This window comes from Nocardioides sp. NPDC023903 (genome assembly GCF_040639295.1).
Classification (GTDB): Bacteria; Actinomycetota; Actinomycetes; order Propionibacteriales; family Nocardioidaceae; genus Nocardioides.
On sequence record NZ_JBEZZS010000006.1, the window covers coordinates 1 to 109,418 of the forward strand.

At 68.8% G+C, this 109,418-nt stretch carries 125 protein-coding genes and 1 pseudogene (1 of these 126 running past the window's edge); 85 read left to right on the forward strand and 41 right to left on the reverse strand.

Annotated features, from left to right (window positions below; genetic code table 11):
- From AB0F44_RS08855 to AB0F44_RS08865, 3 genes and pseudogenes are all read left to right on the forward strand, one after another.
- Positions 1-240: pseudogene (locus AB0F44_RS08855) on the forward strand (carbon monoxide dehydrogenase); the annotation flags it as partial.
- Positions 241-347: 107 nt separating this feature from the next.
- Positions 348-1,829: an NAD(P)/FAD-dependent oxidoreductase gene (locus AB0F44_RS08860; RefSeq protein ID WP_357354600.1), complete on the forward strand. Its 1,482-nt coding sequence runs from the start codon at positions 348-350 to the stop codon at positions 1,827-1,829.
- A 162-nt stretch (positions 1,830-1,991) separates the two neighbouring features.
- The gene (locus tag AB0F44_RS08865; RefSeq protein ID WP_357354602.1) at positions 1,992-2,960 is read left to right on the forward strand and encodes an AraC family transcriptional regulator; all 969 of its coding nucleotides are present in this window, start codon (positions 1,992-1,994) and stop codon (positions 2,958-2,960) included.
- 6 nt (positions 2,961-2,966) lie between these two features.
- Here AB0F44_RS08865 and AB0F44_RS08870 read toward each other — a convergent pair whose 3' ends face one another.
- From AB0F44_RS08870 to AB0F44_RS08895, 6 genes are read right to left on the reverse strand one after another with little or no spacing between them, the layout of a single operon-like run.
- Entirely contained in the window at positions 2,967-3,698 is a 732-nt protein-coding gene (locus AB0F44_RS08870) for a tetratricopeptide repeat protein (protein WP_357354604.1), read from the reverse strand.
- Positions 3,695-4,597, reverse strand: coding sequence for a VWA domain-containing protein (locus AB0F44_RS08875; protein ID WP_357354606.1), 903 nt, complete (start codon positions 4,595-4,597; stop codon positions 3,695-3,697). Before AB0F44_RS08875 ends, AB0F44_RS08870 begins: the two co-directional genes overlap by 4 nt.
- Positions 4,594-5,673, reverse strand: a complete 1,080-nt coding sequence (locus tag AB0F44_RS08880; RefSeq protein WP_357354608.1) for a VWA domain-containing protein — start codon at positions 5,671-5,673, stop codon at positions 4,594-4,596. Before AB0F44_RS08880 ends, AB0F44_RS08875 begins: the two co-directional genes overlap by 4 nt.
- Positions 5,664-6,167, reverse strand: a complete 504-nt coding sequence (locus AB0F44_RS08885; protein ID WP_357354610.1) for a hypothetical protein — start codon at positions 6,165-6,167, stop codon at positions 5,664-5,666. The genes AB0F44_RS08880 and AB0F44_RS08885 overlap by 10 nt, the downstream gene beginning before the upstream one ends.
- Entirely contained in the window at positions 6,154-7,041 is an 888-nt protein-coding gene (locus tag AB0F44_RS08890; RefSeq protein WP_357354612.1) for a DUF58 domain-containing protein, read from the reverse strand. Before AB0F44_RS08890 ends, AB0F44_RS08885 begins: the two co-directional genes overlap by 14 nt.
- A 25-nt stretch (positions 7,042-7,066) precedes the next feature.
- A complete protein-coding gene (locus AB0F44_RS08895; RefSeq protein WP_357354614.1) occupies positions 7,067-8,080 on the reverse strand; it encodes a MoxR family ATPase in 1,014 nt (337 codons plus the stop codon).
- Between the two features lie 187 nt (positions 8,081-8,267).
- Between AB0F44_RS08895 and AB0F44_RS08900 the strand changes: the two genes are divergently transcribed.
- Positions 8,268-8,705, forward strand: a complete 438-nt coding sequence (locus tag AB0F44_RS08900) for a hypothetical protein (RefSeq protein WP_357354616.1) — start codon at positions 8,268-8,270, stop codon at positions 8,703-8,705.
- A gap of 9 nt (positions 8,706-8,714) precedes the next feature.
- On the opposite strand, the gene AB0F44_RS08905 is transcribed toward AB0F44_RS08900, so the two are convergent.
- A complete protein-coding gene (locus tag AB0F44_RS08905; protein WP_357354618.1) occupies positions 8,715-9,326 on the reverse strand; it encodes an alpha-ketoglutarate-dependent dioxygenase AlkB in 612 nt (203 codons plus the stop codon).
- A gap of 89 nt (positions 9,327-9,415) precedes the next feature.
- On the opposite strand from AB0F44_RS08905, the gene AB0F44_RS08910 reads away from it, so the two are divergent.
- Positions 9,416-10,186: a GntR family transcriptional regulator gene (locus tag AB0F44_RS08910; protein ID WP_357354620.1), complete on the forward strand. Its 771-nt coding sequence runs from the start codon at positions 9,416-9,418 to the stop codon at positions 10,184-10,186.
- Positions 10,187-10,199: 13 nt separating this feature from the next.
- On the opposite strand, the gene AB0F44_RS08915 is transcribed toward AB0F44_RS08910, so the two are convergent.
- Entirely contained in the window at positions 10,200-10,550 is a 351-nt protein-coding gene (locus tag AB0F44_RS08915) for a hypothetical protein (protein WP_357354622.1), read from the reverse strand.
- 77 nt (positions 10,551-10,627) lie between these two features.
- Between AB0F44_RS08915 and AB0F44_RS08920 the strand changes: the two genes are divergently transcribed.
- On the forward strand, positions 10,628-10,885 hold the full coding sequence (locus AB0F44_RS08920) for a DUF4031 domain-containing protein (protein WP_357354624.1): 258 nt from the start codon (positions 10,628-10,630) through the stop codon (positions 10,883-10,885).
- Positions 10,886-10,947: 62 nt separating this feature from the next.
- On the opposite strand, the gene AB0F44_RS08925 is transcribed toward AB0F44_RS08920, so the two are convergent.
- The 8 genes from AB0F44_RS08925 to AB0F44_RS08960 all read right to left on the reverse strand — a co-directional run bounded on the left by AB0F44_RS08925 (position 10,948) and on the right by AB0F44_RS08960 (position 17,592).
- Positions 10,948-12,195 carry an MFS transporter gene (locus AB0F44_RS08925; protein ID WP_357354626.1) on the reverse strand — a complete coding sequence of 416 codons (1,248 nt, stop codon included), beginning with the start codon at positions 12,193-12,195 and terminating at the stop codon, positions 10,948-10,950.
- A gap of 40 nt (positions 12,196-12,235) precedes the next feature.
- On the reverse strand, positions 12,236-12,853 hold the full coding sequence (locus AB0F44_RS08930) for a hypothetical protein (protein ID WP_357354628.1): 618 nt from the start codon (positions 12,851-12,853) through the stop codon (positions 12,236-12,238).
- Positions 12,854-12,870: 17 nt separating this feature from the next.
- Positions 12,871-14,067 carry a phosphoglycerate dehydrogenase gene (gene serA, locus AB0F44_RS08935; RefSeq protein WP_357354630.1) on the reverse strand — a complete coding sequence of 399 codons (1,197 nt, stop codon included), beginning with the start codon at positions 14,065-14,067 and terminating at the stop codon, positions 12,871-12,873.
- 74 nt (positions 14,068-14,141) lie between these two features.
- Positions 14,142-15,005 carry a L,D-transpeptidase family protein gene (locus AB0F44_RS08940; RefSeq protein WP_357354632.1) on the reverse strand — a complete coding sequence of 288 codons (864 nt, stop codon included), beginning with the start codon at positions 15,003-15,005 and terminating at the stop codon, positions 14,142-14,144.
- Positions 15,006-15,137: 132 nt separating this feature from the next.
- Entirely contained in the window at positions 15,138-15,794 is a 657-nt protein-coding gene (locus tag AB0F44_RS08945; protein ID WP_357354634.1) for an exonuclease domain-containing protein, read from the reverse strand.
- Between the two features lie 48 nt (positions 15,795-15,842).
- Positions 15,843-16,253 carry a hypothetical protein gene (locus tag AB0F44_RS08950; protein WP_357354636.1) on the reverse strand — a complete coding sequence of 137 codons (411 nt, stop codon included), beginning with the start codon at positions 16,251-16,253 and terminating at the stop codon, positions 15,843-15,845.
- Positions 16,254-16,291: 38 nt separating this feature from the next.
- The gene (locus AB0F44_RS08955) at positions 16,292-16,588 is read right to left on the reverse strand and encodes a DUF2087 domain-containing protein (protein WP_357354638.1); all 297 of its coding nucleotides are present in this window, start codon (positions 16,586-16,588) and stop codon (positions 16,292-16,294) included.
- Positions 16,585-17,592: a TIGR01777 family oxidoreductase gene (locus AB0F44_RS08960; protein WP_357354640.1), complete on the reverse strand. Its 1,008-nt coding sequence runs from the start codon at positions 17,590-17,592 to the stop codon at positions 16,585-16,587. The genes AB0F44_RS08955 and AB0F44_RS08960 overlap by 4 nt, the downstream gene beginning before the upstream one ends.
- Positions 17,593-17,683: 91 nt before the next feature.
- Here AB0F44_RS08960 and AB0F44_RS08965 point away from each other — a divergent pair, with 91 nt between their 5' ends.
- Together AB0F44_RS08965 and AB0F44_RS08970 are read left to right on the forward strand one after the other, a co-directional pair.
- The gene (locus tag AB0F44_RS08965; protein ID WP_357354642.1) at positions 17,684-18,298 is read left to right on the forward strand and encodes a hypothetical protein; all 615 of its coding nucleotides are present in this window, start codon (positions 17,684-17,686) and stop codon (positions 18,296-18,298) included.
- On the forward strand, positions 18,295-18,918 hold the full coding sequence (locus AB0F44_RS08970) for a TetR/AcrR family transcriptional regulator (protein WP_357354644.1): 624 nt from the start codon (positions 18,295-18,297) through the stop codon (positions 18,916-18,918). The genes AB0F44_RS08965 and AB0F44_RS08970 overlap by 4 nt, the downstream gene beginning before the upstream one ends.
- Before the next feature lie 13 nt (positions 18,919-18,931).
- Here AB0F44_RS08970 and AB0F44_RS08975 read toward each other — a convergent pair whose 3' ends face one another.
- Together AB0F44_RS08975 and AB0F44_RS08980 are read right to left on the reverse strand one after the other, a co-directional pair.
- The gene (locus AB0F44_RS08975) at positions 18,932-19,834 is read right to left on the reverse strand and encodes an aminoglycoside phosphotransferase family protein (protein WP_357354646.1); all 903 of its coding nucleotides are present in this window, start codon (positions 19,832-19,834) and stop codon (positions 18,932-18,934) included.
- A gap of 54 nt (positions 19,835-19,888) precedes the next feature.
- Positions 19,889-20,185, reverse strand: a complete 297-nt coding sequence (locus tag AB0F44_RS08980; RefSeq protein ID WP_350660731.1) for a DUF1905 domain-containing protein — start codon at positions 20,183-20,185, stop codon at positions 19,889-19,891.
- A 73-nt stretch (positions 20,186-20,258) separates the two neighbouring features.
- Between AB0F44_RS08980 and AB0F44_RS08985 the strand changes: the two genes are divergently transcribed.
- The 3 genes from AB0F44_RS08985 to AB0F44_RS08995 are packed head-to-tail and all read left to right on the forward strand — an operon-like array spanning position 20,259 to position 21,666.
- Positions 20,259-20,723 (forward strand): pyridoxamine 5'-phosphate oxidase family protein, encoded by a 465-nt coding sequence (locus tag AB0F44_RS08985; RefSeq protein ID WP_357354649.1) that lies wholly within the window; start codon positions 20,259-20,261, stop codon positions 20,721-20,723.
- Entirely contained in the window at positions 20,713-21,366 is a 654-nt protein-coding gene (locus AB0F44_RS08990; protein WP_357354651.1) for a hypothetical protein, read from the forward strand. Before AB0F44_RS08985 ends, AB0F44_RS08990 begins: the two co-directional genes overlap by 11 nt.
- A 42-nt stretch (positions 21,367-21,408) precedes the next feature.
- Positions 21,409-21,666: a hypothetical protein gene (locus AB0F44_RS08995; RefSeq protein ID WP_355224344.1), complete on the forward strand. Its 258-nt coding sequence runs from the start codon at positions 21,409-21,411 to the stop codon at positions 21,664-21,666.
- A 3-nt stretch (positions 21,667-21,669) separates the two neighbouring features.
- On the opposite strand, the gene AB0F44_RS09000 is transcribed toward AB0F44_RS08995, so the two are convergent.
- The 3 genes from AB0F44_RS09000 to AB0F44_RS09010 all read right to left on the reverse strand — a co-directional run bounded on the left by AB0F44_RS09000 (position 21,670) and on the right by AB0F44_RS09010 (position 30,081).
- Positions 21,670-26,319, reverse strand: coding sequence for a family 78 glycoside hydrolase catalytic domain (locus AB0F44_RS09000; protein ID WP_357354653.1), 4,650 nt, complete (start codon positions 26,317-26,319; stop codon positions 21,670-21,672).
- A gap of 108 nt (positions 26,320-26,427) precedes the next feature.
- Positions 26,428-28,077, reverse strand: coding sequence for a DNA repair helicase XPB (locus AB0F44_RS09005; RefSeq protein WP_357354655.1), 1,650 nt, complete (start codon positions 28,075-28,077; stop codon positions 26,428-26,430).
- Between the two features lie 9 nt (positions 28,078-28,086).
- Positions 28,087-30,081, reverse strand: coding sequence for a helicase-associated domain-containing protein (locus tag AB0F44_RS09010; protein ID WP_357354657.1), 1,995 nt, complete (start codon positions 30,079-30,081; stop codon positions 28,087-28,089).
- 282 nt (positions 30,082-30,363) lie between these two features.
- On the opposite strand from AB0F44_RS09010, the gene AB0F44_RS09015 reads away from it, so the two are divergent.
- From AB0F44_RS09015 to AB0F44_RS09025, 3 genes are read left to right on the forward strand one after another with little or no spacing between them, the layout of a single operon-like run.
- Positions 30,364-31,191 (forward strand): protein phosphatase 2C domain-containing protein, encoded by an 828-nt coding sequence (locus tag AB0F44_RS09015; RefSeq protein ID WP_357354659.1) that lies wholly within the window; start codon positions 30,364-30,366, stop codon positions 31,189-31,191.
- Positions 31,188-33,122, forward strand: coding sequence for an FHA domain-containing protein (locus AB0F44_RS09020; RefSeq protein WP_357354661.1), 1,935 nt, complete (start codon positions 31,188-31,190; stop codon positions 33,120-33,122). Before AB0F44_RS09015 ends, AB0F44_RS09020 begins: the two co-directional genes overlap by 4 nt.
- 46 nt (positions 33,123-33,168) lie before the next feature.
- Positions 33,169-34,314: an RDD family protein gene (locus AB0F44_RS09025; protein ID WP_357354663.1), complete on the forward strand. Its 1,146-nt coding sequence runs from the start codon at positions 33,169-33,171 to the stop codon at positions 34,312-34,314.
- Between the two features lie 122 nt (positions 34,315-34,436).
- Here AB0F44_RS09025 and lepB read toward each other — a convergent pair whose 3' ends face one another.
- Entirely contained in the window at positions 34,437-35,201 is a 765-nt protein-coding gene (lepB, locus tag AB0F44_RS09030; protein WP_357354665.1) for a signal peptidase I, read from the reverse strand.
- Between the two features lie 113 nt (positions 35,202-35,314).
- On the opposite strand from lepB, the gene AB0F44_RS09035 reads away from it, so the two are divergent.
- From AB0F44_RS09035 to AB0F44_RS09045, 3 genes are all read left to right on the forward strand, one after another.
- On the forward strand, positions 35,315-36,394 hold the full coding sequence (locus AB0F44_RS09035) for a nitrate- and nitrite sensing domain-containing protein (RefSeq protein ID WP_357354667.1): 1,080 nt from the start codon (positions 35,315-35,317) through the stop codon (positions 36,392-36,394).
- Positions 36,395-36,403: 9 nt separating this feature from the next.
- Positions 36,404-37,249 (forward strand): ATP-dependent sacrificial sulfur transferase LarE, encoded by an 846-nt coding sequence (gene larE / locus AB0F44_RS09040; protein WP_357354669.1) that lies wholly within the window; start codon positions 36,404-36,406, stop codon positions 37,247-37,249.
- Between the two features lie 79 nt (positions 37,250-37,328).
- On the forward strand, positions 37,329-38,036 hold the full coding sequence (locus AB0F44_RS09045) for a M50 family metallopeptidase (protein WP_357354671.1): 708 nt from the start codon (positions 37,329-37,331) through the stop codon (positions 38,034-38,036).
- Here the strand turns inward: AB0F44_RS09045 and AB0F44_RS09050 are convergent.
- Positions 38,033-38,431 (reverse strand): cold shock domain-containing protein, encoded by a 399-nt coding sequence (locus AB0F44_RS09050; RefSeq protein WP_141806239.1) that lies wholly within the window; start codon positions 38,429-38,431, stop codon positions 38,033-38,035. The genes AB0F44_RS09045 and AB0F44_RS09050 overlap by 4 nt on opposite strands.
- Before the next feature lie 461 nt (positions 38,432-38,892).
- Here AB0F44_RS09050 and AB0F44_RS09055 point away from each other — a divergent pair, with 461 nt between their 5' ends.
- The 5 genes from AB0F44_RS09055 to AB0F44_RS09075 all read left to right on the forward strand — a co-directional run bounded on the left by AB0F44_RS09055 (position 38,893) and on the right by AB0F44_RS09075 (position 44,556).
- Positions 38,893-42,207, forward strand: a complete 3,315-nt coding sequence (locus AB0F44_RS09055; RefSeq protein ID WP_357354674.1) for a nitrate- and nitrite sensing domain-containing protein — start codon at positions 38,893-38,895, stop codon at positions 42,205-42,207.
- Complete coding sequence (locus tag AB0F44_RS09060; protein ID WP_350660704.1) at positions 42,204-42,599, forward strand: roadblock/LC7 domain-containing protein; 396 nt, start codon at positions 42,204-42,206, stop codon at positions 42,597-42,599. Before AB0F44_RS09055 ends, AB0F44_RS09060 begins: the two co-directional genes overlap by 4 nt.
- 28 nt (positions 42,600-42,627) lie before the next feature.
- Positions 42,628-42,978, forward strand: coding sequence for a DUF742 domain-containing protein (locus AB0F44_RS09065; protein WP_179659719.1), 351 nt, complete (start codon positions 42,628-42,630; stop codon positions 42,976-42,978).
- A gap of 40 nt (positions 42,979-43,018) precedes the next feature.
- Positions 43,019-43,570, forward strand: coding sequence for an ATP/GTP-binding protein (locus AB0F44_RS09070; RefSeq protein ID WP_357354962.1), 552 nt, complete (start codon positions 43,019-43,021; stop codon positions 43,568-43,570).
- 176 nt (positions 43,571-43,746) lie between these two features.
- A complete protein-coding gene (locus tag AB0F44_RS09075; RefSeq protein WP_350661249.1) occupies positions 43,747-44,556 on the forward strand; it encodes a DUF3027 domain-containing protein in 810 nt (269 codons plus the stop codon).
- 2 nt (positions 44,557-44,558) lie between these two features.
- On the opposite strand, the gene AB0F44_RS09080 is transcribed toward AB0F44_RS09075, so the two are convergent.
- Positions 44,559-44,945: a DUF2530 domain-containing protein gene (locus AB0F44_RS09080; RefSeq protein WP_357354677.1), complete on the reverse strand. Its 387-nt coding sequence runs from the start codon at positions 44,943-44,945 to the stop codon at positions 44,559-44,561.
- Between the two features lie 89 nt (positions 44,946-45,034).
- Here AB0F44_RS09080 and AB0F44_RS09085 point away from each other — a divergent pair, with 89 nt between their 5' ends.
- From AB0F44_RS09085 to AB0F44_RS09125, 9 genes are all read left to right on the forward strand, one after another.
- Positions 45,035-45,184: a DUF1059 domain-containing protein gene (locus AB0F44_RS09085; protein WP_091052351.1), complete on the forward strand. Its 150-nt coding sequence runs from the start codon at positions 45,035-45,037 to the stop codon at positions 45,182-45,184.
- A 77-nt stretch (positions 45,185-45,261) separates the two neighbouring features.
- The gene (locus tag AB0F44_RS09090) at positions 45,262-45,723 is read left to right on the forward strand and encodes a MarR family transcriptional regulator (RefSeq protein WP_357354679.1); all 462 of its coding nucleotides are present in this window, start codon (positions 45,262-45,264) and stop codon (positions 45,721-45,723) included.
- Positions 45,720-46,970: an MFS transporter gene (locus AB0F44_RS09095; protein ID WP_350660699.1), complete on the forward strand. Its 1,251-nt coding sequence runs from the start codon at positions 45,720-45,722 to the stop codon at positions 46,968-46,970. Before AB0F44_RS09090 ends, AB0F44_RS09095 begins: the two co-directional genes overlap by 4 nt.
- A 263-nt stretch (positions 46,971-47,233) precedes the next feature.
- A complete protein-coding gene (rpsL, locus tag AB0F44_RS09100; RefSeq protein ID WP_091052356.1) occupies positions 47,234-47,605 on the forward strand; it encodes a 30S ribosomal protein S12 in 372 nt (123 codons plus the stop codon).
- Between the two features lies 1 nt (position 47,606).
- A complete protein-coding gene (rpsG, locus tag AB0F44_RS09105; protein WP_141806234.1) occupies positions 47,607-48,077 on the forward strand; it encodes a 30S ribosomal protein S7 in 471 nt (156 codons plus the stop codon).
- An 83-nt stretch (positions 48,078-48,160) separates the two neighbouring features.
- Positions 48,161-50,275, forward strand: a complete 2,115-nt coding sequence (gene fusA / locus AB0F44_RS09110) for an elongation factor G (RefSeq protein WP_357354682.1) — start codon at positions 48,161-48,163, stop codon at positions 50,273-50,275.
- Positions 50,276-50,359: 84 nt separating this feature from the next.
- Complete coding sequence (gene tuf, locus AB0F44_RS09115; RefSeq protein ID WP_160026986.1) at positions 50,360-51,553, forward strand: elongation factor Tu; 1,194 nt, start codon at positions 50,360-50,362, stop codon at positions 51,551-51,553.
- Positions 51,554-51,726: 173 nt separating this feature from the next.
- Complete coding sequence (gene trmB, locus AB0F44_RS09120) at positions 51,727-52,455, forward strand: tRNA (guanosine(46)-N7)-methyltransferase TrmB (protein ID WP_357354684.1); 729 nt, start codon at positions 51,727-51,729, stop codon at positions 52,453-52,455.
- Between the two features lie 57 nt (positions 52,456-52,512).
- Positions 52,513-53,139 (forward strand): hypothetical protein, encoded by a 627-nt coding sequence (locus AB0F44_RS09125; RefSeq protein ID WP_357354686.1) that lies wholly within the window; start codon positions 52,513-52,515, stop codon positions 53,137-53,139.
- Here the strand turns inward: AB0F44_RS09125 and AB0F44_RS09130 are convergent.
- Positions 53,126-53,977 carry an RDD family protein gene (locus AB0F44_RS09130; RefSeq protein WP_357354688.1) on the reverse strand — a complete coding sequence of 284 codons (852 nt, stop codon included), beginning with the start codon at positions 53,975-53,977 and terminating at the stop codon, positions 53,126-53,128. The genes AB0F44_RS09125 and AB0F44_RS09130 overlap by 14 nt on opposite strands.
- 23 nt (positions 53,978-54,000) lie before the next feature.
- On the opposite strand from AB0F44_RS09130, the gene AB0F44_RS09135 reads away from it, so the two are divergent.
- From AB0F44_RS09135 to AB0F44_RS09155, 5 genes are all read left to right on the forward strand, one after another.
- Positions 54,001-54,996 (forward strand): stage II sporulation protein M, encoded by a 996-nt coding sequence (locus tag AB0F44_RS09135; protein ID WP_357354690.1) that lies wholly within the window; start codon positions 54,001-54,003, stop codon positions 54,994-54,996.
- A 39-nt stretch (positions 54,997-55,035) separates the two neighbouring features.
- A complete protein-coding gene (locus AB0F44_RS09140; protein ID WP_357354692.1) occupies positions 55,036-55,602 on the forward strand; it encodes a helix-turn-helix transcriptional regulator in 567 nt (188 codons plus the stop codon).
- A gap of 2 nt (positions 55,603-55,604) precedes the next feature.
- A complete protein-coding gene (locus tag AB0F44_RS09145; protein WP_357354694.1) occupies positions 55,605-56,246 on the forward strand; it encodes a nucleotidyl transferase AbiEii/AbiGii toxin family protein in 642 nt (213 codons plus the stop codon).
- A gap of 56 nt (positions 56,247-56,302) precedes the next feature.
- On the forward strand, positions 56,303-56,707 hold the full coding sequence (locus tag AB0F44_RS09150) for a hypothetical protein (RefSeq protein WP_357354696.1): 405 nt from the start codon (positions 56,303-56,305) through the stop codon (positions 56,705-56,707).
- A 171-nt stretch (positions 56,708-56,878) separates the two neighbouring features.
- On the forward strand, positions 56,879-57,655 hold the full coding sequence (locus tag AB0F44_RS09155) for a methyltransferase domain-containing protein (protein ID WP_357354698.1): 777 nt from the start codon (positions 56,879-56,881) through the stop codon (positions 57,653-57,655).
- 6 nt (positions 57,656-57,661) lie between these two features.
- On the opposite strand, the gene AB0F44_RS09160 is transcribed toward AB0F44_RS09155, so the two are convergent.
- From AB0F44_RS09160 to AB0F44_RS09180, 5 genes are read right to left on the reverse strand one after another with little or no spacing between them, the layout of a single operon-like run.
- On the reverse strand, positions 57,662-58,963 hold the full coding sequence (locus tag AB0F44_RS09160; protein ID WP_357354700.1) for a DUF58 domain-containing protein: 1,302 nt from the start codon (positions 58,961-58,963) through the stop codon (positions 57,662-57,664).
- The gene (locus tag AB0F44_RS09165; RefSeq protein ID WP_350660676.1) at positions 58,960-59,943 is read right to left on the reverse strand and encodes a MoxR family ATPase; all 984 of its coding nucleotides are present in this window, start codon (positions 59,941-59,943) and stop codon (positions 58,960-58,962) included. Before AB0F44_RS09165 ends, AB0F44_RS09160 begins: the two co-directional genes overlap by 4 nt.
- The gene (locus tag AB0F44_RS09170) at positions 59,940-61,061 is read right to left on the reverse strand and encodes a DUF4350 domain-containing protein (protein WP_357354702.1); all 1,122 of its coding nucleotides are present in this window, start codon (positions 61,059-61,061) and stop codon (positions 59,940-59,942) included. The genes AB0F44_RS09165 and AB0F44_RS09170 overlap by 4 nt, the downstream gene beginning before the upstream one ends.
- A 44-nt stretch (positions 61,062-61,105) precedes the next feature.
- Positions 61,106-61,717, reverse strand: a complete 612-nt coding sequence (locus tag AB0F44_RS09175) for a DUF4129 domain-containing protein (protein ID WP_357354704.1) — start codon at positions 61,715-61,717, stop codon at positions 61,106-61,108.
- Positions 61,714-62,712 (reverse strand): glycerophosphoryl diester phosphodiesterase membrane domain-containing protein, encoded by a 999-nt coding sequence (locus AB0F44_RS09180; RefSeq protein ID WP_357354706.1) that lies wholly within the window; start codon positions 62,710-62,712, stop codon positions 61,714-61,716. Before AB0F44_RS09180 ends, AB0F44_RS09175 begins: the two co-directional genes overlap by 4 nt.
- A 516-nt stretch (positions 62,713-63,228) precedes the next feature.
- Here AB0F44_RS09180 and rpsJ point away from each other — a divergent pair.
- From rpsJ to rplQ, 39 genes are all read left to right on the forward strand, one after another.
- Positions 63,229-63,537, forward strand: a complete 309-nt coding sequence (gene rpsJ, locus AB0F44_RS09185) for a 30S ribosomal protein S10 (RefSeq protein WP_008360994.1) — start codon at positions 63,229-63,231, stop codon at positions 63,535-63,537.
- Between the two features lie 10 nt (positions 63,538-63,547).
- Entirely contained in the window at positions 63,548-64,204 is a 657-nt protein-coding gene (rplC, locus tag AB0F44_RS09190) for a 50S ribosomal protein L3 (RefSeq protein WP_357354708.1), read from the forward strand.
- A 2-nt stretch (positions 64,205-64,206) separates the two neighbouring features.
- Positions 64,207-65,100, forward strand: a complete 894-nt coding sequence (gene rplD / locus AB0F44_RS09195; protein WP_357354710.1) for a 50S ribosomal protein L4 — start codon at positions 64,207-64,209, stop codon at positions 65,098-65,100.
- Positions 65,097-65,393, forward strand: a complete 297-nt coding sequence (gene rplW, locus AB0F44_RS09200) for a 50S ribosomal protein L23 (protein ID WP_008360999.1) — start codon at positions 65,097-65,099, stop codon at positions 65,391-65,393. Before rplD ends, rplW begins: the two co-directional genes overlap by 4 nt.
- 16 nt (positions 65,394-65,409) lie before the next feature.
- The gene (gene rplB, locus AB0F44_RS09205) at positions 65,410-66,246 is read left to right on the forward strand and encodes a 50S ribosomal protein L2 (protein ID WP_091052382.1); all 837 of its coding nucleotides are present in this window, start codon (positions 65,410-65,412) and stop codon (positions 66,244-66,246) included.
- 3 nt (positions 66,247-66,249) lie between these two features.
- A complete protein-coding gene (rpsS, locus tag AB0F44_RS09210) occupies positions 66,250-66,531 on the forward strand; it encodes a 30S ribosomal protein S19 (RefSeq protein WP_008361004.1) in 282 nt (93 codons plus the stop codon).
- Positions 66,528-66,947, forward strand: coding sequence for a 50S ribosomal protein L22 (gene rplV, locus AB0F44_RS09215; protein ID WP_160027010.1), 420 nt, complete (start codon positions 66,528-66,530; stop codon positions 66,945-66,947). Before rpsS ends, rplV begins: the two co-directional genes overlap by 4 nt.
- Positions 66,947-67,780, forward strand: coding sequence for a 30S ribosomal protein S3 (gene rpsC / locus AB0F44_RS09220; protein WP_350660660.1), 834 nt, complete (start codon positions 66,947-66,949; stop codon positions 67,778-67,780). Before rplV ends, rpsC begins: the two co-directional genes overlap by 1 nt.
- A 3-nt stretch (positions 67,781-67,783) precedes the next feature.
- Positions 67,784-68,203: a 50S ribosomal protein L16 gene (gene rplP / locus AB0F44_RS09225; protein ID WP_141806215.1), complete on the forward strand. Its 420-nt coding sequence runs from the start codon at positions 67,784-67,786 to the stop codon at positions 68,201-68,203.
- Positions 68,203-68,445: a 50S ribosomal protein L29 gene (gene rpmC / locus AB0F44_RS09230; RefSeq protein WP_292648878.1), complete on the forward strand. Its 243-nt coding sequence runs from the start codon at positions 68,203-68,205 to the stop codon at positions 68,443-68,445. The genes rplP and rpmC overlap by 1 nt, the downstream gene beginning before the upstream one ends.
- 1 nt (position 68,446) lies before the next feature.
- Positions 68,447-68,728 carry a 30S ribosomal protein S17 gene (rpsQ, locus tag AB0F44_RS09235; protein ID WP_336734596.1) on the forward strand — a complete coding sequence of 94 codons (282 nt, stop codon included), beginning with the start codon at positions 68,447-68,449 and terminating at the stop codon, positions 68,726-68,728.
- A gap of 172 nt (positions 68,729-68,900) precedes the next feature.
- On the forward strand, positions 68,901-69,269 hold the full coding sequence (gene rplN / locus AB0F44_RS09240) for a 50S ribosomal protein L14 (protein WP_008361015.1): 369 nt from the start codon (positions 68,901-68,903) through the stop codon (positions 69,267-69,269).
- Positions 69,269-69,628, forward strand: a complete 360-nt coding sequence (gene rplX, locus AB0F44_RS09245; RefSeq protein ID WP_091052390.1) for a 50S ribosomal protein L24 — start codon at positions 69,269-69,271, stop codon at positions 69,626-69,628. Before rplN ends, rplX begins: the two co-directional genes overlap by 1 nt.
- Positions 69,629-69,630: 2 nt before the next feature.
- Complete coding sequence (rplE, locus tag AB0F44_RS09250) at positions 69,631-70,191, forward strand: 50S ribosomal protein L5 (protein ID WP_091052391.1); 561 nt, start codon at positions 69,631-69,633, stop codon at positions 70,189-70,191.
- A gap of 1 nt (position 70,192) precedes the next feature.
- A complete protein-coding gene (locus tag AB0F44_RS09255) occupies positions 70,193-70,378 on the forward strand; it encodes a type Z 30S ribosomal protein S14 (protein ID WP_011757321.1) in 186 nt (61 codons plus the stop codon).
- Between the two features lie 86 nt (positions 70,379-70,464).
- Positions 70,465-70,872 (forward strand): 30S ribosomal protein S8, encoded by a 408-nt coding sequence (gene rpsH / locus AB0F44_RS09260; RefSeq protein WP_179659690.1) that lies wholly within the window; start codon positions 70,465-70,467, stop codon positions 70,870-70,872.
- A 22-nt stretch (positions 70,873-70,894) separates the two neighbouring features.
- Positions 70,895-71,449: a 50S ribosomal protein L6 gene (gene rplF / locus AB0F44_RS09265; RefSeq protein WP_355224291.1), complete on the forward strand. Its 555-nt coding sequence runs from the start codon at positions 70,895-70,897 to the stop codon at positions 71,447-71,449.
- Positions 71,449-71,832: a 50S ribosomal protein L18 gene (rplR, locus tag AB0F44_RS09270; RefSeq protein ID WP_008361025.1), complete on the forward strand. Its 384-nt coding sequence runs from the start codon at positions 71,449-71,451 to the stop codon at positions 71,830-71,832. Before rplF ends, rplR begins: the two co-directional genes overlap by 1 nt.
- A 34-nt stretch (positions 71,833-71,866) precedes the next feature.
- Positions 71,867-72,478, forward strand: coding sequence for a 30S ribosomal protein S5 (gene rpsE / locus AB0F44_RS09275; protein WP_357354717.1), 612 nt, complete (start codon positions 71,867-71,869; stop codon positions 72,476-72,478).
- Positions 72,478-72,660 (forward strand): 50S ribosomal protein L30, encoded by a 183-nt coding sequence (gene rpmD, locus AB0F44_RS09280; RefSeq protein WP_008361029.1) that lies wholly within the window; start codon positions 72,478-72,480, stop codon positions 72,658-72,660. Before rpsE ends, rpmD begins: the two co-directional genes overlap by 1 nt.
- A 1-nt stretch (position 72,661) precedes the next feature.
- The gene (gene rplO, locus AB0F44_RS09285; protein ID WP_357354719.1) at positions 72,662-73,102 is read left to right on the forward strand and encodes a 50S ribosomal protein L15; all 441 of its coding nucleotides are present in this window, start codon (positions 72,662-72,664) and stop codon (positions 73,100-73,102) included.
- 183 nt (positions 73,103-73,285) lie between these two features.
- Complete coding sequence (gene secY / locus AB0F44_RS09290) at positions 73,286-74,596, forward strand: preprotein translocase subunit SecY (protein ID WP_350660649.1); 1,311 nt, start codon at positions 73,286-73,288, stop codon at positions 74,594-74,596.
- Positions 74,593-75,168, forward strand: a complete 576-nt coding sequence (locus AB0F44_RS09295) for an adenylate kinase (RefSeq protein WP_350660647.1) — start codon at positions 74,593-74,595, stop codon at positions 75,166-75,168. The genes secY and AB0F44_RS09295 overlap by 4 nt, the downstream gene beginning before the upstream one ends.
- Before the next feature lie 30 nt (positions 75,169-75,198).
- Positions 75,199-76,014 (forward strand): type I methionyl aminopeptidase, encoded by an 816-nt coding sequence (gene map, locus AB0F44_RS09300; RefSeq protein WP_357354721.1) that lies wholly within the window; start codon positions 75,199-75,201, stop codon positions 76,012-76,014.
- An 8-nt stretch (positions 76,015-76,022) separates the two neighbouring features.
- Positions 76,023-76,643, forward strand: coding sequence for a 4'-phosphopantetheinyl transferase superfamily protein (locus tag AB0F44_RS09305; protein WP_357354723.1), 621 nt, complete (start codon positions 76,023-76,025; stop codon positions 76,641-76,643).
- 271 nt (positions 76,644-76,914) lie between these two features.
- A complete protein-coding gene (locus AB0F44_RS09310) occupies positions 76,915-78,000 on the forward strand; it encodes an enterochelin esterase domain-containing protein (RefSeq protein ID WP_357354725.1) in 1,086 nt (361 codons plus the stop codon).
- Between the two features lie 30 nt (positions 78,001-78,030).
- Positions 78,031-79,068 carry an LLM class flavin-dependent oxidoreductase gene (locus AB0F44_RS09315; RefSeq protein ID WP_357354727.1) on the forward strand — a complete coding sequence of 346 codons (1,038 nt, stop codon included), beginning with the start codon at positions 78,031-78,033 and terminating at the stop codon, positions 79,066-79,068.
- A gap of 362 nt (positions 79,069-79,430) precedes the next feature.
- Positions 79,431-80,657, forward strand: coding sequence for an ATP-binding protein (locus tag AB0F44_RS09320; protein ID WP_357354729.1), 1,227 nt, complete (start codon positions 79,431-79,433; stop codon positions 80,655-80,657).
- A gap of 29 nt (positions 80,658-80,686) precedes the next feature.
- Positions 80,687-81,136, forward strand: a complete 450-nt coding sequence (locus AB0F44_RS09325) for a roadblock/LC7 domain-containing protein (protein ID WP_091052410.1) — start codon at positions 80,687-80,689, stop codon at positions 81,134-81,136.
- On the forward strand, positions 81,133-81,477 hold the full coding sequence (locus AB0F44_RS09330) for a DUF742 domain-containing protein (protein ID WP_350660634.1): 345 nt from the start codon (positions 81,133-81,135) through the stop codon (positions 81,475-81,477). The genes AB0F44_RS09325 and AB0F44_RS09330 overlap by 4 nt, the downstream gene beginning before the upstream one ends.
- The gene (locus AB0F44_RS09335; RefSeq protein ID WP_141806202.1) at positions 81,455-82,045 is read left to right on the forward strand and encodes an ATP/GTP-binding protein; all 591 of its coding nucleotides are present in this window, start codon (positions 81,455-81,457) and stop codon (positions 82,043-82,045) included. The genes AB0F44_RS09330 and AB0F44_RS09335 overlap by 23 nt, the downstream gene beginning before the upstream one ends.
- Positions 82,046-82,079: 34 nt before the next feature.
- Entirely contained in the window at positions 82,080-83,333 is a 1,254-nt protein-coding gene (locus AB0F44_RS09340) for a styrene monooxygenase/indole monooxygenase family protein (protein ID WP_357354732.1), read from the forward strand.
- Positions 83,334-83,566: 233 nt separating this feature from the next.
- A complete protein-coding gene (gene infA, locus AB0F44_RS09345; protein ID WP_011757309.1) occupies positions 83,567-83,788 on the forward strand; it encodes a translation initiation factor IF-1 in 222 nt (73 codons plus the stop codon).
- 27 nt (positions 83,789-83,815) lie between these two features.
- Positions 83,816-83,929, forward strand: a complete 114-nt coding sequence (rpmJ, locus tag AB0F44_RS09350; RefSeq protein ID WP_008361054.1) for a 50S ribosomal protein L36 — start codon at positions 83,816-83,818, stop codon at positions 83,927-83,929.
- Positions 83,930-84,080: 151 nt separating this feature from the next.
- Positions 84,081-84,458, forward strand: a complete 378-nt coding sequence (rpsM, locus tag AB0F44_RS09355) for a 30S ribosomal protein S13 (protein WP_008361056.1) — start codon at positions 84,081-84,083, stop codon at positions 84,456-84,458.
- Between the two features lie 86 nt (positions 84,459-84,544).
- Positions 84,545-84,946: a 30S ribosomal protein S11 gene (rpsK, locus tag AB0F44_RS09360; protein ID WP_091052417.1), complete on the forward strand. Its 402-nt coding sequence runs from the start codon at positions 84,545-84,547 to the stop codon at positions 84,944-84,946.
- 34 nt (positions 84,947-84,980) lie between these two features.
- On the forward strand, positions 84,981-85,589 hold the full coding sequence (gene rpsD / locus AB0F44_RS09365; protein WP_141806200.1) for a 30S ribosomal protein S4: 609 nt from the start codon (positions 84,981-84,983) through the stop codon (positions 85,587-85,589).
- 149 nt (positions 85,590-85,738) lie between these two features.
- Positions 85,739-86,755: a DNA-directed RNA polymerase subunit alpha gene (locus AB0F44_RS09370; RefSeq protein ID WP_008361061.1), complete on the forward strand. Its 1,017-nt coding sequence runs from the start codon at positions 85,739-85,741 to the stop codon at positions 86,753-86,755.
- A gap of 74 nt (positions 86,756-86,829) precedes the next feature.
- Positions 86,830-87,357, forward strand: a complete 528-nt coding sequence (rplQ, locus tag AB0F44_RS09375; RefSeq protein WP_357354735.1) for a 50S ribosomal protein L17 — start codon at positions 86,830-86,832, stop codon at positions 87,355-87,357.
- A gap of 48 nt (positions 87,358-87,405) precedes the next feature.
- Here rplQ and AB0F44_RS09380 read toward each other — a convergent pair whose 3' ends face one another.
- Both AB0F44_RS09380 and AB0F44_RS09385 read right to left on the reverse strand, forming a co-directional pair.
- Positions 87,406-88,074, reverse strand: a complete 669-nt coding sequence (locus AB0F44_RS09380) for a hypothetical protein (protein WP_357354736.1) — start codon at positions 88,072-88,074, stop codon at positions 87,406-87,408.
- A 71-nt stretch (positions 88,075-88,145) separates the two neighbouring features.
- A complete protein-coding gene (locus AB0F44_RS09385) occupies positions 88,146-89,093 on the reverse strand; it encodes a 2-dehydropantoate 2-reductase (RefSeq protein WP_357354737.1) in 948 nt (315 codons plus the stop codon).
- A 44-nt stretch (positions 89,094-89,137) separates the two neighbouring features.
- Between AB0F44_RS09385 and truA the strand changes: the two genes are divergently transcribed.
- The 4 genes from truA to AB0F44_RS09405 all read left to right on the forward strand — a co-directional run bounded on the left by truA (position 89,138) and on the right by AB0F44_RS09405 (position 91,626).
- On the forward strand, positions 89,138-90,004 hold the full coding sequence (truA, locus tag AB0F44_RS09390; RefSeq protein ID WP_357354740.1) for a tRNA pseudouridine(38-40) synthase TruA: 867 nt from the start codon (positions 89,138-89,140) through the stop codon (positions 90,002-90,004).
- Entirely contained in the window at positions 89,988-90,605 is a 618-nt protein-coding gene (locus AB0F44_RS09395) for a methyltransferase (RefSeq protein WP_357354742.1), read from the forward strand. Before truA ends, AB0F44_RS09395 begins: the two co-directional genes overlap by 17 nt.
- A 76-nt stretch (positions 90,606-90,681) precedes the next feature.
- On the forward strand, positions 90,682-91,062 hold the full coding sequence (locus tag AB0F44_RS09400) for a hypothetical protein (RefSeq protein ID WP_357354744.1): 381 nt from the start codon (positions 90,682-90,684) through the stop codon (positions 91,060-91,062).
- Between the two features lie 120 nt (positions 91,063-91,182).
- Positions 91,183-91,626 carry a hypothetical protein gene (locus tag AB0F44_RS09405; protein ID WP_357354746.1) on the forward strand — a complete coding sequence of 148 codons (444 nt, stop codon included), beginning with the start codon at positions 91,183-91,185 and terminating at the stop codon, positions 91,624-91,626.
- Here AB0F44_RS09405 and AB0F44_RS09410 read toward each other — a convergent pair whose 3' ends face one another.
- Together AB0F44_RS09410 and AB0F44_RS09415 are read right to left on the reverse strand one after the other, a co-directional pair.
- Positions 91,627-92,967 (reverse strand): cytochrome P450, encoded by a 1,341-nt coding sequence (locus tag AB0F44_RS09410; RefSeq protein WP_357354748.1) that lies wholly within the window; start codon positions 92,965-92,967, stop codon positions 91,627-91,629.
- A gap of 93 nt (positions 92,968-93,060) precedes the next feature.
- Complete coding sequence (locus tag AB0F44_RS09415) at positions 93,061-93,975, reverse strand: alpha/beta hydrolase (RefSeq protein WP_357354750.1); 915 nt, start codon at positions 93,973-93,975, stop codon at positions 93,061-93,063.
- Between the two features lie 129 nt (positions 93,976-94,104).
- On the opposite strand from AB0F44_RS09415, the gene AB0F44_RS09420 reads away from it, so the two are divergent.
- Both AB0F44_RS09420 and AB0F44_RS09425 read left to right on the forward strand, forming a co-directional pair.
- The gene (locus AB0F44_RS09420) at positions 94,105-95,802 is read left to right on the forward strand and encodes an ATP-binding cassette domain-containing protein (protein ID WP_357354752.1); all 1,698 of its coding nucleotides are present in this window, start codon (positions 94,105-94,107) and stop codon (positions 95,800-95,802) included.
- Positions 95,799-96,821 carry a GNAT family N-acetyltransferase gene (locus AB0F44_RS09425; protein ID WP_357354754.1) on the forward strand — a complete coding sequence of 341 codons (1,023 nt, stop codon included), beginning with the start codon at positions 95,799-95,801 and terminating at the stop codon, positions 96,819-96,821. The genes AB0F44_RS09420 and AB0F44_RS09425 overlap by 4 nt, the downstream gene beginning before the upstream one ends.
- 103 nt (positions 96,822-96,924) lie before the next feature.
- Here AB0F44_RS09425 and AB0F44_RS09430 read toward each other — a convergent pair whose 3' ends face one another.
- Positions 96,925-98,193 carry a trypsin-like peptidase domain-containing protein gene (locus tag AB0F44_RS09430; protein WP_357354756.1) on the reverse strand — a complete coding sequence of 423 codons (1,269 nt, stop codon included), beginning with the start codon at positions 98,191-98,193 and terminating at the stop codon, positions 96,925-96,927.
- Positions 98,194-98,268: 75 nt separating this feature from the next.
- On the reverse strand, positions 98,269-98,808 hold the full coding sequence (locus AB0F44_RS09435) for a MarR family transcriptional regulator (protein ID WP_357354758.1): 540 nt from the start codon (positions 98,806-98,808) through the stop codon (positions 98,269-98,271).
- Positions 98,809-98,878: 70 nt separating this feature from the next.
- Between AB0F44_RS09435 and AB0F44_RS09440 the strand changes: the two genes are divergently transcribed.
- Positions 98,879-100,129 carry an MFS transporter gene (locus AB0F44_RS09440; RefSeq protein ID WP_357354760.1) on the forward strand — a complete coding sequence of 417 codons (1,251 nt, stop codon included), beginning with the start codon at positions 98,879-98,881 and terminating at the stop codon, positions 100,127-100,129.
- Here AB0F44_RS09440 and AB0F44_RS09445 read toward each other — a convergent pair.
- The 5 genes from AB0F44_RS09445 to AB0F44_RS09465 all read right to left on the reverse strand — a co-directional run bounded on the left by AB0F44_RS09445 (position 100,126) and on the right by AB0F44_RS09465 (position 104,446).
- On the reverse strand, positions 100,126-100,764 hold the full coding sequence (locus AB0F44_RS09445; protein ID WP_357354762.1) for an HAD-IA family hydrolase: 639 nt from the start codon (positions 100,762-100,764) through the stop codon (positions 100,126-100,128). The two genes, AB0F44_RS09440 and AB0F44_RS09445, sit on opposite strands and share 4 nt — an antisense overlap.
- Positions 100,761-102,065, reverse strand: a complete 1,305-nt coding sequence (locus AB0F44_RS09450) for a citrate synthase (protein WP_141806185.1) — start codon at positions 102,063-102,065, stop codon at positions 100,761-100,763. The genes AB0F44_RS09445 and AB0F44_RS09450 overlap by 4 nt, the downstream gene beginning before the upstream one ends.
- 69 nt (positions 102,066-102,134) lie before the next feature.
- Entirely contained in the window at positions 102,135-102,326 is a 192-nt protein-coding gene (locus tag AB0F44_RS09455) for a hypothetical protein (RefSeq protein ID WP_091052443.1), read from the reverse strand.
- Positions 102,327-102,361: 35 nt separating this feature from the next.
- Entirely contained in the window at positions 102,362-103,390 is a 1,029-nt protein-coding gene (locus tag AB0F44_RS09460; protein WP_357354764.1) for a hypothetical protein, read from the reverse strand.
- A gap of 51 nt (positions 103,391-103,441) precedes the next feature.
- Positions 103,442-104,446, reverse strand: a complete 1,005-nt coding sequence (locus AB0F44_RS09465) for an alpha/beta hydrolase (RefSeq protein WP_357354766.1) — start codon at positions 104,444-104,446, stop codon at positions 103,442-103,444.
- Positions 104,447-104,612: 166 nt separating this feature from the next.
- Between AB0F44_RS09465 and hrpA the strand changes: the two genes are divergently transcribed.
- The 3 genes from hrpA to AB0F44_RS09480 form a co-directional block, all read left to right on the forward strand.
- A complete protein-coding gene (hrpA, locus tag AB0F44_RS09470) occupies positions 104,613-108,485 on the forward strand; it encodes an ATP-dependent RNA helicase HrpA (protein WP_357354768.1) in 3,873 nt (1,290 codons plus the stop codon).
- 47 nt (positions 108,486-108,532) lie between these two features.
- Positions 108,533-109,129 (forward strand): hypothetical protein, encoded by a 597-nt coding sequence (locus AB0F44_RS09475; RefSeq protein ID WP_357354770.1) that lies wholly within the window; start codon positions 108,533-108,535, stop codon positions 109,127-109,129.
- Between the two features lie 217 nt (positions 109,130-109,346).
- Positions 109,347-109,418 carry the start of a type II toxin-antitoxin system PemK/MazF family toxin gene (locus tag AB0F44_RS09480; protein WP_357354772.1) on the forward strand. The gene runs 339 nt beyond the window's last position, so 72 of the gene's 411 nt are visible here — the first part of the coding sequence; it begins with the start codon at positions 109,347-109,349; its stop codon lies beyond the right edge, outside the window.

The following is a 109,418-nucleotide window of genomic DNA, read 5'->3' on the forward strand; positions in this document are numbered from 1 at the left end:
GTCGAGACCAACACGGCCCCATCGAGCGTCGGAGGCGACCGTGTTGGTCTCGACACGCCTCCGCCTAGCGGCTCCGGCGGCTCGACCAGCGCGGGCCCGAAGCACGCGCAGCAGCCCGAGGCGCTCGACCTCGGCGCCACGGTCGTACCCGTGCTGATCAAGAACTACGGGAAGAAGATCGCCGTCGGGGTAGCCGTGATCGCGGCGGTGGTGATCGTCTACAGGCTCCTGCGAGGTTGAACCCGTCGCGCAAACCGGATACCACCCGCGCAACGTGGATAGCGAGGGCCGTTCGACCTCTCTAGCGTTTCCATGACGCAGATCCCGCTGCGAGAGGAAACAGAAAAGTGAAGATCGCGGTCATCGGTGCCGGGTTCGCAGGCGTTGCCTCGGCCAAGGTGCTCAGCGAGCTCGGTCATGACGTCACCGTCTACGAGAAGGCCCCGGATGTCGGCGGCGTCTGGAGCCGGACCCGTCGTTACCCGGGCCTGACGACGCAGAACAACAAGGACTCCTACACGCTCTCGGACCTGAGGATGCCCAAGGTGTTCCCCGAGTGGCTCAGCGGCGAGCAGGTGCAGAGCTATCTCGAGATGTACGTCGAGAAGTTCGAGCTCGCCCCGATGATCAAGCTCTCCACCGAGGTGCGGAGTGCCCAGCCGGCTGGAGGGGGCGGCTGGGACATCGCTGTGGCAGGTGAGGACGGCGAGACGACCGAGCACCACGACCACTTGATCGTGGCCAGCGGCGTCTTCTCGGAGCCGTTCGCCCCTGCGTACGACGGGGTCGACGAGCTCGAGGCCGCCGGCGGCCGGATCCTCGCGGCGAGCGAGCTGCACGACCTCGAGACCGTCAAGGGCAAGGACGTCGTGGTCGTCGGCTACGGGAAGTCGGCCTGCGACGTGGCCGTCGAGATCGCCAAGGAGGCCGCCTCGACCACCGTGGTCGCGCGGCAGCTGCTGTGGAAGATGCCGCGCAAGATCAAGGGCGTCCTCAACTACAAGATGCTGCTGCTCACGCGCCTGGGGGAGGGGCTGTTCCCCTACCAGAGCATCCGCGGCGCCGAGAAGGCCCTGCACGCGGGCGGCTCGAAGGTGGCCGGGTCGATGGTCGGCAGCGTCGAGTCGGTCACCAGCAGTCAGCTCAAGCTGAAGAAGCTCGGGCTGCTACCCAAGGGCCAGTTCACCGACATCGCCCGCTCGACGGTCTCGCTGGCCACCGAGGGCTTCTTCGAGGGCGTCGAGGCCGGGGACATCGCCGTCGAGCGCGACACCGAGATCGCCGCCTTCGTGAAGAAGGAGGGCAAGCCGTACGCCGAGCTCGCCAACGGCCGGGCCGTGCCCGCCGACGTCGTGGTCACCGCGACCGGCTTCAAGCAGGAGCTCCCGTTCTTCTCCGAGGAGATCCAGGACCAGCTCACCGACGACAACGGCGACTACCAGCTCTACCGCCAGATCCTCCCGCTGAGCGTGAAGGACCTGACCTTCGCCGGCTACAACTCCTCGTTCTTCTCGCCGCTCTCGGCCGAGATGAGCGCCGTCTGGATCGGCTCCCACCTCGGTGGCGGCCACGAGGTCCCGCCGGCGGAGGAGATGGAGGCCCACGTCACCGCGCGGCTGGCCTGGATGCGGGAGCGCACCGACGGCCACCACGCTCGCGGCACCAACATCATCCCGTTCTCGATGCACAACGTCGACGAGGTTCTCGGAGACGTCGGCATCGACGTCAGCAAGCGGGTCAAAGCAGTGCAGTGGCTGCTGCCGATCGACCCGAAGGCGTACGCCTCCATCACTCCCAGACTCGTGGAGAAGCTGGCAGCGAGGAGCTAGTACGGCGAGATGCCGGTACTCCTGGGTGGGACCGGCATCTCGTTCGGGCCGGGTCAGGACCTGGGCTGGGACCTTAGACAGTGATTGCGCCGTGTTCGCGTTGACACGGCGCGGGCTCCGCTACGCTCTTCGGTCAATCGAGCCACGCGCCAGGAGCCTCCATTGCCCCGTCCCCTGCTGGGTCGCCACACCGTTGTCGCCACCACTGACGTGGACCAGGCCAGAGAAGCCGTAGCCGAACGATTCTGTGCCCATTACCTGGCGCTGACCAAGGCAGGTTCCCACCTCGACATGGTGCACAACGCCGCGCCGCTGGGCGAGGACGTGATGCTCAACTACATGCGCTACGGCGACGAGGTGCGGATCACTCCCGGCACCTTCGACGACTTCTACCTGATCCAGCTCCCGCTGGCCGGCACCGCCAAGGTCAAGGTGGGGGAGCACGTCGTGCTCGCCGACCGTACCCGCGCCTCGATCGGCTCGCCGACCGAGCCGGTCGACATGCTCTGGTCCGACGGCTGCGAGAAGCTGCAGGTCTACATCCGGCGCAGCGCCGTCGAGGAGGCGGCCGCGGGCATCGGCGGCTCCGGACCGGTGGTCTTCGACCCCACGCTCGACCTCGGCCGGCCTGAGGTGCGCGACTGGCTGAAGATGGTCCGGCTGGCCTACGACAACGTCGAGGCCGGTGGCTCGCTGATGAGCTCACCGCTGGTGGCCGCGCCCTACGAGCAGGCGCTCATCGGGGGACTGCTGACGATCCAGGCCAACACGTCCCTCGAGATCGTCTCCGAGACCGGATCCCCCACCATCTCCCGGGCCGTACGCATGGCCGTGGACCTCCTCGAGGCCCACCCCGAGCGCCCCTGGAAGGTCGCCGAGCTGGCCCAGAGGGTCGGCGTCTCCACCCGCACGCTGCAGGAGGCGTTCCAGCGCGACCTCGACACCACCCCGTTGGAGTACTGGCGCCGCACACGGCTCGACCGTGCCCACTCCGACCTGCTCGCCGCCGACGCGACCGCCACCTCGGTCACCGAGATCGCCGCCCACTGGGGCTTCTTCCACCTCGGACGGTTCTCCCAGGCGTACCGGGCACAGTTCCAGGAGCTCCCGTCTCAGACGCTCATGCGCTGAGGCTGTTCACCACTGGGGTTCGTCGCTGAACCCGCCGTAGTCGTCCAGGTCGGCGTCGTCGCGGCGGTAGGACTCGCCGTCGCCGTTGCGCCGGTCGAGCTTGTCCTCCTTCTCGTCCTGGTTCTGCGGCTCCTCGGGCGGGTCTTCCTGCTCGTTGGGCTTGATCCGCACCTTCGGGGTCAGCTTCTCCTTCAGGCGCTCCTCGACGGACTCACCCTGCTGGGACTGCTCGGGGCCCTGGCCGGAGTCGGTGGGGCAGTCGCCCTCCTTCAGCGTGGCCAGCGCCTCCTCGTACGCCGCCTTCGCCCCGGCCTGGTTGCCGGCGTCCCGGGCGCGGTCGCCGATCGCCTCCTGGGTCAGCGACATGTTGATGCGTACGGTGCACTCGTGGTCCTCGGGCACGCGCTCCAGCGCCTCGCCGAAGTAGGCGACCGCGCGGGCGTTCTCGCCGAGCAGGAAGGCGGCGTTGCCGGCGTCGAAGTGGGCGATCCACGGCTGCAGGAAGTTGAGGTCGCGGTTGGCGGAGTAGTGCTCCATCGCGGTCGCGGCGTCGCGTACGTCCCAGGCGTCCCGGCCGCTGCGGTCGTGGTGGCCCATCAGGATCACCTTCCCCAGGAACGCGAGCCCGATCACCACCGGCACGATCCCGGCGAGCAGCAGCGCGCGCCGCACCTGCTCGCGAGAGGTGCGTAGCGGTTGCGGCTCGGTCGAGTCGACAGGCGTCTCGGTGAGCGTCACGACAGCACCTCCTCGGCCTCGTGTCCACGGCGACGATGGCCCCACAGCTCCCACAGCAAGAGTGCCAGGAGCGGGAAGCCGAAGATCCAGGCTCGGGACACCTCGCCGCCGGCCGAGGTCTCCTCGGTGAGCATCTCGGAGTCCCAGGTCGAGGCCTCCGTGGTGATCTCCTTGGTCTCCTTCGTCGTGCGGTGAAGCGTCTGAAGACCCATTTGACCTGCGATCTCGCGCAGGTTGGCCAGGTCGATCCGGGAGCGGGCGTCCTGGCCGTCGCCGTCCTTGAGGTAGCCGTCCTGGGGGCGTTCGTCGTCCCAGGGCATCCGGCCGCCCTCCTCGGTGCCGTAGCCGAGCACCACGCCGCCGGCCGAGAGATCGTCGACCTCGCTGAACGACTGCTGGTCGACGCCCTCGCGGGTGTTCTCGCCGTCGGAGGCGAACACCACGATCCGGCGCCGCTCGGGGTAGCGCTCCTGGTCACGCTCCAAGGCCTCGATCATCTCGTCGCGCGGAGCATCGACCATCGAACCGGACCCATCGAAGGCCCGCTCGGCGTAGAGGCCGTCGACCCAGGCGTTGAAGGCGGTGGTGTCGTAGGTGAACGGCATCTCGGTGCGGACGACCTCGCCACCGAAGGTGATCGCGCCGAACCGTACCGAGGGCAGTGCCGCCGAGAGCGCCTTGAGGTCCTTCTTGAGCTGCCTCATCCGCGCCTCGCCGCCGGGTGCGTCCTCGGCGACCATCGACCGCGTCCGGTCGACCACGACGAGGACATCGAGATCAGCCGTACGCATCTCCGCCGGGGCCGCGCCCCAGCTCGGTCGCACCAGGACGACGACGGTGAGCAGGACGATCAGCGCGCGGCGTACGAGCGTGAGGATCTGCCATCCCGCCGCGCTCATCGGGCCACCTCGCTCGGTGGCCGGGTCTGTGGAGGCAACGAGCCTCCCGGCTGCGCCGGCCGGGACGACGGGCCCGGGGACAGCATTCCGGAGCGGACCAGGGCATAGATCCACCCGGCGATCAGCATGAGGACCCCGACGACGATCGTCGCGATCGGCCAGCCGGGGGCGTCGCGGATCTGGTACTTCGGCGGCTCGACGACCTCGTCGGCCGAGAGCCGGTCGATGCCGGCCAGGATCGACTCGATCGAGCCGTCGTCGCCGAGCAGCGAGAAGGTGCCGCCGGTGTCGGTCACCGCCTTGTCGAAGGTGGCGCGCTTGTCCTCCTGGAAGCTGAGGTCGGCGGAGCCGATGCCGTAGAGCTGGACGTCGCGCTCCTTGGCGAACTCGGTGGCCTCGGGCAGGGTGTAGACCGGCGGGCCGCCCTGCGGGTCGTTGTCGGAGGCGACGATGACCGCGCGGCCGCGCTCGGAGTTGGACAGGTCGAAGCGCTTGACGCAGGAGACGATCCCGTCGCTGATCAGGCTCGCTCGCTCCTTGCCGAGATAGGTGCCGGCGACGTACTCCTGGTCGCCGAGGGCGAAGGCCCGGCCGGCCCGCGCCAGCTCGTCCTGCACCCAGCCGTAGTCGTCGGTGAGCGGGAAGACGGTGACCGCGGCGTCGCTCCACAGGACCAGGCTGACCCGCTCGCCGTTGAGGCCGGCGACGAGCTGGGAGTAGGCCTGGGTGACCTGGGTGTCCTCGTCGAACATCGAGGTCGAGGCGTCCAGGCAGAGCACGATGTCGCGCGTGGAGTAGCGGTTCTGGGTGATGTCGGTGGTCTGCGGCCGGGCGATCAGCCAGATGCAACCGATCACCGCGAGCGCGATCCCCGCGGTCTGCCACCAGGACAGCCACCGCTGCTGGGCCGCGAGCTCACGGAACCGGGGGAGCCGCTTGAGCCGCTCGGTGTGGGCGACGAGCACCGCGTCGGTCGGCCGGCGATGCACCCGGGCGGCGAGGACGACGATCGCCGCGATCGCGACGACGGTGACGACCAGCACGATCGCTGCGAGAACGGGCCATCTCAGGTCCATGTCGTCACCACCTGACGCGCCCGGCTCAGCGCCTCAGGGAAGCGCTCGGCAGCCTTGCCCTCCTCCTCGGAGGCGAAGGCGGGCGGGTACATCACCTCGACGGCCATCGCCAGGGGGCGCGTGCGGGGGTCGCTGCGTACGGTCGCCTTCAGGTCGGCGAGGACCATCTTGTCGGCCGGGATCTGGCTGACCTCGGCGACGTAGTCGCGCACGGTGCGGCTCAGGTGCTGGTGGCCGACCCGCGCCGGTACGTCGCCGCGGTGCACCGCCCGCTCGATCCGGTCGATCTCGGCCAGGTGCTCGGCGCGCAGGTCACGAGGCTCGGGCACCCAGGGCGTCTCGACCTCGACGACCGGCCTGCGCTTGCGGGTCAGCAGGATGACCGCGAGGAAGTAGAGCGCCACCGCGGCGAGCAGCGCGAGCGCGAGCACCAGCCACCAGCCCGAGTGGGCGAGTGGCTGCTGGAACTCCTCGGGGACGCTACCGGCGCGCATGGCGGTGCCTCTGCAGGAGATGGAAGACCGCGCCGATGGCGGTGGCGTCGTCCTGGACCCGCTGGTAGGCGATGCCCAGGCGGTCCAGGGTGCCGCGTAGCCCGTGCTCCTCGGCGGCGGCCAGCTCGGCGTACTGGGCCTGGAGGACCGCGTCGCCGGTGAGCCATCCCGGCAGGGCGGAGACGGTGTCGATGTCGACGGTTGGTGCACCGCCGCGCACGGCGGTGGTGGGGTCGAGGTCGTCGATGCCGGCGACCAGGACCTCGTGCTGGACGGTGAGGCGGCGCAGGACCGCGGCCATCTCGTCGCTGACCGAGTGCTCGTCGGTGACCACGAGCAGGATCGCCCGGCGGCGTACGTTGGTGGCGATGTGGCGCAGGACCGCGACGATGTCGGCCTCGGCGGCATCGGGGGTGATCGCGTCGTGGGCCTGGCCCAGCGCCCGCTCGAGCGCGACCTCGGTATCGGCGGACTTGGTGAGCTTCTGGGCCTCCGAGTCGCCGTAGGCGACCGCGACCTTGTCGCCGTGGCGTACGCCCAGCCAGCCGACCAGGCCGGCGGTGAAGATCGCCAGCTCGCGCTTGGTCGTGGTGCCGGTCGCCTGGGCCGCCATGCTCCGGCCGGTGGAGATCGCCAGCAGCACCAGATGCTGGCGCTCGGCGGTGAACCGCTTGACCAGCAGGCTCCGGGACCGGGCCGTCGCCTTCCAGTCGATGTCCTTGACGTCGTCGCCCGGGACGTACTCCCTCAGGTCGTGGAAGTCCATGCTGCGCCCGGTCTGGACGCTGGCGTACTCCCCGTCGAGCAGGCCCAGGACCTTGCGGTGGGCATGGATCATCAACCGCGTGCGGATCCGGGGAAGGTACGTCGCCATTCTGTGCCTGATTTCCTGGCGCCACTCAGGGGCTCGGGACAGCGCGGACCAGCGCGTCGACCAGCATCTCGGGCTGGACCTTCTCGGCCAGCGCCTCGAAGCTGAGGTGGAGCCGGTGGCGCAGGATGCTGTGGCGCAGCTCGCGCACGTCCTCGGGGGTGACGTAGGAACGGCCCAGCAGCAGCGCCGCCGCGCGCGACGCCTGCAGGAACGCGATCGAGGCACGCGGGGACGCGCCGATCTCGACGTAGGAACCCGTCTCCGGCCCGAGAAGCTGGCGGGCGTTGCGGGTGGCCTGGACGAGGGCGACGATGTAGCGCTTGATCGCCGGGTCGACGTAGACGCGCTTGGCCAGCTCCTGGAGCCAGATCACGTCGTCTGGGTCGGCGACCGGACGGGTCACCTCGTGGTCGGGTCCGAGCGTGCCGGCCTCGATCCGCTCCAGGACGACGAGCTCCTCGGCGTCGCTGGGGTAGTTGACGATCTCCTTGAGCAGGAACCGGTCCATCTGCGCGTGAGGGAGGACGTACGTCCCCTCCTCCTCGATCGGGTTCTGCGTGGCGAGCACCATGAACGGGCGCGGCAGCGGATGGATGTGGCCCGCGATCGACGTCTGGCGCTCCTGCATCGCCTCGAGCATGGCGCTCTGCGTCTTGGCGGAGCTTCTGTTGATCTCGTCCAGCAGCACGAAGTTGGCGTGCACCGGGCCCAGCTGCGTCTCGAACTCGTGGTTGCGCTGGTCGTAGACCTGGGTGCCGATGATGTCGCTCGGCAGCAGGTCGGGGGTGCACTGGATCCGGGAGAACTGCGCCTTGACCGTCTGCGACAGCGTCGAGGCGGCCAGCGTCTTGGCCAGCCCGGGCACGCTCTCGAGCAGCACGTGACCCTCGGAGAGCAGCGCGATCAGCAGCGCTGTTCTGAGCCGCTCCTGGCCGACCACACGGCTGCTGAAGGCGGTGCTGACCCGCCCGACGATCTCCTTCGCCCTGGCGATCTCCTCAGCGGACGGCGGGGCGATGGGTGGTGCGGTGGTGGTCAAGGCGGCTCCAGAGGCGTCGGCTGTCAGTCCCATCCTTTCCTACCAGCGTACGGATCGCATCTGGGACCCACCTCAGGACGGTCGAGATCGGTGCTGGGCGGGCTTCGCGGTACGGGAGCGGTACGGGTTCGAGGCGAGCGCTGGACCGACCAGGATTGGCCGCAAGATTCCCTCAGGAAGGTTCACCGTGCCCCACTTCTCCACCCGGCTACGAGTCCTGCTCGTGGCCTTCGCGCTCCTTGCCGGCCTCGCGCCGATCGGCGTCGCCGTCGCGACGAAGCCGGTCCCCGCCGAAGCAGGCTCGATCCGGATCGACATCGCGGCGATCCAGTCGGCCACCGCCTCCTTGAGGAACCAGCGCAACTACCTCGCCGAACACCGCACCTGGAGGGCGTGGTCGCCGCGGCTCTCGAGCGTGAGCAGCCAGTTCGACTCGATCGAGGGCCAGCTGATGGGGCGGGCGAGGACCGCCGTCGCGACGTACGAGGCGGCCTTCCTGACCCGCGCGAGAAATCGCAGCTACGTCAGTGCGGTCAGGGTCCTCGACACGTTCATCAGCAGGATGAATGCCGCGATCGACAGCTACTACCGCGGCGAAGGGCTCAGCATGCGTCCCTTCGGCTGATCCCGAACCTCAGAAGACGTTGCGGGGGCGGAACTGGACCGAGATCCGGGGGCCGGCGGAGGCAACCTTGGGAATGGCGTGCTCCCAGGTGCGCTGGCAGGAGCCGCCCATGACGACGAGGTCGCCGTGGCCCATCTGGATGCTCATGCCCTTGCCGCCTCCGTGGTGGCGTAGCGCGAGGCGGCGGGGGTCGCCGACGGAGACGATCGCGACCATCGTGTCGTTGGTGCGGCCCCGGCCGATCTTGTCGCCGTGCCAGGCGACCGAGTCGTGGCCGTTGCGGTAGTAGCAGCAGCCCGCGGTCACGAACGGCTCGCCCAGCTCGGGCAGGTAGTGGGCGGTGAGGCGGCCGCGGGCCTCGGCGAGACGGGGGTGGGGGAGCGGGTCGCCCTGCATGTACGTGTGCAGGAGCCGGGGCACGTCGACGACGCGGTCGTACATCTGCCGGCGCTCCTCGTGCCACGGGACGTCGCTGACCAGCACCGCGAAGACGTCGTCGGGATCGGGCAGCCAGCCGCGGGCGATGTCCACCCACGCTCCGCGGTCCAGCTGGATCCGCTCGTAGGTCGTCTCGGTGGTCTCGTCGTCTGCGGGGGCGAAGAGTGTTCCCTGGAAGTCCACCCCTTCACCATACCTCGTGATCGAACACTTGTTCTACTGAAATCGGACGTTGTCGTTTCGTTGCAGCTGATCTGCCTCATCTCGTTGCAATGTCACAACTTGACCAAACTCGGGACGTACGCGAGGTGTACACCTACGCTCTGCTCATGGTCCGGTCGGTCGAGGGAGAGCGGTCGCTCAAGCACGTCCAGATCCGTGAGTACGTCAGGGAGCTGGTCATCGGCGAAAGCCCTGGTGCCTCCGCTCCCTCCGAGCGCGAGCTGGTCCAGAAGTTCAGCGTCGCCCGGGCCACCGTGCGGCAGGCGCTCGACGCGCTCGTCGCCGACGGTCTGCTCGTCCGGATCCCGGGCCGGGGCACCTTCGTGGCGCGCCCGCCGCGAGCCGCGAGTCCGGTGCTCGGGTTCAGCGAGGAGATGGCTCGCCGGGGGATGCAGGCATCCTCCGAGACGCTGCTGCTCGGCCGTGAGAAGGCCGGGCCCACCATCGCCCGGGCGCTGAGCATCAAGGAGGGTGCGGCCGTCATCCACTGGCGGCGCCTGCGCCGCGGCGACGGGGTGCCGATCTGCATCGAGGACGTCTACCTCGACGAGGCGATCGTGCCTGGGATGCTCGAGCGGACCGCGCCGACCAGCCTCTACGCAGAGCTCGCCAGTCGCCACATGCGGCCGTCGTGGGTCGACGACACGTTCCGTGCCGACGTGGCCAACATCGAGGAGGCCACCCTGCTTGGCCTCTCGGTCGGCGTCCCCGTGCTCCGCAGGCAGCGGAAGTCGGTCGCGGGGGACCGCTACGTCGAGGTGTGCCGCTCGGTCTACCGTGCCGACCGCTATGCGCTGCACCTGCAGCTCGGTCCGTCCTGACCTTCTGAGCTGATCAGAGGTCGCCGAGGGGCGCGACCACGTCTCCGCTCTCCTCGCAGACCCAGATCGGATCCGGACCTCCCAGGTCGGGGGTGATGTGGAGCGAGTGCACCGGCGACTCGGGCGGACAGTTGGTGCACACCGGCCAGCGCGCGGAGGCCTCGCCGTCGAAGAGCAGGTCCTGCACGTCCTGGGCGACCAGGCCGGCGACGTACGCCTTGCCCTCCGGCCACTGCTCCACCCACCAGCCGCGCTCGGTCATCGCGTCCTCGAGAGCCGAGACGGCTGCCGCACCGGCGAGTCCGCGGGCATCGAGGTCATGGAGCACCCTCGCCCGAGCCTCGAACAGCACTGTCGTGTTCATCACGGACCATTCTTGCCGACCGGTCAAGGCTGTGGGCGGAGCCTGTGGTCTCAGGGTGGACGCGGTAAGAATGGCCCGTGATCCTCATCGACCCGCCGAACGTACCCAGTCGCGGCCGGATGTGGTCCCACCTCGCCAGCGACACCTCCTACGAGGAGCTGCACGCCTTCGCGAGCCGGATGGGCATCCCGGCCCGAGGCTTCGACCGGGACCACTACGACGTACCTGCCGAGGCCTACGACGACCTCGTCGCCGCGGGCGCCGTCGAGGTCACCTCTCGCGTGCTGGTCTCCGCTCTCCTCGCCGCCGGACTGCGCCGCCGCAAACCCCGCTAGCCGAGGCGTCGCCCCGGTCGGCCGAAACGTCACGTACGTCGGCCGAGACGGCACCGCGGTGACTACTCGGCCGGCGCGGGTGACTTCTCGCCCGGCGGGAATGACGCCTCGGCGGGGGTGGACATCCGCCGGGTGGTGAGCCAGATGGCCGCGGCGATCAAGAGGCCGAGGCCGCCGCCGAGGACGAAGCCGCCCTGCCAGCCGATCAGGTCGATGGCGAACCCCGCGGTGGGGGCGCCGACGGCACTGCCGAGGGTGATGGCCGAGCCATGCCAGCCCATCACCTCGCCGCGTACGGACGAGGGGACGCTGCTGGTGATCGCCTCGAGAGCGGCGGTCAGGGTCGGGGCGCAGAAGAAGCCGCTGAGCAGGAGCAGGACGGCGAACGAGATCGGGTCCCAGGCGAACGCGGTCAGCACCGTCGTCGCACCCAGCAGGACGAGCATCACCGCGGTCGAGGGGTGGCTGTTGAGGGCGCCGTAGATGAGCGCGCCGAGCAGGGAGCCGAGCGCCCAGATCGCCATGACGAGCCCGAGCAGGGCGGTCCGGTCGAAGTCGCGCATCGCGGCCACGGTGCCGAGGTCCTCGGCGATGAGGATGAGCGAGGCGGTGAAGGTGCCGGCGAGCAGGAGCGTGACGCCCGGGTTCACCCATGACGGGAGCCCGAAGCGGCGGCGCGCCGGGGTGCCGGCGTCAGTGGGGACCGCGTCGCTCGGGACGGTCGGCTCGCCCTCGGTGATCATCGGGTTGAACAGCCACAGCACGACCGCCGCCACGATCCCGAGCCACTGGATCAGCAGCATCGCCCAGGAGGTGCCGAAGTAGCTGGCGCCGAGGACGCCGATGACCGGACCGACCATGAAGCCGAGCTCGGTCATGATCGCGTCGGCGCTCAGTGCCGCCGTACGCTGCCCGGGGCCGACCGAGCGGAGCATCACCTGGCGCACGATCGAGAAGGACGGGACGGTGAAGAGCCCCGCGACCGCGACCAGAGCGAGCAGCGGAAGATACCCGACCCAGGGAGCGATCGACCAGGCGATCGGGAGGACGGCCAGCGGCAGCAGGAGCGTACGCCGCAGGCCGAGCCGGTCGAGGAGCCGGCCGAGCCAGGGCGCGGAGATCGCCATCGCGATCGCGAGGACGGTCGAGACCAGCCCAGCCTCGGCGTAGGAGCGGTCCAGGGGGCCGACCACGTGAAGGGTCACGATGACAGCGGACGCCGGCATCGGAATTCGCAGGAACAGACCCAGCACGAGGATGCGGCGAACGTCGGGGATCCGCCACAAATCGGCGTACGTCTGGAAGCTCACCGACGAATTCTGTCACCGGTGAGCGGTTCTTTACGAATCGTTATCGGTCAGGTGACAGGTATGTGCTCAGGGTCTCCATCTCGGCCGAGATGTTGGCCCGCGCGGCGGCCTCCCAGCTGATCCTCGCGAAGGGTGTCGAGAAGAGCGATTCCTTCTCCAGCAGCCGCTCCAGGACCTGGGCGCGACCGACGCGGAACTCCTCGTCGGACAGGTGCTGGTACTCCTCGCGGACGGTCGCGGCGTACTCCGCATAGCGCTCCTCCGGAGCCGCCAGGATCGCCAGGTCGGCATCGGAGAGCACCCGGCCGCTGCGGTCGTCGGGGGCGGGGTCGTGGGTCTCTGTCAGCCGCACCAGCCGGGCGACCTCGGCCACCGCGTCATCATCCAGGTAGGCGCCCAGCGCGTCCTCGGCCCAGGTGGCCGAACGCTCCTCGGCGTCCCGCTCCCCGTCATAGACGGAGTCGTGGAAGAACGCCGCCAGGGTGACCGTCAGCGGATCGAAGCGCTCTCCCTCCGCCCGCAGCTCCTCGATCCGGTCCAGCACCTCGGTGAGGTGCCGGCGGTCGTGATAGCGGCGGGTCGGGTCGTCGTACGCTGCCAGGACGTCATCGAGAAGGTCGGTCGCCTCTGGCAGCGGCCAATGTTGCGGGAGCTCCATGAGCCAGAACGCTAGCGTCAGGCGTGGTAGGCGCGCACCCACCTGGTGTGCGGGTTGGCTGTGATCTTCTCCAGCGTCGTGGCAGGTACGTCGATCACGTCGGTGACCACGAAGCCGGTCTCACCTGCGGTGGCGAGGTACTGGCCGGTCACGTTGACACCCTCGGCGGCGAGCAGCGCGTTGAGCTCGGCGAGCACGCCCGGGACGCTGTCGTGCAGCAGCGCGAGGCGGGCACCCTCGGCCAGCGGCGGCGGCTGTACGGCCGGCAGGTTGACGCTCAGCGCGGTCGACCCGGAGCGGATGAAGTCGCGCAGCTTGCCGGAGACGAACCAGCCGATCTCCTCCTGGGCCTCCTGCGTCGAGCCGCCGACGTGCGGGGTCAGGATGACGTTGTCGAGACCCTGCAGCGGGCTCTCGAAGGCGTCACCCTGGGCCTTGGGTTCGATCGGGAAGACGTCGAGCGCGGCGCCGGCGATGTGGCCGGACTCGATGTGCTTGCGCAGCGCGTCGTTGTCGACGAGGAAGCCTCGCGCGGCGTTGATGAAGAGCGAGCGCGGCTTCATCTTCGCGAACTGCTCCTCGCCGAACATGCCCAGGTTGCCCGGGCGTCCGTCGATGTGGATGGAGACCACGTCGGCCTCCTCCAGGAGCGCGTCGAGGGACTTCATCCGGCGCGCGTTGCCGTGGGCCAGCCGGTCGGCGATGTCGTAGAAGATGACGTACATCCCCAGCGCCTCGGCGATGTTGGACAGCTGGGTGCCGATGTTGCCGTAGCCCACGATGCCCAAGGTGCGGCCGCGGATCTCGTGGGAGCCCTTCGCGGACTTGTCCCAGACGCCGGCGTGCATCTTCTCGGTCTTCTCCGGCAGCCGTCGCGCCAGGGAGATGATGTAGCCGATGACCAGCTCGACGACCGAGCGGGTGTTGGAGTAGGGGGCGTTGAAGACGGCCACTCCGCGCTCGGCAGCGCCGGCCAGGTCGACCTGGTTGGTGCCGATGCAGAAGCAGCCGATCGCCTTGAGGTCGGTGGCCGCGTCCAGCACCCGCGGGGTGATGTGCGTGTTCGACCGGATGCCGAGCAGCGTCACGCCCGGAAGGGCGGCCACCAGCTCGTCCTCGGAGAGAGACTTGCTGCGCAGCTCGACCTCGAAACCGGCCGTCTCGAGGTTCTCGACAGCGACGGGATGGATGTTCTCCAGGAGCAGCGCCTTCATGGCTCAAGCCTAAGACTCCGGACGTACGCCTCCTCAATCCTGCCCGAGGGCCGGACGTCAGCACACGGCGGTGGTCAGGACCAGTAGATGACGACCCCGTCGCCGATGTTGACCTGGTCGTAGAGGGAGGTGATGGCGCCGTAGTCGCGTACGTTCACGCAGCCGTGGGAGGCGCCGTTGTAGCCGTTGGCGGCGAAGTCGGGGGAGTAGTGGACCGCCTGGCCACCCGAGAAGAACATCGCGAACGGCATCGGGGTCTTGTAGATCGACGACACGTGGTCTCGGCTCTTGGCGAAGACCGAGAACTGGCCCTCGCGGGTGGGCAGCTCCTGCGAGCCGAACCGCACCTCGACGCTCATCTGCACGGTCCCGCCGACGACCCAGCGCAGCACGGAGGTGGACTTGTCGATGCACATCACCCGGCCGGTCAGGCAGCGCGGGTCGAGCTTGCCGCTCGGCACCGGCGGCGGCGCGTTGGTCAGCTCGGCCGCGGTCGGCTCGCGGGTCATCGCGCGGAGCCGGTCGAGCGTGGTCTGGTCCACGAAGCCGGTGACCGCGATGCCGCGCTTGGCCTGGAAACCGGAGACGGCCTCGGTGGTGACGTTGCCGTAGAACCCGGTCACGCCGGCGTTGAACCAGCCGATCTGCTTCAGGCGCGCCTGCAGGTCACGTACGTTGTCGCCGCTGTCGCCCTTGCCGAAGAGCCGCGGTCCCGAGGTCGGGGACGGCTTCGGCTCGGGCTTCGGCTTCGCGCTGGGCGACGGTGTCGGAGTGGCGCTGGGCGACGCCGACGGGCTGGCCGAGGGAGAGCCCGCGGCCGGAGAGGCCGTTGCCTCGGACCCCGGCGCGGCAGCAGGCTCCACGGCGCAGGCCGCGACCGTCGTTGCCAACAGGGCGGCGAGCGCCCCGGCGATCAATCCCCGGATGACCATCTTCATCGCCTCACTTCGGACCAGGGCCCTCAAGGTGCTCTTACTTCAAGTAACGCGGGGCCGACGACATAGTGATGTCCGAACCGGGTTCTCCGGTTGCATTTCTGCGGGAAATGTCCCGGATGTTGGGACGATCTCTCAGTGAAGCGGTCGCCGGACGCGGCTGAACCAGCGGCGTAAGGTCCGCTTCAGCCGGTCTCGCGAGGTGTTGCACTCCACCAGCGGCAGCATGAGACCGACCCGGTCGGCGTCGGCCAGCTCGCGCAGCAGGATCTCCGCGGCCACCCGGGTGTCATCACCGGCGTCGTGGGCCTTCAGCTGCTCGACCGCGTAGTAGGCCGCGATGGTGGCCAGCGACTTGTCCGGCACCTCCAGGGCGAGCGCCTTCGCGAACCGCATCGTGCACAGCCACTCCAGGACCTCGAGACGTACGCCGGCGCGGTCCGACTCCACGGCCACGAACGCCCAGTCGAACGGAGCGTTGTGGGCCACGAAGACCCGGCCGGCGAGACGCTGGGCGATGGCGGGGGCGACGTCCCGGAAGAGCGGCGCGCCCGCGAGGTCGGCGCTGGTCAGGCCGTGGACCTCGACCGGCCCCGGGTCGACGCCCGCGCCGGGATTGACCAGCGTCTCCCAGTCCGACTCGGCGGTGCCGTCGGCGGCGATCTGGCGGATCGCCACCTGGATCACGCGGTCGCGGTAGGGGTCGAGCCCGGTCGTCTCGACGTCGAGGACCGCGTAGCCCTGTCGGGTGCCCGGGGCTCGGCTTCGGCCGCGTGATTCGGTGGAGGTCACAGTGCTGACGCTATCGGTGACCACCGACATTCGAGCCTTGCCCGTGCGTCAGCTCACCGCGATCACGATGCCGACCACGATGAGCACCAGCACCGCCATCATCGCGAGGAAGCCGAGCAGACCCGGCTTGCTCTGCTTCTCGTGCCCGATCGCACCCTTGTTGAACGTGGTGAACGGGGCGGCGTAGAAGACGGGGACGGTCTGTCCCTCGGCGACGTCGAAGTTCATCGAGGCCCGGCCGAATTTCCAGGTCCACTGCGTGTACATGTCCACGGTCCAGTGGCCGGGCGGCACCGGGAAGACATTGCGGCCGTACTGCGTCGGCATCTGGTGGCCGTTGAGCAGCGCGGTCGGCGCGATCATGTTGGAGGTCATGTGGCTGCCCTGGATCGTCAGGTCGATCCACCCCACGGGCGGCTGTCCGGGCATTGGCTGGCCCGACTGGTCCGGCATCGTCATGGGCCGAATCATGCCCGATCGGGCGGCGCCGTCGCCGCTCAGATGTCGACACTCCCGCCGTCGCGCCAGTAGAAGCCGCCCTCGCGCATCATGAACCCCTCTTCGTGGAGATAGCGGCGCAGCGCGGCGACGTCGTCGTGGAACCGTCGCAGGATCTCGTTGACCTCCCGCTCGGGATAGACCTTCCCGGGCTCGAAGGCCTGCGCGAGCTGGTTGAGCACCACCAGCTTCTTGACGTGTTTCGACGGGATCGTCAGCAGCCGCCCGTCCTTGCCGAAGAACCGTCTCAGCGTCTCGGCGTTGTCGGGTCGGGGCTGCCAGGTCGCACGGGTCACCTTTTCATCGTGGCCGATCCGGCAGGGCGATGCGACTGGTTTGTCTGCCGCGTCCGGCGCCGTGCCTGGCCGACGAGGTCACGGGCGGCGGCCGCCCAGTCGGCGTACTCGAACTCGAAGCCTGCTTCTCGCAGCCTTGCCGGGACGACGCGACGGCTCTTGAGGAGCAGTTCGGTATCCGTACGCAGCGCCCAGGCCCCGATCTCCGCCATCCAGCGGGTGGCGGGCAGCCCGATCGGCATCCCGGCCTCCTTCCGCAGCGTGCGCATCAGGGCGCGCTGGGGCAGTGGTCCTGGTGCTGCCAGGTTCACCGGTCCGGCGATGTCGTCGCGCTCGATGAGCAGATCGCAGGCGCGTACGAAGTCGGTCTCGTGGATCCAGGAGACGAACTGCTCCCCGCCGGCGACCGGGCCGCCGAGGCCGAGGCGCGCCATGGTGAGGAGTACGTCGAGGACGCCGCCCTTGTCGGGGCTCATCACCATCGCCGAGCGGAGCGCCACCTTGCGGGTCCGCGGTGTCGCCGCCGCGGACTGCTCGGCCTCCCAGCTCTTGGCGATCCTCGTCGAGAACTCCCAGTAGGCCGGGACGTCAGGCTCGCTTCCGCCGATGATGCCGGTCGCCTCGTCGTTGGGAGCGTCGAAACGGTGAGCGTAGATCGTCGCGGTGCTCATCTGCAGCCAGGTGCGCGGGGGAGTCGATGCCTTGGCGATCGCCTCGCCGACGACCCTGGTCGACTCGACCCGCGAATCCATCATCTGCTTCAGGTTGGCCTCGGTGTAGCGGCAGCTGACCGTCCGGCCCGCGAGGTTCACCACCACGTCCGCGCCGTCGATCTCATCGGCCCACGGACCGATCGTCCGGCCGTCCCAGACCTGATGCCGTACGCCTTCCTCCAGCTGTTCGGGGTGGCGCGAGAGCACCACGACCTCATGTCCTCGCGTGCTCCAGGCACGCCGCAGGATGCCTCCGACCTGGCCGGTTCCACCGGGGATGACGATCTTCATGGTGCGACCATACGGTCTATTTGAGCGATCGCTCAAGAGATGCGCTACCTTGAATTTGAGCAATCGCTCAAATGGGCCGAAGGAGGCGTACATGGTGGTTCGAGTGCGGATCTGTTTCTGGGCGCTTCTCCGAGGATGGCTGTTCGGTGTGGTCCTCGGGTTGGTCGTGGGTGGTGGGTTCGGGACGCTTCTCGTGCCTGTCCTCGGGACGGTCCTCGGGGGAGCGACCGGAGCCGTCATGGGCGCGATCGTGGGTCTGCCGTTCGCGGTTCTGGTGGCGCCTGCGTCGCTGCTTCGGCGCTCCGTGGTCGTGGACCGCGCCTGGCCGGCGATCGTGGCCGCAGGACTCTCGTTTGTGCTGCTCAGCAAGGTCATGTTCTCGGGGGCGAGCCTGGATGTTTCGGAGGACCTCGCGATCTTCGTCGGCGTGAGTGCCGTTGCCGCTCTGATCACGGGGCTCTTCGGTCGTGCGATCACCCGCCGTGCGCGGATCCGGTTGCTGCGTACTCCTGAGACCTTCGTCTACTTCGCGTTGGCGGGAACGCTGGTATCGGCCGCGCGATTCGTGATGGCGGATGGATGGATCCATGCCGGGCCATGGATCGCCCTGCTCTGCGCGTTCGTAGGCTTCGTCGGAGGCGGCATACTCGGTCTCGTCCTGATCGGCTACAACCTGCTCGTCACCAAGGAGCCCGCCGCAGAATGAACCCCACCAAGGCCAAGCTGATGCTGGCGGTCACCGACCTGCTCAAGGAGGACGGGATCGCCGGACTCTCGGCGCGAGCGGTCGCCGACCGGGCGGGGGTCAACCAGGCGCTGGTCTTCTATCACTTCGGAACCGTCGTGGATCTCGTCGACCAGGCGTGCCGGGCGGTGTCGGACGAGGCGGCGGCGTCCTACCGGGATGAGTTCGGGCAGGTGAACTCGCTGGGCGAGCTGCTGGCGCTCGGGCGGGGGCTCCATGAGCGCGAGCGAGCCGCAGGCAACATCACGGTGATGGCTCAGCTCCTGGCCGGGGCGCAGCGGGACAAGACACTGGCCGAGACAGCGCGCTATGCGTTGGGCCGGTGGAACGAGGAGATCGAGGCCGCGGTCGCTCGTGCCCTGGAGGGGAGCCCTGTCGAGGGGGTGGTGGACGCGCCTGGGCTGTCGCGCGCGATCAGCTCGGCGTTCATCGGCCTGCTCATGTACGACGGCGTTGACCGCCCCGGCGCCGAGTCGGCCTTCGCCTCCCTCGAGCAGCTCGGCACGCTCGTCGAGGTCATCGAGGATCTCGGACCCGCGGCCCGGCTTGTCCTTCGCTCCCGGCTCAAAGGCCGCGGCTAGGCACAACCCGAGCTCAACCCGCCACCGCCGCGCGGGCCATGACGAGGCGGTCGGCGCAGCGTACGGGCATGGTCTGCCAGTAGTAGGGGAAGGTCATGACGGCGATGAAGAGGGCCCAGCCGCGGCTGCGGAGCCAGGTGGCGTCGTCGATGTCGAGGATGCTGCGGAACTCATCGCGGCCGGCGGCGTCGAGGAGCTCCCAGGCGCAGATCAGGTCGACGGTGGGGTCGCCGACGGAGAGGGCGCCGAAGTCGAGTACGGCGGTGAGGCGGCCGTCGCGGGCGAGGAGGTTCTCGGCGAGCAGGTCGCCGTGGAGCCAGTGCGGCTCGGTCGCCGCCGGGGGCAGCGTCATCACCTCGTCCCATGCTGCCTCGACCGCGTCCAGGTCCAGCTCGAGGTCGGCGAGCTCGCGGCACTCACGCAGACTCGACCGGACGTCGGCGTCGAAGTCGGCGATCGGCTCGCCGCGATACCAGCGCAGCTCGGGGTCGTCGAGCGCCTCCTGGGGCACCTCGGTCCGGCGGAGCCCGGTCACGACCGAGGCCAGGTCCGCGGCGGTGACGTCACCCGCGCCGGGGGCCGGCTTGTCGCCGTCGAGCCAGCGCACGACGCTCCAGCGCTCGGGGTATCCGAAACCCGGTTCGCCGACCGCCATCACCTCGGGCGTGGCCACCGCGAGGTTGGTCGCGAACGCGGGCAGCCAGCGCGCCTCCTGCGTGATCGTGGCTGATCCGCGGGGCTGGCGGGGGAGGCGTACGAGATGCTCCTCGCCCAGCCGGAAGAGCCTGTTGGTCGACCCGGTGGAGTCCAGCGGGCGGAGGGGAAGCTCTGCGTACGCGGCGAGGTCCCGCCTCAGCAGGGACCGCACCAGGTCCTCGTCGATCATCAGCTCGTCGTCGTGCATTCGGGTGCTCATCGTGGCCGAGCCAACCATGCCGGTGGCCGGCTGCGCGCGGGATTTTCGCGAAGGTCAGACGAGGGTGATCGAGACGAGCGCGCGGTCGCCGACCTGGAGGTCCTCCCGGCGGCGTACGTCCTTCTTGATCGGCAGTGCATAGCCTTCCTGACCTGGGAAGACCGACGTCCTCCAGGTGGTCGTGCCGATCCGCGCCTCGACCCTCACCGACCCGAAGCCACGGGGCGGACCGGTCGCGATCGACGCCTCGCGGATGTCCTCGGTGACCTCGGGCGGCGCGGTCACGAAGATCCAGGCGTCGGTCGCTTCCTTCCACGGCCACAGCTCGGCCTCGAACTCCCAGGTCTCCATGTGCCCATCCTCCCCCAAAGCCGCATCCGGAAACCGCTACGCCGCCGGGGCGACCGCGGCTTAGGGTGCGGCCATGGCTGCCGACCCTCGCTTCCTCGCCGAGAGACTCTCCGACACCCGCGCCCGGCTGGAGAACGACATCGACCTGTGGATCGCCTCCGCGCACGATGATCAGCCGTGGCTGGTGCCGATCTCGTTCGTGTGGTGGGAGGACGAGATCTGGATCGCGAGCATGGGCGGTGCGCGCACCCAGCGCAACCTCTCCGCCTCCCCGGTCGTACGCCTGGCGCTCGGCGAGCTGCGCGACGTCGTGATCATCGACGGGCGTGCCGAGGTCGAGCCGATGGAGCGTACGCCGAAGCGGGTCCTGGAGATCTACGCCGAGAAGCAGGGCGGCGACCCGAGCATCTGGGCGGACAGCCTGATCCGCGTCCGGCCGACGAAGATCCAGGCCTGGCGGGAGTCCAACGAGCTGGAGGGACGCCACCTGATGCGGAACGGTCGCTGGCTGGACGAGGGTGGGTCCGATGGAAGCTGAGATCCCGCTGACCGAGGACACCTTCCGCGCGCTCGCCCGGTCGTCGCCGTGGCGCTTCACCGCTCTGCAATTCACCTGGCGGACGCGGGACGAAGGCGATGTCGAATGCTGGTTGCGCAGACCCGGCTGGCTCCGCGTACGCGATGCCGACGGCGATCGCGTGGAGAGGGGCGATGCTCCGGTGTTCGATCCGGAGCCGGTCCTGCGCGCCGACGGTCTCGTGGAGAGCCGGTCGCGGGCCTACACCCACGACATCGACGACCCGATGTGGAACAACTACTTCTTCGTGTCGATGCTCGATCCCGAGGAGCTCTCCGCCGACGTCATGCTGAGCGACCTGCGCTCGGAGGAGCGAGCGGGCCGGGAGACCTGGTGGGCGAGGGCGGTGCCCGGAGACGAGTACGAGCCGCGGTGCGGTTGTTGTCCGCTGCTGTGGTCCTGGGTCTCCGACCGCGACGAGTACGGCGACGGTGACCCGGGCTGGCAGCCGTCCCCGGAGACGGTCTACCCCGAGGCGTACGACATCGCGCTGGATGTCGCGACCGGGGTCGTCGTGCAGCTGACCCCGGTCGGAGGCTCACGGCCCGATCTCGGCTTCGAGACCACGATCCATGAGGCAGAACTGTCGGTGGTCTCTGTTTAGGTGGTGGTGAGGACGACATCCGATCCAGACGGAGGAGATGTCATGACCATCAGCACGACCATCGATGAGGAGATCGAGCGGCTCGAGGAGGAGCTCGGCGAGCGGCCTGCCTGTGAGTGCAGCTGTGGCAGCCCGGACAGCGACGCGGAGCCTTGTGGCGAGGTAGCGGCGTACGCGGTGACCGTGCTCTGTCCCGATGACCGGTGCACTCACACGTATCTGTTGTGCCGCGAGTGTCGGGACCAATGGGTGCAGAACTGTCCACCACCTCACCAGCTCCGCGTCGTTGCGCTCGGGTGAGGCTCATGCCACCGGCACCACCCACACGTCGGCGACCGACGGGTCGTAGTCGGCGCCGGTGTCCCGGAACCGGATCCGCACCGAGCCGTCCGCGCTCAGCGCCGAGGGCTCCACCAGGAACTGGTGGGTCATCGTGCCCTGCCCGCCGCCGGTGCGGGTCAGGTCGACGCTGTGCGCGACCTGACCGTCGAGCTCGACGTCATAGGTCTTGCGTCGCGCACCGTCGAACGTCTCGACGATGCGGACCACGAACGATCCATCCGTCGGCACCGCGGCGTCGAACTCGAACCAGCCGCCGGGGTAGGAGGAGTGTGTGTAGCGGCGGGTCAGCCCGGCCTCCTGATTGGTCCCCGACCGCTCGGAGGCGGTCAGTCCGTGCGCTGTCTCCGAGGTCGCCTCGCCGAGGTCGATGTGGTCGGTCGACTCAGAGGGTGGCGTCGCGAGTCCGACGGTCACGGTGGCCGCCGCCTGCTCCGACGGCGTCGCACCGGTCGCGACGGTCAGGGGCACCTGGCCGGCCACGACCGTCTGCGGCACGACGACCTCGACATCGACTTCGGCGTCCTGGCCGGCCGGGATCTCGTAGCCCACCGGCTCCGCCGACCAGCTGGCAGGACCGGTCAATGAGAGCTCGCCGCGCTGGGTGACGTCGCTGCGGTTGTGCAGCGTGGCGGTGATGGTCGCGGTCTGTCCGCCGTCGACCGACGCCGGGGCGCTCGACGTCGCGGTGATCTGCACGCCGGGTCCGACTATCAGCGTGCCTCCCACCGGGAGGCTGGCGGTGCCGCCCGAGCGGCTGTAGGACAGCTCACCGCTCAGCTCCGTGGGACCGACAGCGGCATCCTCCGGCACCGTGACCTCGTAGGCGTGCTCGACCTGTCCGCCTGCGGGCACGGTGTCGACGGGCGCACCGACCGGCTCGGCGGTCCATCCCTCCGGCACCTCGAGCGACGAGGCCACCTCCTTCAGCGACTGCTTGCCGGAGTTGTCGACCCGCACCGACACCCCGACGACATCGCCAGGGAGGACCTCCTCGCCGGGGACCTGCAGGACGGCGACCGCGCCGACCAGCCGGGCCGAAGCGCGCGAGAGGCTCTTCTCGATCGTCGTCAGCCGATCGCGCAGACCTGCCGCGGTCGCTTCGGTGAGCATGCCGCTGTCGGCGTACATCTGGACGGCACGGTCCAGGTTCGCGGCCGCTGCGAGGGCACCGTGGACCGCCTCAGCGATCCGCTCCGCCTCGGTGTCGCCAGCGGCGAGCTCCCAGGCCTCGTCGATCTCGCCGCGCAGCAGCGCGGTCCGCTTCGCGAGGTCGCGCTTGGCGGCACTGCCCGCGGGGCCGGCGAGGCTCAAGGAGTAGACCTTCGCAGCCGTCGCAGCAGCCTCCGCCCGAGCGGCGCCGAGGTCCCCGAGGGCGGGAGCGACCGCGAAGCTGTAGTCACCGGATCCGACCTCGAGAACGACCACGCCCACGTCCTCGCGCACGAACTCGACGTCGTCCGAGTCCTCGATCGGCGAGCCGCCCTCGGTCACCGCCCACCGGTTGGCGGCCGGGATCCGCACCTCGGCGGTCGTGTTGGCCGGGACGGTCACGTCAAGGGTCATCGGCCCGTCGCCGGTCGACCACGCGCTGCGTACGGTGCCGTACGGGGTCTGCAGGCTGTAGTCGACGTCGTCGACACCCTCTCCGGGCTCGGGCGCGATCATGATCTTGCGGTAGCCGGGCTCGGCGGCCGAGACCCCGGCCATGGTGCGATACATCCACTCGCCGACGGCGCCGTAGGCGTAGTGGTTGAAGGAGTTCATGCCCACGTCGTTGAACGTGCCGTCCGGGTTGATCGAGTTCCAGCGCTCCCAGATCGTGGTGGCACCCTTGCCGATCTCGTAACCCCACGACGGGTAGTCCTCGTGCTGCAGCAGCCGGTAGGCGATGTCGGTGCGTCCGGCCTTGGTCAGTGCGGGCAGCAGCCCGTCGACGCCGAGGAACCCGGTCGAGAGGTGGTAGTCACGCCGCTCGAGCGTCTGCACGAACTGGTCGTAGACCGCATCGCGACGGTCCTCGGGCTCGAGGTCGTTGGTCAGGGTGAGGATGTACGCCGTCTGGCTGTCGCCCTTGACGGAGCCGTCGGCGGCGATGAACGCCTGCTGGTACGCCGCCCGGATCGCCTCGAAGCGAGCCTGGTAGGCGGCCGCGTCGGCGTCCCTGCCGATGGCCTTCGCCATCTGCGCGAACTCCCGGGTGCTCTTCGCGACGAAGGCGGTGTCCAGGACGTCCGCGGGCGTCGGGTCGTCGAGGTTGAGCCAGTCCAGGTAGCCGCCGGCGGACCGGATGTGTCCGGTCGAGTCGGCGTCGAGGAAGTCGACGTAGCGCTTCATCATGTCGTAGTTCTCCGTGATGACGCCGGTGTCGCCGTAGGCCTGCCACAGCGTCCAGGGCACGTGCACGCCCGCGTCCATCCAGCCGGCCGACTCGTACCCGCCGTCGAAGCGGCCCGGGACGACCGGGGCGACGCCGGGCAGCGATCCGTTCGGCCGCTGGGTGTCACGCAGGTCCTGCAGCCACTTGGTCAGGAACGACTCGGAGTCCATGTTGTAGACCGCCGTCCGGGCGAACACGTTGATGTCGCCGGTCCACCCCATCCGCTCGTCGCGAGCCGGGGTGTCGGTCGGGACGGAGAGGAAGTTGCCGCGCATGCCCCACACGATGTTGCTCTGCAGTTGGTCGACCAGGTCCGAGCTGGTGTCCAGCTTGCTGGCCAGGTCGCCGTCGGTGCCCACCACGACGCCCACGATGTCGGAGGCATCGGGCGCCTCGTCTAGCCCAGAGATCTCGACGTAGCGGAAGCCGTGGAAGGTGAAGGACGGCTCGTACGTCTCCGGCTCGTCCGACCCGAAGGTGTAGGTGTCCGTGGCCTTCGCACTGCGGAGGTTGGCGGTGTAGAGGGTGCCGTCGGGGTTGAGCACCTCGCCGTGGCGGATCTTGACCGTCTGGCCCTTCTCGCCCTGCAGGGTGAGACGGACGTGGCCGACCATGTTCTGGCCGAGGTCGTAGAGGTAGACGCCGTCGGTGGGGGAGTCGATCCGCTTGGCGGTCTCGAGCTCCTCGGTGACGCGTACGTCGACGGCCGTCTGTGGCTCGAGCACGTCGGTCGGCTCGTCCCGGACGGCGACGGCGGCCCAGTCCTGGTCGTCATATCCGGCTCGGTCCCAGCCGTCGACCTCCGCCGCGCGGCGGGCGTCGTACCACTCACCGTCGAGGAGGTCGGCCTCGCGGGTCGGTCCACCGGTGGTGCGCCAGGTGTCGTCGGTGCGTACGACCTCGCTGGTGCCGTCGGAGTAGTCGACGACGAGCTCGGCGATCACGGAGTTGGCGGTGCCGTAGACGTCGGTGCCGAACATCGCGACCTTGCCGGAGTACCAGCCGGGCGCGACCTCGGCCCCGAACACGTTGGATCCCGAGCGCACCAGATCGGTCACGTCGTAGGTCTGGTAGTCGATGCGCTTGTCGTACGCCGTCCAGCCGGGCGCCAGCTCGGCGTCGCCGACCCGCTTGCCGTTGAGGCGCAGCTCGTAGACGCCGCGCGCCGAGGCGTAGACGCGGGCACGGGTGATGCTCTTCTCGCCCAGGTCGACCTCCTTGCGCAGCAGCGGCACCGCGTCGTCGCCGCGAAGCCACGCCTCGCCGCCGGCGTTGTCGACCCGGAGGCCGTCGGCGGTCACGGTGCCGGCCGTGAAGGTGCGGTCGCCGGTCGGGAAGTCCGTGTCGACCAGGGCGGTGCCACCGGCACTGGTCACGGTCACGTCGTGGACCAGGCCGTGCTCGGCACCGCTGGTGCGGAAGCCCATGACCCCGGGCCCGGCGAAGGTGGCATCGGTGCGCTGGTCGAGCTGCTGGCCGTCGATCGTGGTCGTGATGGTGTCGCCCGCGACGGTGATCGCATAGTCGTGCTCAGCTGCGAAGTCGAAGCCGCTCGGGACCGGCTTCGCGGGCAGCACGGAGTAGCCGCCGTTGCGCTTCACGTGCGGACGGAGCGCGTCGTCCGACTCGCTGAACTGCCACATGTAGGCGTTCTCGGTGTTCTCGCCACGGAAGTAGACGCCGAGGGCTCCGCCGATGTCGGAGGCGGTGAACTCGATCGTGTAGTCGGTCCACTCCGCGCCCAGCTCAGGAGTCTCCGCGCCGATCCAGTCCGCGGTCCACGCCTCCTTGCCGAGGCCGGTGGCGAACGTCGCCGGATCACTCCACGCGGAGACGACGCCCTCGTCGTCCCAGACCCGCACCGACCACACGTAGTCCGTGCGTGGCTTCAGAGCAGGCCCGGCGTACCGGACGTCGACGGACTGCCCGGATTTCACCTTCCGGCTGTCCCACACGTCGGGCGAGGTGAGCCGTCGTTCCGAGGACGCGACCCGGATCTGGTACGCCTTCTGGGTCACCCCGCGGCGGTCGGAGTCGAGCTGCCACCCCAGGGTGGGGGCGGTCGTCGCGATGCCGAGCGGATCGACCAGCGCATTCGTACGCAGCTCGTCGACGACGGGGACGGAGCCCACGCTTTCGGTCGATGGGACGGCGCTGGCGGCGAGTGGGGGCAGTGCGGGTGAGAGGACGACGGCGAGGGTGGCCGTGACCAGCCCGGCGATGTGTCGGCGCACGCTGACTCCTGGGGTCGAGGAATTGAAACGCTTCACCGAGTATGGCGTGCGTCACATTCCACGTGCAGCGACTTGGCCGCATCCGGCCACGACCAACGATTCAACCGGTCAGGACGTGAGGTCGTCCAAGGAGTCGGCGTCGATGATCCGGTACGCATAGCCCTGCTCGGACAGGAAGCGCTGGCGGTTCTGGGCGAAGTCGGCGTCGACGGTGTCGCGGGAGACGATCGTGTAGAAGTGCGCGGTCTTGTTGCCGTCGCCGGGGCGCAGCAGCCGGCCGAGCCGCTGGGCCTCCTCCTGGCGGGAGCCGTAGGCTCCGGAGACCTGGATCGCGACCTCGGCCGAGGGCAGGTCGATGGAGAAGTTGGCGACCTTGGAGACGACCAGCAGGTCGAGCTCGCCGGAGCGAAAGGCGTTGAAGAGCCGCTGTCGCTCCTTGACCGACGTCTTGCCCTCGATCACCGGGGCGTCGAGCGAGGCGGCGATCTCGTCGAGCTGCTCGAGATACTGCCCGATCACGAGCGTCGGCTTGCCGGCGTGGGAGGCGACGATCTCCTTGACCACGTCGATCTTGTGGTGTGTGCACGAGGCGATCCGGTAGCGCTCGTCGGGCTCGGCGGTGGCGTAGACGAGCCGCTCGTCGGCGGGCAACGTCACCCGCACCTCGACGCAGTCCGCCGGGGCGATCCAGCCCTGCGCCTCGATGTCCTTCCACGGAGCGTCGTAGCGCTTGGGACCGATCAGGGAGAACACGTCGCCCTCGCGCCCGTCCTCACGCACCAGCGTCGCAGTCAGGCCGAGCCGGCGCCGCGCCTGCAGGTCGGCGGTCATCCGGAAGATCGGAGCGGGAAGGAGGTGGACCTCGTCGTAGACGACCAGCCCCCAGTCGCGTGCGTCGAGCAGCTCCAGATGGGGATAGGCGCCCTTCCGGCGCATGGTCAGCACCTGGTAGGTGGCGATCGTGACCGGCCGGATCTCCTTGACCGAGCCCGAGTATTCGCCGATCTCGTCCGGGGTCAGTGAGGTGCGGCGTACGAGCTCGTCCTTCCATTGCCGCGCGGAGACGGTGTTGGTGACGAGGATCAGCGTGGTCGCCTGGGCATGCGCCATGGCGGCGGCGCCGACCAGCGTCTTGCCGGCGCCGCAGGGGAGCACGACGACGCCGGAGCCGCCGTGCCAGAACGACTCGGCCGCCTCCGACTGGTACGGGCGCAGCGTCCAGTCCGTGTTGTCCAGCGCGATCGCGTGGGCCTCGCCGTCGACGTAGCCCGCATAGTCCTCGGCTGGCCAGCCGAGCTTGAGCAGGGCCTGCTTGAGGTTGCCGCGCTCGGAGGGGTGGACGACGACGGTGTCGTCATCGAGCCGTTCGCCCAGCATCCCGGCGACCTTCTTCGCCCGGATGACCTCTTCCAGCACTGCCCGATCGGAGGAGACCAGCACCAGCCCGTTGGCCGGGTTCTTCTCGAGACGGAGCCGGCCGTAGCGGGCCATCGTCTCGGCGACATCGACCAGCAGGGAGTGCGGTACGGGATAGCGGGAGAACTCCAGCAGCGTGTCCACCACCTGCTCGGCGTCGTGCCCTGCCGCGCGCGCGTTCCACAGCCCCAGCGGCGTCAGCCGGTAGGTGTGGATGTGCTCCGGTGACCGCTCCAGCTCGGCGAACGGCGCGATCGCCTTGCGACACTCACCTGCCCGGGCATGGTCGACCTCGAGCAGCAGCGTCTTGTCCGACTGGACGATCAGGGGGCCGTCGTTCACCGCACCAGCCTACGGCGACGTCGGGCGCACACTCCTGATCCGGGACAGCGCGAAGGAACGTACGTCGTCCTCGACCCGGGCCGCGAGAGAACCGCCGTCGATCCCCAACGGCTCGACGCGCGCCTCGCCGCCGACGCCGCGGCCGTCGACGTAGGAGATCACGACCTGCTCCCCGGCATCGATGGCCTCGTGAAGGATCGCCATGGTGGAGGCCGGCTCGGCCGGAGCCGGACGGGAGGCCGCGGTCTCGTCGCCCGCCTTGACTCTCGCCGCGACCGCGGACGCACGCGCGGCGAGATGGGCCTCCTGGACACCTGGCGGACGCTGGCCGTTGCGGGCCTTGGCGCGCTTGGCGTCGGGGCGCGCGACGTGGACGGATCCGTCGGGTGCCTCGACGACCGGGGCCAGGCCCAGCTCGCGCAGCCGGGGGAGGAGCGAGTCGAGCGCGACGGTGCTGACGACCACCGTCGGCGCCAGCCGCCGCAGCCCCAGGGACTCGGCCGCCGGGTGGGCCAGCAGCTCGGCCAGCGAGGCCTCGTCGTCGCTGCGCAGGTAGGCGGAGGCGAACCCGACTCGGACCGTCCCGAACGTACGCGCCGTGTCGTCGACCAGATAGGTCAGCGCCTGCGGGACGGGGGTGCGGGAGGCTGCGGCGAGGAACGCGTGGATCTCGGTGGCGGTCCAGCCGCGGTCCATGGCCCGGCGCACGGACTCCTTGGTGAACCGGTAGACCGTCGCCCCGCCGTGCGACTCCACGGTTGCCACCACGGCCAGGGTGCGCGCCAGCGCGGGCTCCAGCGGCCCCGGCGCGACCGCGGTCAGGTCACCCTGGAGCAGCACGTGGTCGACCGGCTCCGGCAGCAGCCCGGCCAGGGTCGGGACCGGGTCCTCGCCCGCCACCAGCAGCCGACCGTACGCAGCCAGCCCCCCGAACGCGGCGAGCCCGAGGGTCTCCGCCTCGGTGAGCGTCCAGGCCACCAGCGACTCGCGGGACTCGGTGCGGGTGCGCGGCCGGCGCGGCCGCTCCCAGGCGAGGCGGGTGACGACCGCGGCAGGGCCGGTGCCGGCGGCGAGGACCTCACCGTCCGGCAGGGCTGCGAGCAGGCCCAGGGTCTGCCGCCTCGTCGCCACGGCCGAGGCCCCGGCCAGATCGGGGGCCAGCGCGTTCCACGTCTTCCCGGCAGGGTCGCGCTGGCCGACGAGCCCGGGAAGGCGCGGCGAGGCCAGCCAGGCGCCTGCGACGTGCGACCAGCGGGCCGCCAAGGGCTGCTGGAGCCACTGGTCGAAGAGCTCGGTCGGCATCCAGGACGGATCGCCCTCCTCGTCGGTGCCGAGCGCGAGCAGCCCCGAGGCCCAGGCGACCTCGATCAGCAACGCCGCCGTGGGCTCGGTGACATGGAGCCGCTCGGCGGTCGTCTTCAGGTCCCGGACCGTCAGCCCCGCGCCGCCGCGCAGCGACCGGGGCGGCGTCGCGCTCCAGGCGTCGAGGAGCAGCTCGAGGTTGCGTACGAGCTCGAAGGCGGCGCCCGCGGCCGCCCGGTCGACCATGTTGGAGGCCCGCGTGGAGGTCGGCAGGGGCGGCGGGACGTCCACGGGGGCGACCGTCGTCCGCCCGCCCCGCAGCGCGAGCCCGACCTCGCCGGGCAGGGTCAGCATCCCGTCGCCCGAGGACACCAGCAGCCCGCGGGCGATCAGCTCCTCCGCCGGCCCGGCGGCCTCGGCCACAGATATACCCGGGCGCGCGCGGGAGGAGGAGGCCTGCCCGCCGCCGGCGTCGACGGCCTCCAGCATCGCGCGTGCCTCTGCGGACACAGCCGCCAGGCTGCGTACGACTTCTTCCTGGTCAGCGGCGAACGGCTGGAGCCCGGAGGTGCCCGGCGAGCCCCGCAGCACGGCCGAGACACCGGTCACGGCGCGCAGGCCGTCGAGGGAGTGCCACACGAGGCAGGTGTCCTCCAGATGAGAAAGTGCCCGTGTCGCGGCGTCCACTTCAGCGTTCAGCATGGAAGATAAGTGGGCTTTGGTGGTTTGATTCGCGAGGACAACGGCATCAAGCACGATCAGCTCGAGATGGTTAAGGTCATCCATCGCGTAGTGCAAGGATGTGCGAGTGGCTGCTCGGGCGGCGAGTTGGCCGGAGTCATGAGGGGACGGCGTGGCGAGATCAGGACGAGCAAGAAGCAGGCGTGAGATGCGCTCTGTGGGCCAAGAGCGCAACTGGTCTGCGAGAGAGCGGAAGCCTGTGTCCATCGGCATCACGCTATCCCGGCAGGCCTAGGGGGCGAGATGTCCAGGAAAGTAGTGATCGCGCACGGGGCCTCGACAGATGTCGGCCAGGTGCGGAAGGTCAACGAGGACTCCCATGTGGCCGAGCCACCGGTCTTCGTCGTCGCGGACGGTATGGGCGGCCACGACGGTGGTGACATCGCCAGCGAGATGGTGATCCAGGAGTTCGCCAAGCTCGGCGGCACCCATTACGCCTCCGAGTCCGGCAGCCAGGCGATGGTCGAGGCCCTCCAGGCGGCACAGGACCGGATCGTGGCGTTCGCGCTCGAGCAGCGCTCGCGCGGAGCCTCGGACTACCAGTCCGGCACCACCTGCGCCGCGGCTCTGATCGCCGACGGCGGAAGCAGCCCGTTGTGGATCCTGCTCAACGTCGGCGACTCGCGCATCTACCGATTCTTCGACGGCACGCTGAGCCAGCTCAGCCGAGACCACAGCCTGGTCCAGGAGCTGGTCGACTCCGGCCAGATCACGCGCGAGCAGGCCGAGCACCACCCGGAGCGCAACGTGGTGACCAGGGCGCTGGGCGGGATGGCCCCCGCGGTCCCCGACATCTTCCAGGTGACGCTGCCCGTGGGCGCGCGGCTGATGCTGTGCTCGGACGGGGTGAGCGGAATGATCTCGGATGCTGAGATCGCCGACATCCTCGCGGCGGAGGACACCGACGCCCGCGACACGGCCGAGAAGCTCGTCGCCGCCGCGGTCGAGGCAGGTGGCCGGGACAACGCCACCGCGATCGTGGTCGATGTGATGGGATTGACCGAGGAGAACCCGTATGACTCGGAGCAACAAAGGGTGAGTATGGAGCAGAAGCTAGGAGTGCTGCCATGAGTGAGCCAGCAACCATCGCAAGCACGTCCTACATGCCGGGCACGTGGTTCGGCATCATCGGTGAGAGCGCCACGGTGCTGCTCCCGCCCTCGGAGAAGAGCCGCGCGGGCGCCATATGGGCGCTCGTCGACGACGGTGCCGGGTTCGACGAGGTGCTCGACGCGCTCGTCGCGACCGGGCTCAGCTCGTTGCCGGGCTTCGTCCTCATCTCCGGGGACGTGACGCCCGACGGCGGCAGCGTACGCACCGTCGTGCGCGGCCCGTCCGTGGTCTCGTTCGAGGCCGGCGAGGGCGCCGTCGAGGTCGACGGCTCGTCGTCGAAGACGTGGGTCGAGCGCACCCTCGAGGGTGTCACCAGGATGTCCGTCTCGCTCGGCGAGGAGGGCGCGACCGGTGAGCCGATGACGGCGCTCGGTGGCCTGCTTCGGGTCTCGGGACTCGAGGTTCCGCCGCCCGCCCCGGAGTCCGCCCAGGACGACTCGCCGGAGAGCCGCGCCGGTTTCGTCGCTGCCCCGGTGGCGGTCGAGGAGGGCGCCGACGACAGCATCGACGAGCCGGCCCCGGCCGACCCGCTCAGCGATCCTCTTCCCGAGGAGAGCTACGCCGACTCCGACGACCTCGACTCGGTCGACGAGCTCGACTCCGCCGAGGAGCAGGGACTCGGCGAGGACGAGCCGGTCGCGGCTCCGCCCTCGCTCTCGGTCGTGCCGCCGATCCCGGTCTCGGGTGACCTCCCCGGTCTCGGGGCCGACTCGGAGTCGGACTCCGACGCGGAGGCAGACCTCGGCCCGGACACCGACTTCGACGCGGACGCCGACGCTGACGAGCCGATCTCGGTCAACCGGGGCGACGAGTCCGGCGAGGCGTCGGCCCCGCGTCACGACGACCTGACCGAGCCGACCGAGGCGTTCGAGATGCCGGCCGCGTCCCAGGACACCGACGACCAGGACTTCCCCGAGCCCGTCTCCGCCGGCTACGAGGACGACTACGCCAGCGACGAGCACGCCGCTGCCGTGGCGTCGTCCTTCGGCCCCGCGGCGGTCTCCCCGGAGCCCGTGCCCGACATGGACGTCGCCTCCGACGCCGAGACCGAGGTCCTCCCGGCCGTCGACGAGGAGTCCTACGACGGGCCCGAGTCCTACGACGAGCCCGAGTCCGCCCCGGCGCCCGGCTTCGGCCCGCCGTCGATGCCGCCTCCGCCGCCGCTGACGACGCCTCCGCCGCCTCCGGTGGGCGCGCCGCCCGCTCCCTTCGAGGACGTTCCGGCCGAGGGTCTGATCGACGCTGCGCCGAGCGAGGCACCGATCGAGGCACCGGCCTTCGACGGCCCGCCGGCCGACGCGCCGGTGACCGACATCCCGCCGGCGCCCCCGGCGCCGCCGGCGTTCCCGGCTCCGCCCGCGCCGCCGGCCCCGCCCGTGGCGCCGATCCCGGAGACCCACGACGAGCCGGTCTGGGAGGAGCCCAACCCCGACGAGGACGACCACGACGGTCTGACCCGCATCGGCGTCGGCGAGGACCTCAACGCCGGTCTCGCCGGGATTCCCGGCCAGCCCGAGGCCCCGAAGGTGACCGCCTACCCGGTCGCGCGACTGGAGTTCTCCAGCGGCGACCGCGTCGAGGTCGACCGGGTCGTCCTGGTCGGCCGCGCCCCCGAGGCGAGCCGGTTCACGCCCACCGAGCAGCCGATGCTGGTGACCGTGCCGAGCCCTCACCAGGAGATCTCCTCGACCCACTGCGAGATCCGTCCCGGTGCCGGGGTCGACCACGGCGCAGCGGTGGTCACCGACCTCGGCTCGACCAACGGCACCGTGCTGGTCCAGCCCGGTCTCGGCCCGGAGGACCTGCGCCCCGGCGTACCCGTCCAGCTCATGCCGGGTGCCGTCATCGACCTCGGTGACAGTCTGACGATCCGGGTGACCAACCCATGATCCAGCGGCTCTCGCTCATGTCGCCGGCCCCCATCGGGGCGGCGGCATGAGCGTGGCCGGCCTGCCCGCTCCAACCGTCGAGGCTGCGATCGCGGAGCCCGACCGTCGGTTCTACGCCTTCGCCATCGACCGGGTGATCGCGTGGGCGATCTTCGCCGCGGCGGGGTTCGCCGCCTGGTTGATCTTCTTCCGCAACGGAAACCCGCTGCCCGGCGCCGGCCTGATCGCCGGCGTGGTGCTGGCGGTCTGGCTGGTCGGCACCGTACTCACCGGCTCCGGGGGCAAGACCCCCGGCAAGATGGCCCTCGGGCTCCGCGTGGTCAGCGATGACTCCGGAGCCGCGGGCCGCCCCATCGGCGTCGGCAAGGCGTTCGTACGCCAGGCCCTGCTCGGTCTTTGCACGATCCCGACGCTCGGCATCGGCACCGCCACCTTCGCCTGGGTCGCCGCGATGGACGACCGCGGCCGGCGCCAGGGGTGGCATGACCGCCGTGCGGGCTCGGTCGTGGTCGACGTACGTCCTCCGGCGGTCGTCGAGGCCGAGGAGGAGGCCCCGGCGCCGCGCCGCATCGTCAACCTGACCACCATGCGCCTGAAGCAGGCCGAGGCGACCCCCGAGCGGGCCGAGCGGCCGCAGACCCCCGCCGCCCCGACCCAGAGCGCGGCGCAGGCCGCGGCCGAGGCCCAGGCGGCCCCGACCCAGGTCCCGGCACCGATCGCTTTCCAGGCGCCACCGGCCCCCGCGCCACCGGCTCCCATGCCGCCTGCTCCGCCCGCTCCGCCGGCCCCGGTCGCGCAGCCGTCGGCGCAGCCTGCCCCTCCGCCGCCACCCGCACCTGCTCCGCAGCCCGCGGCTACGGCTCGCTGGCGGGTCACGTTCGACACCGGCCAGAGCTTCGTGGTTGAGGGTCTGGCCATCGTCGGCCGCGGACCCGAGCCGCGTCCCGGCGAGGAGGTCGCCCACCGGGTGGCCCTCTCCTCGAGCGACATGTCGCTGTCCAAGACCCACGCCCAGTTCCAGGTCGCGGCCGACGGCACCCTCGTGGTCATGGACCGCGGCTCCACCAACGGCACCACCCTGATCCGCAAGGGTGCCGCACGAGCCCTCGGCGCCCGCCGCCCCGCGGCCCTCGTCGACGGCGACAAGGTCAAGTTCGGCGACCGCACCATGGATGTGGTCCGCGAGGCCTGACCCCTCCCGCCGAATCTGCAGTTGCGGCGGGTCGAATCCGTAGTTGTGGGCGACGAAACTCTGGTTTCGTCGCCCACAACTGCATTCTCGGCCGCCACAACGACCGACTCGGCCGGACGTTCTCAGTCGACGGCGTCGAAGGTCTCCGGGCGGTGCTCGACGCCGAAGCGGTCGGTGGGCCAGAAGACGACGGCGACGCGGCCGACGACGTCGGAGACGGGTACGAAAGCGTTCGAGCAGGCCTCGTCGCCGGACTTCTGACGCTCGGGGCTGCACAGATGGAAGGACGAGTCGGCGGAGTTGGCGCGGTTGTCGCCCATCACGAAGAGCCGGCCCTCGGGGACGACAGCTTTCCAGCCCTTGCAGCCGCCTTGGGTGTACGACCCGTTGTCCTGCGCCATCGGACCGTCACAGGCATCGGCCGGAGCGATGAAGGAGGACGCGTCCAGCGGCGTGCCGTTGACGACGACGCGACCCGACTCGCAGCACTCCACGGTGTCGCCCGCGACTCCGATGACCCGCTTCACCAGGTGGTCGCCGGTCGGGTAGAGCCCGACCTTGGCGAGCACGGCCCTGAAGCCGGTCGATGCCGGAGGGATCTGGTTGGTCGAGAGCCAGCCGCCGGGGTCGGCGAAGACGACGACGTCGCCGCGCTCGGGTGTGCCGCCCATCCAATAGGACGGCTTCTCCACGAGTACGCGGTCGTTGACCTCCAGCCCGGGCTGCATCGACTCCGAGGGGATGTAGAACGCCTGGGCGAGGAATGTCTTGATGACGACGGCGAGCAGGATCGCTGTCACCGCGATGATCAGGATCTCGACGAGCGACCTCAGAACTCCCCCCTGCCGTCGGCCTGATCCTGCCGACGCCTCCCGCTCTGCCCCCATGGTGTGACCCTATCCAGACGACGGCCCGGGCCCGGGCGCTATCCAGAATTCACAGGCGCGTGCCGTCGCTCCTGTCCTAGGGTTCCTCACTCAGCCGGACCCGAGAGGGCGTCATGACCAACACACTGGAATCTCCGACCCATGAGCGGGCCAAGAAGGGCACGTGGGCGATCTGGACCGTCCTGGTCCTGGCCGTGATCGTCGCCATCGTGGCGGGAGTCCTCGCCTACCTGGGCGTCTCGCGGGCAACCGGCCAGGCGGCACCCAGCGCGAGGACCGTGTCGCTCGCCGAGGCCCTCCCGGAGACCTTCGACCTCGCGGTCAACCTTTCCTTCGAACGCGACGCGATGATGGCCGGCGTACCTCCCGTCGTGCTCCGGCCGATGCAGCAGGCCACCGACGAGTCGGCGCAGGCGTGGCGTACTCGTGCGCAGGAGATCGACAGCGGCGACGAGGAGCTCGACGCGACGCTCACCCGGATCGCCGAAGGTGTCGACGGCATCGACGAGCTGCGTACGCAGATGCGGGACGATCGCGCCGAAGGGACAGCGAGCTATACAGCCCTGGCCAACGACCTGTTCAGCATCGCGGGCGATCTGCCGAGCACGGGCGACGGCCAGGCGACCTCGTCGATCGAGGCGATCGGCCACATGCCCGAGGCATGGGAGGCGCTGGGCCAGGAGCGCGCGATCATGATGGCCGTACTTGCCAGGTCACCGTCGCCTGGCAAGAAGCAGATCAGCGACGACGAGATCGCGGCGCTCACCGAGGCTGAGGCCGGACTGAGTCGCTCGCTCGCCGCCTTCTACGAGGGGTCCTCGGCGGACCAGCGCAGGGCGCTCGACGAGCTGACCGATGGCACGGCCACGGAGGGCGCCACAGGCGTACCTGCCCACCAGGGCGTCAGCGAGATCATCACCGGTGGCGGCACTGCCCTGACCCTGGAGTCGTACGTCGTGTCCAGCACCGATTTCATACGTGGCCTGCAGGAGGTGCTCATCGCCTCCGCCCAGGAGATCGCCGAGGAGGTGCGGACCGACCGCGACGATGCCACGCGCACCGCGCTCGCCGCGGTCGTTCTCACGTTCGCGGTTGTGAGCGTCCTCGTCGTAGTCGAGATCGTGCTCGTGGTCCTGCTGGTGGTCCTGGTCTCCCGGCGGCGATCCGCGAACACGCGTGGAGCTCGCGGATAGGGTCGGGGCGTGTCCGATCTCGACCAACGGCTCAACGCTCTCGAAGCGGATCTCAAGACTCGGGGAAGCGTGCTGGTCGCCTTCTCCGGAGGCGCCGACAGCGCCTTCCTCCTGGCGGCCGCGGTCAGAGCTCTGGGCAGCGACGACGTCGCCGCCGCGACCGGCTATTCGCACAGCCTCCCGATTGCGGAGAGGGACCCGGCCGCCGAGTTCGCGACGAGCCTAGGCGTACGCCTGATCACCCCGCAGACCCACGAGATGGAGCGGGAGGGCTACCGGGCCAACGGCACCGACCGGTGCTTCTTCTGCAAGGCGGAGCTGCTCGACACCCTCCTGCCGCTGGCCCGTGAGCTCGGTCTGGCCCACGTGGCCACCGGCACCAACGCCGACGACGCGATCGAGGGGCTCAACGGCCTCCGGCCCGGCATCCGCGCGGCCGCCGAGCGCGGTGCGATCACCCCACTCAAGGACGCCGGCCTGACCAAGGAGCAGATCCGCGAGGCCTCGCGCCGCTGGGGGCTGCCCACCTGGGACAAGCCGGCCGCGGCCTGCCTCTCCAGCCGGATCGCCTATGGCCTCGAGGTCACGCCGAGGCGCCTCGCGCGCGTAGAGAGAGCAGAGCAGGGCGTACGCAGCGTCCTGGCCGCCCGCGGCCACGACGCGGCCAAGGTGGACCTGCGCGTGCGTGACCATGGGGAGAAGGCCACGGTCGAGCTGTCCGCTACCCTCCTGCCTCTCGACCCCCACCATGCCGACGAGGTGCTCAAGACCGTGACAGACGCAGGATTCCCCGCCGCGGAGATCGACCCACGGGGCTTCCGCTCCGGATCGATGAACCAGAAGGCGTCCAAGTGAGCGAGCGTCAGCGAGTGAACCACGAGCACAACACGCCGTCGCCTTCGTATTCTGGCGCTTGCGCTACGGAGGTGGCGGCGTGAGGGAGTTCTGGGACACGATCAGCGCGACCCAGACCGTCCCCGAAGCGCCCTGGCTGATCGGCGCCGGACTCGTCGCTCTGGTGCTGGTCGTGTGGCGTGGGAGCTGGCGCACCGTACGCCTCGGCGTCACCGTCGTCCACGAGGCCGGTCACGCCGTGGTGGCGGTCCTGGTCGGCCGGCGCCTGGCCGGGATCAAGCTCCACTCCGACACCTCGGGCGTCACTCTCTCGCGCGGCAAGCCGTCCGGGCCGGGGATGGTGGCGATGCTCGCCGCCGGCTACCTCGCCCCGGCACTCCTCGGCCTGCTCAGCGCGACCATGCTCGCCGCGGGTCACGCCCTGGGGCTGCTGTGGCTCCTGGTGGCCGCGATGCTCGTGCTGCTGCTGTGGGTGCGCAACGGCTACGGCCTCGTCGTCCTGCTGGTCCTCGGCGCCGCTCTGGGCGCAATCAGCTGGTACGCCGACGGGCGCATCCAGACCATCGCCGCCACGCTGGTCACCTGGCTGCTCCTGCTCGCCTCACCGAGACCGCTCCTGGAGCTCCTCGGTCGCGGCGAGCGAGGTCGCCGCGGCTCCGACCCCGACCAGCTCGCCGGCCTGACCGGCATCCCGTCGGTGCTCTGGATCCTCGTGCTGCTGGCCGTGAACGTCGCCGGCCTCGTGGTCGGCGTGCAGACGCTGATCCCCGACCTGAGCTGGATCTAGAGCTCGAACTCGTCGGCGATCTGGCGCAGCGCGGGGGAGACCTTCTTGGCCAGCTCTCGCGTGGGCGGGCGGCCCTGGGCGTAGCCGTCGCGGATGTCGTCGAGGAGCTTGATCACGTTCTCGACGATCAGCTCCATCTCCTCGGGGTTGCGGCGCTTGGCGGCACGCTGGCGCCCGGAGACGGACGGGGCGCGCTCGAGCACGGTCACCGACAGCGCCTGCTCACCGCGGCGTCCCTGGGCGATGCCGAACTCCACGCGGGTGCCGGCCTTCAAGGTCTTGGCAGCGCCCTCGGGGAGCGCGTCGGCGTGGACGTACACATCCGGACCGTCGTCCTGCGACAGAAACCCGAAGCCCTTGGTGGCGTCGAACCACTTGACCTTGCCAGTAGGCACGGCAGCTTGCCCCTTCCTCGCGCATCAGCGCTTCAAACGTACGTCGCCCGGCGACTGTGACGGCCGACGCGGGAGAGCCTAGTCCTCAGCGCCCAGGGACGCGTGAGGTATTCCCCTCTCCGGCCATCGACGCATCCACGGATGGCTCGCCATGTCGTCCCTCGTGCGGGTGGGGCCTATACTCCGCCTACCCCTCCATAGATTTGCAAATGATTTCGTACACCATTGGTAATCGAGACCACTTATGACGTAAGTTTGCGTCGCCAAAGACTGCAGACAGGTACGCCCGGGTGCCAGCAGACTTCGCGGCGGGGGACTGGGGTGTGCGCCACAGACGGTGCACACCTCTCGGGAATGATGTGACATGGCCACGAGAGGGAGTAATGGCCGAGCCATACGCAAGCACAACCCACCGTCCGGAACGTAAGCCCTGGCAGGGAATTCGAGCGCGCCTCATCTTCGTGCTGCTCATCCCGACCATCGCGGCGATGGTGTTCGGCGGGTTGAGCATTTCGCGCGCCCTCTCAGCCCAGGCGGAAGCACGCCAGGCCGAGACTGTCGCCCAGGCACTGCCTGACACCTACGAACTCGCGATCAACATCCTGTTCGAGCGTGACGGAGCGCTCGCGGGCGTTCCCGAGGTCGTCATGCGGCCGCTGCAGCAGAAGACCGACGAGTCGATCGAGGCATGGAGCGCCAAGGCGAAGGAGATCGACGCCGGCGACGACAAGGACCTCGAGAACAGCATCGTCGAGATCCAGCAGGCGCTCAACGGCATCGACGACCTGCGTTCGCAGATCCAGGAGAAGGACACCGCGGTCGAGGCCCAGCTGGCCTACACGACCGTGATGAACAACCTCTTCGGGATCTCGGCGCAGATGCCGACCCTGGAGAACGACGAGGTCTTCTCCAAGATCTCCGCGATCAGCAACGTGCGTCCCGCCTCGGAGGCCATGGGCGCCGAGCGCATGATCATGATGAAGGCGCTGAGCACGAAGGCGGCCAAGGAGGCCGACGGCGCGGTCAACCCCGACGTCCTCACCGACGAGGAGTTCGCACAGCTCGCCCGCGCCGAGGCCAAGTGGCGCCTGTCGACGGCGGACTACTACGCGAAGACGTCCGACAACATCCGCCAGCAGCTCGACGAGCTGACCAACGACACCACCGACGAGGGCTCGACCGGGGCGCCTGCCCACCGGGTCGTCAACCAGGTGATCTCCAGCGGCAGCACGGACCGGGTCAAGATGACCCCGGACGAGTACACCAGCGCCAGCACGGAGTTCATCCGTGGTCTGCAGAAGATGATCGTCCAGACCGCGCAGGAGATCAGCGACGACGTAGAGCAGATCAAGAGCGACGCGACCCGCGACGCCATCGTCATCGGTCTCCTCGTTCTCGGTGTTCTGATCTTCGCCCTCGCCGTCGGTCTGGTCGCGGCCCGCTCGATCCTGTCGCCGCTGAGCCAGCTGCGCCGCTTGGCCTACAACCTGGCCAACCACGACCTGCCTGAGCGAGTCGCCTACATGAACCAGGCCGAAGGCCCGGTGGACACACATGTGGAGCCTCTGGACATCGCGCGTCGAGACGAGATCGGTGACGTCGCTGACGCGTTCGACGCGGTCCACGTCGAGGCGATCCGGCTGGCGGGCGAGCAGGCCGAGCTGCGTACGAACGTCGACAAGATGTTCATGAACCTCTCCCGCCGTTCGCAGAGCCTCGTCGAGCGTCAGCTCCAGCTCATCGACCAGCTCGAGGCCAACGAGCAGGACCCCGACGACCTCGCGAACCTGTTCCGCCTGGACCACCTCGCCACCCGAATGCGCCGCAACGACGAGTCCCTCCTGGTCCTCGCCGGTGGCGAGATCGGCCACGCGGCTCGTGGTCCGGTCCCGGTCCTCGACGTGCTCCGTGCCGCGGCCTCCGAGATCGAGCAGTTCGCCCGGGTCGACATCGACTCCGACGAGAACGCCGAGTTCGAGGGCGCGATCGCGGGTGACCTCGTGCACCTGCTCGCGGAGCTGATCGAGAACGCCACCAACTTCTCCCCGCCCGACACAGCTGTCACGATCCGCACCTTCCGCGCCGGCCCCGCCGCGCCGCTGCTGGTCGAGATCGAGGACCTCGGTATCGGCATGACGCCGGAGGAGCTCGACGCGGCCAACATGAAGCTGCGCCGTGCGACCGGCCTCGACGCCGACGTCGCCCGGATGATGGGTCTGGTCGTGGTCGCGCGCCTGGCGGCGCGTCACGGTCTCTACATCGAGCTCGTTCCCAACCGCCCCCGCGGTGTGGTCGCGCGCGTCGAGATGCCGGTCACCACGATCGTCGGCGCCCACGCCGAGGCCCCCTCCGGCCAGCAGCAGGGCTTCGACGCCTACGCGTTCCAGCAGGGTGGCTACGGCCAGCAGACCGGCGCCTACCCGACCACCGGCGAGCTCCCCTACGAGATGCAGTACGGGATGCCCGCCTACGACGCCCAGCCGTACGCCGGTGGCAACCCCTACGACGTGCCGGTCGGTGCTCTTCCGGCCCCCGAGGCGCCCGCGGCCTCCGCGGCAGCGCCTCCGGCCCTGCCGAGCCGTACGCCCGGTGCGTCCAACCACCCCAACCTCTCCAACGGCGGTGCGTCGGCCTTCCCGCAGCAGGGTGCCAACGGCCACTCAGGCCAGCACAACGGCTTCGGGCAGAGCGGACCGCAGACGGGCCAGCTGCCCGCATACGGCGGTGTCCCGCCGATGCCGGGCGACCCGGGCTACGAGTCTCCGGCCGCGCGCACGGGCAGCTTCCCGGCGCAGCCGCAGCAGTTCAGCGGTGGCCAGCCGCAGTACGGGGGAGACCCGTTCGGCGGCGACCCGTTCGGGGCCAACCAGCCGCCGGCGCCGCAGCAGAGCCCCAGCGGCCAGCAGCAGAACTTCCTGTCCAACATGCTGCCGGTTCGCAAGGCCGAGGACCTGGCCGCGCGGTTCCCCGACGGTCGCTTCGACCCGAGCACCGAGAGCGGCGAGCTGCCTCGTCGCGACCCGGGCGGCCAGGGTGGCAGCCCGTTCGGCACCGACACCGGCGCGTTCCGCACCTTCGAGCGCCCCAACGAGCGCACCACGCCGCGTACGCCGCCGCCGGGCTTCGGTCCCGACGACGACCCGTTCGGTCCTGCCGGTGACGCGATCGCCCCGGGCAGCCCGATGGGGCCGCTGGCTCCGGAGCCGACCAACTCGCCGAACCCGCTCGACTCGACCACCGAGGTTCCGATCCTCGACGACGAGGGAAGCTCGATCTTCGACGACCTTCAGTCCGAGTGGTTCACCCGTCGTCGCCCGCTCGGTGCGCGCCGGGCGATGGAGTCCAAGGGCGATCCACTCAGCGACCCGATCGCCCCGGCCGCCAAGGCCGCCCCGGCTCCGAAGGCCGACGCCCCGCGTCCGGCGGCGGCCCCCGCGAGCGAGCCGGTCGACGAGCCGGTCGCTCAGGACGACGAGCCGACCACGCCGGTGAGCTGGTCCTCGCCGGGCGACGAGGGTTGGCGCCGGGCACAGGAGCTGGAGCAGCTGCAGGAGCAGGAGCCGGCGACGATCACCCAAGGTGGACTCCCCGTTCGTGTCCCGGGCCAGAACCTGATCCCAGGTGCTGCCCCTTCGGTCACACCACCGTCATCAGGTCCGCGTAACATGGACGCGCGCCGCACCCGTGGCATGTCCAGCTTCCAGAAGGGCGTCAGCCGCGCCCGCAACAACCCCGCTGATGCGGAAAGCAACCCCGAAGGTGAGGAGCAGCAGTGACAACGGCCCCCGCAGGACTGGACTGGCTTGTCGACAGCCTGACCCAGCGCACCCCTGACATCGCTCACGCGATCTTGGTGTCGGCTGATGGCATGCCGATGGCCAGCTCCGTCGACTTCCCCCCGGACCGGGCCGACCAGCTCTCGGCGATCGCCTCCGGTCTCACCAGTCTTACCCAGGGAGCAGCTCGCTGCTTCGCTGCGGGTAATGTCCAGCAGATGGTCATCGAGATGGACGGTGGCTATCTGGTCCTCATGGCGGTTGGTGAGGGCTCCAGCCTTGCTGCCCTCGCCGCCCCCGACTGCGATCTGGGACAGGTTGGCTACCAGATGCAGCTGTTGATCTCGCGTGTTGCCAGCGCCCTCACCCCCGATACCAGAACCGGCGCCTGATCAGTGCCCCGACCCTAGGACCGAGATCGTGAGCAACCACGCATCCGAACCGCCGCCGCTGGTCAGGCCGTACGCCCTGACCCGTGGCCGCACGCAACCCAAGCGCGTCTTCCCGATTGAAGCACTGGTGATCACTGATCGTTACGTGATCGACGGCTACGTCCGGTCGCCCGAGGAGCGGACGATCGCAGAGCTCTGCCGCGAGAGCCGTTCCGTCGCTGAGGTCGCGGCGCTCATCCGGGTGCCCCTGGGTGTCGCCCGAGTCCTGATCGGTGACCTTGCGGAGCGCGGCGTGGTGCAGGTGCACGCCAGCAAGGTCCCGGACGCCCCGGACACCGCTCTCCTCGAGCGCGTGCTGTCCGGCCTGAGGAAGCTTTGACAGGAGTAATGCAGTGACCACCGACTCCAAGCAGGCGACGATGTCTGCGAAGATCGTCATCGCCGGCGGGTTCGGCGTTGGTAAGACGACCTTCGCGGGCTCCGTCTCGGAGATCGTCCCCCTGACGACCGAGGCCGTGATGACGCAGGCGACCGCCGGCGTCGACGACCTCTCCGCCGTGCCAAACAAGAAGACGACCACGGTCGCGATGGACTTCGGTCGAGTCTCCCTCGACTCCGACCTGATCCTCTACCTGTTCGGCACCCCCGGACAGAACCGGTTCTGGTTCATGTGGGACGACCTGACCCAGGGCGCCATCGGCGCTGTGGTGCTCATCGACACCCGTCGCCTCGCCGACTCCTTCGGCGCGATCGACTACTTCGAGTCCCGCAACGTGCCGTTCGTCGTGGCCCACAACGTCTTCGGTGCCAACCAGGCCTACAAGCCGGAGCAGATCCGCGAGGCCCTGGCTCTGCGCCCGGACATCCCGATCGTCACCTGTGACGCCCGCGACCGCCAGTCGACCAAGGCGACGCTGATCTCGCTTGTCGAGTACGTCCTCTCCATGGTCTCCACGCGCGCTCTTCAGTAGCCAAGCGTCCCCAACACCCGCCGTAGCCACGCTCCGGCGGGTGTTGGTCGTTTCAAGGGCTGTCATGACTGTGCAGTAGAGGCGTACGTCTGGGAGGATCACGCGTTGTGCGGAAGTTCAGGTTGTGGTGGCGCAAGGTGACCCCGAAGTGGAACCTGAGACGCCTGTGGGCGAAGATGTGGACCGTGATCACGACCCCGTACGCCGATGCGACGGCCGTCGCTGCCGTCGACGAGGCCCGCGCCGCGCTCCTGTCCGACGTGCCAGCCGGTGACGTCGGAGAACATCTCGGCCATGTGGTCGAGAAGGGTGCTGGCCCGGGCGTCGTGACCCACCTGTTCGCCTGCACCCGCAAGGGCTACGTCGGGTGGCACTGGTCGGTCACGCTCGTCACCGTGCCCTCGCTCGACGGCCCCGGATTCGGTGTCGATGCTCCGGTGACCGTCAACGAGGTCGTCCTCGTTCCGGGTGACGCCGCGATCGTCGCGCCGGCCTGGGTGCCCTACCGCGAACGGATCAAGCCCGGCGACCTCTCGCCCGGTGATCTGCTCCCGGTCGAGGACGACGACGCGCGACTGGTCCCGACGTACGCCTTCGGCGACGACCCGCTCGACGCCGACGAGAAGGCTCAGGTGCGTGAGGTCGCCAAGGACCTCGGCCTCGGCCGCGTCCGGACCCTGTCCACCTCCGGCTTCGACGCCGCCGCGGAGCGGTGGTACGCCGGTGACGGCGGTCCCGAGGCGCCGCTCGCGCAGGCCGCCCCCGACCAGTGCCACAGCTGTGGCTTCCTGGTCCGGCTGACCGGCCACCTGGCCTCGAGCTTCGGTGTCTGTGCCAACGGTGACGCCAACGACGACGGCAAGGTGGTCAGCCTCAACCACGGGTGCGGTGCGCACTCGGAGGTGCGGCTGGCGAAGAAGCACGAGCCGCAGCCGCTGCCGGACCCGGTCTTCGACACGATCAGCGACGACGCCGAGGCCTTCTAGCTCTAGGCGAGACCCTCGGCGCGCAGCCGGCGGGCCTTGCGGCGCCGGGTCAGCTCGATGCCGATCGCGCCGATGCCGAAGGCCGCTAGGCAGGTCCAGATCCACCAGGTCCAGCCGCGGTCGTTGAGCAGGCCCCAGAAAGGGAGCAGGGCGACGAACCCGACGAGCCAGCCGAGGGTGGCGAGCTCGAAGGCGCGGATGCCGTCCTGGTCGACGAGCTCGATCTTCGGCTCGGGCGCTGCCTGGACCGGCTCCTCGACAGGCGGCTCGTCGTAGCCGTAGGCCCGCGGGTAGCCGCCGTCCTCGGTGTAGTAGTCGCCGTCGTACCCCTCGTACTGCTGCTCCGGGTAGGTGCCGGAATAGTCGTCGTCGCGGTACTGGTCGCTCATGGGTCCAACCTTAGTGGCCCTTGGGTGGGCGATACTCTGGGGCAGTCGAGCACTTCTCGGCATGGCCCCGACGACCTGGGAGGTCCCTGATGGCTTCGCTTCGCTGCCCCTGTGGCACCAACTTCCGCACGGAGACCGACGACGAGCTGGTCGAGAAGGTGCAGGAGCACCTCGCGGAGGCTCACCCCGGCCGCACGTACAGCCGCGACGACATCCTGATGCTCGCCGCGATGTCCTGACTCTGTGACGGCGTCCACACCAGGGCGCCGTCTCTGGCCGGAATAGTTAGCGCCGGTAAGCAGTTATGCTTACCGACATGCCTACCGCACAGCCCGCTTCCGCGCCCGACGCGTCCTCCGACATCCCCGAGGTCGCTTCGGTGCTGCGCACCTCTGTCATGCGGATGCGCCGCCGCCTGGCCAACGAGCGCCACCCCGACAACGACCTTTCGCTGGGGTCGATGGCGGTGCTCGGGGCGTTGTACGCCAACGACGAGATGACCCTCGGCGCCCTGGCCGGGCGCGAGCGCGTCCAGCCGCCGAGCATGACCAGGATGGTCAACTTCCTCGAGGAGGGCGGCTACGTCGTCCGCCGCCAGGGTGAGACCGACCGCCGACAGGTGCTGGTCTCGATCACCGACAAGGGCCGCCGGACCGTACGCAAGGACCGGCTCAGCCGGGACGCCTGGCTCGCCCAGCAGCTCGTCGACCTCGATGCCGACGAGCTCGCCGCCATCCGCACAGCCGCTTCGATCATGGAGAGAATAGCCACCAGTTGAGTCCCACGTTCCGTTCCCTGCGCAGCCACAACTACCGCCTCTACCTAGCCGGCAGTGTCGTCTCCAACGTCGGCACCTGGATGCAACGCATCGCCCAGGACTGGTTGGTCCTGAGCCTCGGCGGCGGGGGAGCGGCACTCGGTATCACCACCGGCCTGCAGTTCCTGCCCATCCTCCTGCTCAGCCCCTACGCCGGGGTCATCGCCGACCGCTTCCCGAAGCGTCGCCTGCTGCAGGCGGCCCAGGGCTGGATGGCCCTGATGTCGTTGCTGCTCGGTGTGCTGGCGGTGAGCGGCCACGCCGAGGTGTGGATGGTCTACGTGATCGCGTTCCTCTTCGGCACCGGTGCCGCCTTCGACGGCCCCGGCCGGCAGTCGTTCGTCTCGGAGATGGTCCACCCCGACGACCTCACCAACGCCGTCGGTCTCAACTCGGCCTCGTTCAACCTCGCCCGTCTGATCGGGCCGGCGCTGGCCGGGCTCCTCATCGGCTGGCTGGGGAGCGGCCCCGAGGCGACCGGCTGGGTCATCCTCGTCAACGCCGTCTCCTACCTCGCCGTGATCGGCCAGCTCCAGCGGATGAACACCGCCGAGCTGCACTCGCCCGACCCTGTCGCCCGGCGGCGCGGGATGCTGCGCGAGGGCATCGCCTACATCCGTACGCAGCCCAAGATGCTGATGGTCCTGGTGATCATCTTCTTCGTCGGCACCTTCGGGGCGAACTTCCCGATCACCTCGGCACTGATGGCGACCGAAGAGTTCGGCAAGGGCGCCAGCGAGTACGGCCTGCTCGGCACCGTCTTGGCCATCGGCTCGCTCTCCGGCGCCCTGCTCGGCGCGCGCCGCACCCGGATCCCGCTCAAGCTGATCGTGCTGGCCGCGACCGGGTTCGGCCTCACCGTCATGGTGTCCGGGCTGATGCCGACGTACGCGCTCTTCGCCCTGATCTCGCCCGTGCTCGGCTTCTTCACGATCACGACCCTCAACGCCTGCAACGCGACCATGCAGACCGAGGCGGCCCCGGAGTTCCGCGGCCGGGTGATGGCGATCTACATGACCGTCCTGATGGGTGGCACCCCGCTGGGTGCCCCGCTCATCGGCTTCGTCGGCGAGCACTTCGGTGCCCGCACGACCCTGTACGCCAGTGGCGCTCTGGTGCTGTTGGGTACGCTTGCGGGGGTGCTGCTCCTCGCCGCACTCAGAGGTGGTATCCGGGCCGTTTTGACCCCCTCTCAAGCCGCCGGGTAGCCTCTGAAGCGTGTCTGGGACAACCAGGCCGTCGCGCGTGCCCGGAACAAGCTCGAGAAATGGGTCTCGGACCCGGGTTCGGCGCCCTCAAGTGGGGATTCGGTTCGAAAGATCCGTCTTCGTGCTGTTGAGGTAAGGGCGACACGCCCGACCTCGGGGGCGAGGCGGGACCAGTTGGTATCGCACCACCTGGATGCACAACATTTGATCCTTCGCGGCAGAGCGCCGCGTAGTGAGAGCAGAAAAGAAGGGGAACCACCGAGGTGCCCACAATCAACCAGCTGGTCCGCAAGGGCCGCGAGGACAAGGCGACGAAGTCGAAGACGCCTGCCCTCAAGGGATCGCCGCAGCGCCGTGGCGTCTGCACGCGCGTCTACACCACCACCCCGAAGAAGCCGAACTCCGCCCTCCGGAAGGTCGCCCGTGTGCGCCTCTCCTCCGGCGTCGAGGTCACCGCTTACATCCCGGGTGTGGGTCACAACCTTCAGGAGCACTCCATCGTGCTCGTCCGCGGCGGTCGTGTGAAGGACCTCCCCGGCGTGCGTTACAAGATCATCCGCGGCACGCTCGACACCCAGGGTGTCAAGAACCGCAAGCAGGCCCGTTCGCGCTACGGCGCGAAGAAGGAGAAGTGACATGCCTCGTAAGGGTCCCGCTCCCAAGCGTCCGCTCGTCGTCGACCCCGTCTACGGCTCGCAGCTCGTAACCCAGCTCGTCAGCAAGGTCCTCCAGGACGGCAAGAAGCAGGTTGCGCAGCGCATCGTCTACACCGCCCTCGAGGGCTGCCGCGAGAAGACCGGCACCGACCCCGTGGTCACGCTCAAGCGTGCGATGGACAACGTGAAGCCGGCCATCGAGGTCAAGTCCCGCCGTGTCGGTGGCGCTACCTACCAGGTCCCGATCGAGGTCAAGGGCACGCGTGGCACCACGCTCGCGCTGCGCTGGCTCGTCGGTTACGCCCAGGACCGTCGTGAGAAGACGATGGCCGAGCGCCTCATGAACGAGATCCTCGACGCGAGCAACGGCCTTGGTGCCGCTGTGAAGAAGCGCGAGGACACTCACAAGATGGCCGAGTCCAACAAGGCCTTCGCGCACTACCGCTGGTGACGTAAGGCGGGGTGCCTGCCGCACAATGTGGGCACCCCGCCCATCCAGACCGAAGACAATCTCTTTAAGGAACGCTGAAGACAGTGGCCGTCGACATCACCACGGACCTCAATGTGGTCCGCAACATCGGCATCATGGCGCACATCGATGCCGGTAAGACCACCACCACCGAGCGCATCCTGTTCTACACCGGTATCTCGTACAAGATCGGTGAGGTCCACGACGGCGCTGCCACGATGGACTGGATGGAGCAGGAGCAGGAGCGCGGCATCACGATCACGTCCGCCGCGACGACCTGCTGGTGGAAGGACCACCAGATCAACATCATCGACACCCCCGGGCACGTCGACTTCACCGTTGAGGTCGAGCGCTCGCTGCGCGTCCTCGACGGCGCCGTCGCCGTCTTCGACGGTGTTGCCGGTGTCGAGCCGCAGTCGCAGACCGTGTGGCGTCAGGCGAACAAGTACGCCGTCCCGCGGATGTGCTTCGTCAACAAGCTCGACCGCACCGGTGCCGACTTCTACATGGTCGTCGACTCGATCGTCGACAAGCTGCACGCCACCCCGCTGGTGCTGCAGCTGCCGATCGGCGCCGAGGCCGACTTCATCGGCGTCGTCGACCTGGTCGAGATGCACGCCAAGGTCTGGCGCGGCGAGACCGCGATGGGCGAGGACTACGTGATCGAGGAGATCCCGGCCGACCTCGCCGACAAGGCCGCGGAGTACCGCGAGAAGCTGGTCGAGACCCTCGCCGAGGCCGACGACGACATCATGGAGGTCTACCTCGAGGAGGGCGACGTCTTCGACGTCCCCACCCTGAAGGCCGCCATCCGTCGCGCGACCCTGGCTGACAAGCTCAACCCGATCCTCACCGGCACCGCGTTCAAGAACAAGGGCGTGCAGCCCCTGCTCGACGCGGTCGTCGACTACCTGCCCTCGCCGCTCGACGTCGAGTCGATCATCGGCCACGACGTCAAGGACGAGTCGCTCGAGGTCACCCGGAAGCCCTCCGAGGACGAGCCGTTCTCCGGTCTGGTCTTCAAGATCGCCTCCGACCCGCACCTGGGCAAGCTGTTCTACCTGCGTGTCTACTCCGGCAAGGTCGAGGCGGGTGCGACAGTCGTCAACCCGATCAACGGCCGCAAGGAGCGGATCGGGAAGATCTACCAGATGCACTCCAACAAGCGCGAGGAGATCGCGTCGGTGGGTGCCGGCCAGATCGTCGCGGTCATGGGTCTGAAGGAGTCGAAGACCGGTCACACGCTGTGTGACCCGACCCACCCGGTCGTTCTCGAGTCGATGTCGTTCCCGGCTCCGGTGATCGAGGTCGCCATCGAGCCGAAGACCAAGAGCGACCAGCAGAAGCTCGGCACCGCGATCCAGCGTCTCACCGAAGAGGACCCGACCTTCACGGTCAAGTCCGACGAGCAGACCGGCCAGACGATCATCGCCGGTATGGGCGAGCTCCACCTGGAGGTCTTCGTCGACCGGATGAAGCGCGAGTTCAAGGTCGAGGCGACCGTCGGCAAGCCGCAGGTCGCCTACCGCGAGACGCTCCGCAAGAAGGTCCAGAACCACAGCTACACCCACAAGAAGCAGACCGGTGGTTCGGGTCAGTTCGCGAAGGTCGTCATCTCCGTCGAGCCCAACGTCGACGAAGAGACCGGTCTGGGTGCGGGCTACGAGTTCGCCAACAACGTCACCGGTGGTCGCGTGCCGAAGGAGTACATCCCTTCGGTCGACCAGGGTGCTCAGGACGCCATGGAGTTCGGCATCCTCGCCGGCTTCCCCATGGTCGATGTGAAGGTCTCGCTCGAGGACGGCGCCTACCACGACGTCGACTCCTCCGAGCTCGCCTTCAAGATCGCCGGCAACCAGGCCTTCAAGGAGGCCGCCCGCATGGCGAAGGCCGTTCTGCTGGAGCCGATGTTCGCCGTCGAGGTCACCACCCCGGACACGTTCCTGGGCACCGTGATCGGCGACATCAACTCCCGTCGCGGCCAGGTGTCTTCGCAGGAGGAGCGTCACGGCGACATGGTCGTCCAGGCGCTCGTCCCGCTGTCCGAGATGTTCGGGTACGTCGGTGACCTCCGGTCCAAGACCAGTGGTCAGGCGTCGTACTCGATGGAGTTCGACTCGTACGCCGAGGTTCCCACGAACGTCGCCGACGAGATCATCAAGAAGGCCCGTGGCGAGTGACCTTCGGGTCGCCCGTCCAGGGACTTCGGCAGCAACACCTTTCAGTACGAGTCAGTAAGAAAATCACACCAGGAGGAGCCCACAGTGGCTAAGGCGAAGTTCGAGCGGAACAAGCCGCACGTCAACATCGGCACCATCGGTCACATCGACCACGGTAAGACCACCCTTACCGCGGCGATCTCGAAGGTGCTGCACGCGAAGTACCCGGACCTGAACCCGGAGTTCGCGTTCGAGGACATCGACAAGGCCCCCGAGGAGCGCCAGCGCGGGATCACGATCTCGATCGCGCACATCGAGTACCAGACCGAGTCGCGTCACTACGCTCACGTCGACTGCCCGGGTCACGCGGACTACATCAAGAACATGATCACCGGTGCCGCGCAGATGGACGGCGCGATCCTCGTGGTTGCCGCCACCGACGGCCCGATGCCGCAGACCAAGGAGCACGTGCTCCTGGCCCGCCAGGTCGGCGTGCCGTCGATCGTCGTCGCGCTCAACAAGTGCGACATGGTCGACGACGAGGAGCTCATCGAGCTCGTTGAGATGGAGGTGCGCGAGCTCCTCAGCGAGTACGAGTTCCCGGGTGACGACCTCCCGGTCGTGCGCGTTGCCGCCTACCCCGCCCTGCAGGGCGAGGAGAAGTGGATGAACTCGGTTGCCGAGCTCATGCAGGCCGTCGACGACTACATCCCGACCCCGGCTCGTGAGACCGACAAGCCGTTCCTGATGCCCGTTGAGGACGTCTTCACGATCACCGGTCGTGGCACCGTCATCACCGGTCGTATCGAGCGCGGCATCGTCAAGGTCGGTGAGGAGGTCGAGATCGTCGGCATCCGCGAGACCTCGCAGAAGTCGACCGTCACCGGCGTCGAGATGTTCCGCAAGCTGCTCGACGAGGGCCAGGCCGGCGAGAACGTCGGGCTGCTGCTCCGCGGCACCAAGCGCGAGGACGTCGAGCGCGGCATGGTTGTCATCAAGCCGGGCACCACGACCCCCCACACCAACTTCGAGGGCTCTGTCTACATCCTCTCGAAGGAGGAGGGTGGCCGTCACACCCCGTTCTTCAACAACTACCGTCCGCAGTTCTACTTCCGGACCACGGACGTGACCGGCGTTGTGACCCTCCCCGAGGGCACCGAGATGGTCATGCCGGGTGACAACACCGAGATGTCGGTCGAGCTCATCCAGCCCATCGCGATGGACGAGGGTCTGAAGTTCGCTATCCGTGAGGGCGGTCGCACCGTCGGCGCGGGTCGGGTTACGAAGATCATCAAGTGATCGTCTGATCCAACGTGGAAGGTCCCCGGAGCCGCAAGGCGAAGGGGGCCTTTCGCGTTGGACTAGATGCTCCTTGCTGCTTAGGAAAGCGCTGACTCGGCGCAAACGGACCGGAGCGAAGCGAGGACCGGATTGCGCCGCGTCGGCGCGCCACGAGACCAAGGCAAGAAGAGATGACAGAGCCAAACCACCCACTCCACCCCGCGCGGCCTCACCAGAAGCTGCTGGATGACGGCCGCACGGTAAGAGAGGTCCTCACCTACACCCGACGCGGCAGCCGCCTGGACCCCAAGCAGCAGCGCGCCTGGGACGCGTACGCCGAGGAGTGGGTCATCCCCGACGAGGCGGTCGACGAGCCCGGTTTCTCGCTGGAGAGCTGGTTCGGCCGCAAGGCACCCCTGATCGTCGACATCGGCGGCGGCGTGGGAGAGGCGACCGCGGTGCTGGCGGCCAACCGTCCCGAGGCCAACATCCTGGCGCTGGAGGTGTGGCGCCCGGGGGTCGCGGAGAGCCTCGCCCGGGTGGGCGCAGCAGGCGCGACGAATGTGCGGTTCTGCAGCGTCGACGCACTCTGGACGCTCGAGAACCTCGTCGAGCCCGAGTCGGTCAGCGAGGTCTGGACGTTCTTTCCTGACCCGTGGCACAAGACCCGCCACCACAAGCGGCGCCTGGTGACTCCCGCCAACGCGCGGATGATCGCGGAACGGCTCGCGCCCGGCGGGATGTGGCGGCTGGCGACCGACTGGGTCGAGTACGCCGAGCAGATGGTCGAGGTCCTCGACGCCGAGCCGCTGCTGAGCGGTGGAGTGGTGGACCGCTGGGACGAGCGCCCGGTGACCAAGTTCGAGCGCAAGGGACTGGCCAAGGATCGGGTCATCACTGACCTGCTCTACCGGCGTTGACCCGAACTACCCGTGTCGTGACTGATCTGTAGGCGCAGAACCGCCAAGATCAGCGGCATGAAGTTGTACGCCGACAGGCCCACGCGCCTCGCCGCCCAACTGTTCGCCGACCTGATGACGGTGGCGTGGATCGTCGGATGGGTCCTCCTCGGCAGGTTCGTCCACGAGATGGTCTCGGCGCTCGCCGTACCCGGCGAGAAGATGGACGACGCCGGCACCTCGCTCTCCGCGAAGATGCTCGAGGCCGCCGGGAAGGTCGATGACCTGCCGCTGGTCAACGACGGCATCGCGGTCCCGTTCGAGGGTGCCGCGAAGGCCGCCGACCAGCTCCGTGCGGCGGGGGAGGCGCAGGTCGAGGCCGTCTCCAGCATCGCGCTCGGGCTGGCGATCGCGGTCGTGGTCGTCCCGGTGCTGATGTGGCTGATGGTCTACGTGCCTCTGCGGTGGCGGTTCATCCGCAACGCGACCTCGACCCAGCGGTTCCTCGAGGCGGGCACGGCCGCCGATCTCGTGGCGCTGCGCGCGATGTCGACCCAGCCGCTGCACAAGCTCGTGAAGATCAGCGACGACCCGGTCAGGGCGTGGCGCGAAGGCGACGTCGACGTGGTCACGAAGCTGGCTGCGCTGGAGCTGAAGTCAGTCGGGCTGAGCGCCAAGCGCCTTGCGCGCCCTAGCGTGAAGTGAGCCTCGCCCGGAGCTCCGCGTCGCGAGCGAGCCGGGCCGCGTCCCGATCGCGGCGGGTGGCGAGCACCGCAGCCAGGTAGGCCTCGGGCGGAGTGCCCGGAGGTGGGCCAGGGGCGACGTACGTCTGCATGTGGGTCGCCAGGCGCTCGGCGAGAGCGTGGCGGCGGACCGGGTCGGTGTAGGTGCCGACCTCGCCGGAGAGGAACCGTCGCACCGCCAGGGACAGGCCGACCGGGATGGTGGCGACGTCCGCGCGGGAGGCCCAGGCGGCGAGCCCAGGGGGCATCTGGATCGGCGTCGGGGGACGGAGCGGCACCCGTACGCGGATGACGTACGTCCCGGCCGCGATGTCGCCGAGCCGTTTGCCGCGTGGGTGGATCATCGCGGACAGGAAGGCGACGGCGCCGCTGGTGGCGTAGATCTCGACGACGCCGATCAGGGCGCGTACGAACGCGTGGTGGAAGCTGATCGCCCCACCATCGTCACGCACCGTACGCAGGCCCAGCGCGAGCTTGCCGAGCGACCGGCCGCGGGTGAGTGTCTCGATGGCCGTCGGGAAGACCACCAGGACCGAGGCGGTGGCCGCGATGTAGGCGGCCCACGCCAGAGCCTCGTCGGTCGCGGGAGCGGCGGTCAGGAAGACGAACAGCGTCACGATCAGCAGTGTCATCACCACGATCACGTCGATGAGGCCCGACAGCAGCCGCATACCCAGCCCGGCGGCCGGCAGGTCGAGGGCGACTGCGTCGCCGGTGACCAGGTCGTCCTCGGTGAGCAGTGCGCGTTCCTGGGGCCGTTCCTGGGGGCCTCGCTCGGGCGATTGCGGCGCGGAGGTCATGGCGGTCAGCGTACGCTGCGGGCGTGGATCTCGACGCGTATCTGGCCGCTACCGCCGCCGACCGGACCAGGCTCGAGCAGCTGCTGGCCGAGCGTCGGCTGAGCGGTGCCCAGGCCGACGAGCTGGTCGAGCTCTACCAGCGGGTGAGCACCCAGCTCTCGGTCGTACGCAGCAACGCACCTGACCCGACGGTCGTCCAGCATCTCTCGGTGCTGCTGGCCGCTGCCCGCAACCGCACCACCGGCACCCGGACGAGCACCTGGTCCGGTTTCCTGCGGTTCTTCACGCATCGGTTCCCGGCCGCGCTCTACCGGCTGCGCTGGTGGTGGCTGGGGATGATGGTCGCCAACGTCGTGGTCACCGCGGTGATGATCTGGTGGCTGCTGCGCCACCCGGAGGTCGAGCAGTCGTTGCTCGGGCCGGAGCAGGTCAAACAGCTGGTCGAGCACGACATCGAGGGCTACTACAGCGAGCACGCGGCCTCGTCGTTCGCCACCCAGGTCTGGGTCAACAACGTCTGGGTCTCGTTCATCTGCATCGCCCTGGGTGTGCTCGGGCTGCCGGTGATCTACTCGATGTTCCAGAACATCTCGAACCTGGCGATCCTCGGCACCCTGATGCACCGCCACGACCGCGGCGGCCTCTTCTGGGGCCTGATCCTTCCCCACGGTCTCTTGGAGCTGACCGCCGTCTTCGTCGCCGGCGCCGTCGGATTGCGGATCTTCTGGTCATGGATCGACCCCGGCTCGCTGACCCGAGGGCAATCGATGGCGCGAGAGGGCCGCACCGCCGCCGGCATCGCCCTCGGCCTCATCGTCGTACTCCTGATCTCCGGCATCATCGAAGCCTTCGTCACCCCCTCACCTCTCCCCACCTGGGCCCGCGTCGGCATCGGCATCCTCGCCGAGCTCGCTTTCTTCGCGTACGTCTTCATCGTCGGCCGCGCCGCCGCCTCCCGCGGCGAGACCGGCGACATCGACGACCGCCTGCTCGAGGACCGCGTCGCCACCCAGTCCTGAATGTTCCCAGTCGGGAACATTTGAGCGTACGCTGGGGACATGGCAACAATGTCCCCAGGCGAGATCGGCGAGCTCGTGCGCAGCGTGCGCAAGACGCTTGGCCTGACTCAGGCCGAGCTCGCCGAGCTTGCGGGGGTCGGCCGCCGATTCGTCATCGAGCTCGAGGCCGGCCACGGCCGCGCCGAGCTCCGCAAGGTCGCCGACGTGATGCGAGCCGTTGGACTCGAGGTCTCCGACGAGCCCGATCCGATCGAGATGGTGCGTACGCCGAGCGGGCTCGTCTCGTTCCGCACCGTGATGAGCCGGATCGGCCGACCGCTGTCTGTGCCGAATCGCCTGTGGCGGCTCGACCCGGAACGGGCCACCGCGACCGTCACCTTGCCGCACAGCGTTCATTGGTCGGGCGGCGGTGGCACCTTCGACCTTGCCGACTGGAACGACCGAGCACTCGCGTACCGCACGCTCATGCTGGAGGCGACCCCATCGGTCCTGGTCGACTATGTCGACGGCCGCCAGCTCGTCGACATGTGGGACGACATGTTCGTGCCGCCCGAGATCCGTCAGGCGTGGCAGAGCGCCGTGTCGGACTTCCGAGAGGCCGCCTAGCGATGAGCCAGACGGATCTCATCACGGCCTTCCAGGAAGAAGTTGCCCGCACATTCTTCGATCTCCCGGAGTCTGAAGGGTTTCTCCTCGCAGGTGGTGCCGCGCTGATCGCGTTAGGTGCGGTCGAGCGGGTCACTGACGACCTCGACTTCTTCGCTGCACGTGGAGAAGGAGACGTGCCTGCCGCGAAAGCCGCATTCGTCGCGAGATGTCGCGATCGTGGTTGGCAGACGGCGATCGTCTGGGAGGCCGACGAGTTCGTACGCCTCTCTGTCATCGGCGCCGACGACAAGATCGAGGTCGACCTCGGCATCGATGCCAGCCTCATCCTGCCGCCGACGGTCACGTTCCTCGGACCAACGATCGGTTTGGAGGAGAATGCCGGGCGCAAGACACTGGCTCTCTTCGGCCGTGCAGCCCCACGGGACTTCGTCGATGTGTTCAACCTCGCCCAACGGTTCGGCAAACCGAAACTGCTGAAGCTGGCGGCTGAGCGGGACCTAGGGTTCGACCGGAGAGTGTTCGGTCAGATGGCGCGCATGGTGAATCAGATCAACGCTCGACAGTTCCCCCTCGATGAAGATTCCGTGCCCGACCTGGTGGCGTTCTTCAACGGTTGGTCTGAAGAGCTTCGAGTTGAATGAGGGATCCAGTGGCATGGTGGCGGAGATCCAGAGCGGCCAGACCCAAGGCGTACGCGGTGGAGTTTCCGCACGTTGCGACCGAGGACGAGCAGCGGGATCAGGTTCGAGCGCTGTTGAGGCTGCTTCGGCCCCATGGATCTGAGTTCCAGACCGACATGCCGGCCTTCGCGGAGGCGCCGCCTGCGGTCGTTGATGCCCGAGCCTTCCTGCGATCGCTCAAGGGAACGAAAGCGGAGTCCGAGAACTATGCGATGACGAGCCTTGTGGACTCGGCCGATGACCGACTCTGGGAAAGCTTCGTCCAGGTCGCGCCGTATGCTTTTTCGGCTGAGTTCTGGCAGGCGGGTCGATATCTTGTCTCCGTCGCGGACGAAAGCCAGAGTGTCGTTGTCTACCTTGTCCCCGACTCCGACATCCACTCAGCGGTTGCCGACCAGTTCGATCTTCGCCTGCTCGACTGACATGCCGGCACGCGCTAGCGTTGGGCCACGACGGGACGCAGCTAGGGTTCCGGTGCCATGGGCATGCCTGGTCCGAGCGCTGCGACCCTTCGCCGCCATCGGTGAAGGGCATCTGACGGGACAAAAGCCTGGTTGAGTGAAGTCGCTACCTGATCACGTCCAGGAGCGCTCATGTCCAAGACCAATTATGACGGTCCCATCCACCGCGACTACGCCCGTGGTCGAGCACTGAAGGCGGAGCAGTACGCCGCTTGGGCAGATGCCTTCGCCCAGCGATTGCCACGGCGCAGACCGCTCGTCGGTCTCGATCTCGGATCGGGCACCGGGCGCTTTTCGCCGATGCTCGCCGATACGTTCGGGCCCGTTGTCGGGGTCGAACCCTCAACAGGGATGCGCGAGACGGCCAAGCGGTCGTCGGCGCACGAGGACGTCCGCTATCTGCCCGGCAGCGCTGAGGAGATCCCGCTCGAGGACGAGTCGGTCGACTACTGCCTGATGTTTCTTGCCTGGCATCACGTCACGGACCGTTCCCGCGGTGCCGAGGAGATCGCGCGCGTGCTCCGGCCGGGTGGCGTACTCCTGTGCCGTGCGCAGTTCAGTGACCTGATGCCCGACCTCTGGTGGCTGCGTCACTTCCCGCACGGTGCCAAGGTGGATGCGGCGATGTATCGCCCGCTCGCCGAGGAGATCGAGATCTTCTCGGCCGCTGGGCTGGCGCCGTCGCCCGGGCTCGTACGGGTGGAGATGCCGTCCGCGGAGACCAAGGGCGAGGTGTTCGAACGGCTCCGGCTGCGTACGCTGTCGACTCTCGTGCGAATGCCCGATGAGGACTTTCGTACCGGCGTCGCGGCGCTCGAGGCCGAGGTGCGGCAGGACCCCGGCGCGCTCGTGCCGCAAGAGTCGACCACGATGCTGGTGATGTCGAAGCCCGACGCGTGCGAGGCTTGATCGACCTCAGAGCTGGCCGGTGGCCTTGAGCTGCAGGTAGTGGTCGGCTAGAGCGGGCGGGAGGGACTCGGCGTCGGCGTCGACGATGTCGACGCCGAGGGTGCGGAGCATGGCGGCGGTGTGGTCGCGGCGGCGGAGGGTCTGTTCGGCGGCGGCTGCGGCGTAGACGTCCTCGAGAATGTCGCGGGAGGCGGCGGTGGCCTCGAGCTCGGGGTCGCGGACGGAGGCGATGACGACGCGGTGGTGCTGGGTCAGAACCGGGAGGACGGGGAGGAGCGACTCCTCGATCGCATGCGGGTCGAGGGGAGTCAGCAGGACGACGAGCGCGCGGTGGCGGCCGAGGCCGGCGACCGCGCCGGCGAGGTTGGACCAGTCGGCCTCGGCGATGACCGGCTCGAGGTCGGCCATCGTCTCCTGCAGCCGCTGGGTGACGTCGCGCTGGCCGGCGAGCCGGACCCGGGAGCGTACGCGCAGGTCGCCGGCGATGAAGTCGATCCGGTCGCCGGCCCGGGAGGCGATGGCGGCGAGCAGGAGCCCGGCGTCCATCGCGGAATCGAGCCGCGGCACCCCGCCGCCGGCGCCCTCGATCCGGCCCGCCGAGGTGCGGGAGGTGTCGAGCACCAGCACCACGCGACGGTCCCGCTCGGGCTGCCAGGTGCGGACCACGACGGTGCGGGAGCGGGCGGTGGTGCGCCAGTCGATGGAGCGCACGTCGTCTCCGCGGACGTACTCCCGCAGCGAGTCGAACTCCGTCCCCTGCCCGCGCACCCGGACCGCGGCCCGGCCGTCGAGCTCGCGCAGACGCTGAAGCCGCGAGGGCAGGTGCTTGCGCGACTCAAAGGCGGGCAGCACCCGCACCGATCCCTCCACCGGGATCGTGCGCTGCCGGGCGCCCAGACCCAGGGGCCCGTACGTCCTCACCGTCACGCCCAACGCGCGCAGATCTCCGCGGCGCCTCGGCTGCAGCGGCGTACGAAGCCTGGTGCTGTCGCCGCGCCCGAGCCGGATCCGATGCCGGTTGTGACCAGCGCCGGCGGTCGGCTGCCAGGCGTCGCGCACCAGCGCCCGGAAGCCGCGGGCGGGGGAGCGGACCACCAGCTCCGACGTCGTCGACTCGCCCAGCCTGATCCCGCCGAGCGGGACCCTGCTGATCTCCAGGGTCGCCGGCTTCGGTGCCAGGAGTACGTCGAGGAGCGCCAGCACCACCACGAGCAGGATCCACACCGCCGCCGTCCCGGCAGTCGGCCGCAGCACGACCGGGACGATGCCGGCGAGCATCAGCAGCGGGACCCGCCAGGTGATGGTCATCGGGGGACGGGGACGGCGCCGATGGCGGAGGAGAGGACCTGGGAAACCTGGACACCCTCGAGCTCGGCCTCGGGGCGCAGGGCCAGGCGGTGGGCGAGGGTGGCGTGGGCGAGCGACTTCACGTCGTCGGGGGTCACGAAGTCGCGGCCGGCGAGCCAGGCCCAGGCGCGCGCGGAGCGGAGGAGCGCGGTGGCGCCTCGCGGGGACACCCCGGCCGACAGCGACGGGGACTCGCGAGTCGCCCGGGCGATGTCGACGATGTAGCCGGTGACCTCGGGGGAGACCTGGACCGTCGAGACGTGCTGTCGGGCGGCCTCGATGTCGGCGCCCGAGGCGACCGCGGTGACCCCGGCACCGGCGACGTCGCGCGGGTCGAAGCCGGAGGCGTGCCGGTTGAGGATCTGCACCTCGTCGGAGCGCGAAGGCACCGGGAGGACGACCTTCAGCAGGAACCGGTCCAGCTGGGCCTCGGGGAGCGGGTAGACGCCCTCGTACTCGATCGGGTTCTGGGTCGCGGCCACGAGGAACGGGCGCGGCAGCGGGCGGGTGACCCCGTCGACCGAGACCTGGCCCTCCTCCATCGCCTCGAGCAGCGCCGACTGTGTCTTCGGCGGGGTGCGGTTGATCTCGTCGGCGAGGAGCAGGTTGGTGAAGACCGGCCCCTCCCGAAAGGTGAGCTCGCCGTGGGAGGACTCGACCACCATCGACCCGGTGATGTCACCGGGCATCAGGTCGGGGGTGAACTGCACCCTGCGGGTCTCCACGGAGAGGGCCGCCGACAGGGACCGGACCAGCAAGGTCTTGGCGGTGCCGGGTACGCCCTCCATGAGCACGTGGCCGCCGCACACCAGCGCGACCAGCAGCCCGGAGACCGCGGCGTCCTGCCCGACGACTGCCTTGGCGACCTCGGCCCGGACCGCGGTGAGCCGCTCCCGCGCGCCGTCGGGCGACACGTTGGCGATGGTCTCGGATTGGGTCATGGGTGTCGTACCTCTTCCTCAAGGGCCGCCAGCGCGTTGGCCAGCGTGATCAGGTCTTGGTCGTTCTGGATCGGGGCATCGGTGAGCAGCGCGGAGACCTCGAGATCGGGCCGTCCGGTGCGCTGGACGACAGCGCGTACGACGGCCTCCGGGGTGGCATCGCGCCCCAGCCGCAGTCGCTGGGCGAGGCGGGTGCGGGCGGCCTGCCGCAGCGTCGTCGCGGCATGGGTGCGGTCGCCGGAACGGCGGTAGAGCCGGCCCAGGCTGCGCGTCGTCTCCCCGGCGCGGACATGGACCGGCAGCGGCTCGACCGCCAGCGGACCCAGCCGCCGCCCGCGGGCGATGGCGAAGGCGACGACCGCCAGCAGCAGGAGCCACAGAGCCGGGTTGATCCAGCGCGGCAGCAACGAGCTGGGGGAGTGGGCCTCGTCGGGCGCGAGGTCGTCGAGAGAGGGGACGTACCAGACCAGGTGGTCGTTCTCGCCCAGCAGCCGCAGCGCCACCGCCGCGTTGTCCGCCCGCAGGATCTGGTCGTTGGTCAGCACCTGCGGTGCACCCCAGACGGTGAGGCCCTCCGCAGGCGCCAGCACCGCGCCGCCCTCGTGCGGGAAGCAGGAGCCGGCGTCGTACGCAGTGACCGCGTCGGCCTGGATGCTGAGCCCTTCCCAGCGCCGGTCATCGCAGCCCGCCTCGACCTTCTCCGGCGTCTGGGCGACGGCGTAGGGGATGCCGAGCATCGCCGACACGTAAGGCGCGGGCTCGGCCAGGATCAAGTCGTCGGCCTCGTCGGTGCGGTCACGCAGCCGGAAGGCGGTGTCCTCGCCGAGCGCGTCGGTGCCGGTCACGAAGACCGTCGTGTCCCGCCCGATCTCGGTGCTCTCCAGGCGCTTCGAGGAGCGGACGATCTCGACCTCGACGCCATGGTCCTCGAGCACCTGGACCAGCGCCCGGGCGCCGTCGGGGTCGGGGCTCTCCGGGTCGTAGGCGGCATAGGACTCCCCGCCCTTCGGCGTTGCGATGTACGCCAGCACGACCGCGATGACGAAGGCCAGCGCGACGTACAGAATCGGCCTGTTCCGTCGGAACCAACCATCGGACGACCGTGTTGGTTTCGACACGCCTTCGCCTAGCGGCTCCGGCGGCTCAACCAGCGTCTCGGAGCTCATCGCGCCACCGCCAGCTCCTGCTCGAGAGCGAGTACGCCCTCGGCCTGTTCACGCGTCGCGGGATGGTCGCCGTAGAGCACCTCGTTGAACAGCTCCGCGGCCTGCCCGGCCCGGCCCTCGAGCGACATCTCCCGCTCCAGGCTCGCCGCGACCTCAGCTGCGGTCAGCCCGGGGTCGTCCGTGAGCCGGCCGCGCTCGACCTGTCGTCTGGCCAGGGCCCGGAACCCGTCGATCACCGCGGCGCCGTGATCCCCCGAGGCGTACGCAGCCTCGGCCCGCGCCCGGAGCGCGGCCGCGGAGAGCGACTCGTCGGTGAGGACGTCGCCGTTGCGGTCGCGGGCGACCCGGGGACTGCGCCGGGCCCGCGAGACCAGCAGGCCGAGCCCGACCAGGATCGCCGCGAACACGACCATCGCGGCGACGGTCTGCGCCCAGGGCACCTCGCCGGCCGACGGGAGGCCGTCGGACAGGGTGCGCTCGATCCAGCGCAGGATCCGTTCGATGAGGTCGAGGTCGTGGTACTCCGGCCCGGCCAGCTCGCGCCGAAGCCAGGAGCGACCCTCCTCGGGCGTCGGCGTCAGAGGAGGAGTCTGTTGAAGGAGGATCATCTGCTCAGCAGCCCGGCCTGCTCCATCAGCTCGACCTCGTAGGACTCCTTGCGGATGCGCTGGTCGAGATACTGCAGGTTGGTCACCGCGCCCGTGAACGGGGTCGTGATGGCCGCCGCGATCACCTGAGCGATGGCGCTGCTGCCGAGAGTCGCCAAGACGTAGTATTCCGGCGCGACCACGGCGACCACGCTGCCGACCAGGCTGATCGGGAACGCGACGATCTGTGAGGCGAACCCGACGATGATCGTGGTCAGCAGCGCGATTCCCAGGAGCCGCCAGAACTGGCCCCTCGACAGGTTCCATGCCCGGCGGATCGCGCCGAAGACACCGTTCTGCTCCAGCATCAGCGACGGCACGGAGAGTAGGTAGAGCCGTGTGGAGGCGAAGATCCACGCGGCCACCAGCACCGGGATCATGGCGAGACCGACCACGATCGCAGGAATGGGGCTGTCCACGACGATCGCGAGCACGACCACAGGAACCGCGGCGACGATCCAGGAGAGCACGCCGAAGACGGCGAACAGTGTCGCCAGCCCGACCAGTCGCCAGCGCTTGCCGTGCGTTGCCGACCATGCCTGCCCGAGCGTGAGCTTGCGGCCGAGTGCCGCCGCGTGCGCGACGTGCGAGATCATCCCCGACACCAGGATCATGCCGAACCCCTGCAGGACCGCACCGACGACGTACGACCCGAATGCCGTGACCATACCTACGAGTTCGGAGGTTCCCGGCGTGTAGGCCGGATCCTCGAGCGAGGTGCCGAGGAAGTCCAGGCTGTCGCCGGTGAAGGTCATCGCCGCGGTCACGCCCAGCGGGATGGCCATCGCGACCGCCGCCACGAGGACCGAGGCGCCGACTGTGGCACCGGGGTTGAAGCGTACGAGCCGGAAGGCGCCGTCGAGCATGTCGCCGAGACCCAGCGGACGCAGCGGGATCGCTCCCGGCTTGTGGGCAGGCGGCAGCGGCTGGGTCCACGCCGGTTGTACCGGCTGCACCGGCTGAGACTGCACCGGCTGGCCCGGTGGGGGCGGGGTCGACGGGTTCGCCGCGCCCTGTTGAGGTTGCTCACCCGGTGGGGGTGGCCACACTCCTGACATGCTGATGCTCCTCGTCGCGACGACCGGCGAACTCGCTCGGTTGGGGGCATCCTCTCAGAGCGACCCAGACGACACCGTTGATTTGGAGCCACCTGCGTACGCGTGACAAGATTCTCTGGTTGCTCCAGTGAACTGTTCGCTGGGGTGTGCACACCTTGACTACTGAATCGCGTCACCTGAGCAGGCTGATCAGTCTGCCTGGATGTGGTCTGTGGTCGCCGTGTGCCCATCCCGAAGGCGTGGTTCCAGTGAAGCTGATGGTGAAAGTCCCGTCGAGAACTCGGCGTTCGCTTGTGGAAAATAAGCGACACGCCCGACCGCGGGGGTCGGAGCCAGAGGTGAGCAACCGGGCCGACTCAGCCGGAGGAAGCCTGTAGCACGCGGCACGCTGACCAAGAAGGACGAGAGAGACAGATGGCGGGACAGAAGATCCGCATCAGGCTCAAGGCCTATGACCACGAGGTGATCGACACCTCGGCGCGAAAGATCGTGGACACGGTCACCCGTACGGGTGCCAAGGTCGCCGGCCCGGTGCCGCTGCCGACCGAGAAGAACGTGTACTGCGTCATCCGCTCGCCCCACAAGTACAAGGACTCGCGCGAGCACTTCGAGATGCGCACCCACAAGCGCCTCATCGACATCATCGACCCGACCCCGAAGACTGTTGACTCCCTCATGCGGCTCGACCTGCCTGCTGGTGTCGACATCGAGATCAAGCTCTGAGGTTGACGACATGACGATCGAACGCAACGTGAAGGGTCTCCTGGGCACCAAGCTCGGCATGACCCAGCTGTGGGACGAGAACAACATCGTCGTCCCCGTGACCGTCATCGCGGCGAACACCAACGTCGTGACCCAGGTCCGCACCCCCGAGGCCGACGGCTACAACGCCGTGCAGATCGGCTACGGCGAGATCGACGGCCGCAAGGTGAACAAGCCGGGCGCCGGCCAGTTCGAGAAGGCCGGCACCACGCCGCGCCGCCACCTGGCCGAGATCCGCACCGCCGACGCCGCGACGTACTCCGCCGGCCAGGAGCTCCCCGTCGACACCTTCGCCATCGGCGAGGAGATCGACGTGACGGGCACCTCGAAGGGTAAGGGTTTCGCGGGTGTCATGAAGCGCCACGGCTTTGCCGGTGTCAGCGCTTCGCACGGTGCTCACCGTAACCACCGCAAGCCGGGGTCGATCGGCGCTTGCGCCACCCCGGGTCGCGTGTTCAAGGGCGTCCGCATGGCCGGTCACATGGGTACTGACACCGTCACCACCCAGAACCTGACCGTGCACGCCGTCGACACCGAGAAGGGCCTCATCCTGGTCAAGGGCGCCATTCCTGGCCCCAAGGGTGGCCTCGTGGTCCTCCGCTCGGCTGCTAAGAAGCTGGAGGCCTGATCATGGCTATCAAGACTGTCAAGGTCGACTTCCCGGCTGAGATCTTCGATGTTGAGGTCAACATCCCGCTGATCCACCAGGTCGTCGTCGCGCAGCAGGCCGCTGCGCGCCAGGGCACGCACTCCACCAAGACCCGCGGCGAGGTCCGCGGCGGTGGACGCAAGCCCTACAAGCAGAAGGGCACCGGTCGCGCCCGTCAGGGCTCGACCCGCGCGCCGCAGTTCGCCGGTGGTGGCACCGTCCACGGCCCGCAGCCGCGTGACTACAGCCAGCGCACCCCCAAGAAGATGAAGGCTGCCGCTCTCCGCGGTGCCCTCTCGGACCGGGCTCGTGCCGGCCAGATCCACGTGGCCGAGTTCACCCTCGAGGCGCCCTCGACCAAGACCGCGCTGACCGCCCTCAAGGCGATCTCGGACGTCAAGCGTTACCTCGTCGTCCTGGACCGCTCCGAGGCCGTCGCCGCGCTGAGCCTGCGCAACGCCCCTGAGGTGCACCTGCTCTGGGCCGACCAGCTCAACACCTACGACGTCCTCGTCTCCGACGACGTTGTCTTCTCCAAGCCGGCCTTCGAGGTCTTCATCTCGGGCAAGCCGGTCGTCGCCGCCAAGGAGACCGTCACCATCGGTGAGGTCGAGAAGGACGCGATCAAGGAGGCTGCTGTCGAGCCCGCCAAGGAGATCGACCTCCCCGAGGGCGCTGTCGCGCCGCTCGAGGACGGCTCGGCTCCCGAGGGCTTCGACATCAAGGGCAACGTCAAGGGCAAGGACAAGAAGTTCCACGCCCCGGGCGGCCGTTGGTACGAGTCCACCAAGGCGGAGTTCTACTTCAAGTCCGCCGAGGACGCTATCGCGGCTGGTTTCGTTGAGGCCGGCAAGAAGAAGGAGGCCGACAAGTGAGCACGCTGCACTACGACCCCCGCGACATCCTGATCGCGCCGGTGGTCTCCGAGAAGAGCTACGGCCTCCTCGACCAGAACAAGTACACCTTCATCGTTCGCCCCGACGCGAACAAGACCGAGATCAAGATCGCGGTCGAGAAGGTGTTCGACGTCAAGGTGACCTCGGTCAACACGATCAACCGCAAGGGCAAGGCCCGTCGTACTCGTTACGGCCTGGGCAAGCGCCCCGACACCAAGCGCGCGATCGTCTCCCTGGCTGAGGGCGACCGCATCGACATCTTCGGCGCGTGAGAAGGACTGACTGAAAATGGCTATTCGTAAGTACAAGCCGACCACCCCGGGCCGTCGTGGCTCGTCGGTGGCCGACTTCGCCGAGATCACTCGGACCACGCCGGAGAAGTCGCTGACCAAGCCCCTTCCCAAGAAGGGCGGCCGCAACAACCAGGGTCGCATCACGACCCGCCACATCGGTGGCGGTCACAAGCGTGCGTACCGGATCATCGACTTCCGTCGCTACGACAAGGACGGCGTGCCGGCCAAGGTCGCTCACATCGAGTACGACCCGAACCGCACCGCCCGCATCGCTCTGCTGCACTACTTCGACGGCGAGAAGCGCTACATCCTCGCGCCCGTCGGCGTCAGCCAGGGCACCGTCGTGGAGTCCGGTCCCACCGCCGACATCAAGCCCGGCAACAACCTCCCGCTGCGCAACATCCCGGTTGGTACCACCATCCACAATGTTGAGCTGCGTCCCGGTGGCGGCGCGAAGATCGCCCGCTCCGCCGGCATGAGCGCCCAGCTGGTCGCTCGTGAGGGCTCCAAGGCCACGCTCCGCATGCCTTCGGGTGAGATGCGCTTCGTCGACGTGCGCTGCCGCGCCACCGTCGGCCAGGTCGGCAACGCCGAGCAGTCCAACATCAACTGGGGTAAGGCCGGCCGTATGCGGTGGAAGGGCGTTCGCCCGACCGTCCGCGGTGTCGTCATGAACCCGGTCGACCACCCGCACGGTGGTGGTGAGGGTAAGACCTCCGGTGGCCGTCACCCGGTCAGCCCCTGGGGTAAGCCCGAGGGCCGTACGCGTAAGCGCAAGGCCTCTGACTCGCAGATCATCCGCCGCCGTAAGAGCGGGAAGGGTAGGAAGTAAGCAATGCCTCGCAGCCTGAAGAAGGGCCCCTTCATCGACGATCACCTTCAGAAGAAGGTCGACGCCGAGAACGAGAAGGGGACTCACAACGTGATCAAGACCTGGTCGCGCCGCTCGATGATCGTGCCCGAGATGATCGGTCACACCATCGCGGTGCACGACGGTCGCAAGCACGTCCCGGTCTTCGTGTCCGACTCGATGGTCGGTCACAAGCTGGGCGAGTTCGCCCCGACCCGCACGTTCAAGGGTCACATCAAGGACGACCGGAAGGGACGCCGTCGATGACCACCACCGAACGGCAGCGCATCAGCGCCCGCCGCGACTCCCTGCTCGGCGACCAGCCGGGTGCCTTCGCGAGTGCCCGCTTCGTGCGGATCACCCCGCTGAAGGCACGCCGCGTCGTCGACCTGGTCCGCGGTCTGCCCGTTGACGAGGCTCTGTCCCTGCTGCAGTTCGCGCCGCAGGCAGCCTCCGAGACTGTTTACAAGGTTCTCGAGAGCGCCATCGCCAACGCGGTGACGACCGAGGGTCTGGACCGTGACGACCTCGTCGTCTCGGTCGCCATGGTCGACGAAGGTCCGACCATGAAGCGCTGGCGTCCCCGCGCCCAGGGTCGTGCGACCCGCATCAACAAGCGGACCTCGCACATCACCCTGGTCGTGCAGCCGGCCGACGTCGTCGAGAAGGGCGGTAAGAAGTAATGGGTCAGAAGATCAACCCGAACGGCTTCCGCCTGGGCATCTCGACCGACCACAAGTCGCGTTGGTACGCCGACAAGCAGTACAAGGAGTACGTCGGCGAGGACGTCAAGATCCGCAAGCTGCTCAGCAAGGGCATGGAGCGGGCTGGCATCGCCAAGGTCGAGATCGAGCGCACCCGTGACCGCGTCCGTGTGGACATCCACACCGCGCGTCCCGGCATCGTCATCGGTCGCCGCGGCGCCGAGGCCGACCGCCTCCGCACCGAGCTGGAGAAGCTCACCGGCAAGCAGGTTCAGCTGAACATCCTCGAGGTCAAGAACCCCGAGGTCGACGCTCAGCTGGTTGCCCAGGGTGTCGCCGAGCAGCTCAGCGGTCGCGTGCAGTTCCGTCGCGCGATGCGTAAGGCCATGCAGACCACCATGCGCTCCGGTGCCAAGGGCATCCGGATCCAGTGCTCGGGTCGTCTGAACGGCGCCGAGATGTCGCGTACGGAGTTCTACCGCGAGGGCCGCGTCCCGCTGCACACGCTCCGTGCTGACATCGACTACGGCTTCTACGAGGCCCGCACGACCTTCGGCCGCATCGGCGTGAAGGTCTGGATCTACAAGGGTGAGGTTTCCGGCTCGCGTGCCGAGCGTCAGGCCGCCCAGGCCGCCCGTGCGGGCGTCCCGGGTCGCGGTGGCGAGCGCGGCGGCCGTGGTGGCCGTGGCGGCGACCGTCCGTCGCGTGGCTCCCGTGGTGACCGCCCGAACCGCGCTGACCGCGCGGCGAAGACTGAGGCGCCGGCTGCCGCTGAGGCTCCCGCCGCCGAGACCACGACCCAGGAGGGCTGACCCATGCTGATGCCCCGTCGAGTCAAGCACCGCAAGCAGCACCACCCGAAGCGCACTGGCGTGGCCAAGGGTGGCACGAAGCTCGCGTTTGGTGAGTACGGCATCCAGGCGATCGAGGGTCACTACGTGACCAACCGCCAGATCGAGGCAGCGCGTATCGCGATGACTCGTCACATCAAGCGAGGCGGCAAGGTGTGGATCAACATCTACCCCGACGTCCCGCTGACCAAGAAGCCCGCCGAGACCCGCATGGGTTCCGGTAAGGGTTCGCCCGAGTGGTGGGTTGCCAACGTCAAGCCGGGCCGCGTCATGTTCGAGCTCTCCGGTGTCGACGAGACCACGGCCCGCGAGGCGATGCGCCGCGCGATCCACAAGCTGCCCATGAAGTGCCGTTTCATCACGCGAGAGGCTGGTGAGTTCTGATGGCTAACTCCCTGCAGGCGTTCGAGCTGGACGAGCTCACCGACGTCGACCTCGAGGCGAAGCTGCGCGAGGCCAAGGAGGAGCTGTTCAACCTCCGGTTCCAGGCGGCCACCGGCCAGCTGGAGAGCCACGGTCGGCTCCGCACCGTCAAGAAGGACATCGCCCGGATCTACACCGTGGTGCGTGAGCGCGAGCTCGGCATCCGCGTGGCCCCGGGTGCCGAGACCACTGAGGAGGCCTGAGATGGCTACCGAGTCCACCCAGGACACCACCGAGCGCAACACGCGCAAGGTGCGCGAGGGCCTCGTCGTCAGCGACAAGATGGACAAGACCATCGTCGTCGAGGTCGAGGACCGCGTGAAGCACCCGCTCTACGGCAAGGTCATGCGCCGTAGCAGCAAGCTCAAGGCTCACGACGAGCAGAACACCGCCGGCATCGGCGACCGCGTCCTGGTCATGGAGACCCGGCCGCTGTCCGCGACCAAGCGGTGGCGCCTCGTCGAGGTCGTCGAGCGCGCCAAGTGATCCTCGTCTCGTAAGAGACGGATCCGGCTGGCGACAAACGTCGCCAAATTGACCAAAGGGCGCAGGTCCAGCGACCATTGTTCGCTGGGCCTGTGCCCATCAAATCCCATTACGTTCGGCAAGGCTCGACCGCCCTGGATGCGGTTGAGAACCAGCTCGACAAGGAGAAGTAATGATCCAGCAGGAGTCGCGACTCAAGGTCGCCGACAACACTGGTGCAAAGGAGATCCTTTGCATTCGTGTGCTCGGTGGTTCCGGTCGTCGCTACGCCGGCATCGGCGACACCATCGTCGCCACCGTTAAGGACGCTATCCCCGGTGGCAACGTGAAGAAGGGTGACGTCGTCAAGGCCGTCATCGTGCGCACCGTCAAGGAGCGCCGCCGCGCTGACGGCTCGTACATCCGCTTCGACGAGAACGCCGCCGTCATTCTCAAGAACGACGGCGAGCCGCGAGGCACCCGCATCTTCGGCCCTGTCGGCCGTGAGCTGCGCGACAAGAAGTTCATGAAGATCATCTCGCTCGCGCCGGAGGTGCTGTGATGGGTCGCTCGCACATCAAGAAGGGCGACACCGTCAAGGTGATCGCTGGTAAGGACAAGGGCGGCTCCGGCAAGGTGATCGCTGTTCTCACCCAGGAGGACCGTGTGATCGTCGAGGGCATCAACCTCGTCAAGAAGCACACCAAGGTCCAGGACCAGGGCGGCCGCGCCGGCACCACCGGCGGCATCGTCAACACCGAGGCCCCGATCCACGTTTCCAACGTCCAGCTGCTCGAGGGTGGCGAGCCGGTTCGCGTCGGCTACCGCCGTGAGACGGTCCAGAAGCGTCGCCCCGACGGGTCGACGTACGCCGCCGAGCGCAGCGTTCGCATCTCGCGCAAGACCGGTAAGGACATCTGATCATGACCGACACCGCTGTGGCCCCGCGCCTCAAGACGAAGTACCGCGAGGAGATCGCCCCGGCCCTGCAGGCCGAGTTCGAGATCCCGAATGTCATGCAGATCCCCGGTCTGACCAAGATCGTCGTCAACATGGGTGTGGGCGAGGCTGCTCGCGACTCCAAGCTGATCGAGGGCGCTGTCAACGACCTGACCGCGATCACCGGCCAGAAGCCGCTGATCAACAAGGCGAAGAAATCCATCGCGCAGTTCAAGCTGCGTGAGGGCATGCCGATCGGTGCGCACGTCACGCTGCGCGGCGACCGCATGTGGGAGTTCCTCGACCGCCTGCTCTCGCTCGCGCTGCCCCGCATCAGGGACTTCCGCGGCCTCAACGGCAAGCAGTTCGACGGCAACGGCAACTACACCTTCGGTCTCACCGAGCAGGTCATGTTCCACGAGATCAACCAGGACAAGATCGACCGCTCGCGGGGCATGGACATCACCCTCGTGACGACTGCCACCAACGACGACCAGGGTCGCGCGCTGCTCAAGGCGCTCGGCTTCCCGTTCAAGGAGAACTGAGATGGCGAAGACCGCTCTCAAGGTGAAGGCCGCCCGCAAGCCGAAGTTTGCGGTTCGCGGTTACACCCGCTGCCAGCGCTGCGGCCGCCCGAAGGCTGTCTACCGCAAGTTCGGCCTGTGCCGTATCTGCCTGCGTGAGATGGCCCACCGCGGTGAGCTGCCCGGCGTCACCAAGTCCTCCTGGTGAGCGATCACCGTTCCAACCACTGACGTTGAAGGTCCTCATGACTTTGTGTCGTGAGGAAACCACTACGAGAAAGGGCCGTTCGGCCAATGACGATGACTGACCCGATCGCAGACATGCTCACTCGTCTGCGCAACGCCAACCAGGCGTTCCACGATACGGTTTCGATGCCGTACAGCAAGCTGAAGCAGGGCGTCGCTGAGATCCTCCAGCAGGAGGGTTACATCACCAAGTACGAGGTGCTGGAGCCCACCGAGGGCCAGGTCGGCAAGACCCTGACCATCACCCTCAAGTACGGCCGCAACCGTGAGCGCTCGATTGCCGGCGTACGCCGCATCAGCAAGCCCGGTCTGCGTGTCTACGCGAAGCACACCGGTCTCCCGAAGGTGCTCGGCGGCCTCGGCGTCGCGATCATCTCGACGAGCCAGGGTCTGCTGACCGACCGCCAGGCGAACAAGAAGGGCGTAGGTGGGGAAGTCCTCGCCTACGTCTGGTAATCAGGGAAGGGAGAGAGAAGAAATGTCGCGTATTGGCAAGCTCCCCGTCCCGGTTCCGGCCGGCGTGGACGTCACCATCGACGGCCAGGTCGTGAGCGTCAAGGGCCCCAAGGGCTCCCTGTCGCACACCGTGGTCGACCCGATCACCGTCGAAAAGGGCCAGGACGACGAGGGCCGTGGCGTCCTCGACGTCAAGCGCCCCGACGACAGCCGGGACAACAAGGCCCTGCACGGCCTGTCCCGCACGCTGATCAACAACATGGTCCTGGGTGTCACCGAGGGCTACGAGAAGAAGCTCGAGATCGTCGGCGTGGGTTACCGCGTGCTGTCGAAGGGCCCGACCAAGCTGGAGTTCCAGCTGGGTTACTCCCACTCGATCGTCTTCGACGCGCCCGAGGGCATCACCTTCACCACCGACGGTCCGACCAAGCTCGGTGTCGTCGGCATCGACAAGCAGCTCGTCGGTGAGGTTGCGGCCAACATTCGCAAGCTGCGCAAGCCGGAGCCCTACAAGGGCAAGGGCGTTCGTTACGCCGGCGAGAACATCCGCCGCAAGGTCGGAAAGGCTGGTAAGTGATGGCCATCTCGCTGTCGAACAACAAGCACACCGCTTCCCGTGTCCGCTCGCGCCTGCGTCGTCAGGCCCGCGGTCGCAAGAAGATCGAGGGTACGCCGGAGCGCCCGCGCCTCGTCGTGACCCGGTCGGCCAAGCACATCACCGCCCAGGTCGTCGACGACCTGGCCGGCAAGACGCTTGCCTCGGCTTCGACCATCGAGGGCGACCTGCGGTCGGCCTCCGGTGACAAGACCGCCAAGGCCAAGCAGGTCGGCGAGCTGGTTGCGTCGCGTGCCAAGGCCGCTGGTGTGGAGACTGTCGTCTTCGACCGTGCCGGCAACAAGTACCACGGCCGTGTCGCCGCGCTCGCCGATGGCGCGCGCGAGGCCGGTCTGACCTTCTGATCGCAACGATCGAACGAGAGAAGAGGAAAGTCTGATGAGCGGAGCCCAGCGCGGACAGCGTGGTGGCGAGCGCCGAGGTCGCGACGATCGTCGCAACCAGAGCGCCGACAAGACCGCCTACATCGAGAAGGTCGTCGCGATCAACCGAGTTGCCAAGGTCGTGAAGGGTGGTCGTCGCTTCAGCTTCACCGCCCTTGTGATCGTCGGTGACGGTGAAGGTCTGGTCGGCGTCGGCTACGGTAAGGCAAAGGAAGTTCCCGCGGCGATCGCCAAGGGTGTCGAGGAAGCGAAGAAGCACTTCTTCCGCGTTCCCCGCATCCAGGGCACGATCCCCCACCCGGTGCAGGGTGAGAAGGCCGCTGGTGTGGTCCTTCTCCGTCCGGCCGCCCCTGGTACCGGTGTCATCGCCGGTGGTCCGGTGCGCGCCGTCCTGGAGTGCGCCGGCATCCACGACGTACTGAGCAAGTCGCTCGGTTCGTCCAACCAGATCAACATCGTCCACGCGACGGTGGAGGCCCTCAGGATGCTCGAGACGCCTGAGGCTGTCGCCGCCCGCCGTGGTCTCCCCGTTGAGGACGTCGCCCCGGAGGCGCTGCTCAAGGCGCAGGCCGAGGCTGCGGCTCCCACCGTGGAGGTGTCGGCCTGATGGCGCAGCTGAAGGTCCAGCAGAAGAAGGGCCTCGTTGGTCTGAAGCAGAACCAGCGAGACACCCTGCGTACGCTCGGTCTCAAGCGGATCGGCGACGTGGTCGTCAAGGAGGACCGCCCGGAGATCCGCGGCATGGTCCAGACCGTCCGTCACCTGGTGACGGTCGAGGAGGTCGACTGATATGGCACTCAAGGTGCACAACCTGGCGCCGGCTCCCGGTGCCAAGAAGGCCAAGACCCGTGCGGGTCGTGGTGAGGCGTCCAAGGGTAAGACGGCCGGCCGTGGTACCAAGGGCACCAAGGCCCGTTACCAGGTCCCCGCTTACTTCGAGGGTGGCCAGACCCCGATGCACATGCGACTCCCCAAGCTGAAGGGTTTCAAGAACCCCTTCAAGGTGGAGTTCCAGGTCGTCAACCTCGACAAGCTCAACGAGCTTTTCCCCGAGGGTGGCGTCGTCACCCCTGAGACCCTGATCGAGAAGGGTGCCGTCCGCAAGGGCCACCCGGTCAAGGTCCTGGGCCAGGGTGACCTGACCGTCAAGGTCGAGATCAGCGCCAACGCCTTCTCCGGCACTGCCAAGGAGAAGATCGAGGCCGCTGGCGGAACTGTCACGGTTCTCTGACAGTTCTACTAACGTAGAGCCTGTCACGTGGGAGCGCGGCCGGGTCGCCCCTTCGGGGTCCCGCCCGCGCTCCTGCTGTTTCAGCCCTACGTGTAAGGACTGCCGTGGAGGCTGTTAGGCTGCCACGGGTTTTCGCATCGGCGCAGGCCCTGCGACCCCTGATTGTCGAAAGAGGAACCATTCGTGCTTGGCGCGTTCGCATCAGCGTTCCGTACTCCGGACCTGCGCAAGAAGCTGCTCTTCGTTCTCTTCATCGTCGTGATCTTCAGGGCTGGGTCCCAGATCCCGGCTCCTGGTGTTCACGTCGCGAACGTCCAGCAGTGTCTTGACGCGGCTCAGACCGGTGACAGCGCCGGCCTCTACAACCTGGTCAATCTCTTCTCCGGTGGCGCGCTGCTGCAGCTGACGATCTTCGCGCTCGGCATCATGCCGTACATCACCGCGAGCATCATCCTGCAACTGTTGGTCGTGGTGATCCCCCGCCTCGAGCGCCTCAAGAAGGAGGGCCAGGCCGGGCAGACGAAGATCACGCAGTACACCCGCTACCTGACCCTCGGTCTCGCGGTTCTGCAGGCCACCGGCATCGTCGCGCTGGCCCGCTCCGGCGACCTGCTCCAGGGCTGCACCCAGCCGCTGCTGCACGACGACGGCACCGCCACCTTCCTGGTCATGGTCATCACCATGACCGCCGGCACCGCGGTCATCATGTGGCTCGGCGAGCTCATCACCGAGCGCGGCATCGGCAACGGTATGTCGATCCTCATCTTCACCCAGGTCGTCGCCACCTTCCCGGCCACCATGTGGGCGGTCAAGAACGACAAGGGCTGGTGGACCTTCGCGATCGTCATCGTCATCGGTCTGGCGATCATGGCGGCGGTCATCTTCATCGAGCAGGCCCAGCGCCGGATCCCGGTTCAGTACGCCCGCCGCATGGTCGGTCGGAAGATGTTCGGTGGCTCCTCGACCTACATCCCGCTCAAGGTGAACCAGGCCGGTGTCATCCCGGTCATCTTCGCCTCGTCGCTGCTCTACCTGCCGGCGATGGCGGCGCAGTTCAACCAGAACGCGCAGAACCCGCCGGTGTGGGTCGACTGGATCAACAACTACTTCGTCCAGGGTGACCACCCGGTCTACATGGCGACGTACTTCGCGCTGATCATCTTCTTCACCTACTTCTACGTGTCGATCACCTTCAACCCGCCGGAGGTCGCCGACAACATGAAGAAGTACGGCGGCTTCATCCCAGGAATTCGGGCCGGGAAGCCGACCGAGGACTACCTGTCCTACGTTCTGTCCCGTATCACACTGCCGGGCTCGCTCTACCTCGGTCTGGTTGCGCTCATCCCGCTGATCGCGCTGGCGCTCATCAACGCGAACCAGAACTTCCCGTTCGGCGGCACCTCGATCCTCATCATGGTCGGCGTCGCCCTCGACACGGTGAAGCAGATCGAGAGCCAGCTCCAGCAGCGCAACTATGAAGGGTTCCTCCGATGAGACTCATCATCATGGGCCCGCCGGGAGCCGGTAAGGGCACCCAGGCGAAGTTCATTGCCGAGCACTTCGAGATCCCGGCGATCTCGACCGGCGACATCTTCCGCGCCAACGTCTCCCAGGGCACGCCCCTGGGTGTCGAGGCAGCGTCCTACATGGACAAGGGAGAGTACGTCCCGGACTCGCTCACGAACCTGATGGTCCGCAACCGCATCGACGAGCCCGACGCATCCCAGGGATTCCTGCTCGACGGCTACCCGCGCACGCTCGCGCAGGTCGAGGAGCTCGACGGGATGATCAAGTACACCGGCCACGCGCTGGACGCAGTGGTCGTGCTGACGGTTGACAAGGACGAGATCGTGCAGCGGCTGCTGCAGCGTGCCGAGCTCGAGGGTCGCGCCGACGACACCGAGGACGTCATCCGCCGTCGCCAGGAGGTCTACCTCGAGGAGACCGCGCCGCTGATCGAGGTCTACAAGGGTCGCGGCCTGGTCCACGAGATCGACGGCATGGGCGACGTCGACGACGTCACCAAGCGGATCTTCGACGAGCTCGACATCGTCCCTGAGTCCTGAAACAAATATCTTGTACGCAACGGGGGAGCAGTGGGCTTCTTGAACAAGGTCCAGATCAAGACCCCTGAGCAGATCGAGAAGATGCGTAAGGCCGGCCTCGTGGTCGGCGAGACGCTCGAGGTGCTCCGGGCCGCCGCGCGGCCCGGAGTCACCCTTCTCGAGCTCGACGCCATCGCCGAGGACTCGATCCGGTCCCGGGGTGGCGTCCCGTCGTTCAAGGGCTACCACGGCTTCCCGGGCTCGATCTGTGCCTCGGTCGACGAGGTCGTGGTCCACGGCATCCCGGGTTCCCGGGTGCTCGCCGAGGGCGACATCATCTCCATCGACTGCGGCGCGATCGTCGAGGGCTGGCACGGCGACGCCGCGATCACGGTGGCCATGGGCTCGGTGCCCGAGAAGGTCTCCGAGCTGATGCGCGTCACCGAGGAGTCCATGTGGCACGGCATCGCCGCTGCCCGCCTCGGCGGACGGGTCACCGACATCTCGCACGCCATCGAGACCTACGTCGACTCCCAGGGCGACTACGGCATCCTCGAGGACTTCAGCGGCCACGGCATCGGCACCGAGATGCACATGGAGCCGTCGGTGTTCAACTACGGCAAGCCCGGCAAGGGCCCCAAGCTGCAGCGCGGCATCGCGCTCGCCATCGAGCCGATGCTCACCCTCGGCGGCCCAGAGGTCACCACCCTGGATGACGACTGGACCGTCGTGACCGACGACGGCTCCTGGGCGGCCCACTTCGAACACACCTTCGCGCTCACCTCCGACGGCGCCTGGGTGCTCACCGCGCTCGACGGTGGCGAGGAGATGCTCGGCAAGCTCGGGGTGCCCTGGGGCGGTCACTGAGCCGCGCGATGACCGAGATCGTGCGCTTCGCCGCAGTGGCTGAGGTCGACGCCGATCTCGGGCTGCTCACCACCGCGGAGCGGGCGCGCCACGAGCGGCTGGTCGCCGATGCCGACAAGCAGGCGTACGCCGCCGCGCACGTCCTCGTGCGCGAGTGCGCCGCGACGCTGCTCGGCACCTCGCGCGAGGAGATCGTGATCGAGCAGCGCTGCGCTCGGTGCGACAGCACCGAGCACGGAGCCCCGTCTGTGGCCGGTGCCGATGTCCGGGTGAGCCTCAGCCACGCCCGCGGTCAGGTCGCCGCGGTCGCAGCCACCCGACGCTGCGGCATCGACGTCGAGAAGATCTCGCGCGGGCCCGATCGGGCGCTCTCGCCGCGCGAGGTGGCCTGGGTGGCGGGGCAGGACGATGCTGCGTACGCGTTCATGCGGTTGTGGGTGCGCAAGGAGGCGTTGGTCAAGGCCGGCCACGGCAGCATGGCGGCGGCGCGGCGCCTCGATGTGCTTTCCGGCGGGCCGTCCGGCGATGCTCCGGCGGACCAGATCGGAGAGGTCCGGCTCACCCAGTGGGAGGGCTCCGGATTCCTCGGCGCGGTCGCGATCTGTGCCGACATGCGGACCGAAAACTGATAGGAAACTGAACGAATGCCGCTTATCCACGCGTTTGACTAGCGGATATGCGACATCACCTATCAGTTGACAGAGAAAGGGACCTCGGCATCTCGCGTGTCGGCCCCGACTGTGAGTAACTTGGTCAGCCCGCGGGGACAGAGAGAGCCCCGTACTCGGGAGGAAGAACCGGATGAGTACGCAGTTGCGACCACCAACGGCGGCGCGACCCAATCCATCAGCACGGACGCGAAGCGCGATCATCGACCGCCTCAGTCCTGAGGACATCGACATGTTCTGGGACCAGATCGCCACCTCGCTTCCGCTTGTCGAGGAGACGGGCGCCGGCGCAGCAGACGACGACGTGATCGTCACCTTCTGCTGGCGCGATGACGAGGCCGAAGAGGTGCTCCTCTTCGCCAACCGGCTGACCGACGAGCGTCATCTCGCCGAGACGATGCTCGAGCGGAAGGCGGGCACCGACCTGTGGCACGCCTCGTTCCTGATGAAGGGCGACTGGCGGGCCTCGTACTCCTTCCTGTGCAAGCACCCCGGCGAGCCGGCCCCGTGGGAGAGCGGCGGCCAGGTCGAGCTGCGTGCCGTGCTGCACCGCGGCTACCTCGACCCGCTCAACCCCGACTGGTGCCACAACCGCCAGGGCATCAAGCAGTCGGTCGTCTCCCTGCCCGATGCTCCGCTGCAGCCGTGGCTCTTCCGCCGCGATGACGTCGTCGCCGGCACGGTCACTTTGGAAGCGGGCCCCGACGGCCGCGACGTCTGGCTCTATGACCCCGCCGGCGCCGATCTCAACGTCGATCTGCCGCTCGTGATCGCTCTCGACGGTGAGATCTGGACCGACCACCACTCGCTGCCCACCACGCTCGACAACCTGATCGCCGACGGCCACCTCCGCCACGTACGCTGCGTCCTGCCCGCCTCCGGCGGCCGCGACAAGCGGTGGGAGGAGCTCGCCGGCGGCGAGGGTGCCGACTACATCGTCAACCAGCTGCTGCCGTGGGTGCGTGAGCGTCGTGCCGTCACCGAGGAGACGTACGTCGTGGGCCAGAGCCTCGGCGGCGTCACCGCGCTGCGTGCCGGTCTGACCTACCCCGAGTACATCCACGGTGTCGCCAGCCAGTCCGCCTCGCTGTGGCTCGACGACCTCGCGGACGCGGTCACGGCGGACGCGAAGACCCGCGTGCACTTGGCGCACGGCACCCAGGAGTGGGTCCTCGACGAGCTCCACCATGACCTCGTCGACCGTCTGCGTGCCGCTGGGATCGACGTCACCTCCGCCGAGCACAACGGCGGCCACGACTACGCCTGGTGGCGCTCGGCAGTCGCCGACGGCCTGCGCGCGCTGCTGCCGCCGGAATAACCGACGGCCCGGGGCGGGTTGAGACTTCACGTGAAGCTGAGCGTTCTCGACCTCGTCCCGGTCCGTAAGGACCAGTCCTCCGCAGATGCCCTGGCCGCGACGCTGTCGTTGGCGAAGGTGGCCGACGAGCTCGGGTACGAGCGCTACTGGCTCGCCGAGCACCACAACATGCCGGCGGTCGGGTCGACCAATCCGCCGGTGCTGATCTCGCTGGTGGCCGGCGTGACCGAGCGGATCCGGGTCGGATCCGGGGGAGTGATGCTGCCCAACCACGCACCGCTGGTGGTGGCTGAGCAGTTCTCGCTGCTCGAGGCGGCGTTCCCGGGACGGATCGACCTCGGCATCGGCCGCGCGCCGGGGACCGACCCGGTGACCTCCTGGGCGCTGCGTCACGGCGCCGGTGGGGTCAGCGACGACGCGGTCAACCGTTTCCCGGAGTACCTCGACAACATCGTCGCCATGATGGCGCCCGAGGGCGTCGGGCTGATGGCCGGCGGCCGGCAGCACGTGCTGCACGCGACCCCGTCGGCCGCGTCGGTCGCCGAGCTCTGGCTGCTCGGCTCCTCCGACTACTCCGCGCGTCTGGCCGCCGAGAAGGGCCTGCCCTACGTCTTCGCCCACCACTTCGCCGGCAACGGCACCGACACCAAGGCGATGATCGAGCTCTACCGCTCGACCTTCCAGCCCTCCGAGCTCCTCAGCGAGCCGAAGACGTTCCTGACCGTGAACGCGAGCGTGGCCGAGACCTCCGAGGAGGCCGACCGCCGGGCGCTGCCCCAGCTGTTGACCATGCTGAAGCTGCGCACCGGTCAGCCGCTGACCGCGCAGCCCAGCATCGACGAGGCAGAGAAGACGGAGATCCCCGAAGCCCACCAGGGCCTGGTCGACACGATGCGTGGCCGGTGGATCATCGGCTCGGCTGCGTACGCGAAGGCGCGGCTGGCCGGGATGGCCGAGGAGTACGGCGTGGACGAGGTCATGGTGAACCCGGTCGGATCGGCGTACGAGGGGACGGACCCGCGCACCGCGCCGGCCCGTGAGGAGACGCTGCGCCTGCTGGCCGGCTGAGTTGGGTGGCCCCGTAGGATCAGGGCACCTCGTCGCGAGGTGACGGCGCGCCTGAACCACTTGGGACGAGGGACCTAGGACACTGTCTGCTTCTGGGTGCGTAACTCTGCGCTCGCGCACCGGTTGTGCCAGTCTGATCACCGCTCTGTTTCCTTCTCCACATTTGAAAGTGCCGCCTCATGACACGCTGGAGCCTGCGCTGGTTGAAGCGCCGGGGGCCCCAGACTGCGACGCTCGCTGAGCAGTCAGATCCGGGTCTTGCTCGCTCATTCCCTCCGACCGGGGGTCAGGCCGTGCCCTTTCCCCCGATGCCATCGAACCCCGCCATGCCACAGATCTCCTCCACGCCACCACCCCTACAGGTGGAAGAGGAAGAGGCCTGGCCCGAGATCATGGAGCAGTTCGGGCTCCACCTGATCAGCCTCGCCGAGCAGATGCGGATCTCGCTCGACGGGCTCGAAGCCGACGAGGACGACCCCGACCGGCTGAAGCAGCTCTATGAGGTCGACCACGCCGTCACCCGCATGCGGCGCGCGAGCCGCGACATGCGTACGCTCGCCGGCCGCGCCGAGGACGAGATGGGCGGCATCGACACCTCGCTGCTGGACATCATCCGGATGGCGCTGTCGGGCATCGAGCGCTACAACCAGGTCACGATCGGCCGGGTGAGCGACCTCGCCGTCATCGGCTACGCCGCCGACGACGTCTCCTGCCTGATCGCCGCGCTGCTGGACAACGCGACCAAGTACTCCCCGGGTGCGGTGACGGTCAACGTCCACCTGGCCGACGCAGGCGACGTGCTGTTCCGCATCGAGGACACCGGCATCGGCATCCCGGAGCGGTCGGTGGGGCGCCTCAACGCGCTGCTGGCGGGTCCGATCGTGGAGCTGGTCAGCAAGTCCGGGAGCCACACCGGCTTCCCGGTGGTGCACCGGATCGCCCGCAAGTACGACATCGACGTACGCCTCGCCACCCGCCCCGCGCCCGGCAACGGGATGATCGCGATGGTGACGGTGCCGGCCCAGCTCCTCTGCGAGTTGCCGGTCACGCCGCTCGAGCCTGCCGAGCTGCCGAGGGCCTCGAGCGCGAGCAGCGTCGCGGTCCTGCCTCCGGCTCCGCGGCGGCGGGGACCCCATTCCGTACCGCAGCCGGCTGCTCAGCCCGCGCGGATGGAGACGCGACCGTCCTCGCTCGAGCCCGTGCGCCGGCCGGTGCCACCGGCCGCGCACCAGGTCGCACCACAGACCGGGCAGCAGCCTGCGATCCAGCAGCCGGCGGCCCAGTTCGCGCCGCCGCCCACCGAGCAGCCGTCGCCGGATATCTCCGCCGACACCATGAAGACGCCGCTCCCGATTCCCGGTGAGACGGATGGGACGGATGAGACGAACGAGGCCTCCGTGCCCGCTGAGCAGAGTGGCCCAGTAGAGTCGGGCGCGCTCCCGCGCCGGGAGCCGGTCAGCCTGCGCAGCAAGCAGACCGTGCCCGAAGCAGCCGTTGGACCGCAGATGGATGAGTCCTCGCCCGAGGACCAGTCGGCGGCCCGGCACTCCTTCGCCGACGATCTCGACGCGTTCTCCCTTGGTAGCTAAGACCCAGCAGTGAAAGGAACCCTTTCGTAATGGAAAGCCCGGTCGTCCCCCGCGACCCCAAGGAATTCAGCTGGCTGATCGACAACTTCGCCAGCTCCACCCCAGGTGTGACCCATGCGCTCATCGTCTCCTCCGACGGACTCCCGCTGATCGGTGCCGGCGGTATGTCCGCCAACGTCGCCGACCCGCTCGCCGCGATGACGGCCGGAGTGATCAGTCTCGGCAACAACATCGCACGCGAGGTGGGCGAGCCCGGCTGTGACCAGGTGATGTTGAAGTTCCACACCGGACACTTCCTCTTCATGGGCATCGGTGACCTCGCGGGCTTCGCTGTCCTCGTCGGCGCCGGTGCCAACCTCGGCGTAGTCGCCCACAAGATGGCCCAGATGGTCGACGCCGTCGGCCACGTACTCACCCCCCAGATGCGCGACGAGCTGCGCCAGATGACGGTCAGCTCGATGGCGGGGGAGCGCGCGTGAGTCGGAACCCCTGGGTACGTCCGTACGTGCTCACCGGCGGCCGCACCAAGACCAACCACCAGCTGTACGTGCACACGCTGGTCTCGGCGGCGCACTTCGACGCGCGCGCGGCCGCCAAGCTGACGCCCGAGTCGCGCCGGCTCTACGACCGCGTGCGCCTCGGGCCACAGTCGGTCGCGGAGCTGTCCGCACACTGCGGAATCTCACTCGGGGTGACGCGCGTGCTGCTCGAGGATCTTGCCTCGACCGAGCACCTGCAGATCAATGAGGGGGCTTACGACTCCCCGTTCGACCACCGTCTGTTGAAGAGAGTTATCGATGGCCTTTCCGAGCTCGGCTGACCGCCCGGCACTGACCGTCACCTCTGCAAAGCTCGTGATCGCGGGAGGGTTCGGCGTCGGGAAGTCGACCCTGGTCGCCTCGGTCTCAGAGATCCCGCCGGTCAACACCGAGGCGTGGATGACGCAGGCCGGTGAGTCGGTGGACCCGCTCTCGGACGCGAGCGCCAAGACGACCACCACCGTCGCGATGGACTTCGGCCGGGTCACCCTCGCTCCCGACCTGCTGCTCTACCTGTTCGGCACCCCGGGCCAGCCCCGGTTCTGGCCGATGTGGGACGACCTGTGCCGCGGCGCCAGCGGTGCCGTCGTACTCGTCGACACCCGCCAGCTCGACGCGTCCTTCCCGGCGGTCAACTACTTCGAGAACGACACCGACGTCCCGTTCATCGTGGCGGTCAACCTGTTCGACGGGAAGCTGACCCACTCCCTGGAGAAGGTGCGCGACGCGCTCTGCCTCGACGAGCGGACGCCACTGGTGACCGTGGACGCCCGCGACCGCAGGTCGACGGCCAAGACGCTGGTCGCCTGCCTCTCGCACACGATGAAAACCACCCCCACACGCGCCTGAGCCCGGAGGGCGTCCCCACTCCGAAGGAGTTTCATTGCGCAAGATCCTGATCGTCGGCGCCGGACAGGCGGGCATGCAGCTCGCTCTCAGCCTCCAGGCCGAGGGCTACGAGGTGACGGTCATGTCCGCGCGTACGCCCGATGAGCTGCGCGACGGCTGGCCGACGTCGACGCAGGTCATGTTCGACCCTGCGCTGCAGTACGAGCGCGTCTACGACCTCAACCTGTGGGAGGACGAGGCGCCGCGCATCCCCGCGGTCGGCATCTCGGTCAGCCCGGAGCCCGGGGTCCGCGCGCTCAAGTTCGACGGGCCCTGGGAGCCGTACGCCATGTCCGTCGACCAGCGCCTGAAGATGTCCTCCTGGCTGGAGCTGTTCGAGGACCGAGGCGGCCGGATCATCTACCACCCGGTGATGACCTCCGACCTGGCCGGCCTCGCGTCGATGTACGAGCTGACCCTGATCGCGGCCGGCAAGGGCGAGATCGTCGAGCTGTTCGACCGCGACCCGGTCCGGTCCAAGTACGACACCCCCGGCCGCGCGCTCTCGGCCATCTACCTCCACGGCATGGTCGAACCCGACGACTTCCCGGCCGGGAGCATGCGGATCAACGTCGCGCCCGGGGTGGGGGAGCTGTTCGTGATCAGCGCTCTGACCCAGTTCGGGCCGAGCCGGGTCGCATTCGTCGAGGCGATCCCCGACGGCCCCTTCGACTGCTTCTGGGACCGCCCCCGCCCCGACGAGCACCTGCGCCGGCTGCAGCACGTGATGCTCGAGCACATGCCGTGGGAGGGCGAGCTGATGCTGGACTGCGAGCCCACCGACGCCCGCGCCTCGCTCTCGGGCGCCTTCACCGGCACGATCCGCAAGCCGTACGCCGAGGTCGCGGACGACACCTTCGTCTTCGGCATGGGCGACGTCGTCGTCGTCAACGACCCGATCGCGGGCCAGGGCTCCAACAACGCCGCCCACTGCGCCGGGATCTACACCCAGGCCATCCTGGACCGCGGCGACCAGCCGTTCGACCCCGAGTGGATGCAGGCGACCTTCGAGACCTTCTGGGAGACCCGTGCCCAGCACTCGACCGGTCTGACCGACGCGCTGCTCAACCCGCTTCCCGACCACGTGCAGCAGGTGCTCGGCGCGGCCACACAGCACCAGGCCGTGGCGGACCGATTCACCCGGCTGTTCCCGCACCCCGAGGATCTCGGACCGTTCCTCGGCGACCCGGAGGCGGCGCTCGCGTACGTCGCAGAGGTCGCTCAGGCGGACGCGGCCACCCGGGCTTGACGATTAGGGCAATGCTGTTCTAGGGGTCTAGGCTTGGTAGTCGGTCCAACGTGGGTCTGTCTCGTCGTGCCTCGCGGCTGCCCGGTCAGCGCGCTTCTGTGCGCTCGCGGGTGAGACATGCAGATGGCTTCACGAGGTCCACTCCGAACATTCGGAGAGGTTCCCGGACCGCCCGCGGGTCATCCGATCCGTGGTTTGAACGGTAGATGACCGACCAACAGATTGCAGAGGGCATGCCGAAGAAAGAAGGCGTGATCGAGATCGAGGGCACCGTAGTGGAGGCCCTCCCCAACGCCATGTTCCGTGTGGAGCTGAGCAACGGACACAAGGTTCTCGCCCACATCAGCGGCAAGATGCGACAGCACTACATCCGGATCCTTCCTGAGGACCGCGTGGTGGTGGAGCTGTCTCCCTACGACCTGACGCGCGGTCGGATCGTCTACCGGTACAAGTAGCCAGCCGACGATCAAGAAAGGGCTGACATGAAGGTCAACCCGAGCGTGAAGAAGATCTGTGACAAGTGCAAGGTGATCCGTCGCCACGGCCGCGTCATGGTGATCTGCGAGAACCCGCGCCACAAGCAGCGCCAGGGCTGAGCCCAGCTCGCAGCAACAACTGAATATTCGCATCGAGTCGCTAGGACACGTACGTACGTCCGAAGTCACCTCCGGAGCAGAGGCCGGAGCCCGAGGGTGCCACCCCGGGGCGCGACCCGACCGACACCTCTGTCGAAACGTAAGGAACACAATGGCACGCCTCCAAGGTGTTGATCTTCCGCGCGACAAGCGTGTGGAGATCGCTCTCACCTACATCTACGGCATCGGCCGTACCACCTCGCAGAAGCTCCTCGAGGCCACCGGCGTCAACCCGAACACCCGGGTGCACGCTCTGGCTGAGGACGAGCTGGTCAAGCTCCGTGACGAGATCGAAGCCCAGGGCATCCAGACCGAGGGTGACCTCCGTCGTGAGGTCCAGGCTGACATCCGTCGCAAGATCGAGATCGGCAGCTACCAGGGTCGCCGCCACCGTCAGGGCCTTCCGGTCCGCGGCCAGCGCACCAAGACCAACGCTCGCACCCGCAAGGGCCCGAAGCGCACCGTCGCCGGCAAGAAGAAGGCCAAGTGATCCGACGCCTGTACCGGATTTTTCCGGGCAGCGTTGATCCGGCTTTCGCCTCGATCTCACAGACCAGCCAACACAGGAGTTAATGCATGCCTCCGAAGACCCGACAGGGTGCGACGAAGGTTCGTCGCAAGGAGAAGAAGAACGTCGCTCAGGGCGAGGCCCACATCAAGAGCACGTTCAACAACACGATCGTCACGATCACCGACCCGACCGGTGCGGTGATCTCGTGGGCCTCGGCCGGCACCGTCGGTTTCAAGGGCTCGCGTAAGTCCACCCCGTTCGCCGCTCAGATGGCCGCGGAGGCCGCTGGCCGTCGCGCGATGGACCACGGCATGAAGAAGATCGACGTCTTCGTGAAGGGCCCGGGCTCGGGCCGCGAGACCGCGATCCGCTCCCTGGGTGCGATCGGCCTCGAGGTCGGCACCATCCAGGACGTCACGCCGGCCCCGCACAACGGTTGCCGTCCGCCCAAGCGCCGCCGCGTTTGATCCCCACCGAGACATAGAAGGAGACTGAAGAGTAATGGCCCGTTACACCGGACCCATGACCCGCAAGTCGCGCCGTCTCGGTGTCGACCTTGTCGGCAACGACGCGGCGTTCGAGAAGCGCCCCTACCCTCCCGGCCAGCACGGCCGCGGCCGCATCAAGGAGAGCGAATACCTCCTCCAGCTTCGTGAGAAGCAGAAGGCTCGCTTCACCTACGGCGTGATGGAGAAGCAGTTCGCTTCCTACTACGCCGAGGCCCACCGCCGCGGTGGCAAGACCGGCGACAACCTCCTGGTGCTCCTCGAGGGCCGCCTGGACAACGTCGTCTACCGTGCCGGCTTCGCCCGCACCCGCCGCCAGGCCCGCCAGCTGGTCGTTCACGGCCACTTCCTGGTCAACGGCAAGAAGGTCAACGTGCCTTCGTTCCAGGTCTCGGCTCACGACGTCATCGACGTTCGCGAGAAGTCGCTGGAGATGACCCCGTTCATCGTGGCTCGCGAGACCCACGGCGAGCGCGTCGTCCCGGCCTGGCTCGAGGCTGTCCCGAACCGGATGCGCATCCTGGTTCACCAGCTCCCCGTCCGGGCTCAGATCGACGTCCCGGTCCAGGAGCAGCTGATCGTCGAGTACTACTCGAAGCTCTGATCAGACCCACGCAGTAACCACGGTGAGTCCCCGGCGTTCAAACTTCACAGAAGACGTACGCCGGGGCCTTGCCGCCCCCACAGCCTTCCGTCATCACCCCTTGAAGTTCGGGTCCGTCAAATAGCGGTCGGCCCGGAAAGGACAAATCAGTGCTTATCGCACAGCGCCCCACCCTGTCGGAAGAGTCCGTCGAGGAGTTCCGCTCCCGCTTCGTGATCGAGCCCCTCGAGCCGGGCTTCGGTTACACGCTGGGCAACTCTCTTCGCCGCACCCTGCTCTCCTCGATCCCCGGTGCTTCGGTCACCTCGATCAAGATCGACGGCGTCCTCCACGAGTTCTCGACCATCGAGGGCGTCAAGGAAGATGTCACCGAGATCATCCTCAACCTCAAGGGTCTGGTCGTCTCCTCGGAGCACGACGAGCCCGTCACCATGTACCTGCGCAAGTCCGGTGCCGGTGACGTCACCGCTGCCGACATCGCGCCGCCGGCCGGTGTCGAGGTGCACAACCCCGACCTGAAGATCGCGACGCTGTCCGACAAGGGCAAGATCGAGCTCGAGCTCGTCGTCGAGCGTGGCCGTGGCTACGTCTCCGCCGTCCAGAACAAGGGCGCCGAGAACGAGATCGGCCGCATCCCGGTCGACTCGATCTACTCGCCGGTCCTCAAGGTCAGCTACAAGGTCGAGGCCACCCGTGTCGAGCAGCGCACCGACTTCGACAAGCTCGTCATCGACGTCGAGACCAAGCCGTCGATCGCTCCCCGCGACGCGATCGCCTCGGCCGGTAAGACCCTGGTCGAGCTCTTCGGGCTGGCCCGCGAGCTGAACGTCGACGCCGAGGGCATCGACATCGGCCCGTCGCCGGTCGACGAGCAGCTCGCCGCCGACCTCGCCCTCCCGGTCGAGGACCTGCAGCTGACCGTTCGCTCCTACAACTGCCTCAAGCGCGAGGGCATCCACACCGTGGGTGAGCTCATCTCGCGCTCGGAGCAGGACCTGCTCGACATCCGCAACTTCGGCGCCAAGTCGATCGACGAGGTCAAGCTGAAGCTGCACGAGATGGGCCTGTCCCTCAAGGACAGCGCTCCGGGCTTCGACCCGTCCGCCGCCCTCGCCGCCTACGGCGACGATGACGACGACGCGTTCGTCGAGGACGAGCAGTACTGAGTTTCCACCAAAACCGCCCCGTGAGGGGCGTCTACCCCGGTACCTGATACGGCCGGAGAGAAGGAGCAGGCACGATGCCTACCCCGAAGAAGGGTGCCCGTTTCGGCGGCTCGCCCGCGCACCAGAAGCTGATCCTCTCGAACCTCGCCACCGCGCTGTTCGAGAACGGCCGCATCACCACCACCGAGGCCAAGGCCCGGCACCTCCGCCCCGTCGCGGAGAAGCTGATCACCAAGGCCAAGAAGGGTGACCTGCACAACCGTCGCGAGGTTCTCAAGACCATCCGCGACAAGTCCGTCGTGCACACCCTCTTCACCGAGATCGCCGAGCAGTTCGCGGAGCGTCCGGGTGGCTACACCCGGATCACCAAGATCGGTCCCCGCAAGGGCGACAACGCTCCGATGGCTGTGATCGAGCTCGTCAACGAGGCCTACGAGCCGAAGACCAAGGCTGCTCCGGCTGCCGCGGCTCCGGTTGAGGCCCCCGTCGAGGAGGCCCCGGTCGAGGAGACCGCCGCCGACGAGACCGAGGTCGTCGAGACCGAGGCTGCTGCCGAGGAGGCTCCCGCCGAGGAGACCACCACGGACGAGGCCAAGGCCTGATCTGGTTCTGAACTGTGGCCCGTCACCCGCGAGGGTGACGGGCCACTGTCATTTTCCGGCGACCGGCTCGGATCGGGCCAGCAGCCAGCAGATGACTCCGCCGACCACCATGACCACGGTCGTCGCGACGGTCGAGAGGGCCGAGAGCAGTTGCGCGGCGGCGATGTTGTCGAGCGACATGGCCGGCGCCAGCGCGAGCGACAGCGGCACCTGCACCACGATGAGCAGCACGTAGGTGATGGGCAGCCCGATCAGCCAACGACGGCCGGCCCAGGCAGCACATCCCCAGCCGGCCAGCACCAGCATGAGGAACAGCGGTCCGAGAAAGCCGATGACGGCTGGGTTGTAGAAGTCCAGCAGTCTGATGAGGCCGTACCAGAACACCGTGCTCAACAGCCAGGAGAGCATCGGCAGCACGATGCCGAGGAGCTGGCCCGTCGGGGTGCGGGCGATGTACGCTGCGCCACCTGCCACCACGGCGTACAGCAGCGCGTTGAGCACGATGGTCACGATGTTGGAGATGGACATGCTGGCGATCGTGCCGCCGAGGAAGTACGTCAGGGCGAACCCGATCAGGGCGATCGCGATCTGCAGGATCAGCACGGCGACGATCACGGCGATGGTGGCGCCCATGGTCGATCGAGGGGCGGACCCGGTGGCGTGGGTCGGTGGCAGCGGCGTCGGGGGCGGCGGGGGAGGCGGCGCGGCGTGGCTCATGGCAGGCAGCCTGCCGGACTCGCTGCATGCCTGACCACCCCTTTCAGCGAAGGGGTTTCAACGATCGGCCATCAGAGGCTGGCGAGGAAGGTGGCGCCGTCGAGGCTACCGGGCTCGGCGCCGGTGCGGGCGATGTCGTGGACCGCGCGCTGGATGGCCTCGTTGGCCGGGGTCGGGACGCCGTGGAGGCGACCGAGCAGCACGATCTCGCCGGAGAGGTAGTCGATCTCGACGCCGGTGCCGCGGGTGAGGCTCTGCCAGGTCGAGCTGTTGTTGGCACGGCCGCGTCCGGTGATGTGGTCGGCTCGCCGCGTACGGTCCTGGTCTGCCGTCACGACGCTGATGCCAGCGGCAGCGAGGGCGGCCTCCGCCTCGGCCAGGCAGCGGGCGTAGATCTCCTCGTCATGGGGGCCGGGGGCGATCGCGGCGTCGATGCCGTTGCCGAGGTTGTTGAGGAGCTTGCGGTGCTTCCAGGCCATGATGTCGGCACACGGCTCGCTCAGGAAACCCGCCTTGACCAGGTCGTTCGCGATTGCGGTGGCAGTCTCGTCGACGCCGGTGGGATAGCGGCCGATGTCGAGGATGCCGGGCTTGTTGCGGGAGTCCTGGACGACCACGCCCGGGGTCAGGAAGGTGGCGGGGAGGACGACGTGGATGGCGTACGTCCGGGCGAAGCGGCGCAGGATCCGCGGCTCGTTCGCGACGCCGTTCTGCATCGCTACGACCGGCGTGTCCGGCGGAGCGTATGCAGCCAGGTCCTCGAGCGCGGCCTCGGTCTGCTGGCCCTTGACGCTGAGGAGCACGACGGTGTCCTCGGTCCAGGCGATCTGGCTCGCGTCCTCGACGGCGGGTACGTCGAGGGTGAGCAAGCCGTCGGGGGTGTCGAGGGTGAGGCCCTGCTCGCGGATCACCCGGAGGTGCTCGCCGCGAGCCACGAGAGTGACGTCGACACCTGCACGGTGCAGCAGCCCGCCGGTTACCCCACCGACAGCCCCGGCACCGAAGATCACGTAGCGCATGCGCCGAGTCTGGCAAACGACGTTGTCGCTGCGAGAATGGGCCCGTGCGCATCAGGATCGACCTCGCCTACGACGGCACCATGTTTCACGGCTGGGCGACCCAGCCGGGGCTGCGCACCGTCCAGGGGGAGCTCCAGAACGCGCTGGCGACCGCGCTGCGGGTGCCGGCGACGGGGGAGCGGTCCCAGGTGTGGGTGACGGTCGCTGGTCGTACTGACTCGGGTGTGCACGCCCGCGGACAGGTCGCCCACTTCGACATCGGCGCCGAGGTGCTCGAGTCCTCGCGGGGACGGTCCGAGCAGTCGCCGATCGACTCACTGGTGCGCCGCTTGAACGGGATCCTCCCCGCCGACCTGCGCGTTCGTGCCGCCGTCGAGGCGCCGGTGGGCTTCAACGCCCGGTTCTCGGCGTTGTGGCGACGCTACGTCTACCGGATCGTGGACGACCCGGCGTACGTCGACCCGCTGCAGCGCGGGCACGTGCTCTACCGGACGCGCCCGCTCGACCTGGCGCTGATGAACGTCGCCTCCGCCGACCTCATCGGGCTCAACGACTTCGCCTCCTTCTGCAAGCCGCGCGAGGGCGCGACCACGATCCGCGATCTGCGCCAGCTCAGCTGGGAACGGCGCCCCGACGGGATCATCGAGGCGACCGTCCTCGCCGATGCCTTCTGCCACTCCATGGTGCGCTCGCTGGTCGGGTGCCTGATGGTGATCGGTGAGGGCCGCAAGGACGTCACCTGGGCCAAGGAGTCGCTGGCCTCGCGTTCGCGGTCCTCGTCGATCCCGATCGCGCCGGCCAACGGCCTGACCCTCGAAGAGGTCGCGTACCCGCCCGACGAGATGCTGGCGGCCCAGCACGAACGCACCATGAATCGCAGAGAGGCGAGCGAGCTTGACCGGGACCGATGACGAGCACTACTTCTCCGCCGACCCGTCGGTGCCCTTCGAGCGGATCCCCGTCTCGACGACCGTGTGGGACATGGATCTCTCGCTGGTCTCGGGGTCGGGGGTCTTCGCCAAGGGACGCCTCGACATCGGCACCTCGGTGCTGTTCAAGGAGACCGAGCCGCCCTCACTGAAGCCCGGCGCACGGGTCCTCGACCTCGGCTGCGGCTACGGCATGATCGGGCTCGCCCTGGGTCTCGCGGTGCCGGAGGCGTACGTCACCGGGGTCGACGTCAACGAGCGCGCGGTCCTGCTGGCCAACGAGAACGCGGCGAAGCTGGGTCTGGGGGATCGGTATCGCGCCGCAGTGCCGGCCGAGGTCGACCCGGAGACGACGTACGACGAGATCTGGAGCAACCCGCCGATCCGGATCGGCAAGCCGGCCCTCCACGAGCTGCTCCTGACCTGGCTCCCGCGTCTGGCCCCTGACGGCCGAGCGGTCATGGTCGTCGGCAAGAACCTCGGTGGCGACTCGCTGCAGCGCTGGATCACAGAGCAGGGCTACCCCACCACCCGCATCGGCAGCGCCAAGGGCTTCCGCGTCCTGGAGACCCGCCGCTCCTGAACGGTCCAGATGCCGGTATCCGCCATCTCGCGCGTCTCGCGGCCAGTCGCGCGGGGTGCGCTGCCAGACTCCGTCCATGACCAGTCCCGCGATGACGACCCCCGCGCTGACGAACCGCCAGCGCCTGGCCCGCTCCTACAAGGCCTGGGGCGTCGCCGCGCTGTTGAGCCTGGTGACGGTGCTGCCTGTCTACCTTGCCGTCACGAGCTCCGGGATCGAGCTGTCGCGGCTGATGAGCGTGCCGGTGATGGTCGTCGTGGGGCTGATCGGGCCGGTGGTCGGGGCGTACCTGAGCATGCGCTCCGGGCTCGGTCGATTCTGCACCGGGGCCGCCTTCGTGATCATCGCGACCCCGATGACGAGCCTGCCGCTGCTGGCGATCCCGGCGTACGTCCTGGCGCCCTGGATCGCCGTGGCGATCAGTGAGGAGCCGGTACCTCAGCGCCGGAACGGCTGAGAGAGATCAGGCCGGGACCGGGTCCTTGGCGAGCCGGGATGGTTCCTGGCGACCGGTCCAGGCGCAAATCTGAGTATCCGTGCGGATGTGGCGACCTACGGGGGTGGCCAGGCTCGTTGGGTGAGCAGAGCGCACCCAACCTGGTATGGCAACGTCATCCGTTCGTACGTCGCGTGGCTGATCGCCGCTGCCATGGCGCTGGCGGCCGCATGGCCGCTCTGGCACTCCTCGCAGACCAATCCTGGCGTGGACGCTGTCGCTGCCTTCGTGGGGTCGATCGTCGTGTTTCTGGCCGTCGGAGTCGTCGCGGGTGTTGTCATGAACCGCGTCGTCTCTTTGCCCTACGCGAGCAGTTTGGCCACGTTGGTGTGCCTCGGGCTGGCCCTCGTGATCTTGGTTGTGGACCTGCGTCTGGTGTGGTGGCTGCTCGCTGTTGCGCCGGGCATCGGCGCAGCAGTCGCCGCGATCCCGGGGGCTTCAGGGGCCACCTGCGAGTGGATCTGCCTGTGGATCTACGGCTTCCTGCTGATCGAGCTGGTCGTCATCTTCCTCATCTGGGCGTGATCAGGCCGGGACAGGGTCCTTGGCCAGTCGGACCGGGAGGCGGTCGAGGCTGTAGACGACGGAGAGGTCGCGCCAGCCGAGGTCGCCGGGGTCGTCGGTGGCCATGGCCAGGTCGGGGAAGCGGCGGGCCAGGCCGGTCAGCGCCGCGCGGAGCTCCATGCGGGCCAGCTCGGCGCCGACGCAGCGGTGCATGCCGTGGCCGAAGGCGAAGTGCATGGTGTCGGCGTTGCGGAGGTCGAACTGCTCCGGCTTCGGCATGACCGCGGGGTCGCGGTTGGCGCCGGTGAGGCTGACCAGGACGACGGCGCCCTTCTTGATCGGTACGCCGAAGAGATCGTGGTCCTCGCGGGCGAACCGCGGGAAGGCGAGCTGCACCGGGCACAGGTAGCGGAGCAGCTCCTCGACGACCTTGTCGACCTCGGCCCTGTCGCCGGAGCGGAGGATCTCGTACGCCTCCGGGTTCTGCATCAGGACGTAGGCGCCCATGGAGAGCATCGAGGCGGAGGTCTCGTAGCCGCCGAGGAAGACGCCATCGGCGAGGCCGCCGAGCTCGACGTCGTCGTACTCCGCGCCCTTGTTGCGGATGATCTCGCCGATCATGCCGTCGCCGGGGTTGGCGCGCTGCTGGCGGACCTGCTCGATGAGGAACGTCCTGGTCTCGGTCGCGGCGCCGAAGGATCCGGCGCCACCCTCCGAGAGGTCGAAGCGGGCCATGCCGAGCTTGTGGAACTCCTCGCGTACGTCCTCGGGCATGCCGAGCAGCTCGCAGATCACCCGGAACGGGATCTCGAAGCCGAAGTGCTGGACCAGGTCGACCTCGGGGCCGTGGGACTCCATGTCGTCGAGGGCGTCGGTGACGATCCGGTCGATCATGTCGGTGAGACGACCAAGGCGGCGCATGGTGAACTCCGGGGTCAGCAGGCCGCGGAGCTTGGTGTGGTCGGGCGGGTCGGTCATGCCGAGGCCACCGATGCCCTCGGCGTCGGTGCGCTTGCGGGTGCCGAGCAGGTGGCGCATGTCGTTGGAGTAGGCGTTCTTGTCTGCCAGGACGTGCTTGGACTCGGCGTGCCCGGTGACCAGCACGATGTCGAGACCGAGCACCGAGCCGAGCTTGGCGACCGGCGCCTGCTCGCGGCTCTCGGCGAGCAGCGGCACCGGGTCGACGCCGTCACGGCGCAGCGGGAAGGTCAGGTGCTCGGGGATCTTGCGCAGCGTGGTGATGTCGGGAATCGGCGACTCCTTGCCCCGCATCGCGAACTGCAGGGCAAGCTTGCGGACGCGCTCGGTCAGCGGTCGCGTCATCGCCCGTAGAAAGGAGGGCACCTGGGCAGCAATCGGCATGCGGCCCAGTCTGGACCATCGTCAATCGACGGTCATCAGGAATACCCCTGGTTTGACGGTGTGTCTTGGCTCACCTCTCGGGGGAGTCCCGGATCACCCGTGGAGCACGGTCCTGAACAGCGCACACGTCTCCTCGATCGCGAGCTGTGCCGCCTGCGAGTGCTGGCCCATGGCGAAGAAGCCGTGGATGAGTCCGTCGCAGTGGTGGTAGGTCGTGGGGACCCCCGAGCTCTCCAGCGCCTTGGCGTACGCGATGCCCTCGTCGCGCAACGGGTCGAACTCCGCGGTCACCACGACCGCCGGTGCCAGACCCTCGAGGTTGCCCTTGATCGGGCTCAGCCGCGGGTCGGCGCGGTCGGCGTCGCCCACGTAGTTGTCGGAGAACCACTTCATCGTCGGCAGCTCGAGGAAGTAGCCGTGGCCGTTCTCCGCATAGGACGGGTAGCCGCTGGTCATGTCGGTCCCCGGGTAGATCAGCAGCTGGCCGGCGAGCTCGCGCCCCTCGTCGCGGAAGGCCTGGGCGACCACGGCCGACAGGTTGCCGCCGGCACTGTCGCCGGCGACCGCGACCCGGCCGTCACCGCCGAGCGTCGCGGCGTTGTCGCTGACCCAGCGAGCGGCGGTCAGCGCGTCGTCGTAGGCGGCGGGGAAGGGGTGCTCGGGGGCGAGCCGGTAGTCGACCGCGACGACCACGGCGTCACAGATGGTGGAGAGGTTGCGGGCCTGGTCCTCGTGGGTGTCGAGGTCGCCGACGACCCAGCCGCCGCCGTGGAACATCACGATCGTGGGCAGCGGCCCCTCCGTCGTGGGCCGGTAGATGCGTACGTCCAGGTCGCCGGCCGGCCCTGGGACCACCGCGCTCTCCACCGATCCGACTGGTGGAAGTGGGATGCCCTCGCCCAACGCACGGTAGAGCGCTCGTGCCGTCGGCGGGTCGAAGGACTCCAGGGGCTGGCCCTTCGCGAAGAGGGTGAGCAGGTCAGCGATCTGGCTGTCGAGCGGAGGCATGGCGACAGTCATATCGCTATTAGCCAAAATGTGTCGAGCGTCACGTTCTACTGATGGGACCGCTTTACGCAGAACGTCTGCCGGGCAGACCCGAATAACCATTCGACACGGGTGCCAGACTGGACGGTTGTGGGACATGTGGACGTTGCTGGAGTGAGATTCCAGCTGCCTGACGGACGAGTGCTGCTCGACGACGTCTCCTTCCGGGTGGGTGAGGGCGCGAAGGTGGCGCTGGTCGGCGCCAACGGCGCCGGGAAGACGACGCTGCTGCGGATCGTCACCGGTGAGCTGACCCCGACGGCGGGATCCGTCGTGCGCTCGGGCGGCCTCGGGGTGATGCGGCAAATGGTCGGCAAGGGCTCCTCGACCGTCGGTGAGCTGCTGCTCTCGGTGGCGCCCGCGCGGGTGCGCGAGGCGGCGGCCGCCGTGGACGCGTGCGAGCTGGAGCTGATGTCGTCGGACGACGAGCGGCTGCAGATGCGCTACGCGACCGCGCTGGCGGAGTACGCCGACGCCGGCGGCTACGACATCGAGGTCGTCTGGGACGTGTGCACCATGGCCGGGCTCGGGGTGCCGTACGACCGCGCTCGCTACCGCTCCCTGGACACCCTGTCCGGCGGCGAGCAGAAGCGGCTGGTGCTCGAATTCCTGCTGCGCGGACCCGACGAGGTGCTGTTGCTCGACGAGCCCGACAACTTCCTCGACGTGCCCGGCAAGATCTGGCTGGAGCAGCGCATCCGGGAGTCGCCGAAGACGATCCTCTACGTCAGTCACGACCGTGAGCTGCTGGACAACACCGCGACCAGGGTGGTCACGGTCGAGCTCGGCGCGTCCGGCGCCGGCAACAGCACGTGGACGCATCCGGGTGGGTTCGCCTCCTACCACGAGGCCCGCAAGGACCGGTTCCTGCGCTTCGAGGAGCTGCGCCGTCGCTGGGACGAGGAGCACGCCAAGATCAAGGCGCTGGTCCTGCGGCTGAAGGTCAAGTCGGAGTACAACGACGGGATGTCCAGCCAGTACAGGGCGGCCCAGACGCGGCTCCGGAAGTTCGAGGAGGCCGGGCCGCCCGTCGAGCAGCCACGAGAGCAGGCGGTGCAGATGCGGCTGCGTGGCGGGCGCACCGGCAAGCGGGCGGTCGTCTGCGAGACGCTCGAGCTCACCGGACTGATGCGCCCGTTCGACCTGGAGGTCTGGTACGGCGAGCGGGTTGCTGTGCTCGGCTCCAACGGCTCGGGTAAATCCCACTTTCTGCGGCTGCTCGCCCGCGGCGGCACCGACCCGGACGTGGAGCACCGCCCGGTCGAGGACACTCCCATCGAGCCGGTCCGCCACCGTGGGAAGGCCAAGCTCGGCGCCCGCGTGCGGCCGGGCTGGTTCGTGCAGACCCATGCGCATCCGGAGCTGGTGGGGCGTACGTTGCTCGACATCCTGCACCGCGGTGAGGGCTCGCCCGGCGGGCGAGGGCGCACGGGTATGGGGCGCGAGGCCGCCTCCCGGGTGCTCGACCGCTACGAGCTCGCGCACGCCGCGGAGCAGACCTTCGAGTCGCTCTCGGGCGGACAGCAGGCGCGCTTCCAGATCCTGCTGCTCGAGCTGAGCGGCGCCACCCTGCTGCTGCTCGACGAGCCGACCGACAACCTCGACGTCCAGTCCGCCGAGGCGCTCGAAGCAGGGCTGGAGTCGTTCGAGGGCACCGTCGTCGCGGTCACCCACGACCGCTGGTTCGCCCGTGGCTTCGACCGCTACCTGGTCTACGGCGCCAACGGTGATGTCTATGAGTCCCCGGAGCCGGTCTGGGACGAGACGAGAGTGGAGAGGTCCCGATGAGTGAGCTGGTGATCGAGCGGGTCGACCCGTTCGACGACGACGTCTTCGATGCGTGGTACGACGTGATGACCACGTCGTGGCTCGACGTACGCGGCCCCGACGCGGACCTGTGGGCGCGCGAGGAGCAGCGCGTCGAGCTGCAGCAGCAGACCGAGAAGACCGACCGGAGGGCGTACGTCGGCCGTGTCGGTGGTGAGGCGGTCGCCGCCGCCTGGATGGCCATGCCGCTGCTCGACAACCTCCACCGGGCGACTCTCGTGGCCGCCGTGCTGCCGGCCCACCGGCGACGGGGCCATGGCGCCGGTCTGCTCGACCATGTCGAGGCGGAGGCGCGCGCCCAGGGGCGTACGTCGCTGACGGGTGAGGTCTGGTGGCCCTGGTCGCTCGGGTCCGGCGGTGAGGGATCGCCGGGACGGGACTTCGGGATCGCCCGGGGCTATGCGCCCGCTCTGGTCGAGGTACGCCGCCTGCTCCGGCTCCCCGTGCCGGACGACGTCCTCGACCGGCTGGCGGCGGAGGCCGCGGAGAAGCACGGCGACTACACGCTGCGGTCCTGGGTCGGCCGGGTGCCCGACGACATCGTGGAGAGCTGGGCGGTGCTCGACGCCAGCCTCGAGACCGAGGCGCCGACCGGCGACCTGGACATCGAGGCGCTCGAGCCCGACGTGGCGAAGGTGCGCGAGACCGAGCAGCTGGTCGCGGCCCAGAAGCGCACCCTCTACCACTCGGTGGCGCTGGACGCCGGCGGCCGAGTGGTGGCGTACACGGTGATCGGCTACTCGAGCCTGGACGGCAACAGCTATCAGTGGGGCACCCTGGTTGAAGGGGCTCACCGGGGCCACCGGCTCGGGCTGGCGGTCAAGGTCGCCAACCTCAGGCTGCTCCAGTCCGAGCGGCCCGAGGTGCCGACCCTGACGACCTACAACGCCGAGGTCAACGCCCACATGATCCAGGTCAACGAGGCCATGGGCTTCGAACCGGTCGAGTGGCTGTGCAGCATCCAGAAACAGGTCTCCTGAGCACGAGAGCGCCTCATCCCGGTCAAAGACGGGGATGAGGCGCTCGCGGTGTTGGCACCCCGCGACGCTGGTTCCCTGCGGGCCCCAGCGTCTCGCGGGGAGATCAGGATGCGTCGGAGTCCAGGGTGACCTTCGCGGTCTGCTCCTCGCCGTTGCGTGACCAGGTGACCTCGACCTCGTCGGCCGGGCGGTAGGAGCGGACGGTCGCCACCAGGGAGTCAGATCCGGTGATGACGTGGTCGTCCACCTTGGTGATGATGTCGCCCTTCTCGAGGCCCGCCTTCTGGGCGGTGCTGCCCTCGCTGACCTCCTGGACCTGGGCGCCGGTGACCGAGGTCTGACCGTTCTGGGCCTGGGGGGCGTCCGAGACCGAGATGCCGAACTGCGCGTGGGTGGCCTGCTCGCCCTTCTCGAGCTGCTCGACGATCGGGCGGATCTCGTCGATCGGGATGGCGAACCCGATGCCGATCGAGCCGGCGTCCTCGCCGTTCGCCCCTGTGCTGGAGCGGATCGAGGCGTTGATGCCGACGAGGTTGCCGTTGAGGTCGACGAGCGCGCCACCCGAGTTGCCCGGGTTGATCGCCGCGTCGGTCTGCACCGCGGGGTAGACGGTCGCGGCGCCGCTCTGGTCGACGCCGACGTTGACCGGGCGGCCGAGCGCGCTGACGATGCCGGTGGTCACCGTGGAGTCGAGCCCGAACGGAGAGCCGATCGCCACGACGCTCTGGCCGACGGTCAGGTTGGAGGACTTGCCCATCGTGATCGGCGTGAGGCCGGAGACGCCGCTCGCCTTGATCACGGCGGTGTCGGTGAGCGGATCGGTCCCGAGGACTTCGGCAGAGGCCGACGTACCGTCGTTGAAGTCGACCGTCACCGTGCCACCGTCGGCCGCGAGCTCGACCACGTGGTTGTTGGTCAGGATCGTGCCGTCGGAGGAGATGACGACCCCGGAGCCCGAGCCGGAGCCCTGCTGGGAGGTGACCTCGATCTTCACGACGGAGGGGAGCACCTTCGCCGAGACCTTCTCGATGCTGCCCTCGGGGGCCTTCGCGTCGACGACCTGCGAGGTGGCCGGGGTGTTCGCCCCGCCGCCGATGCCGTCACCGTTGAGGGCGCCGTAGACGGCCGCGCCACCGACCCCGGCGGCGCCACCTGCGACCAGGGCACCGGCGAGGACCGCGGCGACGAGCCCGGTGCGGCCCGCGGCGCGCTTCTTGATGGGAGAGCCGGGGGCGGGCACGGCCGGCATGACGGAGGTCTGGGCGGGCGGGGGCGCGAACGGACCGGCGGGAGGCTGGGTGGGGCCGGCCGGAGCCGGGGGAGTCCACTGCGGCGGGGTCCCACTCGGCTGCGGAGGAGGGATTTCGGTCATGTCTTCGAGTGTGGCCAGTGTCCCTGTGAGCCGGCTGAGACGGGGCTATGCGGTCTCGAAGAGAAGACTCAGGACCTATTCGGCCTCGATCCGCAGGGTCACCTGCTTGAGCAGAGCCGCCAGCTCCGTACGCCGCTCCGGGGTCAGCGTCTCCAGAAGCCTGGTCTCGGCCTCACCGCGCAGGTCCATCGCCCGTCGCCAGATCTCGATACCGGCCTTCGTCGCCTCGACGCTGATCTTGCGACGGTCCTCGACCGATGCCGTACGCCGCACCCACCCGGACTTCTCCATGCTGTCGAGGCGGCCCGTCATCCCGGCCGGGCTGATGTCGAGGTCCTTCGCGAGAGCCGTGGGCGAGGCGTGGCCGGGGGTGTCGCGGATCATCAGCATGTGGAGCGTCTTGTATTCGAAGTCGGCCAGTCCGACCTCGCCGGCCGCCGCCGCGCGAGCGTCGTTGAAGAACTTCGCGATGAACCCGATTCGGACCGTGATCGCCTCGATCTCGTCGTCGAAGTCGATGTCGAGCCAGTGGTCGCGCCAACGAGCCACGTGCCGGTCGGCCCGGTCCTCAGGGAGGTCGTCATCGAGCGTCTCAGAGGGTCGCAACTCGGACATGATCCGATCCTACCCTTCGCCGGCTGATAATTCGTTGACGAATAGTTCGCTAGCGAAGTATCGTCAAGATATGACCGCCACGACCGAGCCACCGACGCTGCCCCCGGCCAAGCGTCGTTCGCCGCTGAGTCATCGCAACTTCCGCCGGCTCGTCACCGGGACGGCGTCCTCGTCGCTGGGCAACGCGATCACCCCGGTGGCGCTGGCGTTCGCGGTGCTCGACCTCGGCGGGACCGTCACTCAGCTGGGCATCGTGGAGGCGATCTTCGCGACCTGCCAGGTGGTGACCACGCTGGCCGGGGGAGTGCTCGGCGACCGGGTCTCGCGCAAGCTGATGATGGAAGGCACGGCAGCGATCAGTGCCGTGGTGATCGGCGCACTGGCGGCGACGGTGATCCTCGGGGTGGCAACGATTCCGTCGATCGCGGTGATGGGTGGTCTCGCGGGCATCATCGCGGCGCTCAACCAGCCCTCGGCGATGGCGATGACCAAGGTGGTCGTGCCCGCGGAGGATCTCGGCGCCGCCGTCTCGCTCCGGTCGCTGCTCCAGACCACCGCCTCGACCGTCGGCTACGCCCTCGGTGGTGTGCTCGTCGCCGCGGTGGGGTCAGGCTGGGCGATCATGGTCGACGCGCTCACCTTCGCCGTCGCTGCCGTCGCCTACGCCGGGATGCGGGTGCCCCATGAGCGCCCGCCCCACAAGGCGTCGATGCTCGGCGACCTCGCCGAGGGCTTCCGAGAGGTGATGCGCCACTCGTGGCTGTGGTTCCTCATCCTGCAGGCGCTGCTCTACCACCTGTTCTGGTCGGGGGCGCACAGCGTGCTCGGCCCGATCGTGGTCGGCGAGGGCATCGGCCGGGCGTCGTGGGGCTTCGCGCTCGCCGCCCTGATGGCGGGCTTCTTCGTCGGCGGCCTGTTCTGCCTGAGGTTCCGCCCGCGCCGGCTGCTCTCCGTCGGTGTGTTCTTCCTCGCGATGACCGGCCTCTTCCCGATCTCGATGGCCGTCTCCGACACGCTCTGGCCGATCCTCCTGGGCGCGTTCCTGCACGGGTTCGGGCTGCAGGTCTTCGACATCTTCTGGCAGATCGCGATCCAGCAGGAGATCCCCGAGGAGAAGCTCTCCCGGGTCTACTCCTTCGACATCGTGGGCTCGTTCGTCGCCCGTCCCCTCGGGCTCGCGCTCGTCGGCCCGGTCGCCGTCGCGGTGGGCTTCGACACCTGGCTGTTCGTGGTCGCCGCGGTGATCTCCGGCAGCGCCCTGATGTCGATCTCCTTCGCGGGCGTACGCCGCCTCGAGCGCGCGCCCGAGCAGGCCCTCTAGAGCGGGAGGCCGAGCGCGACCAGGTCCTTGCGGAGCTGCTCGGCCCCGGTGAACTGGATCGCGTGCATGCCCAGCGCTGCCGCGGCGGCCACGTTGGCGACACTGTCGTCGATGAACGCCAGCCGGTCCAACGGCATCCCGGCGCGCTCGGCGACCAGCTGGTAGATCGCCGGGTCGGGCTTGGCCAGGCGCACCTCGCCGGAGACGACGACGTCGCCGAGCAGCTCGATCACGTCGTACGTCGCCGGCGCATGCGGATAGAGCTCGGCCGACCAGTTGGTCAGTCCGAGCTGGGGGAACCCGACCGCGGCGAGCTCGCGGACCATCTCATGGGTGCCGGGGACCGGCCCCAGCAAGGAGAGCGGGAAGTTGTCGACGTACGCCGCTCCGGCGCTGAGCCACTCGGGCGCCGCATCCTCGAGCACCGTGAGGGCCTGGGCCCAGGTGCGGCCGGCGTCCTGGACGTGGTTCCACGATCTGAAGTCGAAGGACTCCATGAACCTGCGGGCATCGGCGTCCCCGACTCCGGCCGCGATCGCCGGGAGCGGGTCCCAGCGGATCAGGACGTTCCCGAAGTCCCAGACGACCCCGTCCACCACGGGGGTGGACGGGGTCTGCACGTCGGGTACCGTCACGCCCAGCGCACGTCGCGCGGGACGAAGGTGAGTCCGCGCTCGCCGGTGTAGATCTGCTTCGGACGGGCGATCTTCTGCTCCTTGTCCTGTACGAGCTCCAGCCACTGCGAGAGCCAGCCCGGCGTACGCCCGATGGCGAACAGCACGGTGAACATCTCCGGCGGGAACTCCAGGGCCTCGTAGATCAGGCCGGAGTAGAAGTCGACGTTGGGGTAGAGCTTGCGCTTGACGAAGTATTCGTCCTCGAGCGCGATCTTCTCCAGCTCCATCGCGATGTTGAGCAGCGGGTTGGTGCCCGTGACCTCGAAGACGTTGAGCGCCTGCTGCTTGATGATCGTCGCGCGCGGGTCGTAGTTCTTGTAGACCCGGTGGCCGAAGCCCATCAGCCGCTCGTTGCCGGCCTTGACGCCCTCGATGAAGGCGGGGATGTTCTCCACCTTGCCGATGCGGCGCAGCATCCGGAGCACGGCCTCGTTGGCGCCGCCGTGGAGCGGGCCGAAGAGGGCGCCGACGCCGGCGGCCACCGAGGAGTAGGGGTCGACCTGGGTCGAGCCCACGCTGCGGACGGCGTTGGCCGAGGCGTTCTGCTCGTGGTCGGCGTGCAGGATGAAGAGCGTGTCGAGCGCCTTCTCGATGCGGTCGTCCGAGGCGTACTTGCTCTCGCTCATCTTGAAGAGCATCGAGAGGAAGTTGCCGGTGTAGGACAGGTCGTTGTCCGGGTAGACGTACGGCTTGCCCTGCGCGTGCCGGAACGCCCATGCGCCCAGCGTCGGCATCTTGGCGATCAGCCGGATGATCTGCAGGCGGCGGTTGTCGGGGTCGGAGATGTTCGCGGCGTCCGGGTAGAACGTCGACATCGCACCGACCGACGCCATGAGCATGCCCATCGGGTGGGCGTCATAGCGGAAGCCCTGCATGAACTCCTTGATGTTCTCGTGCACGAACGTGTGGAAGGTGATCTCGTGCACCCACGCGTCGTACTCCTCCTTGGTCGGCAGCGCGCCGTGGACCAAGAGGTAGGAGACCTCCAGGAAGCTCGACTTCTCGGCGAGCTGCTCGATGGGATAGCCCCGATACTCGAGCACGCCCTTGTCACCGTCGATGAAGGTGACGGAAGATCGGCAAGAAGCGGTGTTGACGAAGCCGGGGTCATAGACCGCCAGGCCAGGACCTTCTTCGTCGGTGGCCGGGTCAGCGGCCTTGATCTTCCCCAGGTCGGCGGCGCGGATGGTGCCGTCGGTGATCGGGATGTCGTACTCCACCCCGGTGCGGTTGTCACGCACTGTTAGAGATTCGGTCACGATCAGCAACGGTAACCCTCTTGAAATCCCCTACGTAACTCGGCGTCCCACCCATTGGCCGATTTCGAGTCAGAGTCGGAACCTGTCACGCGCCGGTTTGGTGTCGCCGGACGGCTCGTCGTCGCCGAACCGGGTCAGCGCATCGCGCAGCCGATGAAGGTCGAGAGCGGTCTGCACAGACCGCTCGTTGAGGGTGTCGTCCTCTCCTCGGAGCGCACGCAGCGCATCCTGGACCTCGGTCTCGCTCGGCTCCCCGGTCATGGGGACATAATCTAGGTGCCCGAACCAAGGCTCGCCTAGTGCGGATCGTCCACGACCTGCTGGTCGGTGCCGTGGGCCACACGCCACAGCAGCAGCGTGACCGCCGCGCGCTGCCGTCCCCGCCCCTTGATGGGCGAGTAGCCGAGCTGACCACTCAGCCACGTCAGCCGCTCCTGCAGCGTCGAATGGTGCACATGGAGCATCGCGGCCGACTGTCGCAGGCTCGGCTGGTCCAGCACCGCGTAGAGGGTGTCCACGACCCACGGATGACCGGCGAGCAGCTCCTCCAGACGTCGTACGTCACCCACCCCCGCCGCCTCGTCGGCGCTGATCCGCTCGGCGATGACGGCAAGTGCGCCGAGGTCGTCGTAGCGGACCACCGCGGGGGCGAGACCGCCGACGTCGGCGGCCAGCCGGAGGGCCGTCCGTGCCTGCTCCAGCGCGTTCGGGAGCTGAAGCGGGTCGGGGGCTACGGCGGCCCCCGCGCGGACGCCGTCCGGGATGGTGGGCGTGCCAGGAAGCAGTGCGACCACGAGAGCGCCGACCGTGCTGATCAGCGTCGCCCGCAGGTGGACCGAGGTGCTCAGCACGACCGTGACGGGGCCCGTCAGGCCGAGCCGTGCGACCGCGTCACGCCGGTCGGAATCGGTCGCGTCGGGGTCGCACGCGATCCTGACCAGCCCGCTGGTCGAGGGGTCGGACGCGCCCGTGCTGAGAGCCTGCAGCGCGCGGGCGGCGCGCTCGAGGATGAGCGCGTCGAGCGGGCCTGCGTCCCCGGTGCGCTCGAGCCAGAGCCATGATCCGGGCTGGCCGGGGATCGGCGCGTGATGCCAGCTGCCCTCGGTCTCGCCGGTCAGTGTGCGGCCGTCGGGCGCGAACCGCTTGACGAGGCCGCGGGCGGCGTCGTGGAGGCCTGCGGGGGAGCCGGCCAGCGCGGCCGCGGCGCGCACGACCGCGGCGGTCGAGGCCCGTTCGTCCACGAGCCGGTCGAAGTGGTCGATGACGCGCAGCGCACTGGCCGTGTCGTCGTCGACCACCTCGAGCTTGCCGATCAGATCTCGCACCTGAACCTCCCTGGCCTACTCTCGCCCACGGAAGGCGAGCAAGCCAGCGAATCAGGCCTCGAGTGCCCTGCGGACGAACTCGTCACGGGTCGCGATCGAGGCACGGGAGACCGCGGCGTGCCCGGCCATCATGTCGAACCCGTGGAACCCGCCGCCCCACATGTGGAGATCGACGCTGACGCCGGCCTCCGAGAGTCGGCGCGCATAGGTCAGCGTCTCGTCGCGGAACGTCTCCGTCGAGCCGGTGTCGATGTAGGTGCGGGGGAGGCCGGTGAGGTCCTCGGCGCGTGCGGGGGCGGCGTACGGGGAGACGTCGGGGCCACCCCGGCGTTCGCCGAGCAGTGCCGTCCAGCCGAACAGGTTGGCCTCGCGGTCCCAGACTCCCTCGTCGTCGAGCATCCGGCTGCTGTGGGTCTCGAAGCGGTCGTCGAGCATCGGGCAGATGAGGATCTGGTGGCTCAGCTTCGGGAAGGACCGGTCGCGGGCGAGCAGCGCCGTGCCTGCGGCCAGGCCGCCGCCGGCGCTGGCTCCCGCGATCATGAGGTGCTCGGGGTCGATGCCGAGCTCAGCGGCGTTCTTCGCGGTCCAGACCAGGCCGGCGTAGCAGTCCTCCACGGGCGCGGGGTCGGGATGCTCCGGGGCGAGGCGGTACTCCACCGACACGACCACGGCGGTGCCGTCTGCGACGTGCGGGAGGAAGGCCTCCACGCCGAACACCCGATTTCCGATCACCATGCCGCCGCCGTGGATGTGGTAGATCACCGGGCGCGGCGGCCCCTCGACGGTCGGGCTCAGGATCAGCAGCGTGATGTCGGGGGCGCCCTCCGGGCCGGGAACCTGCCGCTCCTCGACCCTGACCGCGCCGCCGACGGTCAGATCCGCCGGCTCCATGCCGGGGAACCCGTCGGCGCTCTGCTGCCGTATCAGCGGGAGGATCTCCGCCGAGAAGGGCGGGATGCCCTGGCGTACCGCCTCGAGGACCGGCACGAGCTCGGGATCGAACGGCGGCCGGATGGGGGTGTCGGGGTAGATCTCGCTGGTGGTCGTCTCGGTCATGGCCACTCCTTCGTCGGGGGTGCCCCCAGCCTCCCTCGTGACTGTTGCCCACGGAACCCGGCCTGTGGCGGGAATCACATCCGCTGCCCCCGCCATCCGGCGGGCGGGGTGCTGCGAGAAACCGATGTGCGGTCGAGGGGTACGCCGGGGGAGAATGGGTGACCTCATGTCCGAGTCCGCCCAGCCCGCCGCCACCTCCGTCGCGATCACCTACCCTGCCGAGCTCCCGGTCACCCAGCGCCGCGAAGACATCGCCGCGGCCATCCGTGACCACCAGGTCGTGATCGTCGCCGGTGAGACCGGGTCGGGAAAGACGACGCAGCTGCCCAAGATCTGCCTGGAGCTCGGGCGCGGGTCCGCCGGACTGATCGGGCACACCCAGCCGCGCCGGATCGCGGCCCGGTCGGTGGCCGAGCGGATCGCCTCCGAGCTCGGCACCTCGCTCGGGGACCTGGTCGGCTACCAGGTGCGGTTCATGGACAAGTCCTCGGCCGCCTCGCGGATCAAGCTGATGACCGACGGCATCCTGCTCGCCGAGCTGCAGCGCGACCGCGACCTGCGCCGCTACGACACGATCATCATCGACGAGGCCCACGAGCGGTCGCTGAACATCGACTTCCTGCTGGGCTACCTGCGCCGGCTGCTGCCGCGGCGGCCGGACCTGAAGATCATCATCACCTCGGCAACGATCGATCCGGAGCGGTTCGCGGCCCACTTCGCCGACCCGCGAACCGGGGATCCGGCGCCGATCATCGAGGTCTCCGGCCGCACCTATCCGGTCGAGGTCCGCTACCGGCCGCTGATGGAGCTCTCCGAGGAGGACGAAGAGGGCGAGGTCGTCGTCCGCGACCAGACCGAGGCCATCGTCGACGCGGTCAAGGAGCTCTCCGCCGAGGGCCCGGGTGACGTCCTCGTCTTCCTGCCCGGCGAGCGGGAGATCCGGGATGCCGCCGACGCGCTGTCGGATGCGCTGGGGCTGAACAAGGGGCGCTCAACGGGTCTCGTCGAGATCATCCCGTTGTTCTCGCGGCTGTCGGCCGCCGACCAGCATCGGGTCTTCTCGCCCCACACCGGCCGCCGGATCGTGCTCGCCACCAACGTGGCCGAGACCTCGCTGACGGTCCCCGGGATCAAGTACGTCGTCGACACCGGTGTCGCCCGCATCTCGCGCTACTCCGCACGCACCAAGGTGCAGCGGCTGCCCATCGAGCCGATCTCGCAGGCCTCGGCGAACCAGCGATCCGGACGTACGGGGCGGGTCCAGGCGGGCATCGCGATCCGGCTCTACTCCGAAGAGGACTTCGAGGGTCGGCCGGAGTTCACCGACCCGGAGATCCTGCGCACCAACCTGGCCTCGGTCATCCTGCAGATGGCATCCCTCGGGCTGGGGGACATCGCCTGGTTCCCGTTCGTGGAGGCGCCGGACCGGCGCAACATCACTGCCGGCGTACAGCTTCTCGAGGAGCTCGGCGCGATGCGGGGGCAGCGGCTGACGAAGCTGGGCCGCCGGCTGGCCAGGCTGCCGATCGACCCGCGGCTGGCCCGGATGGTGCTCGAGGCCGAGCGGCTCGGGTGCGTACGCGACGTCATCGTCGTCGCTGCCGCGCTCTCGCTTCAGGACCCGCGCGAGCGGCCGGGGCAGGACCATCCCAAGGAGCAGGCGCAGGCCGACCAGCTGCACGCGCGGTTCAAGGACGAGACCTCCGACTTCCTCACCTGGCTCAACCTGTGGCGCTATCTGAAGCAGCAGCAGCACGAGCTCTCCTCCAGCGCGTTCCGGCGGCTGTGCAAGCGGGAGTTCCTGCACTACGTACGCGTCCGGGAGTGGCAGGACCTTGAGTCGCAGCTGCGGCAGGTCTGCCGGGAGATGAAGATCGACCTCGGCAAGGGACACCGCGACGTCATCGAAGCCGTCGAGGACGCGGGCGAGGACAAGGTGACGTACGACGCCGACGGGATCCATCAGGCGCTGCTGTCCGGGCTGCTCTCGCACATCGGGGCGCTCGAAGAGCGGGACTCGAAGGCCGACGCGGCGCGAGCGCGGGAGAAGCGGCGGCCCGGCCCGCGGGAGTACGAGGGCGCCCGAGGCGCGAAGTTCGCGATCTTCCCCGGGTCGGCGCTGCACCGGAAGAACCCGCAGTTCGTGATGTCCGCCGAGCTCGTCGAGACCTCCCGGCTCTGGGCCCGGCAGAACGCCTCGATCAAGCCCGAGTGGGCCGAGAGCCTCGGCCGTGACCTGGTCAAACGCACCTACTCCGAGCCGCACTGGTCGCAGAAGCGCGCCTCGGTGATGGCGCGGGAGAAGGTGACCCTCTACGGCGTGCCGCTGGTCGCCGACCGTCCCGTCGCCTTCGGCAAGATCGACCCCGAGCTGAGCCGCGAGCTCTTCATCCGGCATGCGCTGGTCTATGGCGAGTGGCGTACGAATCACCGCTTCCTCCGCGACAACGCGAAGCTCGTCGAGGAGGCCGAGGAGCTCGAGCACCGCGCCCGGCGCCGCGACATCGTGGTCGACGAGCACGCGCTCTTCGACTTCTACGACCGCCGGCTGCCGGCTTCCATCGTCTCCGGTGCCCACTTCGACCAGTGGTGGAAGCAGGCGCGGCGGGAGACGCCCGACCTGCTCACCTTCGAGCTGTCGATGCTCACCAACGACGCCGCGGGAGAGGTGACCGAGAGCGACTTCCCGGCCGAGTGGGACGCAGGGCCGCTCACCTTCTCGCTGAGCTACCACTTCGAGCCGGGCGCGGCCGATGACGGGCTGACCATCGACGTACCCGTCGCCACGCTCAACCGCGTCGGCGCCGACGACTTCTCCTGGCTGGTGCCGGGGCTGCGCGAAGAGCTGGTGACCGCGCTGATCCGGTCGCTTCCCAAGCCGCTGCGGGTCAGCTTCGTGCCTGCTCCCGACAAGGCGCGCGCCTTCCTGAAGGAGACGCCGCCGGGGGAGGAGCCGCTGCTGACCGCCCTCGAGCGCTGGGCGCGCTCGACCGCGGGCGTGCACATCCCGCGCGAGGCCTGGGACTGGGCCAAGGTGCCCGAGCACCTGCGGCCGACCTACCGGGTCGTCGGCGAGGACGGTCGCGAGACGGCGAAGGGCAAGGACCTCGATGCGCTCAAGGCTCCGCTCGAGGGCGAGTTCGAGGCTGCGATCGCCGAGGTCGCGGCGTCGGCCGGTCACACCCGCACCGGCGAGACGAGCTGGGTCTTCGGCGACATCGCCGCGACGGTGACCGAGAAGCGCGCCGGGCATGAGGTCACGGTCTTCCCGTGCCTCTCCGACGAGGGCTCCACGGTCGGACTCGTCGTCGCCGGATCCGCAGAGGAGGCCGAGGCGCGTCATCGTCTCGGCGTCGTACGCCTGCTTCTCCTCGCTCTCCCGAATGTCGGCAAGCAGGTCGTCGACGGGCTCTCCACCATGGAGAAGCTCGCGCTGGCCGGATCCCCCTACCCGAGCGCAGCCGAGCTCGTCGAGGACTGCCGCGCCGCCGTCGTCCGCCAGCTGGTCGATGCCCGTCCGCTGCCGCGGACGCCCGAGACGTACGCCGCAGTCCTCGCCGCCGCCGGCACGCCGGCCGACCTGGTCGCGTCCGTCCGTGCGGTCCTGGCCGACGTGATGCGGGCGCTCGAGGCCTATCGCGAGACCGACAAGGCGCTCTCCGGGCGGGCCGACATGTTCCAGCTCCCCGCGCTGACCGACATGAAGGACCAGCTCGCCCGGCTGGTGCACCGTGGGTTCGTCGCGGACGCGGGTGCTCAGCAGGTCAGGCGCTACCCGACGTATCTGAAGGCCATCGTCGAACGTCGCCGCAAGCTCGACGCCGACCTGCGCGCGGACCGGGCGACCCACGACCGGATCGCGTCGCTCCAGGACGCCTATCTGCACCAGGTCGAGGCGCTGGCCGAGGGCCGGCCCCCCGGTCCGCGGCTGCGGCAGGTGCGCTGGATGCTCGAGGAGTACCGCGTCCAGCTCTGGGCCCAGCATCTCGGCACCGCCGAGAAGGTCTCCGATGCGCGGATCCGCAAGCTGCTGGGGTAACGCCGCAAGGCTGTTACATGCGGGCGGCGGCCGCTACGCTCGATCCGATGTCCAGAGAGTTTCATTCGCCGATGCGTCCCGGGGACGGCTTCTTCGACTCCCTCCTCGGGGGCGACGACCCTGCCCTGGTGCAGGAGGCGGCCGACGCGGCAGCGACGGCGCTCGTGCGTGGGGCGCGGGACAGCGACGACCCCGCGGTCGCCGAGCGGATCCTCCATCTGGCCGAGTCCGAGGGCATCGAGACGATCGCGGAGGTCTGGTCGAGCTCGCCGGCGGAGTCGCTGGCCGGCTGCCTGTGGCGGCTCTACCTGCTCCGCAGCTGGGTCTACGCCGACCCGGTCGGCGCCGCGCGCGAGTTCGAGGCCGGCCGGGCGAAGGCCCAGGTCGCCCAGGTCGTGGCCGGTGTCGCGGAGCCTCCCGGTCCGCAGGAGCTCAAGGCGATGGTCGACGAGGTGCTGCGCGGCATCGCCGGCAGCGACTTCGCCGTCGTTCTCCTCCGGGCTGCGGCGTTCTCCCGTGTCATCGCCGCGGGGCGGGCGGCCCTCGACCCGGACGCGGCCGCGAAGGACGTACGCAACATGCTGCAGCTGTCCGAACAGCTCGAGGCGGCGGGTCACGCGGAGCTCGAGCAGCGGCTGCTCTGACTTGCTGTAGCCTCCTGTCCGCTTTGATGTGGGTGAGGTTGGGGGCACCGTTACACTGGTGACCGAACACGTCGGGCTGCGGCAGCCCCGGGTCCCAACTTCAGCCGCTTCGAGCGGCCTTGCGCCGTGAGGCGCTCCCGGTCCGGCGTGTTCATCATCTTTTTCGGTGCACCTCGGCTGGGCGGCCATGACGCCAGCCACCGACCAAGGAGCCGAAGTGACCGACACCCAGCCCGCACCGCGCGAGGGCGCCATCTCCTACGAGCCCGAGATCGGTGACGGCAACGCC

Excerpts from the sequence above, each read along its gene's own strand:
- rpsQ (WP_336734596.1), top strand. The coding sequence starts at position 68,447 with ATGGCTACCGAGTCCACCCAGGACACCACCGAGCGCAACACGCGCAAG.
- AB0F44_RS09255 (WP_011757321.1), top strand. The coding sequence starts at position 70,193 with ATGGCGAAGACCGCTCTCAAGGTGAAGGCCGCCCGCAAGCCGAAGTTT.
- rpsS (WP_008361004.1), top strand. The coding sequence starts at position 66,250 with ATGCCTCGCAGCCTGAAGAAGGGCCCCTTCATCGACGATCACCTTCAG.
- AB0F44_RS09085 (WP_091052351.1), top strand. The coding sequence starts at position 45,035 with ATGGCTTCGCTTCGCTGCCCCTGTGGCACCAACTTCCGCACGGAGACC.
- AB0F44_RS08940 (WP_357354632.1), bottom strand. The coding sequence starts at position 15,005 with ATGAAGATGGTCATCCGGGGATTGATCGCCGGGGCGCTCGCCGCCCTG.
- AB0F44_RS08975 (WP_357354646.1), bottom strand. The coding sequence starts at position 19,834 with ATGAGCACCCGAATGCACGACGACGAGCTGATGATCGACGAGGACCTG.
- AB0F44_RS09160 (WP_357354700.1), bottom strand. The coding sequence starts at position 58,963 with ATGACCATCACCTGGCGGGTCCCGCTGCTGATGCTCGCCGGCATCGTC.
- rplB (WP_091052382.1), top strand. The coding sequence starts at position 65,410 with ATGGCTATTCGTAAGTACAAGCCGACCACCCCGGGCCGTCGTGGCTCG.
- AB0F44_RS08950 (WP_357354636.1), bottom strand. The coding sequence starts at position 16,253 with ATGACGATGCCGGACCAGTCGGGCCAGCCAATGCCCGGACAGCCGCCC.
- rplO (WP_357354719.1), top strand. The coding sequence starts at position 72,662 with ATGGCACTCAAGGTGCACAACCTGGCGCCGGCTCCCGGTGCCAAGAAG.
- AB0F44_RS09400 (WP_357354744.1), top strand. The coding sequence starts at position 90,682 with ATGACCAGTCCCGCGATGACGACCCCCGCGCTGACGAACCGCCAGCGC.
- AB0F44_RS09090 (WP_357354679.1), top strand. The coding sequence starts at position 45,262 with ATGCCTACCGCACAGCCCGCTTCCGCGCCCGACGCGTCCTCCGACATC.
- AB0F44_RS09435 (WP_357354758.1), bottom strand. The coding sequence starts at position 98,808 with ATGTCCGAGTTGCGACCCTCTGAGACGCTCGATGACGACCTCCCTGAG.
- AB0F44_RS09305 (WP_357354723.1), top strand. The coding sequence starts at position 76,023 with ATGACCGAGATCGTGCGCTTCGCCGCAGTGGCTGAGGTCGACGCCGAT.
- rpsK (WP_091052417.1), top strand. The coding sequence starts at position 84,545 with ATGCCTCCGAAGACCCGACAGGGTGCGACGAAGGTTCGTCGCAAGGAG.
- AB0F44_RS08910 (WP_357354620.1), top strand. The coding sequence starts at position 9,416 with ATGTCACAACTTGACCAAACTCGGGACGTACGCGAGGTGTACACCTAC.
- rpmD (WP_008361029.1), top strand. The coding sequence starts at position 72,478 with ATGGCGCAGCTGAAGGTCCAGCAGAAGAAGGGCCTCGTTGGTCTGAAG.
- AB0F44_RS09015 (WP_357354659.1), top strand. The coding sequence starts at position 30,364 with ATGTCCAGGAAAGTAGTGATCGCGCACGGGGCCTCGACAGATGTCGGC.
- rpsM (WP_008361056.1), top strand. The coding sequence starts at position 84,081 with ATGGCACGCCTCCAAGGTGTTGATCTTCCGCGCGACAAGCGTGTGGAG.
- AB0F44_RS09020 (WP_357354661.1), top strand. The coding sequence starts at position 31,188 with ATGAGTGAGCCAGCAACCATCGCAAGCACGTCCTACATGCCGGGCACG.
- AB0F44_RS08880 (WP_357354608.1), bottom strand. The coding sequence starts at position 5,673 with ATGGACCTGAGATGGCCCGTTCTCGCAGCGATCGTGCTGGTCGTCACC.
- AB0F44_RS09175 (WP_357354704.1), bottom strand. The coding sequence starts at position 61,717 with ATGATCCTCCTTCAACAGACTCCTCCTCTGACGCCGACGCCCGAGGAG.
- serA (WP_357354630.1), bottom strand. The coding sequence starts at position 14,067 with ATGAAGGCGCTGCTCCTGGAGAACATCCATCCCGTCGCTGTCGAGAAC.
- AB0F44_RS09465 (WP_357354766.1), bottom strand. The coding sequence starts at position 104,446 with ATGACCGAGACGACCACCAGCGAGATCTACCCCGACACCCCCATCCGG.
- rplN (WP_008361015.1), top strand. The coding sequence starts at position 68,901 with ATGATCCAGCAGGAGTCGCGACTCAAGGTCGCCGACAACACTGGTGCA.
- AB0F44_RS09410 (WP_357354748.1), bottom strand. The coding sequence starts at position 92,967 with ATGCCGATTGCTGCCCAGGTGCCCTCCTTTCTACGGGCGATGACGCGA.
- AB0F44_RS09475 (WP_357354770.1), top strand. The coding sequence starts at position 108,533 with ATGTCCAGAGAGTTTCATTCGCCGATGCGTCCCGGGGACGGCTTCTTC.
- AB0F44_RS08965 (WP_357354642.1), top strand. The coding sequence starts at position 17,684 with ATGGTGGTTCGAGTGCGGATCTGTTTCTGGGCGCTTCTCCGAGGATGG.
- AB0F44_RS09440 (WP_357354760.1), top strand. The coding sequence starts at position 98,879 with ATGACCGCCACGACCGAGCCACCGACGCTGCCCCCGGCCAAGCGTCGT.
- rplE (WP_091052391.1), top strand. The coding sequence starts at position 69,631 with ATGACCGACACCGCTGTGGCCCCGCGCCTCAAGACGAAGTACCGCGAG.
- AB0F44_RS09035 (WP_357354667.1), top strand. The coding sequence starts at position 35,315 with ATGACCAACACACTGGAATCTCCGACCCATGAGCGGGCCAAGAAGGGC.
- AB0F44_RS09325 (WP_091052410.1), top strand. The coding sequence starts at position 80,687 with ATGGAAAGCCCGGTCGTCCCCCGCGACCCCAAGGAATTCAGCTGGCTG.
- AB0F44_RS09430 (WP_357354756.1), bottom strand. The coding sequence starts at position 98,193 with ATGACCGAAATCCCTCCTCCGCAGCCGAGTGGGACCCCGCCGCAGTGG.
- rpsJ (WP_008360994.1), top strand. The coding sequence starts at position 63,229 with ATGGCGGGACAGAAGATCCGCATCAGGCTCAAGGCCTATGACCACGAG.
- AB0F44_RS08990 (WP_357354651.1), top strand. The coding sequence starts at position 20,713 with ATGGAAGCTGAGATCCCGCTGACCGAGGACACCTTCCGCGCGCTCGCC.
- rpmC (WP_292648878.1), top strand. The coding sequence starts at position 68,203 with ATGGCTAACTCCCTGCAGGCGTTCGAGCTGGACGAGCTCACCGACGTC.
- AB0F44_RS08970 (WP_357354644.1), top strand. The coding sequence starts at position 18,295 with ATGAACCCCACCAAGGCCAAGCTGATGCTGGCGGTCACCGACCTGCTC.
- rplV (WP_160027010.1), top strand. The coding sequence starts at position 66,528 with ATGACCACCACCGAACGGCAGCGCATCAGCGCCCGCCGCGACTCCCTG.
- trmB (WP_357354684.1), top strand. The coding sequence starts at position 51,727 with ATGACAGAGCCAAACCACCCACTCCACCCCGCGCGGCCTCACCAGAAG.
- rpmJ (WP_008361054.1), top strand. The coding sequence starts at position 83,816 with ATGAAGGTCAACCCGAGCGTGAAGAAGATCTGTGACAAGTGCAAGGTG.
- AB0F44_RS09025 (WP_357354663.1), top strand. The coding sequence starts at position 33,169 with ATGAGCGTGGCCGGCCTGCCCGCTCCAACCGTCGAGGCTGCGATCGCG.
- rplC (WP_357354708.1), top strand. The coding sequence starts at position 63,548 with ATGACGATCGAACGCAACGTGAAGGGTCTCCTGGGCACCAAGCTCGGC.
- rpsG (WP_141806234.1), top strand. The coding sequence starts at position 47,607 with ATGCCTCGTAAGGGTCCCGCTCCCAAGCGTCCGCTCGTCGTCGACCCC.
- AB0F44_RS09075 (WP_350661249.1), top strand. The coding sequence starts at position 43,747 with ATGTGGACCGTGATCACGACCCCGTACGCCGATGCGACGGCCGTCGCT.
- AB0F44_RS08980 (WP_350660731.1), bottom strand. The coding sequence starts at position 20,185 with ATGGAGACCTGGGAGTTCGAGGCCGAGCTGTGGCCGTGGAAGGAAGCG.
- AB0F44_RS08875 (WP_357354606.1), bottom strand. The coding sequence starts at position 4,597 with ATGAGCGCGGCGGGATGGCAGATCCTCACGCTCGTACGCCGCGCGCTG.
- AB0F44_RS09130 (WP_357354688.1), bottom strand. The coding sequence starts at position 53,977 with ATGACCTCCGCGCCGCAATCGCCCGAGCGAGGCCCCCAGGAACGGCCC.
- hrpA (WP_357354768.1), top strand. The coding sequence starts at position 104,613 with ATGTCCGAGTCCGCCCAGCCCGCCGCCACCTCCGTCGCGATCACCTAC.
- AB0F44_RS09310 (WP_357354725.1), top strand. The coding sequence starts at position 76,915 with ATGTTCTGGGACCAGATCGCCACCTCGCTTCCGCTTGTCGAGGAGACG.
- AB0F44_RS09385 (WP_357354737.1), bottom strand. The coding sequence starts at position 89,093 with ATGCGCTACGTGATCTTCGGTGCCGGGGCTGTCGGTGGGGTAACCGGC.
- rplQ (WP_357354735.1), top strand. The coding sequence starts at position 86,830 with ATGCCTACCCCGAAGAAGGGTGCCCGTTTCGGCGGCTCGCCCGCGCAC.
- rplP (WP_141806215.1), top strand. The coding sequence starts at position 67,784 with ATGCTGATGCCCCGTCGAGTCAAGCACCGCAAGCAGCACCACCCGAAG.
- rpsD (WP_141806200.1), top strand. The coding sequence starts at position 84,981 with ATGGCCCGTTACACCGGACCCATGACCCGCAAGTCGCGCCGTCTCGGT.
- AB0F44_RS08985 (WP_357354649.1), top strand. The coding sequence starts at position 20,259 with ATGGCTGCCGACCCTCGCTTCCTCGCCGAGAGACTCTCCGACACCCGC.
- AB0F44_RS09165 (WP_350660676.1), bottom strand. The coding sequence starts at position 59,943 with ATGACCCAATCCGAGACCATCGCCAACGTGTCGCCCGACGGCGCGCGG.
- rplD (WP_357354710.1), top strand. The coding sequence starts at position 64,207 with ATGGCTATCAAGACTGTCAAGGTCGACTTCCCGGCTGAGATCTTCGAT.
- rplR (WP_008361025.1), top strand. The coding sequence starts at position 71,449 with ATGGCCATCTCGCTGTCGAACAACAAGCACACCGCTTCCCGTGTCCGC.
- AB0F44_RS08915 (WP_357354622.1), bottom strand. The coding sequence starts at position 10,550 with ATGAACACGACAGTGCTGTTCGAGGCTCGGGCGAGGGTGCTCCATGAC.
- AB0F44_RS09010 (WP_357354657.1), bottom strand. The coding sequence starts at position 30,081 with ATGCTGAACGCTGAAGTGGACGCCGCGACACGGGCACTTTCTCATCTG.
- AB0F44_RS08960 (WP_357354640.1), bottom strand. The coding sequence starts at position 17,592 with ATGAAGATCGTCATCCCCGGTGGAACCGGCCAGGTCGGAGGCATCCTG.
- AB0F44_RS09155 (WP_357354698.1), top strand. The coding sequence starts at position 56,879 with ATGTCCAAGACCAATTATGACGGTCCCATCCACCGCGACTACGCCCGT.
- AB0F44_RS09380 (WP_357354736.1), bottom strand. The coding sequence starts at position 88,074 with ATGAGCCACGCCGCGCCGCCTCCCCCGCCGCCCCCGACGCCGCTGCCA.
- rpsE (WP_357354717.1), top strand. The coding sequence starts at position 71,867 with ATGAGCGGAGCCCAGCGCGGACAGCGTGGTGGCGAGCGCCGAGGTCGC.
- AB0F44_RS09125 (WP_357354686.1), top strand. The coding sequence starts at position 52,513 with ATGAAGTTGTACGCCGACAGGCCCACGCGCCTCGCCGCCCAACTGTTC.
- AB0F44_RS08885 (WP_357354610.1), bottom strand. The coding sequence starts at position 6,167 with ATGCGCGCCGGTAGCGTCCCCGAGGAGTTCCAGCAGCCACTCGCCCAC.
- infA (WP_011757309.1), top strand. The coding sequence starts at position 83,567 with ATGCCGAAGAAAGAAGGCGTGATCGAGATCGAGGGCACCGTAGTGGAG.
- AB0F44_RS09415 (WP_357354750.1), bottom strand. The coding sequence starts at position 93,975 with ATGCCTCCGCTCGACAGCCAGATCGCTGACCTGCTCACCCTCTTCGCG.
- AB0F44_RS09455 (WP_091052443.1), bottom strand. The coding sequence starts at position 102,326 with ATGACCGGGGAGCCGAGCGAGACCGAGGTCCAGGATGCGCTGCGTGCG.
- rpsC (WP_350660660.1), top strand. The coding sequence starts at position 66,947 with ATGGGTCAGAAGATCAACCCGAACGGCTTCCGCCTGGGCATCTCGACC.
- AB0F44_RS09295 (WP_350660647.1), top strand. The coding sequence starts at position 74,593 with ATGAGACTCATCATCATGGGCCCGCCGGGAGCCGGTAAGGGCACCCAG.
- AB0F44_RS09335 (WP_141806202.1), top strand. The coding sequence starts at position 81,455 with ATGGCCTTTCCGAGCTCGGCTGACCGCCCGGCACTGACCGTCACCTCT.
- AB0F44_RS09140 (WP_357354692.1), top strand. The coding sequence starts at position 55,036 with ATGGCAACAATGTCCCCAGGCGAGATCGGCGAGCTCGTGCGCAGCGTG.
- lepB (WP_357354665.1), bottom strand. The coding sequence starts at position 35,201 with ATGGGGGCAGAGCGGGAGGCGTCGGCAGGATCAGGCCGACGGCAGGGG.
- AB0F44_RS08930 (WP_357354628.1), bottom strand. The coding sequence starts at position 12,853 with ATGGAGCTCCCGCAACATTGGCCGCTGCCAGAGGCGACCGACCTTCTC.
- AB0F44_RS09070 (WP_357354962.1), top strand. The coding sequence starts at position 43,019 with ATGTCTGCGAAGATCGTCATCGCCGGCGGGTTCGGCGTTGGTAAGACG.
- rplX (WP_091052390.1), top strand. The coding sequence starts at position 69,269 with ATGGGTCGCTCGCACATCAAGAAGGGCGACACCGTCAAGGTGATCGCT.
- AB0F44_RS09080 (WP_357354677.1), bottom strand. The coding sequence starts at position 44,945 with ATGAGCGACCAGTACCGCGACGACGACTATTCCGGCACCTACCCGGAG.
- rpsH (WP_179659690.1), top strand. The coding sequence starts at position 70,465 with ATGACGATGACTGACCCGATCGCAGACATGCTCACTCGTCTGCGCAAC.
- AB0F44_RS09145 (WP_357354694.1), top strand. The coding sequence starts at position 55,605 with ATGAGCCAGACGGATCTCATCACGGCCTTCCAGGAAGAAGTTGCCCGC.
- AB0F44_RS08995 (WP_355224344.1), top strand. The coding sequence starts at position 21,409 with ATGACCATCAGCACGACCATCGATGAGGAGATCGAGCGGCTCGAGGAG.
- rplF (WP_355224291.1), top strand. The coding sequence starts at position 70,895 with ATGTCGCGTATTGGCAAGCTCCCCGTCCCGGTTCCGGCCGGCGTGGAC.
- AB0F44_RS08890 (WP_357354612.1), bottom strand. The coding sequence starts at position 7,041 with ATGGCGACGTACCTTCCCCGGATCCGCACGCGGTTGATGATCCATGCC.
- AB0F44_RS09425 (WP_357354754.1), top strand. The coding sequence starts at position 95,799 with ATGAGTGAGCTGGTGATCGAGCGGGTCGACCCGTTCGACGACGACGTC.